Below are 114,269 nucleotides of genomic sequence, written 5' to 3'. Positions count from 1 at the left end.
TGTGGTGGAACAAAGGCATCGCCTCTACTTCAGGCATAGTCACTGCGCAAAACCAGTCGCTGCAATTCCGTGTGCGTGAGGCATTCAAGGCGACTGTGAGTTGCACACGCACCAACCCCAAAGCCGGTTGCGTGCCGGTGCTGCCAATCACAGTGCAATTTACGGCCCCGGTGGCGCGTGACCTTGCCAGTAAATTACTGCTGAAGACGGCTGATGGCAAACAGATAGCACCGGTGATCGCCAAAAGTGATACCGGTAACACGGTGGAGTCGGTGTCTTTCCGCGGGCCATTTGCCGAAAAAAGTGTGGTCAGCCTGTCATTGCCTTCAGGGTTTGAAGATGACGCGGACCGTTCGCCTGTCAACATGGCGGCTTTCCCGCTGAAACTCAATATCGATGAAGACCCGCCGTTGATCAAATTCCCTTCCCGCTTCGGTATCCTTGAGCAACATGCCCAGCCGGCGCTGCCTGTGAGTGTGCGCAATGTCGAGGCAACACTGACTGGCGTGCAATTGCAATCGGGTACCTCATCGACCAGTCAAGGCGTGGTGGGCAGGCTGGCACTGGACGATGATGCTACGCTGGCCGAATGGTTTTTCCGGGTGACCAGGCACCCCGGCAACACGCTGGATAGCGCGTTTGAGAAACAGCACAAACGCTACCCACGTGAAGGTGAGATCCCGTTGCTGATGGATCAAGCCGGGAATGCTGGCTTCAAAACCAGCCCGTTACAACTACCGCGCGCCCACGGCGACAAAACGTTCGAGCTGATAGGCGTGCCGCTGAAAAAGCCCGGTTTTTACGTGGTTGAATTCGCCAGTGACCGTCTCGGCGCAACCTTGCATGGTGAGCACAAACCCTATTATGTGTCTTCCAGCGCGTTGGTCACCAATATGGCGGTGCACCTGAAACAGGGCCGCGAATCGTCACTGGTGTGGGTGACGCGGCTGGATAACGCGCAACCTGTAAGCAATGCCAGCGTGCGTGTCTCCACTTGCGAAGGCCGCACGCTATGGGAAGGCAAAACCGATAGTAAAGGCATGGCCCATATCGAAAAAGAATTGTCTGACGGCTATTACAACCATTGCTATGGATTACTGGCAACGGCGCGTAAGGATGACGACATGTCGTTTGTGTTTTCATCCTGGGATGACGGTATCAGCCCGTGGCAATTCAACCTGGGTGGCGGCTCGACCGGCACGCCGCTGATTGCGCACACGGTATTTGACCGCCCGCTTTTCCGCGCGGGCGAAAAAGTGGCTATGAAGCATTTTATCCGCGTGCGCACCGGCAAGGGGTTCAACCTGGCCGAGCAGCAGCCGGATACCATCAGCATCGTGCATGAAGGTAGCGGTGAGAAATACGATATCGACGTGGCCTGGTCTAACGCTGCCGGTGTCTCCACCTGGGAGATTCCTAAAGAAGCCAAGCTGGGGACTTACTCGGTGTCCATGATGGCCGGGCAGCATATGTTGTCGTCAGGCTCATTCCGCGTTGAGCAATACCGGGTGCCGCTGATGAAAGCGGTGTTGAAAGCACCCGCGCAGCCATTGGTGAATGGCAACCAGTTATCGATTGATGCACAACTGAATTACCTGGCTGGTGGCGCTGCCGCCGGCGCACCAGTGAAATTCCGTAGCCGCCTGGTGCGCTACCCGCTGCAATACAGCCAGTTTGAAGATTTCAGTTTTGGCGGGCGCATCCCCAAAGAAGGCATAGAGGCCGTACAACCTTATTCTTATGACCCGGAAATGGAAGAGGGCGCAGAAAATGAGGCCACTGACACTGCTGCCACTGCCAAAAACTACCCGGCAAAAACGGTCAATCTGTCGCTGGATGGCAACGGCGGCGCCAGGGTGACTTTCGACAAATTGCCCAAGGTGCAGGAATCACATGCGCTTGAAGTGGAAATGGAATACACCGACCCCAACGGGCAGATTTTAAATGCTGCCACGCAGGCGATGATCCTGCCTTCAGCGTTGTCACTGGGCATGAAGATAGAAGGTTTTTTTGCCACCAAAGAGCGGCTGGCGTTCAAGGTATTAGCCGTGGATGCTGCGGGCAAGCCTTGGGCAGACCGCAAAATATATGTTGAAGCGTATACCCGTAAAACCTACGCCTACCGCAAGCGCATGTTGGGCGGATTTTATGCCTATGAGCAGACCGCGGAAGTGAAGCATGCAGGCACGGTTTGCAATGGCAGCACAGATAAACGCGGCATGCTGATATGCGATGGGGCAGCGCCGGAGTCCGGTGAGATCATCCTGGTGGCTACTGCCAAAGACACTTTGGGCAACGTCGCTGTCGCCAGTAACGAAGTGTATGTCGCCGATGACAATGCCTGGTTCGACACCTCACAAAGTGACCGCATCGATTTACTGGCAGATAAACGGGCTTATGAGCCAGGGGAAACCGCGCGCTTTGAAGTACGCATGCCTTTCCGCAAAGCCACCGCCCTGGTGACTGTTGAACGTGAAGGCATCCTGGATTCATTCGTGGTACCTGTCAGCACCAGTTCGCCATTTATCAAAGTGCCGATTGCCAGCCACTATGGCCCCAACGCCTACGTCTCGGTGATGGTGGTGCGTGGCCGCATAGACCCGGAAGTGACGGGTCAGTTTTCCTGGCTCAAACGCATGGTATACCGCGTCGGCATCTTCTTCGGCCTGGTCAAGAAAATGCCGGTGGAAATCGATACGCGGCCTACTGCACTAGTGGACCTGACCAAACCGGCTTTCAAGCTCGGTATGACGCAGATACGTGTCGGTTGGCAGGCCTACAGCCTCAAAGTGAAGGTAGAGCCTGACCGCCAGGCCTATCATGTGCGCGACAAGGCACGCGTAAAACTCACGGTGACCGATCCGGCAGGCAAACCTGCAGCCAACGCTGAAGTCGCCTTGGCAGCCGTGGATGAAGGCCTGCTGCAACTGGCGAAACCGCAATCATGGAGTTTGCTGGAAGCGATGATGGAGCGCCGCCCGATTGAGGTGCGCACCTCGACCGCACAATCACAAGTCATAGGCAAACGCCATTTTGGCAAAAAAGCCGTTGCCCCTGGCGGCGGCGGCGGCCAGGGCGCCAATGCACGTGAGCTGTTTGATACTTTGCTGCTATGGAAACCCAGCCTGAAACTGGATGCGCGGGGCCAGGCAGTGGTCGATGTGCCATTGAATGACTCTTTGACTTCTTTCCGCATCGCGGCGATTGCCCATGCCGGTGCCATGCGTTTTGGTACGGCATCGACCCTGATCCGCAGTGGGCAGGAAGTCATGCTGTTCTCCGGCTTGCCGCCGTTTGTGCGTGAAGGTGATCATTTCAATGCCATGGTCACGGTACGCAATGGGGCTGAGCGGCCTTTGACGCTGGACGTTTCAGTGACGGATGATGCCAGCCAGACCCCGCATACCCAACGCGTGACTTTGAAGCCGGGGCTGGGTGCTACCTTGTCTTTCCCCGCTGTTGTGCCACTCAATGTTAGTCAACTGAACTGGGCGATTAGCGCTAAGGAAGTCGTTACTGGCAAGCAGCCAAAACCAGCACAAGATCAGCTGAAAATAGCACAGCAAGTCGGTGCGGCTTATCCGGTGCGTGTCTACCAGCAAACCTTGCAGCAACTAAATGTCGAAGCACAGAATGATGCACCGTGGACATTTTCCGTGCAGCAACCAGCAGGTGCGATTGCCGGACGCGGGGGCGTGGATATTCAGCTGACACGCTCACTGGCGGGCAACCAGGATGCACTGCGCGAATGGATGCGCCGCTATCCCTATGTGTGTCTGGAGCAGCGTGCTTCAGTCGCTATCACCCTGGGGAATGAAGACAGCTGGAACCGGGTGATGAACAGCCTGGCTGCGCATCTGGACCAGGATGGTCTGGCCAGGTACTTCGCCATCGACTGGTTGCAGGGTGATGATACCTTGACCAGTTACCTGCTGCGTATTGCCGATGAAGCCCAGTACACGATTCCGGAAGGGCCGCGCGAACGCTTGTTGAAAGGGCTGGAAGACTTTGTCGCCGGACGTATCCACCGCTATGGCAGTCTGCAATCGGCCGATCTGACCCTGCGCAAACTGGCTGCGATTGATGCCCTGGCCAGGTATGAACGGGCGCGCCCGGCCATGCTGGATTCACTGGAGATCAGCCCTAATCTGTGGCCCAGCTCAGGCGTGATCGACTGGATATCGATTTTGCAACGTTTGCCGGAAATCGCCGAACACGATGAGAAGCTGAAACAGGCACGCCAGATACTGCAATCGCGGCTGATGTTCTCTGGCACCAGCATGAGTTTCTCCACCGAGAAGCAGGATTACCTATGGTGGCTGATGGTGTCCCCTGACCTCAATGCGGTACGGGCATTGCGCCTGCTGGCCGAAGACCCGGAGATGGAGGCAGCGGATATCGGCCGCCTTGCGCGTGGCGCCCTTGCACGTCAGGTGAATGGCCATTGGAGCACCACTGTCGCCAATGCCTGGGGCGCGACTGCGCTGCGGTATTTCCAGGACCATTTTGAGAAAACACCAGTGGCGGGCACTACCCAGGTCAAGTTGGGTGAGCAAGCGCAATCCCTCCATTGGTCAGAAGCCAAAACAGCCGCACAACAGGACCCGCGCCATACTGACCCGACCAGGGGCACGCCTATGGGTGCCGGGATGGCCACGCATTTTGCATGGCCTAAAACCGCCACTCCACTCGCCATCCAGCATCTGGGTGCTGGCAAGCCGTGGGCATTTGTCACCTCTAAAGCCGCTTTGCCGCTGGATAAACCTTTGTTTGCCGGCTACAAACTCAAACGCACGGTCACCGCCATAGAGCAAAAAAACAGCGGTCAATGGCAACGTGGTGATACTTACCGGGTGCAACTGGAAATCGACGCGCAAAGTGATATGACCTGGGTGGTGGTGAATGACCCGGTGCCCGCAGGCGCGACGATCTTAGGCAGTGGCCTGGGGGGCGACTCCAGCCAGTTGTCGGCCGGGGAGAAGAAAGCTGGCTGGCAGCGCCCGGCGTTTGAAGAACGTGCGTTCGATGGTTTCCGTGCTTATTATGCCTATGTGCCCAAAGGCAAATTCAGTATCGAATACACCGTGCGCCTGAATAATGCAGGCCGCTTCGCCATGCCATCCAGCCGTGTGGAAGCGATGTATGCGCCGGAAATATTTGCTGAAATCCCGGTGCCTGCGCTGGAAGTCAAACCGGAGACACAGGCCAGGTGACGCGCAAACAAACGCTGCTGGCAGCACTGACGCTTGCCGTCATTGTTGCCAGTGGCTGGGTGTTCTTCACACCCACGCCCACTTTTGAGCAAGCCAAAGCGGCTACCCACAGTTCAGAAGCTGTGTTGCTGGACCGCGACGGCCAGGTGCTACAACGCCTGCGCCTGGACAAGCACCGCCGCATGCTGGAATGGACGCCGTTACAGGAAATCTCGCCAACGCTACAGCAAGCGGTGCTGGTGGCAGAAGATAAACGTTTTTATCGCCATACAGGCATTGATTTACTGGCGGCGGGTTCTGCATTGATAGATAACCTGCATCGTACCCGCGCCAGGGGCGCCAGTACCATCAGCATGCAACTGGCAAAGCTGCTAAACGAAGCTGACTATCGAACCGGGCAACATAATTGGTCAGCAAAACTCAGGCAGATCCGCCTGGCACTGTCGCTAGAGCTGCACTGGACTAAACCGCAAATACTCGAAGCCTACCTTAACCGCGTGACTTTTCGCGGCGAACTGGTCGGGATCGATGCGGCCGCCAGAGGCTTGCTGGCAAAAGGCCCGAATGGGCTGGATAACATTGATGCGGCCATTCTGGCATCGTTGATCAAATCACCGGGCGCTGCGCGTAGCCGATTGGCTAAACGTGCCTGCGCGACCTTACAGGCCATGCCAGCCAGCGCAAATATCTCCGCAAAAAAACAGTCTTGCCTCGATGTGGAAATGCGCACCGCGCTACTGCCCTCGCGCCCGTTCCCCATCCCCGGTATTGATGACGCACCGCATCTCGCACGCCACTTGCTGACCAGAAATGGCCAACGCCTACAAAGTAGCGTCGATGCCAGCTTGCAGCGCTTTGCGCGCAACACCTTGCGCACCCACCTGGCGCAATTGACAGACCAGAATGTAGAAGACGGCGCGGTTATCGTGCTTGATAACCAGCGTGGTGAAGTGCTTGCTTATGTCGGCTCCAGCGGCGATCTGTCTGGCGCAGCAGAAGTCGATGGCGTGTCTGCCTTACGCCAGCCTGGCTCTACCCTGAAACCTTTTTTGTATGCGCTGGCCATCGATCAGGGCTGGCTGAATGCGAGTTCTGTGCTGGATGACTCACCGCTGGCGCTGACTACGCCTTCCGGACTCTATATCCCACAAGATTACGACAGGCACTTTCAGGGCGCAGTCAGCGTACGCACCGCTTTGGGTGCATCGCTCAATGTGCCAGCCATCCGCACCCTCACGCTGCTAGGGGTAGACCCGTTTCTGGCAACGCTGAGAGAAGCAGGGCTCATTAGCCTGACCCGCGATGCAGACCATTATGGTTTTGGCCTGGCACTCGGTGGTGCAGAAACCACCCTGCTGCAACTGACCAACGCCTACCGCGTACTGGCGAATGGCGGCCAATGGCATGCGGTCAGCTTTGTCCCCACTGCAAACCCCAACACTGCGGCAGCAGATAAAAAACCCGTATTCAGCCCGCAAGCCAGCTTTATCATAGGCGACATCCTCTCTGACCCCGGCGCACGCACCATCACCTTTGGTCTTTCCAGCCCGCTCTCCACCCGCACCTGGGCAGCGGTAAAAACCGGCACCAGCAAGGCCATGCGTGATAACTGGGCCATAGGTTACACAGATCGCTACACGGTTGGCGTATGGGTAGGTAACTTTTCCGGGGCGCCGATGTGGGATGTGTCAGGTATCACCGGCGCAGCGCCGGTCTGGCGCGATATTGTGGAATACCTGCACCAGTCAAGGCACAGCCAGCAACCCGCCGCGCCAGTAGGCCTGCTGCATCAGAAGGTGCGCTACCAGCCAGCCATAGAGGCACCCAGGCAGGACTGGCTGATGCAACGCGACAATGCCACGCAGGCACACAGCAATCAAACTATCCTCATCAATGTCACCCCGGCATCCGCCATGCTGATTGCGCCACCGGACTCTGCCATCATTGCGCCAGATCCGGATATTCCCCAGCAACGGCAAGCATTGCTATTGCAGTCTGGTGGTCATGGTAAGTCTTGCCTGTTCCTGGATGATAGGCCTGTGGCGGTGTGCGGGAAAACTAAAGTGTTAGTGCCTCTCCCGCTACCGGGTAAACATAGGCTGACGCTGACGGATACACAGGGGAAGCTGCTGGACACCCATGTATTTGAGGTGCGAGGGCTGAACTTGCCGATGAAAGCAAATTAAAACCTCTGAGCACACAGTCCACAATTGCAGACTTTAAAACTGATACCCGTCATGGAGTGATTCACTTAGGCAGAGGGATGCTACAGTTTGCTACTTCGTCATTCTGGCGGAGGCCAGAATCCAGGCAAGGTTCATGCATCACTTGGTTACAGTAGAGAGCGAGTGTTTCATTTGCAGGTGGTTTTAGAAAGTAATTCTTTGGCTGGTTAAGCATTATCTTTTCACTCTCTATTGCAACATTCCTTTTCGCCCCTAGGCGAGTGACTTTTCTTTGCTTGCCCAAAGAACAAGTCACCAAAAGAAAGGGCACCCTAGCTTCCGCTTGTATCCTGCGTTGCTCATCAACGTGGGCGTCCAACGAAACTCGCCCTGACAAGCCACACAGAGCGTGGCTTGTTGCGGAACTCGAACAGCCGCTGGCCGAAGGCTCCCACGCTGACTGCGCTACTCGGCGCGTCAGATAGGGGCCCGTGAAAAGCACTACGCGGTTACTTCATTGAAAAGCCTCTCACATTGAATCCCGCTCAACCTGTGAAGTAAAACAAAGCATGAAAACAAAACAAGAAAACCCGACAAAACAATTGAATTGGTTTGTTGGGCTTACATGATTTAGAAATTAAGGTAGTTCCTTAGCGCCCTGAATGCCATGCTGTTAACCAACATTCCATCGTGGTGGTTTAAATCGGGCCCCTATCTGACGCGCCGAGTAGCGCAGTCAAAATAAGGAGGAAGGGAGCGACTGTCTGAGTTCCGCGGTGGCTTGCGTTGTGTGTAAGCCGCTAGGGCGAGTTTCGCGACCGCTTATTTTGATGAGCAACGCAGGACATAAGCGGAAGCTAGGGTGTCTTGTTCTTTGCCTTCTTTCTTATGGACAAGCATAAGAAAGAGGGTCGCCTAAAGGCGAAAAGCAGTGGTGCAATGGAGCAGCGAAATCGTACGCTTAACCACCCAAAGAAATACCGATTAAAACTTCTAGCAAGTGGAACGCTTGCTCCTTATTGCAACCATGCTAAGCATCGGCCTCGTCTGGATACTGGCCTACGCCAGAATGACAATCAGTAAAAAAGAGTATCTGTTTCTCACATAATCCCCCGTATCTCAAACGCACGAAACCGCTGTGACATCCTCCACTAATACGAGCGATTAAGCATCCACATAAAATCCCAGGATTAAAGGTAATATCTATACTTTGCCGTTGTACCAACAGCTGTTCAATATTGAAAAATCTTTATGACCAATGAATTCTATTTCAACCTGATTCTGTTGTTTCTGGTCGCCATTATCGGCCTGGAACTCGTCGCCAAAAAACTCCGCCTGCCTCCCGCCGTAGCGCAGCTGGTCGGTGGGGCGATCATTGCTTTTTTACCGGGATTACCCGCATTTGAGATCGACCCTGCGCTGGTGTTGGTGGTGTTTTTACCGCCTTTGCTGATGGATGGCGCTTATTTCACTGTCTGGCATGAATTCCGCCGCCATCTGACGGGCATCCTGTTGTTAGCCATAGGCGCGGTGATGTTCACGACGCTGGTGGTAGGCCTTGCCTTGCATGCCTGGAACCCAAGCTTGCCATGGGCGGTATGTTTCGCGCTGGGGGCGATTGTGTCACCGCCGGATGCGATTGCGGCCAAGGCCGTGTTGCAGCGGGTCGCGTTGCCGCGCAAATTGATGGTGTTGCTTGAAGGTGAGAGCCTGCTCAATGACGCTACCGGCCTGGTGTTGTACAAGTTTTCGATCGCCGTGGTGTTGACCGGGGTGTTTTCCATGCAAAGTGCTTTGGGAGACTTTGTATTGCTCAGCGTTGGCGGCGTGTTGCTGGGTGCGGCTTTCGGTTATCTGGTCTATAAAATCATCGGCTACCTGGAAGATACGGCATTGATGATCCTGGCCTCGGCGTTGCCGGGCTGGATCTGTTATGTCGTTGGCGAACACTTGGGCGTTTCTGGCGTGATTGCCACTGTGACTTACGGCATGATGCTGGGCTGGTACCAGCACGAAATCATGACCGCCACCGCCCGCAGGCGCGGCAGTGCCTTTTGGGAGATCATGATATTCATACTGGAGTCACTGGTGTTTATCCTGATCGGGTTATCCTTGCGCGGTGTATGGGAGCGGATAGAGCACGCCGAAAAATCATGGGCGGCTTACAGTGTTGAAGTGCTGCTGGTGCTGGGCGTCGTGATTATCTCGCGGTTCGTGTGGATTTTTGCGGTAGACGCCATCGCCAGGCTGTTCAAGCAGCATCCGCAAAAAACGCATTTACAGACTAACTGGCGCGAATCATTTATTAAAAGCTGGGCAGGCATGCGTGGCGTGGTCACGCTGGCAGCGGCGTTGGCTGTGCCCGCGCAAGTGCCGGGGCGTGACCTGATGTTGTTATGTGCGTTTGCCGTGATTCTGGTGACCGTGCTGGTGCAGGGGACCAGCATAGGCTGGTTGATCCGCGTGCTCAAGATCAAACACGTGGCGCATGAGCAAATGTATCTCAACGAGCCGCAAACCTGGGCCAAGCTCGAAGCCGTGCAGTTTGAGGTTGTCAAACAACTGGCGCATGACGAGACTGGCGAAGTGATACATCCGCGCTTGCTGGAGCAATATGGCTACCGTGCCAATTTATCCCACACCTTGAAAGACGCACATGCATTGCCTGCCGATGTACGCAAAGCCCATTTTGATGTGGTATTGGCGGCGGTGGCGGCCGGGCGCGAAGAGCTGCTCAGGTTGCACCGCTCTGGGCAGATTCATGATGAATTACTGCATATGATGGAGCGCGACCTGGATATCCAGGAAATCGCGGCTTTGCACACCCGCGGTTGAAGATGGCGTGAATCCACATTTTTTGTGGATAACTTTTGGGATGTGCTGTGGGTGGATGCTGTAACATATTGATTATATAAGATAATTAAGGGGTGATTAAAATAAGGGCGTTACCTGAAGTGCTTGAATATGCGTGACAAACACAATTTTTTGTGTGTTGTCGGCAAGCAAAACCCGGCGTAGGATAGAGACACCATAAGCCATGTTGGGGGAAAGTGATGAAAAAGCTTTTTTATATCGACTATCCGCAAGAGCATTTCGAGGGCCAGGCGCATCGCTATCGCTGCGCGTTCTGCAAGCAGGAAACCACCAAGATCAACGGTCGGCTGGAAGGGCATTTAGCCAGTTGCGAATTCCGCATTGCCATGGAAAAGGTGGGTTTTGAGTGTAACCAGAACCTGCCACGGCAAAGCCTGGAGACCACAGACGAAGAAGATTAATGTTGCGTACCGCTGGCATATCAACCCACATTAACCAAGAGCTTTCGCTATGAGCAACTTTACACCCTGGCAATCCCTGATCGGTGGCTTACTGATCGGTTTCTCCACCCTGTTGTTAATCCGCTGGCTGGGCAAAGTGGCAGGCATCAGCGGCATTGTCGGGCAGCTCTGGTCGGGGAATGCCAGTGATAAAGCATGGCGGCTGGCGTTTGTCATTGGCCTGCTGGTCTCGCCATTGGTTTATCAAGTATTCACACCACTGCCGGCCGTGCAGATTGAAGCCGGGTTGCCGGTTTTGGTGCTGGCAGGTCTGCTGGTCGGTTTTGGCACGCGCCTGGGCTCAGGTTGTACCAGCGGCCATGGCGTCTGCGGCTTATCGCGCTTGTCACTGCGTTCGCTGGTGGCTACGCTGACCTTTATGCTGGTTGCCATCCTGGTGGTGGGGGTCAGCCGTCATTTGTTACAAGCTTGAGAGAAAAACACATATGAGGACGCACAATATGGTGAACTTGATTGCATTGCTGGCCGGGCTGATTTTCGGGTTAGGCCTGATCATAGGGGGTATGACTAACCCGGCCAAAGTGCTGGCATTTCTGGATCTCACCGGTGACTGGGATCCTTCACTGGCTTTTGTCATGCTGGGCGCCATCGCCATCGGCTATTTTGCCTTTCGCGAGGCCAAACAGCGCACCTGGAGTGTGTTGGGTTTGTCTATCGATTTGCCAAAAACGACAGGCATAGACCGGCCACTTGTGATCGGTGCGGTGCTCTTTGGCATAGGCTGGGGCCTGGCTGGTTTTTGTCCCGGCCCGGCGGTGGCTTCGGTGTTGGTTGGAAGCAGTGCCGTGTGGATATTCGCTGCCAGTATGCTGGCCGGGATGGGGCTGTACACACTGGCAGAACGGCAGGGCTGGCTTTAATCGCGGTTAAACGTAGCTTTCAGTACCAATACCGACGCCTTACCAAAGCCATAACTGGTGGTTAACAGGCTGGCAAACAGAAAGTATTGAAATAGCATGGGTGGCGGTACTTCCGGGGTATCCAGCCCGGGAAAGATCGCCATCAGCAAAAACAGGCTGGAATTGGTGAAAGCGCCTATCACCATTGCCCAGCGCACATGCCAGGGCAGCGGCGTGCGCGTGGCGGCAATGCCGAAAATCAGCGCTGTCATGAGCAAGAAATCAATATGCGCCTGCAACAGGCGCGTGAATTTTCCGGCAAACACGGCTTTAAAAGGCGCTACCCCAAAATTAAGGCCCACCATGCACCAGGCCAGTATCAGTGCCATGATCAACCAGCACGCCGCGCCACGCAGTAGCATGCGGTGAGCTTGTTCAGATGATTTAAGTGTTGTCATATTTCCCCCTTTGAATGTGAGTGACTAGCATAGCCCGCCACACGCGACAGGCTAGCCTGAGGCAGTATTGAAAGTTGACTGAAACGGAACTGGCTTGCTTGCGCTACGGCGAGGGTTGTGACTAAATCTGCATCAAATAAGATAGCATGGGGTGAAGGGAGCACGCTATGACAATGCAAGTCGTCGCTGACATCGGCCGCAGGTTCTCAACTGAAGATATCCAGCCCTGGCATCGTAAAGCCTGGCTGCGCGAAGTCATAGGCCGCGAATATGCCGATGTGGAGATCATCCCGCCCGCGACTGCGCCCCTGTTTAATGAAATGACGCTCTACCCGTGGCAGGATCTACAGTTATCGGTCATTCATTCCAACAGCATCACCATAGAGCGCGGTGCGCGTGAAATCAGCCATCCCGAGCTGGATAATTATTTCGCAGTATTGTTGCTCAAAGGGCGTTATGTCTTGCAGCAACAGGGCAGGGAAGTCTTTCTCAAACCTGGCGATATGACGCTCTACGATGCCACGCGACCACACCGTATTCATTGCCCGGAAGCGTTTTCCAAGCTGATCGTGGCGATTCCGCGTGCCTTGTTACACCGGCAGTTACCCGTCGCCGGGCATTACACTGCCATGCGTTTGCACGGTGAACAAGGCATGGGTGCCATGCTGTCACCGCTTATTCAAAACCTGAGCCAGCAGTTACACCAGCTTTCAACGCAGAGTTTCAATGCCAGCGCGCATAGTGTGGTTGAGCTGCTCGGGCTGACCTTGCGTGAACTGGTCGAGCCCGACTTGCATCTGTCACACAGCCGCGCGCTCTCCTTGCTCAAGGTCAAGCAATGGGTTGCCAGTCATTTGCAGGATGGTGAGTTAAATAGTGAAATGGTGGCGGCTGCCAATGGCTTATCGAGCCGCTATATCAACCAGTTATTTGCCGAAGAACACACGGCGTTGATGCGTTATGTCTGGCAACAGAGGCTGGCACATAGTGCTCAATTGCTGACCCGCAGCAACTGGCAGCACCGCAGCGTTTCAGAGATTGCATTGGCGAGCGGGTTTAATGATTTTTCGCATTTCAGTCGCGTCTTTAAGCAGCGCTTCGGGCAGTCGCCTCGCGCTTACCGGCAACAATCTGCGCGTCAGGATTCAGTAGTCATTACGACATGACTGATTTCCGGCATGGGAAAACCTCTTCTCATCTCACTTGATAAAAGTCTGGATGGAATGAATTTTTCTGAATTATCCGGCTAAATCTGTTCATACATACAACCATGTATGTTAGGATGGTTTCATAAAGATGAGACTCCACAGCAGGGTTTCGCACACTGACCTGAACGTCTGTCACTAACGTCCGTCACCAAGGAACCCTTACCCCATGAAACTCAATATCAATGGCAAAGAAACAGAATTAAACGTCAGCGATGATATGCCCATTTTATGGGCGATTCGCGATATCGCCGGTTTGACCGGTACCAAGTTTGGCTGTGGCATGGCCATGTGCGGCGCGTGTACGGTGCACCTGGATGGTCAGGCTATCCGCTCCTGCGTAACGCCAGTGAGCGCCGCCGCCGGTAAAAAAATCACCACCATTGAAGCCATGCAGGATGACAAAGTCGGCCAGGCCGTGCAAGCCGCCTGGCAACAGATCGATGTCGTGCAATGCGGTTATTGCCAGTCTGGCCAGATCATGTCGGCCGCCTCTTTGCTCAGGCAAAACCCCAAACCTAGCGACGCCGATATCGATGCCGCCATGAGTGGCAATATCTGCCGTTGCGGGACGTATCAACGCATACGCGTAGCGATACACCAAGCTGCCGAAAAACTGGCTTAAGGAGAGCGATGATGAGTGAAGTGATGAATCTTTCCCGGCGCAGTTTTATTAAAACCACTGCGCTGGTGGCCGGTGGTCTGGTGGTGGCATTTACGATTCCGCAGGCAAAACGGTTTATGGCTGTGGCTAATGCCGCCGAATCGCTCAAGCTACCGCCGCCGAATGCGTTTCTTAAAATAGGTGCGGATGACAGTATTACCGTCTTGCTTGCGCACAGTGAAATGGGGCAGGGTATCTGGACCACGTTGTCCATGCTGATCGCCGACGAACTGGATGCCGACTGGAGCAAAATCAGGGTTGAGCACGCACCTGCAGCACCGGCATACGTCCACACCGCGTATGGTATTCAGATCACCGGCGGGTCATCGACCACCTGGTCTGAATTTGAGCGCTATCGCCAGGCGGGTGCATTGACCCGTGCCTTGCTATTGCAAGCTGCCGCCAAGCAATGGCAGGTGCCGGTGGAAAGCCTGCGTACCGAAAATGGATATGTGATCAATGGCACAAAAAAACTGAGTTACGGGCAACTGGTGGAAACCGCCAGTACGCTGGAAACCCCGAAAAATGTCACGCTGAAAAAACCGGAACAATGGAAGTTTATCGGCAAACCAACCAAGCGCCTGGATAGTGCCGACAAGATTAACGGTGTTGCCAAGTTTGGCCAGGATGTGCAATTTGATGGTCTGAAGATCGCCATGGTGGCGCGCGCGCCGGTGTTTGGCACCAAACTTAAATCGTATGATGATACGGCTACACGCAAGATTCCGGGCGTGATCAAGGTCGTCAAAGTGCCGACAGGTGCTGCCGTGATTGCCGAACACTACTGGGCTGCCAAGCAGGGTCGTGAAGCGCTGAAGCTGGAGTGGGATTTAGCCAACCATGACAAACCGGATACTGCGCAATTACTCAAAGAATATCAGGCGCTGGCGCAGAAGCCTGGCGTACAGGCCGCGAAGGCGGGTGATATTGCCAGTGCCGGTAAACAGGCCGCGCAAACCTTAACTGCCGAATACGTATTGCCTTTCCTCTCGCACGCGCCTATGGAGCCTTTGAATTGCGCAGTGAAGATCACTGACAAAGGTTGCGAGATCTGGACCGGTACCCAGATGCAAACTACCGATCAGGCGGCTGCGGCCAAAATACTGGGGTTGAAACCTGAGCAGGTGAATATCCATACCCAGTTCCTTGGTGGCGGTTTTGGCCGTCGTGCGAATCCGCGGGCAGACTTTGTTTCAGAAGCAGTGGAAGTTGCCAAAGCGGCGGGCTTGCCGGTGAAAACCGTGTGGAGCCGTGAAGATGATGTCAAAGGCGGCTTTTACCGCCCGATGTTTGTGCATCGCGCGAGTATCGCGCTCGATAAGCAGGGCAAACCACTGGCATGGCAGCACACACTGGTCGGCCAATCCATTATCAAAGGCACGCCGTTTGAAGGGGTCATGATCAAGGATGGCATTGATGCGACCTCGGTAGAAGGCGTGGCAGATTCGCCTTATGTCAAAGGCACGGCTAATCATCAGGTACATCTGCATTCGGTGCAAAGTGATATCCCTGTGTTGTGGTGGCGCTCGGTCGGGCATAGCCACTCCGGGTTTGTAATGGAAAGTCTGATCGACGAACTGGCACATGCAGCGAAGCAGGATCCACTGGCCTACAGACGCCAGTTACTGAAGGATCATCCACGTCATCTGGCGGCACTCAACCTGGCGGCAGATAAAGCCAGCTGGGGCAAGCCATTGCCAGCCGGGGTGTTCCGCGGCATTGCTGTACATGAATCTTTTGGCAGTTATGTGGCACAGGTGGCAGAAGTGTCGGTGACAGAAGGTGAAGTCAAAGTGCATCGCGTGGTGGTCGCCATTGATTGCGGCCTGGCGGTGAATCCTGATGGTGTACAGGCACAAATGGAATCTTCCGTGGCCTATGCGCTAGGCGCGGCGCTGACCAGCGAGATCAGTTTTAAAGACGGCCAGGTGGTGCAATCCAATTTCCACGATTATCAGGTGCTGCGCATGAAAGATATGCCCAAAGTAGAAGTGCATATTGTGCAAAGTAACGAGAAAATGGGTGGTGTCGGTGAGCCGGGCGTACCACCGCTGGCGCCAGCGGTGGCTAACGCCGTATTTGCGGCCACCGGCAAACGCATACGCCGCCTGCCGATCGGTGACCAGCTGGCTTAACCGCGCATGCAATCTTCTGATCACGAAGTCTTGCAGCGCGCCAGCGACTGGCTGCAACAAGGCTATCGCGCGCATTTGTTTACCGTTATCCAGACCTGGGGCTCCGCGCCCCGCCTGCCGGGCGCTATTCTGGTGGTGCGCGAGGACGGGCATCTGGTAGGGTCAGTATCTGGTGGCTGTATTGAAGATGACCTGGCCGATAAAGCCAAGCATCATGAGCTACCCGAGCAGCCAGCGATCCTGGAATATGGCGTCAATCAGGCAGAGGCCCAGCGCTTTGGTATCCCCTGCGGCGGGCAACTCAGGATTTTTTGCGAGCCGCTCAGCCAAGCATCGCAATTGGCACCCATGCTGGAAAGCCTGTCACAACGCCGCTTGCTGAAGCGCTCGGTACATTTAAACAGCGGTGAAGTGCGCCATCACTATGTATTGCCAGAAGGCCAGCCTTACCTGGAAGCCGACTGGTTCCACAGCTATTTCGGGCCGCAATGGCGACTGCTGATCATAGGTGCCAACCAGTTAGGTTCAGTGCTGGCCGCCATGGCGCAGGCGCTGGATTTTCATGTCATGATCTGTGATCCGCGTGAAGAAATGCACGCCGAATGGCATGTAGAAGGCGCCGACTGGTTGCCCGGCATGCCGGATGATGTGGTACTGGAGATCGCACCTGACCCGCATACTGCCATAGTCGCCGTCACGCATGACCCGAAACTGGATGATATGGCCTTGCTGGAAGCATTGAAATCACAGGCGTTTTATATTGGTGCGCTGGGTGCCGTGAAAAACCAGGAAAAGCGCAAGCAGCGACTGCGCAGTTTTGATTTAAGCGAGCAGGAAGTCAACCGTTTGCATGGACCGGTCGGGCTCAGGATAGGCAGCCGCACCCCTGCCGAGATTGCGGTAGCGATACTGGCCGAACTGATACAGGAACGCTCGCAAGTGCAACAGGCAGGTCTCTCTCAAGCAGGCCAAACCAGGGCTGTTGCCTGAATCAAGGCAAATCTGCCGGGGTATCAATATCCTGCAAAATGCCCTCATCATCGCAGGCTAGCAAACACACTTCATGTTGATGGGCGCGTAACACTTCGCGTGCGCCCTGGTCACCACTCACCGCAAGCAGTGCCTGCGCAAACCGGCTGGCAAAGCCAACCGGATGCCCGCGCTGGCCGTTACATGTGGGTTGCACGATGGCAGAAAACTTCAATTGATCCGCGACTTTTCGGATGGTGACTGGCTGGATAAAAGGCATATCCGCCAGTGCGATGACAAAGCCGGTGGCGTCAGGAAAAGCAGCCTGGGCAGCACGCACACCCAGTTTCAGGCTATCTGCCATCTCCGTCGCCTTTGCCTCGCAGGGTGTGACTCGATAACCCTGAGTCACCAGCGCCTGTTGCAACACCGTATTCTCTTGCCGCACTACGGACACTGCGTTGGGCAAGGCGTCTATGAATGCGCGAGCAGCAGTTTCGGCGACAGATAAGCCATGGGCTAGTGGATGCAGCAGCTTATCCTGCTGGCCAAAACGGCGTGAAAACCCGCCTGCCAGTAAAATCCCGACAATAAGCGATTGCTGCGCAGTCTCTGTCACAAATATCCTTGCAAATTAGCGAAGGCCATATTATTAATCATGTCGCGTCACTTTAAACGATTTGATTTTGAATAGACTCGCGCTAGCTTTAAATAGTCTTATCCTTTTTATCAGGCACAAATTTCAAAACTGCACTGTTAATGCAATAGCGCTTACCAGTCGGCGGCGGGCCATCATCAAACACATGGCCCAGATGGATACCTGAACTGGCGCTTAATACTTCTGTGCGGCGTGCGCCATGGCTTATGTCTTCTTTTAATACCAGTGCGCCGGGCAATGGGTCAAAGAAACTCGGCCAGCCGGTGCCGCTATTAAATTTTTTGTCACTGCGGAATAAGCGCTCACCTGATACCGGGTCAACATAATAACCGGCGGCGTGATTATCCAGATTAGAGCCGGTGAACGGCATCTCTGTGCCTTTCTCGAAGGCGATTTTTCTTTGCTCGGGACTGAGTTTGCGCGCCCAACCAGCGCCAGAAACGCAGTTTATTGCCATCATAGCCGGTGTAACGTGCTGCTTCCTTGCCGTTTTCAAACAGGACGATAGTAGGTGTTGCCCATAGATCCTCCTTCAGTGCCCAGCTAGCAGGGGCCTGGGTCGCGTAAGTTTTAGTGATGCCAACATCGGATTTCCACTGGCTCATGATGTCTTTTTCAAATGCTTTGCAAAAATTGCATACTTCAGACTCGAACACCACCAGTTGCTGGGTTGCCAGTTTCTTGCCATCCAGCGGCGCAATGGCAATTGGCGCAGCCACGCTATTGCCAGGAAAAGCCACGCCAGTGCCGCCCAGGCCGCAATAGCCATTCGGGTTTTTCTTCAGGTACTGCTGGTGATAGCTTTCCGCCGGGTAAAACGCTTTCAGCGGCGTGATCTCAGTGGTGATCTTGCCTAAACCGGCTTTACTTAAAGCCTGCTGGTAAATATCACGGGTTTGCAGGGCCGCCTTTTGCTGACTGCCCGAGCTGTAAAAAATCGCACTGCGATAGTTGGAGCCCACATCATTACCCTGGCGGTTGCCCTGGGTAGGGTCATGATTCTGCCAAAACGCCGCAAGTACTTTGTCCAGCGAAGTCACACGGCTGTCGTAAGTGACTTTTAGCGCCTCGGCATGTGTGGCAGGTTTGTTAGAATGACCTCCTTTAGAGACTGACTCATAAGTGGGGGAGGGGTTGCTGCCACCGGCATAACCGACTTCGGTTTTGATCACGCCGGGGATTTCACTCATGCGTTTTTCGGCGCCCCAGAAGCAGCCCATGCCTAAGACCACCGTGTCGGGAGGCGGCGTACTTTCCGCACTTGCTGGCACAGAAAAACAAACAAACAGGCACAGCAATAATGCGCTTTTCAAACCTTGTATGCGTTTCATGGTGATGACTCCTTCACGCTGTAGCGTCCGCTACCTTGCGTCAAAATGGTGAACAACATCAGCGCCAGCATCAGTGGTACTTTAAATCCCAGTCCGGCTTCGGTGTCGATCTGGTTCCAGCCAGCCCAGCCTAGATCAAAATGCACTGTGTAGATGGCGACAAAGGTGATAAATAGCAAACCTAGCGCTGCCAATCGGCTATAAAAGCCTATTAATAAGGCAAATCCAAACACGATTTCGCCGGTGCCCGCCACCACCCAGTTGAGGTCAGCACCCAGTAACGAAAGCGGAAAAGGAAATGACAGGCCACTGAACCACTCCGGCGCATGAATGCCGCCACTGAGTTTGGTATAGCCCGCCAGCAAAAATTCCTGCCCCGCCCATAGCCGGAGGGCTAACAGGCCCAGATCACGCAGGTTGACTATCAGTTTCGCGTGCCAAAAATGCAAGGAACTCATCTTTAAGGTCTCCATAATAATGTGATGTCCAGGCAGACTGGCGTACGAATGCCTGTATTAATGTTTTCCATGCGTCTTCACCCAATTGCGCACGGATAGCCGGAAAATGCGCTTCCACCATCTGGCTGGCGCCCAGGAATACCAGATGCCGATAGGCGCGCATGCCGGCTTCGGTATAGCCGGGTGGCACGACGTCAGTGGCGCCTCTTATATAGAGATAGAAGTCTTCAGGCATGATAGTTGTTGGTTAATAGTGGCAAGTGAGGGGATGTCGTTGTCCCACTCGAGCAAAATGGGGATGTCATATTGCTGATGCAGTGCTAGGGCCGCCTCTCGCGTGTCAGCTTCCACAGGCTGGCTATGCGTATCAATATACAGCCCGAAGCGCTCATCAAATTCGTGGCCTGCCACGTGCATATAAGTCACGCGGTGCATGTCTACCTCGGCTAAAAATTGCCGTAATCCGGCAAGCTGATGGTTCTTATGATTGACCGCGATATTGTTGATATCTAGCAGAATATGGCAGTCAGCCCGCTCCACTACGCGCATGAGGAATTCCGCCTCGCTCATATCGCCGATATTTGTATAGTAGGTGGTATTTTCTACCGCCATCCTGGTGCCCAATATATCCTGCACCTGCTTGATGCGATCACTGATACGGATCACTTCACTATCAGTAAACGGAATCGGGAACAGGTCATACAACTGATGCGCGTCGCCACTGGCGGCCAGGTGGTCTGAGTAATATTCGGCCTGCAGGTCATGCATCAGTTCGCGCACGCTCTTGATAAACGCATGCTGGATGGGCGCGGTGCCTCCCAGATTTAAAGAAACACCATGCAGCCGGACCGGACGACCTGCATCTATGAGTTGGTAGAGGGGCGTCCTGTCACGGCGTATCCAGTTTTCAGGCGCGACTTCAAAGAAATCGGCATCAATCGCTGATACTTCCCACTCATTCATCTCTGTGCGGTAACCCAATCCTGCCATGGTTATTTTCCTTCTTCCTAAAAGCGTGATTATTTTTTAGAACAGGACGCTTCTTTTTTGCTGCAAGAAGATTCTTTTTTGGAACAAGAGGCCTCTTTTTGCTCACCAGCCGCTTCTTTTTTAGAGCAGGAAGCCTCTTTTTTCTCAGAAGAGACTTCTTTTTTACTGCAGGTGCCGGCGCTACATTTTTTCTCCGGTGGGCTACCGGCAAAAGCGCTGGTGGCGATAATGGTGGTGGCAAGTGCAGCTAACTGTTTGATATTCATTTTGAAAACTCCTGTTTAGGTTGAGATGCATTGTGCATGTTGCGGTGCAATATTCACAATGTTCTCTTGCTAATACGTGGCTGTGCAGATTATGGTTACACTCACTGATAAAAATATTTTTTTAAAGTTTCTGTAACCTTTATATCTTCATAAGCGAATAGATCAATGATGAGTGAGGAAGAACTGCGTGCGTTGATGCTGCATGCCCTGGATGGCGATGCCCAGGCGTATCAGGGTTTATTGCAAGGTGCCAGTTCGTTGATCAGGGCCTATTTAAGGCGACGCCTGACCAATGCGCCCGATGAGATAGAGGATCTATTGCAGGAGACACTCCTGGCGATCCATACCAAACGCCATACTTATCTGAGGGATGAGCCATTCACGCCATGGCTATATGCAATTGCGCGCTACAAAATGATCGACTGTATGCGCAGGCGTTCGCACCATGAAGCGCTGAATGACCCTTTTGATGACGAAGCGGAATGGTCGGCGGTGAGTGATGAGGAGGCAAGTGCCTCCAAGAAAGACCTGGACGTGATGCTCGCATCATTGCCAGACAATCAGCGTTTGCCCATACAGCATACCAAGCTGGAAGGGCTATCTGTGGCAGAGGCGGCCGCCATGACAGGCATGTCCATCTCTGCCATTAAAGTGGGTGTGCACCGCGGCATGAAAGCGCTGGCCAGCATGTGGAAGGAGCAGGCATGAAAACCGATGAATTAATCAAGATGCTGTCGACCGGGGTAGAACCTGTCGCGCAGCATGCCAATGAAAAAAGCATAGGCCAGGCATTGCTGGCAGGGGCAGTTATCTCTTTGATATTGCTGGTCGCCATCTATGGCATCCGGCCCGATTTGCGCGTAGTGAGTACCAGCTTTGCTTTCTGGATGAAATTTGGCGTGCCCCTTACCAGTGCACTGCTGGCGCTGATGTTTGTCATCAGCTTGTCTCGCCCGGGCAAGTTTCCCAAAGTGGGTTATTGGGTGTTGTCGCTGCCGGTGCTGGCATTGTGGCTATGGGCTATTGCGACCTGGGCAGGCGCAGATGCAAGCCAGCAGGCGGCCATGCTATGGGGTAAGACCTGGCGCGTCTGCATCATGAATATCACATTCCTGGCACTGCCCGTTGCCGCTTTGACATGGCTGGCGTTACAAAACCTGGCGCCTACACGACCAATCTTGACTGGAGCGATTGCGGGCTGGCTGGCAGGCAGTACAGGCGCTAGCATCTACGCCTTGCATTGCCCGGAAATGGCAGCACCGTTTCTCGCGGTCTGGTATGTGCTGGGGATGCTGGTGCCGACTGCCATTATGGCTTATATCGGGCACCGTAGCTTGCGGTGGTGAGACAGGCCAGTTGGTCCTTAACTCGGTTGAACCCGCCTACCTAGCCATGATCAATACCGACATACCGGCCTGCGCCGGTAACAAGCGCAGGCGTTGACTAAAAGCCTTTTCAACGTTCAGCGGCTTGCGTTAATTACTCTGCTTGAGTTTGGTAATCTGCTGTGCAATCAAATCCCCCTGGGTTTTATCCAGTGCCGAGACGGCAGGTTGTAAGGATTCCAGCGCACTCAGATTATTCTGTACGAGCGCGATGCGCGATAAGGCCAGCATCGCGTCCAGGTCACGCGGGTTAATGGTATAAGCGCGTTTAAAGTCTTTTTCTGCCTGAGGCAGTTGCAGCAAACCTTCTTCCGCCAGGCCTAAAAAATACCAGGCATCTGCCGATTCGGGTTCTTTGCTGCTCCACTCGCTGGCAATGGTTTTCAGCGTTGCCCATTCCTCATTCTGGTAAGGGATCACCACCTGCATAAAATAGGGCCTTTCCGCGATGGGCAGTGCCCAGAAAGGTACTTCCTGGGTTTTCAATGAAACCACATCAGGGCTATCCATCAGCTCCTTGATCCATTCGACAGGTAAGCTGTAGAAGAACGCATGGTGGCCAGGGCTTTTAAATGTCGTCAGGCCAATCAGGTTGAAGTTCTGGTCAAACAGGGCGCCGCCGCTGGAGCCCATGGCGAAAGTCGCGCTGGAACGCACAATCCGGCTACCATCGTAAGCGTAAATGCCTTTGATCGTGCCATAAGATGTTTGCGGCACTGGCGAGCCAGCCGGGAAGCTCAGCGTAAATACTTCTTCTTCGTATTGCAGGGTTTTGCTTTCGCGCATGGCCACAGGTTTAAACGGCAGCGGTGTGAATTTAAGCAGGCACAGATCGCGCCGCCAGTTGGCTTTGAGCCCGGTTGGCTGGTAGCCATCGCGGAATTTGGCGATATTGGCGCCGTTACTATTGGCAATCACATGGCAATTGGTGGCGACATATTCAGGGCTGACCACCACACCAGAACCCCGCCCGTTGGAGCCTCCCGGCAGATCGGTGGTGACCATCACAATCGAGTGTCCCAGTTCCAGTGTATCTACCATGTCCGGCTGAGCGTGCGCCGTCAATACAGTCATTGTTAAATTCAAAAACGCCACGATTGATTTCATGTAAACCCCCGCTTGTCGTCCATTGCTGCCCGTTAAAGTGTAAGTGCTGCCCGTTAAAGTGCAAGTGCTGCCCGTTAAAGTGCAAGTGCTGCCGGTAAAGTGAAGGTATGACCAGGAAAGTAACAAAATGTTTTCAGCATGACACAGATACTGATGTCCGGGTGAGCGATACAAGGCGCTAAGCATTTTCCCCTCTGCGTAAGGAAATTCTGACAGGCAAATAGGCGATATCCTTCTTATTCCTACACGCTGGCACCTCTACCATTTCAAATTAAATAATCAAGTTGAGTGGTTCACGATGCACAATGCAAAATCCTATATGGTTCCGAAAATGATTTTTGCCAACGTATTGGCAGTGATTATGATGACATTCGAGCAGCATGCCCCTGCAGAGTTGCAGGAAAAACCGCAAAAGGTGGTTGATAAACAAAGCCGTCAACCCGGCCCGGTGATGCAAGTGTCTGCCAGTAAAGAAGCCAGTCAGGAACCCGTAGTTGAGCACGCTGTAGCCAAGAAACGCATGCACAACACGCAACATAAGTCGAGGACACCGCATACCCAGTTTATTCACAGCAAGTCTGCGCCTGTCGACTGCTGCTTCCGCGGTTATAAAAGCTAGTCGGTCATTAACGATACAAATTACTAGCCAAACTGAACATCATTGATCCTCCAAAGCCTCCTTGTGAGGCTTTTTTCTTGCAGGTCTTTGATGGAGGCAATACACTGGCAAAAAACATTCTAAAGAAAAATCTATGTTCAAGTCCTTTTTTCCTGACTCCCGCTGGTTCTGGCCTTCTGTCATTTTATGGTCTGTGATCAGTTGCGGTGTGTGGTTCGAGTTTTCTACAGTCATAGGCACTGCATTTGGCTTAGATATGAGTGAAAAAGAGCCCGTGATCGGGCTTGGTCACTTCGTCACTGATTCCTTCAAATTATTTTATGTGTATTACGCGCTCAGCGTCGCTATCTTCGCTGCGCTCTGGTTTACGCTGAAACCCAGCCGCTGGCAATGGTGGTCGATAGTCGGCTCGGCGTTTATCCTGTTTTCGACTTACTACTCGGTGCAGGTGTCGGTTGCAATCAATAACTGGCGACGGCCTTTCTTCGATGGCGTGCAGGCAGCGCTGTCTCCTAATTCCAAAGTGACCACGGCTGAGTTGTATACGCTCATGCTGCAGTTTGCCGAAATTGCCTTCGTCGCCATTTTTATCTATGTCATCACGCGTTTCTTTGTCAGCCATTATATTTTCCGCTGGCCTACCGCGATGAACGATTTTTACACCAGCCAATGGCCGCAAGTACGTCGCATTGAAGGTGCCTCGCAACGGGTGCAGGAAGACACCATGCGCTTTGCCACCATTATGGAAGGCCTGGGCGTGTCTATGGTGGAAGCCATCATGACGCTGGTAGCTTTCTTGCCAGTGTTGTGGAGCCTGTCTGCTTATGTCAGCGAACTGCCGGTGTTTGGCGCCGTGCCAGCACCGCTGTTTACAGCGGCCATCGCCTGGTCAGTGTTCGGCACCCTGTTGCTGGCGGCAGTGGGGATTAAATTACCGAATCTGGAATTCAGGAACCAACGCGTAGAGGCTGCTTACCGGAAGGAACTAGTCTATGGCGAGGATAATGCGGAACGGGCACAGCCAGAGACATTGAAATCGCTATTCCTGGATGTACGCAAGAATTACTTCCGCTTGTATTTCCATTATTTATATTTCAACGTGGCGCGCAGTTTATATTTGCAGGCAGATAATATTTTTGCATACCTGATTCTGGTGCCTACCATCGCGGCAGGAAAAATCACGTTCGGTATTTTGCAGCAGATCCTGACGGCGTTTTCGCAAGTCAGCAACTCGTTCCAGTACCTGGTGAATTCATGGACGACGATTGTTGAGTTGTTGTCGGTGTATAAACGCTTGACGGCGTTTGAAGCGGCTATCAAGCATGAAGCATTGCCGGAAATCGAGCATACGAGTTCGTAATGTGGCAGGGCAGCATGCTCTGAAAACCTTTCGCCGGCATAACCGATTACGGCAGAGAACATCTGCTTCGCACGTAAGCGCATCGTCATGCTGTCGCTAAGCAAGCTGTGCATACATCATGCTACAGCAGCAACCACGCAATAATGGCCAGTCTCACCTGGCCACTCTCTGCATATGATCAAACTTCGGCTGTTGCTCCCGCATAAACTCCGCCAATGCTTCTTCCGACAACGGTCGGCTGTAATAATAGCCTTGCCCGACGTCACATCCGCTATGTAGCAGGAACCGGTGCTGGTATTCCGTTTCTATGCCTTCTGCGGTCACCGATTTATGCAGGCTTTTGCCCAGGTTGATCAGTGCCAGCAAAATATTGCCATTGGTCACGCTTTGTTCCAGGTCTTGCACAAACGCTTTGTCGATTTTCAGTTCATCAATTGGGTAGTTTTTAAGGTAGGCCATATTGGAGTAGCCGATACCGAAATCATCAATGGCGATGCACACGCCCAGCCGTTTGAGCTGTTCCAGCGTGCGCGTGAACATGGCTTCGTCTTTGAATCTGGCATTCTCGGTGACTTCCAGTGTCAGCAAATGTGGTGGCACTCTTTCCTGGCGCAATACTCTTTGTACGGTTTCTACCAGGTTGCCGCGTAAAAACTGGATGGGCGATACATTGACTGCGATAGGGACGAGGTAACCCCATTCAGTCTGCATGGATTTTATTTTCTGGCAGGCGGTTTGCAGCACCCATTCGCCGATGGCAAAAATATGCCCGGTCTCTTCTGCCACCGGGATAAATTCGTCCGGCGGGATTAATCCTTTTTCCGGGTGCTGCCAGCGGATCAGCGCTTCCAGTGCGTTGATGTTGCCATGTTGCATATTGATTTGTGGCTGGTAATACAACATCAGCTCTTGCCGCTGCAAGGCATGGCCGAGGCCGTATTCGATTTCATTGCGCTCGCCCAGTTGTTGCGCCAGCGTGCCGCTAAACATTTGTACTTTGTTTTTGCCGGCATTTTTGGCGCTGTAAAGCGCCGAGTCTGCGCAACTGAGCAGGGCGTCTATCTCTATGGCATGGTCGGGGTAAATACTCACACCCACGCTACAGGTCATGTTAAAGACATAGTCGCCAATTTCTATCGGTAGGGAGATGGCTTCCATCACGCGTGCCAGTAGTGGTTCTGCGTCTTCGCCCGCGCGCAAGCCGGGGTAAAGCATGACGAATTCATCGCCGCCAAACCTTACAATCGCATCGGTAGGGCGGGTGCTCTGGATCAGGCGTTGTGCGACATTTTCCAGCATTTTGTCGCCTGCTCTATGGCCCAGCGTGTCGTTGATGAGCTTGAAATGGTCGAGGTCAATGAATGCGATCGCAATTTTGCGCTGCATTTTGTCGGCTTCGGCAATCAGGCTGGCCAGCTTGCCACTAAAGGCATGGCGGTTGAGCAAGCCGGTCAGTTTGTCGGTGACGGCCAACTGGTGGATCTGCTGCTCATGATTGCGGCGGTCAGTGATGTCTTCTACCGTGCCTTCGTAATAGAGGATATGGCCTTGCGTGTCATATACCGCATGCGCATTTTCGGATATCCAGATGGTTTTGCCATTATGTTGGTAGACCTCTGATTCAAAGTTCTGCACCCGGCCATAAGTGCTGATGGCCTGAGTGAATTCGCCGCGACGGCTTTCGGCGACATACAGCTGGGTGCTGATGTTGTTGAGGTCGCTGATGAGGTCGGCGGCAGAGGCATAACCGTATAGATCGGCCAAGGCCGGGTTGGCATTCAGGTAGGTGCCGGATTCCGTGGTCTGGAACATGCCCAGAGTGGAATTATCAAACATGGAGCGATATTTTTGCTCGGTGCTGAACAGCGCTTGTTCAATTTTTTTATGGTCGCTGACGTCCTGGATAATGCCTTCCAGCGCGACTGGTTGACCATCATCGTCGAACACGCCGCTGCCACGTTCTGCCACCCAGAAGATATCGCCATTGGCCCGCACGATGCGATATTCCAGCTGAAAGCGCTCACGCTTCTCCAGTGCTTCGGCAATGGTGGCGCGCACCCTGTCGCGGTCATCGGCGTGGGTGATGTTTTCGTAGGATATTTCTTTATTCAGCAGCAGCGCCTGCGGGGTATAGCCGGTCAGCATCTCGCAGCCTTTGCTGACATAGATCATGGTCCAGCTGTCGTCATACAGACAGCGATAGATCATGCCATCCAGGTTGTCCAGCAGGGTATCCATCAGGCGTTGCTGTTGCGCGGTGAGTAAGGAGTCCATGATGTCGTTTTGCATGATGCCGAGTATGGTTTGGCTGTTCATCAGACAAGTACCTGTTCTTCCTGCCTGAGTGTTCGCACGGTCAGTGCCTTGTTCCACATGCTTTGTGCCGTGACCAGTGTCAGCATGCTGTGCTGCGCAATGTTGGCAATGGCGATGCCTGGGTTATGGCTGACGCCTCTGAACAGGGAAGTCATCGGCTGGATCTGGCCGGGCGTCAGGTAAGGGATCTCACCCAGTGCCGAAACGAATACGCCAAATTTAAGCGAGGTGTTTTTATCCTCAATCACTATGATCTGCCGATAATCAGTGGAGTAATGCGCGTGGCCCAGCATGCGCGCCAGGTCAATGATCGGGATCACCTCATTCTGGTAGGCATGCATGCCTGCGATAAACGGCGCCGGCTCTGGCAGCGTGCGTAACTGTATTTCATCGATCGCTTCCCGCACATATTGCGTCTCTATGCCCATCCAGGTATCCGCGACGTAGAAAGTCGCGTATTCCTGGGTATCCTTGCCATATTGCAAAAACAGGTTGGGGTTGAATTTATTGTGGATGACCTGCGCCTCGGCGCGGATGCGCTGGTTGATCTCATCCACTTTGCCCAGCGGGGTAAATATCAACGCCACCACTTTATTGCGGTAGCTGTCTTGTGCGCCTTTATATTCGCGATAACCGTAAGAGGCATGCGCGCCCACGGCGTAATAGGTATTGTGGTAAACGGCGATATCAAACAGTTGCTCGCTTTCTTTCAACTTGCTGATGGCCGGGATCAGTTCAAAACTTTCACCAATGGCGATTTCCTGGTGGGTACTGGAAATCACGCTGAGCTGGTCATTCACAAACACGGTAAAGCTGCCGGCCACCGGGTCGTCATCGCCATCGCGCGGCACCACATCCTGCAACATGGCCTGAAACTGCGGCGTGCTATCAAACACAATGGCAATGCCGCCAACGATACCGGTGCTCTCCAGATTACGGATCGGTGCGGCGTAAATATAAGTGCACTGGTCGCCGTACAACGGCGTTTTTTCAAACGGCGACACCACATAATCCTGGGTCGACAGGCAACTGCGCGTGCGACCCACCCAGTCATCCTGTAACTGGGTGCCGACCAGGTGATCGTAGCGGTGGTTAGATACCGCCATCACTTCGCCCTGGCGGTCAAACACGATCAGGTTGTCATACACGGTATACAGGCCGTTGATGTAGCGTAACACTTCGCTGATCTTGCGCTTATCCTCTTTGCTCACCTGGCTTTGGCCCAGCAATTCCCTGAAACTGTGAGTAAGCGCCCACCAGCGGACGTCATTGGCACGTTCGTACAGATTGCGGTCCAGGATATCCACTGCCATTTGTGCGCAAAAACTGGAGTTTTCCAGCATCACTGATACCACGGTCTGGTAAAGCTCAGACACCATCTGCTCAATGATCTGCTGTGTTTTGTGGCCGGTATTGCTGATCTCGCACAGCAGCGTTTTGGAGAAGTTTTTTTGCTGGGTATCCACATAATTGCTTTGCCAGATATTGCCGTTCCACACCGACTGGTTCAACTTGCTCTGGATGCTGGCCGCCTGCTTGGGAATGCTCAATAGGGTATCCGAGAAGATCATCGGGCTACGCATCACTTTGCGCAGGGTCTCGCCATTAATCTGGGCCACCATGGCATGCATGGTGTGATGAAACGCGTATTGCAGCGGGATCATGGCCTGGCCCAACCAGCCCGGCCCGAGGTAGCCCTGATATCCTTCAGAATGTTTGGTCACACATAAATATTCCCGCCCGGCAAAACGGCAGATAAACCAATCCTGGTCTGGCGCGGTACACAGTCTGGCGCCCAGCGGGATCTGGTAGGCATCGCTGGAGGCGATCACATTGCGCTGTTCATCCAGCAACACGCCCACGGTCCAGTCATTTTCCGCAATCAGGTTGTGAAAGATGGTATCCAGTTCATTCACAAACTTAAAGCACAGGCACAAAACGCCTAAGGGCTTGCGGCCATCCTCGCTACGCACTTCATGCGCATAGACCAGCGATTTATAGGTGCGGCCATTGAGTTCGGTTTCATAAAACCGCTCTATATAAGGCGCTGAAGATTGCTGTGCCAGCGCCACAATAGGGTGGAAATGGTCCAGCATGGTCTGGCTGGGGTCCAGCTGATGCAGTAGCTGACCCTGGCTATCAAATAACACGATGTTCTCGTATACCGTGTATTTTTTCTGGTACTCCTCAAAACGCGCACAGAGGTCCTCGTGCTGTTCGTCCGTCATGGTGCCTTGCATATATTGCGCAAGGTAATCGCGCACATCGTCATCGGTGGCGAAAAAGCCGATATCGGCGGTGCGTTCAAACAGGTTGCGCACCAACAGGTTAATGGTTGCCAATGCCTTGGAAGATAATTGCGCCGCAGTTTTGCGCAAAGTCTCCTGCGAAAGGTGCTGTAACACATCATTGGAAATGGTATTGAACGCACCGCGCGTATGCTCCATTTCGGAACCGGTGCCCGATAGTTGGGCCATGAGCGCCAGACTATCCCAGGAATTTTGCAGTTGATAGATGCGGGAACGAAAGTCATTCACTTGTCTGAAATGATTGCTAAGTTCATCGGTAAGGGGTTGCTTGAGCATGAAACACTTTCAAAAAACATCGGATATCCAACCCTTGTACAGCAAGAACGAGTCCTGAACCCGTGCTGCAATTCGTTGATTAAAGGGTAAAAAAGGCGGTTTCCTTGTGTTTTGAGGCCTGCAAACGTGCGTTTTTCCCGCAAATCGAAGTGAGTGACGGCTGGATTGCACTCTAAATGATGATTTATCCAGCGGTGTTGCACATAGATGGGGCGATGATTCCCTGTATTGGTGCAAAAACGATTGAAGTAAAAATGAATAAATCGGGCGAGATTGAATGCTTTTACTTGGGCACAAGAACTGCTTGCAGCAGAAGTAAGCAGTCACCAATGAGAGAGGATGCAGGGTATTTATGATAGGCAGTGCATTTGAGATTCACAACGTTTCAGGCGCCATCCGCGATGCGGTTGCGCCGGTGTTTTTGCTCACCGGGATAGGTTCCATTCTCGGCGTGCTGATTGGCCGCCTGGGCCGTTCGATAGACCGGGCGCGGTTTTTGACCGATGCGCCGGACGAAAAACGGGAACGTTTTATGGATGAATTGAAGATTATTGTGCGTCGCACAAACTGGTTGCGCCGGGCCATTGGGCTGGCGACTTTTGCTGCGCTGTGTATTTGTGTCTCGATCGCCAGCATGTTTCTTTCTGTCGAAACCGGCTTGCGCTTGCCGCACCTGGTGATGATCTCTTTTATTATCTCTATGGCATCCCTGATACTGGCTTTGTTATGCTTTTTACGCGAGATCGTACTGGCCTCTCGCGAGGTGATCGTGCCTTACCAACAACTGGAAAGGCTGAATAAACACTGATGCAAAAGGTCAGCGATATAACGCGCGGATGATATCGGTCTGGGTCAGGATACCGACCAGCTTATTGTGCTGGTCCACCACAGGCACCAGTTGCAGATGATGGCTGGTCATCAGCGGGATGGTATGCATCAAATGCATATCCTGCAGGATGGTGATCACTGGTGTCGCCATGATCTGGCCTACCACTTCCGGTTTGTTACTGTGGGTGGTGGTTGACCAGCGGATCAGTTTTTTAAGCGCCGGGGCCACCTGGTTGAATTTTTCCGGTTTGGCGTGGCGCATAAAATCAGCCACGCTCAGTAAACCTATCACCAGGCTGGCTTTGTTCACCACCGGGATGGCCGGTTCCGATTGCTGCAGCAGGGTTTGCCAGGCATCTTCCAGCGTATCGCCAAATTGCAAGGTGTCAGTCACCGGCCGCATGACATGTCTGCATTCGATCTCTTCCAGTTTGCGGTGATAGGCGATCAGCTCGGTTTGTTGCAGCAACGCCTGCAAGCTGTCCGGGCTGATATCCAGCACTTCATGGAACTGGCCTAGCGCCGCCTGCAAGTCTTCCTGCCGGAAGCCGAATTGGTAATTCATGTGCTCGGGGGAGGTGGGCTTGCTGTCGATCTGCACTGCCGGGTAACGGTAACCGGTCAGGGTATGGTAGAGCCAGGCGGATAACACCAGCAACACGCTGTTTGCCAGCACCGGCCACCAGATAAATGTATAACCCAGATGGTAAATGGTTTCACCACCCAGCACTGCCGTCAGCGCCACTGCACCACTGGGCGGATGCAGGCAGCGCAAGGCGAACATCAGGGTGATGGCGGACAGCATGGCCAGGGCCGCGGCATAAGCCAGCTGGCCTGGCAGCAAGTGAGCAAAGAACACGCCACAAAGGGCTGCGACCGTGTTGCCAGCCAAAATTGCCCATGGCTGCGCCAGCGGGCTGGAAGGCAGGCAGAACAGGATGACGGCCGAAGCGCCCATGGGCGCAATGAGGAAGATTGTGCTGAGCCAGTCACCAGGGATAGCCGCATGAGCCACCAGGCCGGTAGCTAAAATGCCGAGACCAGCACCAAATGCAGCGCGGGAATGGTCACGCAGGGAGCCAGTCACCGGGCGTGGCCAGTAGGGTTTCAAAAACGCGGGAATAGCAGGCATAAGCAAATACAAACTGCGAGTGCACAATGAAAGTTCGCAGTGTATCACGCACGCAGCCTTAGCCGCGAGGCAGCGCTTGCGCGCGCCATTGTTTATATTGCGTTGATACATCAAGATACAAACTCAGGGAAACTTCGCAGCGACTTTTTTGCTCATAAGGCCAGAAGTGTTTTTTATGGGTTCCCATACAAGCACTCACTAAGCACTAAATACCTTAGAAAGGAAGAAGTTATGCAGGCATTCATGCAATCGAAACTTGCCCACTGGGTTAGTGTGCCGCTGGCGGTAGCCGCCTTGTTTGGCGCTGGCTACTGGGTAAAAGGCAACACCTTGGTCAATGACGCACAGGCGACCACGCCGGTAGCTGCGCAAACCATCGCAGGCCCCAGTGCCTATATCACCCTGCCTAATTTTGCCAGTATTGCTGCCAGCCAGGGTGCGGCAGTGGTCAATATCAGTGTCACTGGCACCGTAAAAACCAGCGGTATCCCGGGCATGGACCCGAATGACCCCATGTATGAGTTTTTCCGCCGTTTCCAGCCTAACCAGCCACAGACTGAAACCCCGATGAGCGGCATGGGTTCAGGCTTTATTGTGAAGCCGGATGGCGTGATCCTGACCAATGCGCATGTGGTCGACAAGGCCGATGAAGTGATCGTCCGGCTGACAGATAAGCGTGAGTTCAAAGCCAAGGTGATCGGTGTCGATAAACTGACCGACGTCGCCGTGCTTAAGATTGATGGCAAAGACTTGCCGACTGTGAAAATCGGCAGCACTAAAAACAGCAATGTCGGTGACTGGGTCGTGGCTATCGGCTCTCCGTTCGGCTTTGATAACACAGTGACGGCTGGCATTATCTCGGCCAAATCCCGCGCCTTGCCGGATGAAGGCTATGTGCCGTTCTTGCAGACCGATGTTGCGATCAATCCAGGCAACTCCGGCGGCCCGTTGTTTAATTTGAATGGTGAGGTGGTCGGTATCAACTCACAGATTTATAGCCGCAGTGGTGGCTATCAGGGCTTGTCATTTGCGATCCCTATTGATGTCGCCATGGGCATAGAGCAACAGTTATTGGATAAAGGCAAAGTCAGCCGTGGTCGCCTGGGCGTTGGCGTGCAATCCATTAACCAGGATCTGGCGAGCTCCTTTGGCCTCAAAACCAATAGCGGTGCGCTGGTCAGCAATGTCGAGAAAAATGGCCCGGCCGATAAAGCCGGCCTGGAGCCAGGGGACGTGATCCTGAAATTCAACAACCAGGTCATAGATCGCTCCAGTGACTTGCCGCCCATGGTTGCCAATCTGGCGCCAGGCAGCAGCGTCAAGATGGAAGTATGGCGTAAAAAGTCATTGAAGACCCTGAGTGTGCGTGTCGATGAGATGCAAAGCGCGAAGATCGCACCCGTGATCGCGCCTGACAACAAGCAGGCCAAGCTGGGTGTGAGTGTGCGCCCGCTCACCTCACGTGAACTGGCACAGACCCAGATCAAACAGGGCCTGCTGGTGGAAGAGGTCGGCAAGGGCCCGGCTGCGAATGCCGGTATCCAGCCCGGGGATGTGATTCTGGCGGTGAACGGTGACCAGGTCACCAGCGTCACGCAGTTGCATGACAAGTTATCTCCCAACACCAAAAACGTGGCGCTGCTGGTGATGCGCGGTGACAACAAGATTTATGTGCCGGTTAAAATCAGCTGATTGAATAAGCTTTAAATCCCCCTCCCTTGGCCCCGCGAATGCGGGGCTTTTTTACAGCGTTTTTACACGGTTTACCAGTTTGCCTTTCTGACACGCTGATATTTACTCGGGTAGAATACCGCTATGCAAACATTCCAGATCGAATCCACTAAAAACGACGCCTTGCAAAGTGCGCTTATGCAGCGCATCAACCAGAAAACCAAACCGCTGGGCGCTTTGGGCAGGCTGGAAGCACTGGCGTTGCAACTGGGCCTGATCCAGAACACCGAGCAGCCAGCCCTGCAGCAGCAGACCATGCTGGTATTTGCCGGTGACCATGGCATCGTTGCTGAAGGCGTCAGCCCTTATCCGCAGGCGGTCACGGCGCAAATGGTGCTGAATTTTCTGAATGGCGGCGCGGCGATTAATGTGTTTGCGCGGCAGCATGGTTTCCACCTGCATGTCGTTGATAGTGGCGTCAATGCCATCTTCGAACCGCACCCTATGCTGATGGATGCCAAACTGGGTATGGGTACGCTGAGTTTCCTGCACCAGCCGGCGATGACGGCCGAAAAGTGTACACAAGCTATCGCGCGCGGCGCCGAAATTGCACGCGATGCGATCGCACAGGGCTGTAATGTGCTGGCACTGGGTGAGATGGGCATAGGCAATACCTCAAGCGCCAGTTGCCTGATGAGCGTGTTATGTGGCTTGCCTTTGCATCAATGTGTAGGCCGTGGCACAGGGCTCAGCGATAAAGGGCTGGACCATAAATTAGCCGTGCTCACCACCGCCCTGCAAACGCATCATGTCGATCGCAAAAATCCGCTGCAAGTACTGGCCGTATTTGGCGGATTCGAAGTTGCCATGATGGTGGGCGCCTTGCTGGCAGGCGCTGAATCAAGAGCGACTTTACTGATCGATGGCTTTATTGCTACCTCGGCACTATTGGTTGCGGCAAAGTTATATCCACAAGTGCTGGATTATTGCGTGTTCGCACATTGCTCCGATGAAAACGGGCACAGCAAGATGCTGGAGCATTTAAAAGTGCAGCCACTGCTGCATTTGTCATTGCGCCTGGGCGAAGGCACAGGTGCGGTGCTGGCATATCCATTGCTGCAATCGGCGGTGGCTTTCCTCAACGAAATGGCTAGCTTTGAAAGTGCTGGCGTCAGCGAGAAAAGCCAGTGAGCCTGAATCAGCAATGGCGCTATTTCCTGCTTGCAGTGGGCTTTTTTACCCGCCTGCCGGTGCCTACGCTGCCAGATTTCCAGGAATCTGAACTCAATCATGCTGCGCGCTATTTCCCGCTGGTAGGCTTGTTGATCGGGCTGATTGCGGCCGTGGTGTGGTGGCTGGCGTCATTGCTGTTTCCGCCTGCCATCTCGGTGTTATTTAGCATGTTGGCCACCATATACCTGACCGGCGCTTTCCACGAAGACGGCCTGGCTGACAGCGCCGATGGGCTGGGTGGCGGGTTAAATAAAGCACGCAAACTGGAGATCATGCAGGATTCTCGCCTGGGCAGTTATGGTGCTATCGCGCTGATCGGTATCTTGCTATTCAAGTTCCAGACACTGACGGCATTACCGGCGGCAGTGTTGCCATTTGGCCTGATCGCCGCGCATGCCCTGAGCCGCCTAGCGGCGGTATACATCATGGCAACCATGCCCTATGTCAGGTCTGCCGGTAAATCCAAACCACTCGCCACCACGCTGACGCGTAACGACCTCTGGTGCGCCAGTGCCTTTGGTTTATGGAGCTGGATAGGTTTTGCCGGATTATTGTGGCTGAATCATTCCGGCTTTGCTGCCTTACAGTTTTTACTGATCACTGAATTGCCTGTGCTACTAGTCTGGTGGTGGTGGCGCAACTTGCTGTTACGCAATCTGCAAGGCTATACCGGCGACACGCTGGGCGCCATGCAACAGTTCACAGAACTGGCTTTTTACCTGGGCTTGCTGGCGTGGAGCCGGATTGTATGAAACTCACATTGATCCGCCATACCAGCCTGCAAGTGGCTGAAGGCGTGTGTTACGGGCAAACCGATATTGACGTGGCAGCCAGTTTCCATCATGAACTGGCTGGATTACAGGCCAAAATAGCCGGCGAACAGTTTGACGCGCTATATGCCAGCCCGCTGCAACGTTGTAGCAAGCTGGCGCACGCACTCGGCCTTGATCACCAGGTCGCACATGACGAGCGTTTGAAAGAGCTGCATTTTGGCGACTGGGAAATGCAGGCCTGGAATGATATTCCACGTGAACTATTTGATGTCTGGGCGCAAAATTATGCCGATCTGGCGCCGCCAAATGGCGAAACATTCGCTGCCTTGCAACAACGCGGCATCGCATTTATCGATGAGTGTTTAGCGCACCACGCTAACCAGCACGTGTTGGTGGTGACCCACGGCGGCATGATACGGGCGATGATCGCGCATGTGCTCAATATGCAACTGAAAGGCCTGTTCCGCTTTCATGTGGATTATGCCAGCCTGACCCGCCTGGATTTTTCAGGTGTGGTACCCAGGATTGAATTTGTTAACCGTTAAGGTCGGCGGTTGCTTTAATCAGCGCCTGTTCCAGGCGCGCCCATTCCGTGAGTGGCGGCAAGCCAAAGCGCAAAGCCAGAGGTGATTCAAAATAACGTGTCCACACGCCTTGTTTGGCCAGGGCATTCTGTAGCTGACGACTGGCCGGATGTTCCACATATTGAAATAAATCAGTGCCGCCAGTGGGGTTTAATCCGTATCGACTAAGCAACTGCAACAACTGCCTGGATTGCGCGGATAAGTGTTCACGCATCGGTTGTTGCCAACCTGTATCTTCCAGCGCCAGTTGGGCGATATGGCGGCTGGGCCCGGTGATTGTCCATGGCCCCAGTAATGATTCTACAGCTGCCAGGGCTGTTTGCTCGCCCAGCAAAAAGCCTACCCTGAGCCCGGCCAACCCGAAAAACTTACCCAGCGACCGCAGCACCCACAATCCTGGCTGCCCGGTATGGCTGGCAAGGCTGCGCTGTGGCGTCGTATCCATAAAGGCTTCATCCACCACCAGCCAGCCTCCGCGCGCCGCGAGTTGTGCATGCCAGCTTAACAAGGTCGCCACTGGATATAACTGCCCGGTCGGGTTGTTAGGGTTACATAGCAGCAGGACGTCTGTGTTGTGCAGGGTGTCCGCATCGGGCTGCTGATCAAAAAAATGCATTGTATGGCCGGCGCGTTGCCAGGCATGGGCGTGTTCCTGATACATGGTGCGCGGCATGGCTACCCGGCAAGCTTTACGCAAAGCCGGCAGCACTTGCAAAGCCGCTTGCGAGCCGGCACATGCCAGAAGATGTGGCGCGCCGTAATAGTTTTGCGCAGCTGCATGCAAACCATCATTGATAGTCGGCAAGCGTTGGAACAGCGCAGGCGGCAATGGCGGAATCGGGTAGTTTTGAGGATTAATACCGGTCGATAAGTCCAGCCAGTCTGCCAGCGGGATACCGTATTGCGTCGCTGCCTGTTGCAGGTTGCCGCCGTGCTCAAGCATAGAGGTAGACCCCAATCACCACTGCGATCGCCAGCCAGGCGTACAACCCGATGCTGACCAATCGCAATGCACGCGGGATATCTTGCATGGTTGGCGTTATATTTGTGCCCAGCGGCGGGCGCTCATGCCAGATAGCATGATAACGCGCGCGTCCGCCCAGGGCGACATCCAGAGCGCCTGCGCCTGCCGACATCACTGGCCCGGCATTCGGGCTATCCCAGTGTTTCGCTTGTGTGCGCCAGGCATGCAATGCTTTTTTTGTACTGCCCAGCAGTGCATAGGTCAATGCAGTTAAACGCGCAGGCATGTAGTTCAACAGATCATCCAGCCGCGCGGCGGCCCAGCCAAAATAATAATACTGACTGGTTTTATAGCCCCACATGGCGTCCAGCGTATTTGCCAGGCGGTATAACAGTGCGCCGGGCCCGCCTGCAATCAAAAACCAGAACAATGCTGCAAATACGCCATCGTTGCCGTTTTCAAGTACCGATTCCAGCGTGGCAGGCACGGGATCTATCGCTTCCTTGTCACGGCTGACCATGTAGGAAGCGGCGAGTTGTGCCTGCGGAACATCGTTATTTTTCAGAGCTGCGTACACAGCCAGCGCGTGTTGTCGCAAACTTTTGTGGCCCAGAGCAAAATACAGAAGATAGCCGTGAACCAGCCAGCCAGTCTGTATTTGCGATAGCATCCATGCAAGATAGGACAGTGGCAATACAGCCAGGGTCCACGCCAACAGACCAGTCAGGCGTTGTGAAGGTTTGGGTTGGGAGGTTGCGGGATTTAACTGCTGGTTGAGAAAGTTGGCGATACCCCCGAATCCCACCAGCGGGTGCCAACGCCTGGGTTCGCCCAGCCAGCGATCAAGCGCAACCGCGCCGCAGGCAACCAGGGCGAGTATGAGATAATCGGCAGATGGATAAACAGGCAGTAAAAACATTAATGGTTCAGGGCACCACATCGGATGCCGGTAAAAGTACGCTGGTGGCCGGATTGTGCCGTGTATTGTACCGCAGCGGGGTCGCTGTCGTCCCTTTCAAGCCGCAAAACATGGCACTGAATGCCGCCGTCACGGCCGATGGCGGCGAGATCGGCCGTGCACAGGCAGTGCAGGCCATGGCGTGTGGTTTGCAGCCGCATACCGATATGAACCCGGTGCTGTTAAAACCTAATTCTGATACGGGTTGCCAGGTGATTATCCACGGCCAGGTGCAGGGTAATCAGGAAGCGAGCACTTACCACGAGTATAAAAAAATCGCCATGCAAGCGGTGCTGCAATCCTACCAGCGCTTGCAGCAGCAATATGATTGCGTGGTGGTCGAAGGTGCTGGCAGCCCGGCTGAAATCAACCTGCGTGCCAACGATATCGCCAATATGGGTTTTGCCGAAGCGGTCGATTGCCCGGTCATCCTGGTGGCCGATATCGATAAAGGCGGCGTGTTTGCGCACCTGGTGGGCACCCTGGCATTGCTTTCCGAGAGCGAGCAGGCGAGGGTGGTTGGCTTCGTGATCAACAAGTTTCGCGGGGATATCGCCTTGCTACAGCCGGGACTGGATTGGCTGGAGCAACGCACCGGTAAGCCAGTAGTCGGCGTATTGCCCTATATGCATGATCTGCATCTCGAAGCCGAAGATGCCGTTGCCAAAACCAGTGTGAAAAAAGCCGGGGCACAGCTGACCGTTGTAGTGCCCGTGTTACCGCATATCGCCAACCATACCGACTTCGATGCGCTGCGCTTGCACCCGCAGGTAGAGGTGAAATTCGTGCGCCTGAATGAACCGGTGCCAGCTGCCGATTTAATTATTCTTCCAGGCAGCAAAAATGTACGCGACGATCTGGCGGCTTTGCGGGCCAACGGCTGGGAGCCTGAAATTGCGCGGCATTTACGGTATGGCGGCAAGTTGCTGGGTATTTGCGGTGGCTTCCAGATGTTGGGCCAGCAACTGCATGATCCGCTGGCGATTGAAGGTGAAGCAGGCAGTAGTGCAGGCCTGGGCTGGCTGGCGATGGAAACCACGCTGGAACCGCACAAGCAGCTGAAACAGGTATCTGGCAGGCTGGCGTTTGCTGATTCCGAGTTACAAGGCTATGAGATCCATATGGGGGTGAGCGCCGGACCTGCATTGGAAACCCCGGCGCACCTGATTAACGATCTACCAGAAGGCGCATTGTCCGCCGATGGTCAGGTTGCTGGCAGCTATATTCATGGCCTGTTTGATCATCCGCAAGCCTGTGCTGCCTGGTTGCAATGGGCAGGGTTGTCGGATCAGGTCGCGTATGACTATACGCAACTGCGTGAACAAAGCCTGGAGCAATTAGCGGATAGTTTGCGCAAGCACCTCAACTGGTCCGCGCTTAAACCTTATTTGCCTGCAGGCTTTACATCCGGTTAACCGGCGACGACATTAATGGTCTGTTCAAACGCCTGTACCACTTGTCCGGCACGGATCTTGGCGGTTTTCCTGCGTTCGATCTGACCATCTACCGAGATCAGCCCTTCAGCCACCATAGACTTTCCCTGGCCGCCGCTATCGGCCACGCCTTCCAGTTTTAGCAGGTCACAAAGTGCGATGAATTCACCTTTGAGTTGAAATGTCGTTGTCGGCATGATGTTGTGTTTTCCTGTGAAATGAGAGTAAAAATCGCGAAAATCAGGGTTTTTTCTGAATCTCTGCTGGCAGATTCACTTCGAGTGTCAGTGACGCGTTCTGACTTTCCCACAGGTTTTCATTCAGCTGGTGATGCACAGTTACAAACAAAAAATTCAGCCCGGCTTTTTTCGGGTTAAAAGTAAACTCACCTTGCTGGTTGGCATGAATATTAGACTCTCTCACATTGTCGAGATCGTAAAGGTCTTCCACCCGGTGCTTGATAAAATGCTCGTTATCGGTGACGACGATGATGCGCGCATTCGGCACCGGCTTGCCATTCTCCAGCACGCGGAATGCACCCTCACCACCCAGTACCAGGTCATTTGGTGAAGTCACCGGAACGATTTCCAGGCCTTTGTTAAATGGCTTGGCCACATATTTTTGCTGGCCTTTGAAAATATAAGTATCAGCATAGCTGTAGTAGTTCATGGTGGTCGGCTTGCCGGTCACGCGCTTCATATCGGCTGCGAAATAGAGTTTTTTATCAGCCGTTTCAACTGCTTTATAGATAGGCCCCACGCGTTGGCCGGTGCTGATACGGTAAGTGCCTTCTTCAGTGAGCGTAGGCTCCAGGTATACCGCAGCCTTGGTCTTTGCGATGGGTTTGATCGCAGTCGTGACCCCATTAGGCGTCGTGATGGTGAAGTTGGGCGAATCCATGGCAAAGTCTGCCTGGAAGGGGAACTCGGTAAACGCAGATTCAATGGTCAGGCGGTGATGCGTGACATTGAACTGGTTAGGTTTTAAAAAGGGCACGTGCGCCTGCGCAGTCAACGAGGCTGCGAGTGTGACCAGCACGCTGGCGATGAGTGGAAACTGCTTCATTGTGAGTCCTAAGATTGAATGAAAGATTTATTTAAGGGTTAATGGCAGGCCAGCAGCAATAAAGCTGACTTTGTCGGCAACCGCTGCCACGTGCTGATTCAAGCGGCCTTGTTCATCCTGAAACTGGCGGTTGATCTCGCCTAGCGGCACGATGCCCATGCCGACTTCATTGCTGACTAAAAATACGTGTGCCTGTAACTTGGGCAAAGCGGCCAGCAAAGCCAGTTTTTCCGCCTGCCAGTCCAGCCGTTCCGGTTTGTCGCAATCGGGGCAAATGCATTGTGCCAGCCATAAGGTCAGACAATCTACAATCAGGCAGGTGTCAGACGCATCGTTGTCCAGCAACGTCTGGCCGAGGTTAAAAGGCGCTTCAACCAATTGCCAGTAGGGCGGGCGGCGCGATTTGTGCTGCGCCACACGGTTGGCAAATTCGTCGTCATACACTTGCGCGGTGGCAATATAAGTCACGGGTAGCTCGAGTGACGAGGCCAGTCGTTCTGCAAAGGCACTTTTGCCGCTACGTGCACCACCCAAAATCAAATGTGTCGTCATAAAGCACTCCCGGTTTGCTGTTGCCAGTGTTGGATAATGGTTTGCAATTGCGGTAATCCCTCAGTAAACAGGGCCGGCCCCGGCTGCAAAATATCCACGGATTTAATTTCATACAGATGGCCGTGCTGAACGGCTGGCATCGCTTGCCAGCCTGGCCTAGCCTTCACTTTTTCCGGCTGGAATTTCTTGCCACACCAGGAGCCGATCACAATATCAGGTTGTGCTGCCAGCACTTGCGCAGCTGTCACTTGCCGGTCTTTGGCACTTTGAAACTGGCTCAATTCCGGAAAGCAATCCTGCCCGCCAGCCGCTGCGATCAGCTCCGCTGCCCAGCGTATGCTGCACAGCATGGGTTCATCCCATTCTTCGAAATAGACCACGGGTTTGCGCGGCCAGGCAGAAGCTTGCTGTCGCGCAGCCTCCAGCCGTGCCTGATACTGCGTGACCAGGGTTTGTGCTTTATCGCTGGCACCGACCAGGTCGCCCACGGTCAGTATCATTTGCAAAGTGTCGTCCAGGCTGCGCTGGTTAAATACATGTACCTGGCAACCGGCCTTGATCAACGCCGCGGCAATATCTGCCTGCAAGTTGGAAAAACACAACACCAGGTCTGGCTGTAATGCCAGTATCTTCTCTATATTGGCGCTGGTAAAGCCACTGATCTTGGGCTTTTCTTTCCTGGCAACGGCCGGGCGCGTGGTAAAGCCGGAGATGCCGACGATGCGGTCCTGTTCGCCTAGCAGATACAGCACTTCTACCGTTTCTGTGGTCAGGCAGACGATACGTTGCGGCCAATGTTTCATGGCCTCGTTTCCACGTTAGCTTGCCAGCTATTTTCCATCAGCATGTCGGATAGCGGTTTTTCTGTCGCCCAGCCTTCTTCCACCAGCATGGGTGATTTATAAAAGGTATTCACATAACCCAGGCATAAAATAGCCACTGGTTTGGCGTCCCCTGGCATACCCAGCAAGCTAGCCAGCGCTTGCGGATCAAACAGGCTGACCCAGCCCAGGCCTATGCCTTCGGCTCGTGCGGCCAGCCACAGGTTCTGGATGGCACAGCTGACCGAAGCCAGGTCCATTTCCGGCAGCGTGCGACGGCCAAAAATATATTTCTCTCGCTGGTCGCACAAAGTCGCTACCAGTAATTCGCCACAATCCAGTATGCCTTCTACTTTCAGGCGCATGAATTCGGCCATGCGCGCGGTATTTTCAAATTCACCAATCGCTTGCGCGGTCTTTTTACGCTCTTCATCGACCAGCGCATGTATGCGTTTACGCACATCGGCATCGGAGATGCGGATAAAGCGCCACGGCTGCATCAGGCCCACACTGGGCGCATGGTGCGCGGCCTGCAAGAGCTTTTGTAATAACTCGGGTGCGATAGGCGCAGGCAAAAAATGCCGCATATCGCGCCGTTCGGCAATGACTTTATAAATCGCCGCTTTATCGGTGTCAGAATAAGCAAAACTCATGGCAAAAAGAACTGCGCAGCCAGTGCCGGGTTGGAGGGGAAATAAAAATGCAGGAAGCTGGCAGTGATGTTCTGCTGGCGATAGACCGCTTCACCAGCGCCATATCTGCCTTTGCTGTGCGCGATCACAGGCAGGCTGGTTTCAAAGCGGCCATAGTGAAAGGTATGCGCGCCTATGGTGGCTGCGGCCTCGCCTGAGGTGGAAGGGAAGGTGGCGTGTTGTGTGCCCAGACCCTGTCGTTTAGCTTCTATCGTGCCATGGCCAGCCAATAAGCCGAATACGGCTTTCTCGTTCAGGCTTGCGCCCGCTGCCAGCATGCCACCACATTCGGCCAGGATAGGCATGCCGGAATCTGCGGCTGTCTGCAAACTTTCACGCATGCTGGTATTGTGTGTCAGTGTTTCTAAATGCAGTTCAGGGTAACCGCCCGGCAGCCAGCAAGCGTCTGCTTGGGGTAATTGCACATCGTGTAAAGGCGAAAAAAAAGTAATGTTTGCGCCCAGTGATCGCAACAGATCCAGATTGGCCTGATAGATAAAACAGAAAGCGGCATCTTTGGCGACGGCGATGGTTTTACCTTGCAATAATGGCGCACAAGCATGCTTTTCTGGGGCATCAAATTGCACTGCTGGCGGTAAGGGGATTTCTTCTCCCAGTAACTGGGCCGCTGCTTCAATGCGCTGGTCTATATCGGTGATTTCCTGTGCCAAGTGCAAGCCCAGGTGACGCTCCGGCAAGCTCAGTTGTGTATCGAATTTCATCGCGCCTAGCCAGGGGATATCCGCAGGCAAGGCCTCTTTGATCATATTGGCGTGGCCTTCGCTGCCAACCTGGTTGGCTATCACGCCTGCGCGCAGCAAGGTCGGGCGGTAGGCATATAAACCATACGCGATTGCCGCGCAGGTTTGTGCCATGGCTTTGGCATTAAGTACCAGCGCTACCGGGATACCAAAACGCTCGGCGATATCCGCGCAGGAAGGCTTGCCATCATAAAGCCCCATCACGCCTTCCAGCAGGGTCACATCATTTTCCTGCGCTGCCTGATAGAGCAAACGGCGAGCATCGGCTTCGCCACACATGCCCAGGTCCAGGTTGTATACCGGCTTGCCGGTGGCGACCTCGAGGATCATGCCATCGATAAAATCCGGCCCGCATTTGAAAGCCTGCACGCGCAAGCCGCGCTTGCGGTAAGCGCGTGCCAGTGCCGCTGTGGTCATGGTTTTACCCTGGCCGGAAGCAGGCGCTGCTAGCAGTATCGCATGGCAGGTTGCCGTCTGTTGGGTCACAGATCTATTCCAGCCTGGGCTTTGATGCCTGCGCGCCAGGCATGTTTGACATCCATCAGTTCAGACACCGTATCGGCTGCATTGCGTAATGCTTCAGAAGCGCCGCGGCCGGTGATGACCACGTGCTGCATGGGCGGGCGCCTGGCAATGGCATCCAGCACCATTTGCTCATCCAGAAAGCCATATTTGAAGGTGTAGGTGAGTTCATCCAGCACGACCAGATGAATGGCGGGGTCTTGCAACATGCCGGCGACAATCTGCCAGCCGCGCATGGCGGTTTCAGTATCGCGCTGGCGATCCTGGGTGTTCCAGGTAAAGCCTTCGCCGAGGACATGCCAGCTGACGGCGGGATGCTGGCGAAAAAAGGCTTCTTCGCCGGTATCGGACCTGCCTTTGATAAACTGGGCAACGCCAACGCGCATGCCGTGGCCGAGTGAGCGGGCTACCATGCCAAAAGCAGAAGAGCTTTTGCCTTTGCCATTGCCGGTGAGTATGAGTAACAGGCCTTTTTCCTGCTTGGCCTGTTCGATTTTTTCATCAATGACCGCTTTCTTTCTTATCATGCGCGCCTTGTGGCGGCTGTCGCGGTCATTGGTTTCCATATTGATGCCTAAGAATTAAGCTTTAGAATTAAGCTTTTTCGTGAACCGAGCGCTTGGCCAGGCCAAATGCCACATGTGCGATCAGCGCCACCACTACCCAGAACGCAATCGCTTCCAGCTGTTTTGGATAGTATTTCACCACGCGCGCACCGAACTCGATCAGGGTCGGATTTTCGTAACGGCCACCAAAGAAATAAAAGCCGCCGCTGGAGAATAATTCGGCGATTGCTGAAGCGACCACCACTACACCAGTCAGTTTAAACAGGCTGCTGAATTCCCAATTGGTATTGCTGGCAGTCCATTTGCCAGCCAGCCACATGGTGCCGTATGCGGGTAATAAAAAGCCATAAGCCGGTGTGACGCAGAAATTGCTCACGCCGCCCCAGGTCACTGCTGCTAGATCCAGCCCTGCACACAAAGCCAGCAAGGCAACGAACATGATGGTGGAGCGCAGGTAGTAGCCCGCGATAAAGAAAGCCGCGTATGAAGCGCTAGGCAGGAAATCGATTGAAGCGAAATGATGGCCGCGCGTGATGATGACCATCAGTGCAATGGCCAACGCGATTGCCAGAGATTGAGTTGAAATTTTACGTGGCATGCCAGCGACTCCCAAGATTTATTAAATTAGCCAGGGGTGAATTTTAGCCCAATTCCATTAGGCTTGGTCAAAATCCACCGGTTATTCAGTGCCTAATGCATGTCATAGTTAAGACTGAAAAACACATTCGCCCCCATCGTGTTGTAATCGACGGTAGAGCTCACTTTAGCCAGTACATAATCCTTATCCAGGATATTGTTTGCACGTGCCTGCAGTTTCCAGTCTCGACTCAACTTGTAACCTAAAGTTGAGTTAAGTAATGCATAGCCTGAAAGGGTAGTCGTGTTGGCTGCATTGTCGTAGCGCGGCGAGAAAGCAGAGACTTCTGTGCTCCAGTCCCAGTCGCCCGATTTATATTGCAGGACGAGATTGCCATAACGTTGGCTTCGTCTGGCTAATAAATTATTCGTCTCATCCACTCGTGGAGATTGGATGGTCGCGTTGCCAGACAGTTGCCAGTCTGCATTCAGCGCATACAGCGCTTCAGCCGTTATGCCCTGGATTTCTACTTTGCCTGCATTAATTGGACAGAATCCGGCAAACGTAGCGCCACAAGTGGCTGTGACCGGACCTGCATTCTGGATGAGGTTGCGGATATGGTTGTCAAACAAGGTGAGTTTGGCCTGCATGCGATTTCCTTGATAGCGAAGGCTTGCTTCCAGGTTGTCTGACTTTTCCGGGCTGAGCATGGGGTCGCCAAAATTGGGGAAATACAGCTGATTGAAGGTTGGTGCCTTAAATGCTGAGCCATATTGTGTCGTCACTTGCCATTGCGGTGATAGCGTGTAGCCGTAGCCGATGCCACCAGTCACAAAGCTGCCATACTGAGTATTGTGATCCTCTCGCAAAGACAGCTGAGTACTGTGCGCTTCATACTGGCCGACATACCCTAGGGTAAAGCTGTCGTTATTTCTGCTTTTGTCGATATTACGGATACTATTCGTAGAGGTCAGAACGTCCTGCTCAAGCCTGTCATAAGCAAATGTGAGTACACCAATGGGTAACGTGAAGTCGTGTTGCCAGGTGATCTGTGTTTGATCCGTTTGAAATCTGGTCTGGCGGGTTGGTCTTTCAAAGTTAAAAGAGCGGTCCTGCCCAATGCCGTATTTAAATGTGCTTTTCCAGAAATCGGTGATTTGATCTTTTAACGTGGCGCTGTAGGCCTGCTGATGCATGGTTGAATAGTTGTTAAAGCCATTGTTGTTGTCATAATGGTTTTGGCCATCGGATCCGAAGAAATTCAGATTCAAGCTATGCCCCTCAGCGAGATTGAGAGTGGCGAATGCAGAGCCGCCCAGATTACGATAGCCATCACGATCTCTGTCACGTGCCAAGGGCGGGTTTTTTCTGGCAGAAATGCCGCGCGTGTCATAGCTGCTCACTTGAGCACCAAACTGCAACGCTTTGTATTGACTGCTGAGTCCAACATTTCCTGTATAGGTATCATAGCTGCCAGCGCCGACACTGCCGTAAAAGCTTGTTTTGTCGGTTAGTCCGCGACGTGTAAAAATTTGGATCACGCCACCAATAGCGTCCGAACCATATAAGCTAGAAGCGGGCCCTCTTAAAATCTCGATACGATCGATAGTGGATAGCGGTAAATTTTCAAAGGCAGTCGTACCCGTCGTGGCTGAGTTGATTCTTATGCCGTCAACCAGGACAACCAGTTGATCAGCATTGGTGCCACGCATGTAGACGCTGCTAGTATTACCCATGCCACCATTGGTGAGAATCTGTATTCCCGGTTGCAACTTGAGCAGATCGACCAGTCCGCTACCGGAAAGACGCTCGATTTCATCGCGCTCAATGATGGTGATGTCGCCGGTAGCTGTTTTTGTCGATATAGGCGTTCTGGCTGCAGTTACGGTGACTTCATCCAGAGAAAGGGATGCTTGGTGTGTAGCGCTATCGCGAAAGATATCTTCTGAGAATGCTAAAGCCGGATAAATGGCAATAAGTGTTTTTAGGATGCTTTTATACATGATGTTCCTGTAGGCATGCGACCCCGCATGCGGTAATGATCACGTTGAGTCACTACGGGAAAGGAACGTAATAAAGCTGGAAATATCAATAAGACTATTTCCTGACTTAAACGCCGTCACCCCGCGGTGTTTCAACACTATTTGAGTTGTGAGGCCGGTCTCCGGGCTTGCAAGTTTTGATCTATCGCCTTCCCGAGTGTGTACTCAGTGGCATATGGATAGACCCGCACTTGCTTACCGTTGCGGGGGCAGCACAGGCATTGCGAATGTGGATTCACGCACCTGTTTCCCAGTTTCACTCCGTCTGCATGAACACAGCGCGAAGCACCTGACAACTGGCGCTCATTTTAGTTGAAAGCGCCTGCTTTTGCGAGTAAACATTCATCGAGTGGGCAAGATGAAATTGTTAATTTACTTTGAAAAACTGCGCTTAGCTATTGACCACAATCATTTTTTTCATTGATAATGGCTCGATGGATGCTGATCTGAAAAGTTTGGAAGAGCGTGTGGCGAAGTTAATTGCGCTGTGTCATCACTTGCGTGAAGACAATGGCCAGTTGCGTCAGGAGGTGACGAAACTGCATCAGGAGTCGCAATCGCTCAAGCTGAATATGACGCAAGCCAGCGTGCAGTTGGAAAAATTATTGTCTGCGCTGCCGCAGGAAGGCCAATAAACAATGGCTAAACAACCAATCGATATTGAGATCATGGGTCGCGCGTTCAGCGTGACGTGTACCGACGAAGAGCGCGATGTGATTGTGCAGGCGGTCGGCTACCTTGATGGTAAAATGCGTGAAATCCGCGATGCGGGCAAGATGGTCAGTGTAGAACGCATTGCCATTATGGCAGCACTGAATATCACGCATGAATTATTGAATACCCGCAGTGATGGCGTGGATGTGGGCGATGTGAAAAAACGCATCACGACCATGCAACAGCAAATGGATGAAGTATTATCCAGTCAACATAAATTGTTGTAATCCGCTTAACTTCATAAAATATTCACCGTCAATATAAGTAATTGGCGTATCATTTTTTATACGGTGTGCTTTCAAGAAGGTGTATTAAGGCGTTGCCTGAGTCTAAATTCCTTGAACTAGTCTTTGTTATAGGTTTCGGCTCATCAGGTGCTGTGCGATCGCACTAAGTTGGGATGTCTTTTAAGGCACCCTTGGCGTGTGAACCTAATGTACCTTAGGCTGTTACCACCTGAACTTTTTGGTTCAGGATTATGGCTCAGGTAACCCCTTAATACACCTTCTCAAAAGCACATTTTCTCTCTGCCAGGCTATCTCAAGGCGTGGTACATCAAGTCAGCCAGGCTGACGACTTCCAGACAACTTTCATCGCAAGATTCCAGCACCACTGGCGGCGCATAGCCCGCTTCACTGGCTTCCAGCCAGCGCCGTGCACACACGCACCAGCGGTCGCCGGCATGCAGGCCGGGGAAACCATAGTCCGGCATAGGCGTGGACAAGTCATTGCCCTGCGCGGTGGAAAACGCCAGAAACTCATCGGTCATTTCTGCACAAATCGTATGCCTGCCGCTATCCTCCGGGTGAAATCCGCAACAGCCATCGCGCATAAAGCCGGTGACAGGGTGTGTGCTACAAGGGATAAGCAGGGTGCCGAGGACGTTTTTAGCCATGATGTAATGTGGTGTGACTTTAGTTTATGATACTGGGGTTTATGATACTGGATTTACTGTATTTGGGTTTTAACATGTCAGGAAGCGATGACACTGGCATTGATGATACTGGACATTTGCATGAGGGAAGAAGGTTTTAATACATGGCACGTTATTGGCTGATGAAGTCCGAACCATCGGATGTTTCGATTGATGATCTGGCTGGCCTGCCTAATCAAAGTATAGACTGGTATGGCGTGCGCAATTACCAGGCGCGCAATTTTATGCGCGACCAAATGAAAGTGGGCGATGGCGTGCTGTTTTACCATTCCAACTGTGAGGTGCCGGGCATTGTAGGGCTGTGTGAAGTGAGTACGCTGGCTTATCCGGATAAGTTCCAGTTTGTGCCTGGTCACAAGTATTTTGATCCTAAATCGACCTCGGAAAACCCACGCTGGGTCAATGTGGATGTCAAGCTGGTGCGTAAAACACGCGTGCTTAGCCTGAAAGAGTTACGCGAGATCCCCGAGCTTGCCAATATGCGCACCTTGCAAAAAGGGAACCGATTATCGATCACGCCAGTCGATCCCAAAGAGTGGGCATTTATCACGAAGTTGCTAGATGCATAAGCCTTGCCAGGAGACATGCCACATGTTGCTAGGGCGATGGAATAAAGCATGAAAAGACAGCGCAAAAAAGCGGTGCTATATATCCTTGTTGCCGGATTTTTGATTGCCTTTATTGGCGCGCTGTTATTCCTGTGGATTTATTTTTCCAGCATGCGCGAAATGCACCAGACCACGCGCAATCTATACGAGCAGCCATTTGCGGTTTCCAATGCCGCGCTGGAATTAAAAGCCGATCTATACCAGATACGCAGCAGCCTGCTTTATGCCACGCTGATCCAGGCCGATGCGAGCGCCATGGGTGAAACCATCACGTTTATTGAAACCCGCGAGCGGCTGGCAGAAGAAAAGATGGCGATCATGCAGCACAGCTATTCCGGTGATCCGCAGCAAGTCGTCAATCTGCAGCAAAAGTGGCAAACGCTGAACCAGGTGCGCGACCTCATTCTGCAAAAGCTGGAAGATGCCAGGTTTAAAGAAGCCAACCGCCTGATAGAAACCGACTGGACCACCCGCTTTTCAGAAGTAGCACGACTGAACGAATCTATCTACGCCTACGCTAATCAGCGCGCCAATCAATATGTGGAAGAAAGCCAGCAGCGGCTGCAACGCCATACCAAAGCCGGGTTGATTTACGCCGCTTTATTGCTGACGCTGTTTTTAGGGGTGAGCGTGTTCGTGGTCTGGCGCATCTACCAGTTGCATATCGAGGCGGATAAATTTGCGTTCACTGATTTTTTGACCGGCATTGCCAACCGCCGTCATTTCATGCACGAGCTCGAATCCGAAATCCGGCGCAGCCAGCGCTATGAGGCGCCATTTTCATTTGCCATGGTCGATATCGATCATTTCAAGAAGATCAATGACAAACATGGCCATCATGCAGGTGATCTGGTGTTGCAGAACTTCTGTCTCAGGTGCGTTAATGCCTTGCGTACCAACGATATGGTCGGCAGGCTGGGCGGAGAAGAGTTCGGTATCCTCATGCCAATGACGGATCTGCACGAAGCCGCGCGTGTCATAGAACGCCTGCGCTCCGAGATCGACCATAGCGTGCTGATTGAAAATGGCGAGAAGATCCACTACACCGCTTCGTTCGGGCTGGTTTCTACTTCACAACTGAGTGATCAGCAAGGTCTGGCGCATATGATGCGTATGGCCGATAGCGCGCTTTACAGCGCCAAACAGCAAGGCCGCAACCGGGTATTTATTGCCAATCATTAGCGCGGCTTCTCCGGCGTATTTCAAACGTTGGTCTTATCCTCACAGCCGCATTTTAAATGCGGCTTTTTTCATGTGACTGGATGCATTCACCGTATCCAGATTTCAAGCAAGCAGATACCGAATGTTTGAAGAAAAAGGCGATGTACACACATTGTGCATGGCCTTATTTTCACGCACATAAATGGTGCGTATCTGGCTATTTCCATCTTTAAATCGCGATGATTTAAATCTTGATTCTTCTGTTTTATAAAGTCATTCTTATCAATCTGGCTGGTGTATAAATCATTCAAGTAATTGATTATTAATAATTAATTATTTTCCCCAAAAAACTCTAACGCAAAGATTGTGCTGCTTTATTTGTGTGCATGACAGGTTGGAATGCATCTTGCTGAAATGCAAGTACAGGCTTTCCAACGACACACCAAATTTGCTGTAACGGATTGGAGCACAACATGACAAAGTTTTTGATTGGTTTACTGGTAGGGTGCTTGACTGCACCATTGATGGCCGAACCGTCCGGCGAGTTATTGCAATCGTTAAACAGTCGTGTGTTGCGTATCCAGGTCGGCCTCACCAACGGTCAATTCGGTTTGGGTTCCGGAGTCGTCGTGGCGGATAACCAGGTCGTGACTAACTGCCATGTGGTGGCCAATGCCAGCAGCATCAGCGTGTTGAGCGGTGGCGCTGTTTACCATGCGGTAGGCGTAAAGCCGGACTGGAAACACGATGTCTGCATGCTGCAAATGGAAGACTTGCCGCTGGCACCTGTCAAAATGAAATCCAGCAGCGAATTGAAATACGAACAACCGGTATTCACGATTGGTTATCCGAGCTTTGTGCCAGCACCAGTGACTACGCAAGGCGTGGTAAAAGGCTTATTCACCATGGATGATTCAGTCATCGTGCGTGCTACGCCCACTTTCAGGCAAGGTGCCAGCGGTGGTGGCTTGTTTGATGAGTCCGGTACGCTGGTGGGTCTGATCACGCTGAAAAGCCCGGGCAAGGATGCGTATTACTACTATATGTCTATAGACTGGGTGCAAGCCTTACTCAATAAGCCTGCTGGCCCGGTAGTAGTTAAAAGCGAGTTGCCATTCTGGGGTAAACCGGCTGCGCAATGGCCTAGCTTTATGAAAGTGGTTTTCCCTTATCTGCATAAAGACTGGAATGGTTTGAAAACAGTGGCGGCACAATGGGTGAAACAAGAGCCTGCCAGTACTGAAGCCTGGTTCTACCTGGCTGCCGCAGAGTATGAAACGCACGACCTGACACTGGCTGAGCAACATTTGCACCGCGTAGTGAGTATGAACGAGCAACATAGCCAGGCTTTTTACTACCTGGGTTTGATTGCAGAAGCCAATGGCAAACATAGCGAAGCACTGGCAAGTGTGGATGTGCTGAATCAACTGGACGCAGAAAAAGCGGCAGAACTGACAGTGGCGATGAGAACGCAACCTTAAGCAAGACTTCGCCGCGAGTCAAAAGGGTGACAGAAAACTTTGCCCTAAACCAAATAAAAAAAGCGCCTGATGGGCGCTTTTTTTGTTGCTTGCTATTAGTAGCTATTCATTCAAACCACTTCCAGTTATTTAAACCACTTCCAGATCCAGCTCTTCCACATGGTAGTAATGCTCATCATCCCAGACAGTGAAATCCTGTGCGGTGACGACGGCTTCGTGAAAGTGATGAAAGGTCGCGATGCAATGATTCTCTTCGTCCATGACCTGATACATTGACATAATTTCCCGCCTTTCCTGAGTGGTGAATAAAGTGATCAATCAATTTGAATACTGCAGTTGACACATCATGCCACGGTGTCAGCTAAATGATTTTATGGAGAAAAGAGGTCTATTGGTCTCAGTTTGCAATCATGCTCAATTGAGGCTTTCAATCATTCTGAAACCCTGTTGTACGCAGTGTGAAAGCAGGCGGGTATGCTTTGCTAAATGCATTATTTAGCCGTGGTTTACGGGTTTGTTTTAGCGATGATTCGAGGTGGTATTTTGTAAAATATGGCGGTTGGCGGTATAATTTCTGCCTTCTGAGGAACGCTGCGAGAGTTTTCAAACTCCCAGGCTCAGAGTGATAGCTGCAAAGCTTCTCAACTGCGTTCACTTTTCACTGTGCGAGCACGGAAAAAAGGTGAGCAAACGTTTCCACCGGTTCTTCATGAACTTTCCCTGCTCAGTTTTCATTTTTTTAGGACTTCAAACATGAATACTGTAGCTGATTTCAAAGATTACATTGTGGCGGATATGAACCTGGCTGGCTGGGGCCGCAAGGAAATCGCCATTGCTGAAACCGAGATGCCTGGCCTGATGGCGATCCGTGAAGAATACGCCGCGGTGCAACCACTGCGTGGCGCGCGCATCACCGGTTCCCTGCATATGACCATCCAAACTGCGGTGTTGATCGAAACACTGAAAGACCTGGGTGCTGATGTGCGTTGGGCTTCCTGCAATATTTTCTCTACCCAGGACCATGCGGCGGCTGCGATTGCTGCGACTGGCACGCCGGTGTTTGCCGTCAAAGGTGAAACACTGGAAGAGTACTGGGATTACACGCACCGCATTTTTGAATGGGCGGATGGCAGCTATTCCAACATGATCCTGGATGATGGCGGCGATGCGACGTTGCTGTTGCACCTGGGCGCGCGTGCAGAAAAAGATTTATCCGTGATTGGCAACCCGACTTCTGAAGAAGAAGTGTGTTTGTTTAACGCGATTAAAGCCAAACTGAAAACCGACCCGACCTGGTACTCCGTCCGCCTGAAAGAAATCAAGGGCGTGACTGAAGAAACCACCACTGGCGTACATCGTTTGTACCAGATGCACAAAGACGGTAAGCTGGCTTTCCCGGCGATTAACGTCAATGACTCTGTGACTAAATCCAAATTCGACAATCTGTACGGCTGTCGCGAATCACTCGTCGATGGTATCAAGCGCGCGACTGATGTGATGATTGCCGGCAAGATCGCTGTCGTGGCTGGTTACGGTGACGTGGGTAAAGGGTCTGCCCAGGCGCTGCGTGCGTTGTCTGCGCAAGTATGGGTGACTGAAATCGACCCTATTTGCGCCTTGCAGGCCGCCATGGAAGGCTACCGCGTAGTGACCATGGATTATGCGGCTGAGCATGCTGATATTTTCGTGACGGCGACCGGTAACTACCATGTGATCACACACGATCATATGGCGAAAATGAAAGACCAGGCGATTGTATGCAACATCGGCCATTTCGATAACGAGATCGATGTTGCCGGGATTGAAAAATACCAATGGGACGAAATCAAGCCACAAGTAGACCATGTGATTTTCCCGGATGGTAAACGCATCATCCTGCTGGCAAAAGGCCGCCTGGTGAACCTGGGTTGCGGTACTGGCCACCCAAGCTATGTGATGAGCTCCAGCTTTGCCAACCAGACCATTGCGCAGATCGAGCTGTTTACGCAAACCGGCAATTACCCGGTTGGCGTTTACACCTTGCCTAAACACCTGGACGAAAAAGTGGCTGTGCTGCAACTGAAAAAGCTCAATGCACAATTGACTGTTCTGTCGGATGCGCAAGCGGCCTATATCGGTGTGAGCAAGAACGGCCCTTACAAGCCCGATCATTACAGATATTAAATAGAGATATTAAACGTTGCGAGATACCAAGCTTTGCGTTTAGCCCGCGACTTTCGTCAGATGTCCTGGCGGAAGTTTCGGTGTACACTCTTCCTCAATCTAATGACAACGGGAGGGTGAAATGTTTAAGTTACTGATTGTTTGGGTATTGAACGCATTGGCTTTAATGGCAGTGGCTTACCTGGTGCCTGGCATTCATGTGGCCAACTTTACAGCTGCATTGATCGCCGCGCTGGTGATCGGGCTGGTCAATATACTGATAAAACCGCTGCTGGTATTGCTCACCCTGCCGATCACCCTGTTAACGCTGGGTTTGTTTATCCTGGTGATCAACGGGCTGTTGTTTTGGGCAGTCGGCAATTATCTGGATGGTTTTTCAGTCAGCTCCATCCTCATCGGTGTGATCGGGGCATTGGTCTACAGCGTGATCTCCGGGGTGCTGAGTGCGATCGTCCCGGATGGCAAAGACTAACAGGCTGGAAAGCGCAGCCTGCAATAGATAAAGATTAAACAAGTGAATAATAAAACTTCTTTCAGTTTTGAGTTTTTTCCGCCCAAGACAGCGGAAGGCATCGCCAATTTGCGGCAAGCACGCACGCAACTGGCGGAATTCTCGCCGGAATTCTTTTCGGTGACCTTTGGCGCGGGTGGTTCTACCCGCGACCGCACCATGGATACGGTCGTAGAAATCCAGGGTGAAGGCTCAGAGGCGGCACCGCATATCTCGTGTATCTCTTCGAGCAAGCAAGAGATTCGCGAGCTGTTGCAGGCGTATCAGGCCAAAGGCATCAAGCGTCTGGTGACCTTGCGCGGCGATATCCCTTCCGGTGAAGTCAGCGTGGGTGATTTTAAATACGCCAATGAGCTGGTGAGTTTTATCCGCGCCGAAACCGGCGACTGGTTCCACCTTGAAGTGGCGGCTTATCCGGAGTTTCACCCGGAAGCAGGCTCTGCACAAAAGGATCTGGAAAACTTCAAACGTAAAATCGATGCCGGCGCAGATTCCGCGATTACGCAGTATTTTTACAATGTGGATGCCTATTTCCGCTTTGTAGAGGCGGCGCAAACACTGGGGATCACCGCACCAATCATTCCGGGCATCATGCCGATCTACAATTACACGCAACTGGCGCGTTTTTCTAATGTGTGTGGGGCCGAAATCCCGCGCTGGTTAAGGATGCGCCTGGAAGCTTATGGGGATGACCTGGCGTCATTGCGGGCATTCGGGGTCGATGTGGTTGCTGATATTTGCAGAAAACTTTCCGAAGCAGGCATTGATAAAATGCATTTTTACACCTTGAACCAGGCGGGTATTATTGGCCAGATCATCCGGCAGCTTTAAGGTTTTCACAGGCAAAGGCAATAAAAAAGCGCGATTGATATCGCGCTTTTTTCTTTCTGTAACCTCATTACTGCAATGACAGCCCTTTCGGGTTGAACAAGGCGTCTTCCACAAACAGGTAATCCTGTTTACGGTTTTCATCCCACAGCACCATCATGGTGATCCAGCGGATATCTTCCATGCTCAGGGTTTCCTGCGGTAACACCATGCCACGGTCTATGATCAGGTCACGCTCGTAAGCCGTGATGATGTCACTTTGCTGCAATAGACAGAGAAAATTCAGGCTCTCGTCATTGATCTTGTCTCTCTCCATCTCGCAGAAAATACGCAGCGCAGACGGATCCTGCAAATATTGCGGTTGCTCCACAGAACGGCGCAGATCTTTGACCCAGTCAACTGCGTGTAAAATATCCTGATGGTTAAATCCTGCCTGGGACAGCTCATAGGCCATGATCGCTTCGTCGGTCTCTTTCAACTCGAACGCTTCATGTTTATCCCAATAGTTTTGATAAATAAATATCAATACTTCCAACATGCACATCTCCTCAAACATGCTATTCAATCACTAGCGCCACAGTGTGAGGTTAAGCCAGTCTCTGGAATTGTCCATTCGCGAGATGGCTGACTACACCTTCTAATTCAAGTAGTGTAAGCATGGTGGAAACTTCTCCAGGCGTCAAGCCTGAGCGGGCGGCGATCTGTTCGGCAAAGATAGGGTCAAATCCCATGCAGGCCAAGACTGGGCTTGCTTCGGAGGGTAAATTAGTCCAATTGGGCATTAGCCCGTTCGGGCTAACCGCCAGGCTGGTATCGGCCAGGCGGATATGGCGTAACTCGCTGAGGATATCCTCGGTAGATTCCACTAGTTTGGCGCCCTGTTTTATCAGGGCATGACAGCCCCTGGCAACTGGCGAATGGATAGAGCCTGGTACTGCAAATACTTCACGTCCTTGTTCGATCGCCAGTTTCGCGGTGATCAGCGAGCCGCTGTCGACATTGGCTTCTACTACCAGGCAGCCTTCGGACAAGCCGCTGATGATGCGGTTGCGCCTGGGGAAGTTATAGGAGATTGAAGGCGTGCCCAATGCGTATTCCGACAGCAGCAGCCCATGCTGGGCGATCTGGTGTGCCAGCGCTTTGTGCTTGGCCGGGTAAACGATATCCAGCCCGGTGCCGACCACGGCGATGGTGGCACCATCGGCTTTGAGCGCGCCTCTATGGGCCGCGCCATCAATGCCTAGTGCCAGGCCGCTGGCCACGGCAAACCCAGCACGGCATAAGCTTTCGGCAAAGTTTTCGGCAGTGGTTTCGCCCTGCGCAGTGGCATGCCGGCTACCGACTATCGCCACGCATGGCCGTTTCAGTATCTGCAGGTTGCCTTTGGCATACAGCACTGGCGGTGGCTGGTCGGTTTCCAGCAGGCGCTTTGGGTAATGCAGGTCTGCCAGGGTGATCAGGTGATTGTCGGGTTGCGTCAGCCAGTCCAGGGCTTTGGCGATATCTTTATGTTCCAGGGCGCGCTGAATGCCTTCAGCTACCTCTTTGCTGACCAGATCGCGCAGCGCCGTGTATGAAGCTGCCAGAATGGCTTCCGGCGTTTTAAATGCCAGTAGCAACTGGCATAAGGTGGTGCTGCCCAGCCCATCTACCAGGGTGAGCGATATCCATGGCGCATATTGTTCTGCAGCGGCGTTTGCCAAACCCGCAGCCGTCACTTCAACATTGTCTACATTACCATTGTCCATAAGCGGATATTACGGCGTACGCACAATATCTTCTACATGAACAGGTTGTGTCGCCTGCATGACCAATGCGTAAGACAATCTGGGGAAGGTTTTAAACACCATGACCAGACCCACTGGTTCATCTGGCAGTTGCAAGGTCACCGGATGCTTGGGGTCTGATGCAGGGTCTATCATACTGGCGCCTTTGCGCAGGATAGACAGCACATGCCCGCGCTCCAGTCCATCATTCGCGCCGCGATTCAATACCACCACGCGGCCTGAACCGGTTTCATTGATACCATCGCTGATGCGGGCGATCTGGCCGCGTAGCTGATTTTCAGGGGCGTGCGGTAGATAAGTCTGTGTCAGTTCATCTTCAACCGCAATCAGTTTGTCTTTTACTGCGATTTCTTCTTTGACCTGGCTGATATTCAGTGTCGCCGGTTGGCCGTCGCGCAGCAGCTTCGCTTCACCCAGGTAATGCGCTTCAATGCCGAGGATTTCTCCATTTTCAGGGTTCTTGACCGGTTCACCTTCACGGTAGATGGCCCAGATAGGCTGTGGCGTTTGCGGTAAGCCTTGCACGTAAATATGTGTGCCCGGGCTCAGGATCTCACGCTCCTCTTCGGCGGCGATAATCCGCGGCGCATTTTTCAGTTCATCGGCAGAGACCAGCATGGGTCTGGTTAAAAACGGCAATATGGCGTTCGGCTGTATGGTTGGTATCGCATCTGCCTTGATCGGCGTTACAATCACGCCAGGCTCCAGCGTGACAGATTCGCGTATCAATCTGAGCACTGGTTTGCCGCTGCTGGTATCCAGTACAATGACGTCACCAGGATAAATCCAGTGCGGATTTTTGATATGGTCACGGTTGATTTGCCAGATTTGTGGCCATTGCCAGGGATTTTTGAGAAACTTGGCCGAGATATCCCACAAAGTGTCGCCTTTGACGACCACATGGCGTTCAGGATGTTGCGGACGTAAAGTAATTTCATCTGCAAAAGCACACAAGCTGCTACAAGCCACGGCAAGCAAGGTTATAATTTGAACAATTTTGGTCATGTGACGTCTCTGTTATAGGCAGCACTTTGCATTTTTAGCCCCTAAAAATGAAGTACTTAGGTCAAGGCAACACGCATGTCTCAGTGTTATGCGCAATGCCGACCAATCTAGCATGGGTTTAAAGTTATTATCAAGATGAAAAAACAGGCGTTTTGCCCTGTTTTCGTTAAACACTTAGCATTGAAAGATTTGTAGAGCATGGCACTCCTTCCGATTTTGCAGTATCCGGACCCTCGCTTGCACACGGTTGCCAAACCCGTGAAGGTGTTTGATCACGCGTTGCAGCAATTGGTCGCCGATATGGCCGAAACCATGTATGACGCGCCTGGCATAGGCCTGGCGGCGACGCAGGTGGATCAGCATATCCAGTTGATTGTGATTGACCTGAGCAAGGAAAAAAACGACTTACTGGTGCTGATCAACCCGAAAATCATTGCCGAAGCCGGTCATCAGGATTATGAAGAAGGCTGCCTGTCAGTGCCTGGCATTTATGAGAACGTGACCCGCGCAGAATTCATCACTGTGGAAGCACAGGATGTTACCGGCAAAACCTACAGGCTGGATGCCGAGGGTTTGCTCAGTGTGTGTATCCAGCATGAGATGGATCATTTAAAAGGTAAAGTGTTTGTGGAATATCTTTCGCCGCTGAAACGCAATCGGATTCGCAGCAAGATGGTCAAGCACGCGCGCGAAATCGAGCGCAATAGTTATTAACAAGGCAGGGCGATAGATGCGGATTATTTATGCCGGGACACCGGAATTTGCGGTGCCTGCTTTACAGGGGCTGATAGCGGCCGGACACGAGATCGTTTTGGTGCTGACTCAGCCAGACCGGCCCTCGGGTCGTGGTATGCAACTGAAGGCCAGCCCGGTGAAGCAGCTAGCCTTGCAACATGGCTTGCAGGTGTTTCAGCCGGAAAGCTTAAAACCTGCCGAAGTGCAGGCCGAGATCGCAGCGACCAGCGCCGATGTGCTGATTGTCGCAGCTTATGGCCTCATCATCCCGACCGCCGTCCTCAATATTCCCCCGCGTGGCTGTTATAACATCCATGGTTCATTACTACCGCGCTGGCGCGGTGCGGCGCCTATCCATCGTGCGATCCTGGCGGGCGATAGTGAAACCGGCGTCACCATTATGGAAGTGGTGCCCAAGCTGGACGCTGGCAATATGATCAGCAAGTGGGCGGCACCGATTACCGAAGCAGACACTACGCAAACTTTGCATGATGCGATCAGCCGCGAGGGCGCGCGTCTGATGGTGGAAGCCATGCACACGCTAGAAACGAGTGGCCAGTTACCTTCTGAAGTGCAGGATGAGTCGCTGGTGACTTATGCCCACAAACTGGAGAAATCCGAATCCGCCATCGACTGGACGCAATCTGCAGTTCAGTTATCCCGGCAGGTGCGGGCGTTTAATCCTTTCCCGGTGGCGACTGCCAAATTTAAAGACCAGGTGTGCAAACTGTGGTTTGCCCAGGTGGCTCAAGAGGCTGGTGCGCATGCAGCAGGCACCATTGTGCAAATCCAACCCTTGCTGATTGCTTGTGGCGATGGTGTCTTAGAAATACATGAGCTGCAAATGCCAGGCGGCAAGCGGCAGACGGCGCAGCAGTTTGTCCATGGCCAGCATGTGCAGGTGGGTGACCGATTCTTGTAAAGCTGGCGCGGCGTTTTATCAGTGCCTGTCATGCTGTATTCATCTTCCGCAGTCACCATTGAAAAACGCACTTGCCTCCCCCATGTAGATGTGGCGTAAAAATGAAATGAAGGAATGTGAATGTTAGGTAACTGGACCAAAACTTTTGTGCTGATGGCGGCCATCACTGCCTTGTTTGTGGCTGTCGGTGGGGCGTTCGGCGGGCAGAGCGGCATGTTGATGGCGTTGTTGCTGGCTGGCGGCATGAACTTCTACGCCTACTGGTTTAGCGACCAGGCGGTGCTGAAAATGTATGGCGCCGTAGAAATCAACGCTGAAAACAATTACGGTAATAACCAGTTCAGAAACTATTTCAATATGGTCAAAGAGCTGGCGGAGCATGCGCAATTGCCCATGCCACGCGTATTCGTGATCAATGAAAGCCAGCCGAATGCATTTGCTACCGGCCGTAATCCTGAACATGCAGCCGTTGCAGCAACTACCGGCATCATGCAAATCCTGAGTGAGCGTGAACTGCGTGGCGTGATGGCGCATGAGCTGGCGCACGTGAAGAACCGCGACACGCTGATTTCTACCATGTCGGCCACCGTTGCCGGGGCGATTTCTGCCATTGCGCAATTTGGCATGCTGTTTGGCGGCGGCGGTAGGGACGGCGAAAACAGGCCTAACCCTATGCTGGGGATTTTGATGATCATAATGGCGCCGTTGGCGGCCAGCCTGATACAGATGGCGATTTCCCGCTCACGTGAATATGAAGCCGACCGTATGGGTGCGGATATCAGCCGTGACCCGAAAGCGTTGGCGAGTGCATTAGAAAAAATCCATAATTACGCCCATCAGATCCCTAACCTGACAGCGGAGCAGCATCCTGAGACTGGCCAGATGATGATCATCAATCCATTATCCGGTGCAGATTTTTCCGGCTTGTTCAGCACCCATCCTAAAACTGAAGAACGTGTCCGCCGTTTGCTGTCGCTGGCAAATCAATACTGATCATCAATATTGGGTATTTTAAAAGGCTTTCCACAGGAAAGCCTTTTTTATTGCGCCTGTCTTTATTGTTTAATATTGGCTAATTACAGTGTTTCTGCTGTGAAACAGGTGGCATCAAGTAAAATAGCATTTTTTAGCTAGAGTCTACCCGTGCAAGTTGCCCAGTTAATTGCCGCACACGCCGTTGCCGAAGCCTTGGCCGGCCACAACCTGACTGTTTCAATGCCCAGGGCATTGCGCAAAGTCAAAGCCGCCACGCCACAACAGCAGGCAGCGGCGCAGGATTATAGCTACCTCACTTTGCGCTTTTACGCGGAATCCGCAGCTTACCTGGCTGCGCTGACCCCCAAGCAGGTGTCGGACACTCGGGTAGAGGCGTTGTTGCTGATAGCCCTCTCGCAGTTGCTGCATGGTCAGGATGATGATTTCACAGTGGTCAACCAGGCCGTAGAGGCCGCAGGAAAAACTGGGCAGCGCTGGGCCAAAGGCCTGGTCAATGCCGTATTGCGTAACTTCCTGCGCCAGCGCGAAGCGTTGCAGGCGGAGGCCACACAAAGTGAAGAGGTGCAGTGGAACTACCCACAATGGTGGATAGACTTGCTCAAGCAGCAGTACCCTGAACACTGGCAATCGGTGCTGGCGATTGGTAATGCGCACCCGCCGATGACATTGCGCGTCAACGTGCGCAAAACCACCGTAGCCGCCTATTTACAGGCCCTGCAGGAGGCGGGCATTGCCGCCACCCATCTGGGGAGCGCAGCCATTCAGTTGCACCAACCACTGCCAGTGCACAAACTGCCCGGGTTTGAACAGGGCTGGGTCAGCGTGCAGGATGCAGGTGCGCAATGGGCAGCACCTCTGCTGGATGTTGCGCCAGGCATGCGTGTGCTGGATGCCTGCAGCGCGCCAGGCGGCAAGACTTGCCATGTGCTGGAATCCTGCGATGTGGAGTTGATCTCGCTGGATGTGGAGGCCGAGCGTTTGAAGCGTGTGAATGAAAATCTGCAACGGCTGGATTTAAACGCCAAGGTGATCACCGGCAACGCCGCGGCGGCTGACTGGTTTGATGGCCAGTTGTTTGACCGTATTCTGGCCGATGTGCCGTGCAGTGCTTCCGGCATCGTGCGGCGGCATGTGGATATGAAATGGTTGCGCAGACCTCAGGATTTAGCGACTTTTGCACACACTCAGCAGCAAATTTTATCTAATTTGTGGCAAATGCTGGCAAAAGGCGGTAAATTGCTTTATGTGACATGTTCGGTATTCCAACAAGAAAACGAAATGCAGATCCAGCAATTTTTAACTTCCCATGACGATGCGACCCGACTGCCCGTACAGTTCGATTCAGCCCTGTTGCCGTGCGAGCATGCGGCACCTGGGCAATTGCTGCCGGTGGCTGCCCATGACGGATTATTTTATGCGTTGTTGCAAAAGCATTAAATCCTGGGTCTTATTAGGTTTGATGCTTTTCGCTGCCTGGTCAGTGCTGGCCGGCGGTAACCATGCCCATATCAAAGTGGCCGAGCTGGTGTTACGCGATGACCTGTGGACGCTGGATGCGGAAATCGATATCCAGCTGGGGCATGCGCTGGAAGAAGCGCTGAACAAGGGCGTGACATTGAGCTTTTTATACGAGTTCCAGATCGTAAAACCGCTCAAATACTGGTTTGATGATGAAGTGGTGACTGAACGTCGCCAGGTCACCCTGAATTACCATGCGCTGACCAAACAATACATCCTGCATTATCCACAGCAACAAAAAGTATTCGATACCCTGAGTGACGCCAAGCAGGAACTGGCCATCATCCACGACTGGCGGTTGGCGCCACACGCGGTGCTGGAAAAAAACCAGTCCTATCATGCCGCCCTGAAAATGCATCTTGATACCAGCAAGCTGCCAAAAGCCTTGCAGGTGGATGCCATAGGCGAGAGCGATTGGGAGCTAGTCACGCCTACCTTTAGCTGGTGGGTGAAGGAAACCGTGCGCTAAGCTATGCGTTATGTCCTGATCCTGTCGATTACGCTGGCCGCAGGGCTTTTGTACCTGCTGTCACTTGCCAGTGCCAATACCGCCATCAGTGGTGATTATTACATCATCCTGCTCTACATCAATGCTGGCCTGGCCGTGCTGCTGCTGGGTGTCATTGGTTACCAGCTACGCCACCTGTACCGCACCACCAAATCCAAGCAGGTCGGCAGTAAACTCAATTTCAGGTTGCTGGTCACCTTTGCACTGATGGCGCTGATTCCCGGCATGATTGTCTACCTGGTCTCAGTCAACTTCCTCAGCCGCTCGATTGAATCCTGGTTCAACGTCAAGGTCGAATCGGCGCTGGATGGCGGCCTGAACCTTGGGCAGCGCGCACTGGATATCATGCTGTCCGAGCTAAAAGACAAAGCGCAGGGCATGACGGTGTCTTTGTCTCTGCAAACAGCCAAGTCCAATTATGCACAGCTGAACGATTTGCGTGAAAAAGCAGGTATCCAGGATGCTGCGCTACTCACGCCACAAGGCGCAATTCTGGCCGTCAGTAGTGCCGATCCTAGCAGTTTTCTGCCTGAATTACCTTCAGTGCCGCAACTGCGCCAGGCCAGGAGTGGTGTCTACGGCAAGATCGAACCTATTGTCGGCAAAGGCTTGTATATGCGGGTGCTGGTGCCGGTAGAGCCGCTGGGCATCATAGGCGAGGTGCGGGTTTTGCAACTGATGCAGCCGGTGCCCCGGGCACTGTCGGACACTGCAGAGTCGGTACAAGATGTTTACCGCGAATACCAGACACTGTCATACAGCCGTCAGTCGCTAAAAGATATTTTCATGCTGACGCTGACCATGATCCTGCTGCTCTCTATGCTGGGGGCGTTGATTATTGCGTTTGCGTTAAGCCGACGCATGGCGCAGCCGCTCACGGTGCTTGCCGAAGGCACAAGGTTGATCGCCAGTGGCGATTACTCACAACAATTACCTTCATTCGGCAAGGATGAACTCAGTGTGCTGGTGAAGTCGTTCAACAGTATGACGCGTCAGTTGCAGGAGGCCAAAAATGCTTCCGAACAAAGCCGCCAGCATGTGGAATCTGCGCGCGCTTACTTGGAAGCCATCCTGTCTCACCTGAGCTCAGGCGTGATGACGATTAACGAGCGCGCCGAATTGCGTGTCTATAACCTGGCGGCTACCAATATCCTGGGCATCTCGCTGGTCGGGTTTAAAAACAAGGTATTTACCGAGGTTGCCGCTGAGAATATCTATTTACGCCCATTTGTAGAAATTGTCATGCGCCATTATGATGAGACTTTGCAACTGGATCACCACGAACGGCACCTGACCAGCCAGATCGACATCGAGAGTGAACATGGCAAGCAGATCCTGATGTTGCGCGTAACTCGCCTGCCGGAGGGCGCCGGGCATGGGCTGGTGGTGGTGTTTGATGATGTGACCGTGATGGCACAGGCGCAACGGGATGCGGCCTGGGCAGAAGTGGCCAGAAGGCTGGCGCATGAGATCAAGAACCCGCTGACACCTATCCAGCTGTCTGCCGAGCGCTTGCAATTCAAGTTGCACGACAAGCTGGATAGCAAAGACGCCGAGATGCTGCTGAAATCGACCGACACCATTGTCAACCAGGTGCAGGCCATGAAGAACATGGTCAATGAGTTCAGCGAATATGCGAGGACACCGGCCGCACTGTTGGTTAAACTGGATTTAAATGCTTTAATCCGGGATGTCAGCCGGTTGTACAACGGGTCGACGGTCAAGTTGGAGCTGGTATTGCAGCAGCAATTACCAGAGGTACAAGCGGATGCGACCATGATGCGGCAGATCCTGCATAATTTATTGCAAAATGCACAGGATGCCATGAGCCAGGTCGAGCAACCACTGGTTGCCATCATGACCGATTTCGATGGCGAACGTGTAAAATTGTCTGTGACAGACAATGGCGGTGGTTTCCCTACCGAGGTGATGGCAAGGGTGTTTGAGCCCTATATCACGACCAAGTCACACGGAACCGGTTTAGGGTTGGCTATCGTAAAGAAAATGATAGAGGAGCAGCGTGGACAGATTCGCATAGACAATCTGCCACAAGGGGGCGCCAGCGTCACCATACACCTGCCTGTAGATAAACAACAACAGCGTCGGCGCGTAGAGCGCATCGTGTAAGGAAATACGATACATGGCATCCCGTAATATATTGGTGGTTGATGACGAAGTCGGCATACGCGAGTTGTTGAGCGACATCTTGCGCGATGAAGGGCATCAGGTCCGCCTGGCAGAAAATGCCCAATTGGCGCGCGAAGAGCGACTCAAGCAACGCCCTGATCTGGTGCTGCTCGATATCTGGATGCCGGACTGTGATGGCATCAGCCTGCTGAAAGAATGGGCGAATGCCGGCTTGCTGACCATGCCGGTCATCATGATGTCCGGCCACGGCACCATTGATACCGCCATTGAAGCGACCCGTCTGGGAGCTTTCGATTTCCTCGAGAAACCAATCGCACTGCAAAAACTGCTCAAAACAGTGGGCGCCGCCATCAAGCATACCGAGCACCTGGCCCACACCGAAATCAACCTTTCCAGTTTTGGTAAAAGCGCAGTCATTCAAGAGCTCAAGCAACGCCTGGAGCAACTTGCCCGCCATAAAAATACCTTATTCCTGATCGGTAAAAAGGGCGGCAGTGTCGCGCTGTGTGCCAAATTCCTGCGTCCGCAAAATACGCCATGGGTGTCGCTCACTGAATATGACAAACTGGTCTCGGCACCGATGGAAATACTCGAGCAGGCACGTGAAGGCGTGGTGTTTGTCGATGAAGTCACCCGCTTAGGCAAAACCGAGCAAAAAGGCCTGGGTTTACTAATCGCCAAATCAGAAAAATACGGTGTGCGTGTCATCTGTGGCAGTGAGTTCGGCTTGCCGCAACTCATCGAAAAAGCCATGCTGGAGCAATCCCTGTTGCAGACCCTGGCGGGGGCCGCAGTCAAAGTGCCTTGCCTGGACGAGCATAAAGAAGATATCCCCGACCTGGCCAACGCCATGGCCACCTTGATGGTGGAAGCCAGCAAGATTGACTACAAAGCTTTTGATGTGGCGGCGCTCAATGCACTGCGCAACGCAGACTGGCCTGGTGACCTCGATGAACTGGAATCGGTGGTGCAGAATCTGCTCATGACCAGCCTGGGGGGCAGTATTACGCAAGAAGATGTGCAGCGCGTGCTAAAGGATTTTCAGGGTCAGGTCACAGAATCAGCAGAACAGCATATGCCCTTGAACCTAGACCAGCCTTTGCGTGAAGCTAGGGATGAGTTTGAGCGTTTTTACTTTCAATACCATATGCGGCTGGTCAAAAACAATATGAGCCGCCTGTCTGATATTTCAGGGCTTGAGCGCACGCACTTATACCGTAAGCTCAAACAATTGGGCATCCGCATTAAAGGCTGATGCTTTAAAGCAAATAAAAAAGCCGGGGCAACCCGGCTTTTTCATTCCCAGAACAAACTATTTCTGACGGTTATCCAGGCTGTAGCCAGTTTGCGGGTAAAGACTAAGCAACCACATGCCACCGGCAATCCCCATATACGCAAAAAACGCATCCAGCGAAGCCTGGCTCAACACAATCGCCATAAACGCGGCCAGCACCCCCAGTACACGTGCACTGAGTTTAGTTTTAAAACCGACCAGCAAAGCTAAACCAAACACCAGTTGAATCAAGATCAGCAATGGCGCAAACACGGCAGGCAAGCCTAGCTGACCGAGCATAGCTTGATATTGCACATAACCCTCAGGCACAGAGGTAATGGCAATCAACTTCAAAATCACAATGCCAAAGAATACAAGCGCCAGAAGAACCCTGGCTGCAGCAGTTTGTAAAGGACACATCACTTTTCCTCAAATCCTGTTTTTATAAAGCGCTTATGATGCCCGTGCAGGCATGTAAATGCAATATTTCTGCCATATGAATATAGAAACAGGCTTGAGCTACCCGCGATGACCGCTATTGCCAGACGACGTCAATAACATATTAATCCGGTGCAAAATGCCAGTTCAAGCTAAACCAAACCCCACGTGGTGCACCTGGGGCCAAGAAGTTAGTCATCAGCCAATCATTTGAGTTGTGGTTGTAACCAGAAGGTCCAATTGCACCATTAATGCTTGGGGAAAATGGATTACGGCCCAGGCGGCCAGCACTGAAATACTCTTTATCAAAAACATTATTCACAATCATACTTGCCGTCCACTCTTTGCTTAATTTGTAACTCGTCTGAAAATTGAACAACATATAGCCTGCAACTTTGCCTGGATTATTGGTGACAGGACGGGCAAGTGGGTTGTTGTTAATATCCAAATCATAGACGGTGGCTCCCTTTCGATGCTCGTTATTTTCATTCCCTCTCAAAAATGCTGAGGAGTGTGCAACCGCAGACAAGCCCATTTGCCAATCAGGCGTAATATCGTAACTAAGGCTAGCATTGAAGTTATGCATTGCCACACCGGGCATACGATCCCCTCGTTTAACCTTGATACGTCTTGCTGTCTCACCTACATCATAAACACACTGGCCGGAAGAGTTACAATAGGGTTCAATTGTTGAGCTGCTATTGTCATCAGCGGCCATGGTGAAGTTGCTCTCAAAAGTGGCATCAGTCAATGCATAATTAAGACGCATCCTGAATTTGTCATAGGTAGCAGTTAGCCCGGCCTCCAATCCTTTTCTTCGTGTTTTATCAATGGTATCGAAGAAGGTCCGGTTTCCTGGGTAGCTCACCATGTAAATATCATTTTTCAGGTCAGTTTGATAAACACCCAGATTCCATTCGATATTATCAGTCCATTTGCCGCGCATACCCAAGTCAATCGTGGTGGCTTTAATTTGGGGCAAGTAAGGGTCACCAGATAAAGTAGTTGGTAAAGAACATGAGCGATTTTCTATAATACTTTTCTCAATGTATTTTGGAGTCCCATCTGTATTCACACCATTGGGAATCATGGTTTTATCAAAAGCACAACCAAGTTCAATGACTGATGGCGTACGCGCGCCCTGTGCCCAATTACCATAGACATTAAGATTAGGGGTTGTTTGCCATGTTGCACCAAATGATGGGTTTAAAGAGTAATAGCGAAACTTCTCTTTTTCTGCCGGATGAAGCAAATTGGAAACGTTAGGAGTAATGTATCCAGTCGTTGGGCATGCGCCATTCACACAGAGATCATAATAGTTAGGAAAGGATTCATATTGCGCCAGATTCCAGACAAAAGTACCGTAAGTTCTGGATGCAATTGTATTTTGACCGTGCGTATCGTTATACCTTGCAGCACCAGTAATATGGAGAGTATCTATTGGGCTCCAAGTCTCACTAAAGTAAATGCTTTTAGTGATCTGCTTACCGTCAAAATTGTTATTACTGATTTCTTGGCTTGCAGCCGTATATTGGTCACGTATCTCATCTGGAGCTAAATAGGCATTTCGATCTGCATCCAGCATGCCGAGCATCTGGCCGCTGTAATAAGATGCAGAGGGTGCGTCTAAAGACATGCCAAACATAAATTTATGTTTTGGGAAATTCCAATTAAATTGAATGGATGCACCGTCTGTAATCTGATCAATTTGTGTGTTGGAAATAACTGCAGTAGGTGTTCCCTCTACCACTCCTTCTGAGCCTGGGCCTGTACCATAAACTGCACCATCGACATATTTAGGTGTGATAGTGCCCGGTACTTGCACCGCTAAAGGATCCAAGCCCATATCTTCAGGTTTGGTAATATCACCGTGGCATTTGTCACTATTAGTCGGCGACCTAAAGACTACAACATGCTTAACACCCATTCCATCCCCGGGTGTGGCGTCACCGGCTACGAGTGTATCTGGAGTATAAAAATAGAATGAGAATGCTCCAGTAAGGAAAGTAGTAGCTGGATCATTAGCCTGTAAGCTTGATAAGCTGGTCATTGATTCAAAATAGTAAGAATAATCACTCCCTGAGTAACTAACTGGCACACCGTTAGGAACTTCTGGAGAGCCTTCACCGCCAGGAGTGAAGATATTAGTCTGTTGAAAGTTTTTCTGGCGCTGAAAATTGTCGAGTGCTCGCGCTAGAAATGACGGATCATCAATATCTGCATTAATCATATTGCTAGGTAAACTTGAAAATGCATCGTCAACAGTCGGCGCTGATAAAAATGCAGCAATAACTGGATCGTCAAATAGTGTTCCCAAATCCCCGTTTTGCCAGGGGATGATTGCATAGTCTGGCAACCCATATTTATTAGTACTTTCAAATAGACATGTAAACTGTTCACCTTGAGCTAGGTTTCTTTTCAATTGCTGTTTTCCGAACTCGGTATACACATCTGCCCCCAGCGATTTACGTTTACTGTTCCGTCTATAGGCCTGCGCTGTGATCGTAAAATTATCATTAACAAAATAACTGCCTGACAATTGAAATTGTGCCAGCCGATTTCTTGTTGTGTCTGGAGAGGTATAAACGCCATTGCGGTCTTGCCTGTACATTTCGCTAGGCAATAATCCGTTTCCAACAAGATCGTTACCTACAAGTAATGTACTCAGGTTTAAATCCAGTTTGTCACCGCGATAGCTCGCTTTACCAAAAAATTGATTCACCTTACTCGGTGAGTTCTCACGCCAACCATCTTCAAGGAAAAAATTGCCTGCACCAAACAAACCAATCGTGCCATTATTCCAGCCGCCTTCCAATTGCAATTGTTTACGGCCAAATGAACCAGTCAATATGTCTGCATCTGCACCAGCATGATTAAATCCATCTTTGGTTTTAAGAGCAAAAGCACCACCCAATGTACCCAATCCGAAAACTGGATTTGAACCTGGGAATACGTCTACACCTGCTAATGCATTCATTGGAATCATGTCCCAGTTCACCACATCGCCGAATGGTTCGTTCACACGGATGCCATCAATAAATACACTTAAACCTTGCGGAGTACCAATTTGAGGTCCAGCTGTAAATCCACGGTATTGCACATCCATCTGGAAAGGATTGCCCTGGTAGTCATTGACCGTGACAGACTGTAATTTGCGGTTCATTAAATCAGTCAGACTGAGAGCATGCGCCTCTTTAATCTCTTTGGCAGAAATGCTCTGGACATTACCGGGGATCTCTTCTTTAGTTAAGCCAAGACCTGGCAATGGCCCCACTTCATAAAACCGTTTGGCACGCACATTCACTGAATCCAGCTGCAAGACTGTGTTGTCCTTTTCTGGTGTTTTGGTGATGGTCGCAGCGTTGCCATCGTATGAGACTGACAAGCCACTGCCGGATAGCAGTTTTTGCAGCACCTCCCGGCGGCTCATGCTGCCTTTCACTTCTGGCGCCTGAATCTTGCGGGTGAGCGCGGTGTCGTAAGCGATATCGATTTCGGCTTGTTTGGAAAACTGCCTGAGAGAAGTGTCTAGCGTTTGTGTGGGTAAATTGACGGTCACCTGCGTATTTAAATGGCTGGCGCTGGCTGATGGCAATTTAGTATTGAGTTCTGCGGCGGGCAGCGGAGCTTGGGTGGCTGCTAGCAATAGAGCTATCGCCAGTTTTGTAGGCAACAGTGGGGTGGTCAATATTTCACAGGGTAGCTTAGGCATTTGGTATTCCAAAATCAGGCGTATACCTAGCTAACTTGGCAGCTTATAAAATCCCTACCTCCTGTGAATATTTAGTTTTTCTTCTGGCCGGTGATGATGGTTTTGCCTGATTCGTGTTTGACGTTCACCGGCATCAGTTTGGGGAGCCTGCTCAAGAAGCCTTCTACGTTGCCAGCAGAGACTCTGGCTGAGATGTGCGGTGCATCGCCATCTACTGCGTCGACAACAATCGGTTTCACGCGATAACGTGCGATGGTTTCTGTGATTTCTGCCAGGTCTGCATTGTCAAAAGAGATAATCCCTTGCTCAAAACTGAAGCCGTCTTCAGCGGAGCGTTCAACTTTTCTGGGTTGTGAGTGTTGAACGACTTCCGCAACTTGATGATCATTGAGTATCACCGGTTGGGCGAGAGCATTCCCTGCTGCATCTTGCGCCTCAACGCGCACGCGACCATGGTCGACACTGACGCGGACCAGGTTTTTCAGGTGGTTAACGGCAAATCGCGTGCCCAGCACGGTGATTTTGGCGGTGCCAGAATCGACAATAAAAGGACGGTTTTCATCGCGCGCGACTTCAAAAATCACTTCACCGTGTTTGAGTTTGGCCAGGCGTTTGTCACGGTAATAAGTGATTTCAAGATCACTCTTGCTGTTGATGATGATCTTGCTGCCGTCTTCAAGCTGCTGGGTTTTCATTTCGCCCACCGTTGAAACTGCGGCCATGTGCAGTACTGGTTGCGCTTGCCAATGCTGGTAACCGATCAAGCCTACCGAAGCAAACAGGAGCACACTGAGTGCGGTAATTGTGGTTTTAAGGCGGTTGCTGCGTTTGGTTTTATGCTGATTTTTAAGGGCTGCGCTCAGCTGGTCTACGGCATGCATAGAATTCAGTTTTTGCGATACTTGCTCAACTTCCTGGTAGGCTGCCTGATGGGCAGGGTTTTCCATTAACCAGGCTTCAAAGCGGGAGCGGTCCGGGTCGTCCATGGCCATGTCCTGCAATCGGTAAAACCAGATGGCAGCGGTTTCGCGCAGTGCTTTTTTTCTGGACTGGCTATGCATATGCTTAACGTGAGTGGCGCGGTTACTGGATCAAATCATTGGCTTCGATCAGTGCCACATAACCCCGGGCAACATGTTTCTCAACCATCTTGATGCTGATATTCAGTTTTTCAGCGATCTCGGCTTGTTTCATGCCTTCAACGCGATAAAGCCAGAATACTTCACGGCAGCGGGCGGGCAGGCCATCAATCAGCGCTTGCATGCCTGCTAAACGTTGATTGATATCCGCCAGATGCTCAGCCGAGGGCGAGTAAAAAGAGGCGTCTGCGCCATGCGCTGGCGTATCACGCTCGTCTTCGGTCAAATCCAGCGATATCAGGCGGCGTTGATAGCGGTATTCGTCCACCAGTTGATTGCGTACAATGACCTGCAGGAAAGCATGCGGTTCCTGGAAACGATCTGGGTTCTTGGCGAGTGCAAAGCGGACAAGCGCATTATGCAGGACATCTAAAGCACTTTGCTGGCAGATGGTTTTACGATAGATCTGGCGTAATAAATCCGAGTATGCCCAGTGCAGGTCTATTCCATACCAGTAATTCATAAGTGCGCCTATCCAATGTCCGCGCTATATGTGGCAAGATTTATACCATGTTTTAAATGGCTGAAAATACATTGTAAATGCCGGCTAAGAGGATATAAGTATCTGGTAACACAAAAAAATATGGCTGAATATGGCCAATTTGGTTTTATAAAGTGGTTATTTATAGCCAATTGGTATGCGTAAATTAAGTACAGTAATCTTTGCAATCATATTTAAGAATGGCAGTTTTGAGTCTTTAAAATAGGTAAGCATGAATCTGCATATTGAACAATTAAGCCATCAGCATGCTTTGTGGGCTGAATGCCGCATGATCCGGCAGCGGGTGTTTATCGAAGAGCAGCAAGTGCCCATTGCGCTAGAGTGGGATGTCTCGGATCAAACCGCGCTCCATCTCCTGGCACTCACAGATAGCCAGCCAGCCGGATGTGCCCGCGTATTAACAGATGGGCATATCGGGCGTATGGCGGTGCTGGCGCCGTGGCGCGGTAAAGGCGTTGGTGAAGCCTTGTTGCACGAGGCGGTGCAAGTCTGCCGCCAGCTAGAAGTCACGCATGCGCGTTTATCCGCACAAACCCATGCCATTGATTTTTATGCGCGGGCGGGCTTTGTCGTGTGTAGTGCACCTTACCTGGATGCGAATATCATGCATGTCGATATGCAGCTTGAACTGGTATAATTGCGGTTTTAAGTTTTTCTCTCACTTCCAGAAATAAAAGGAATTCTCATGTCAAAGATCGTATTAAAAGCCGGTGAAGCCACCGTATTTTCCGAAGGTAAAGATGTGACTGCAGCGATGCCGGAAATCGTCATCGGTGCTGTAGACGGCCCGGTTGGTACTGCATTTGCCAACATGATGGCGCAAACCAAAGGCCACACAGCCATGTTTGCTGTGCGTGATATTAACCAGTTGGTGCGCCCTGCGACCATGATGGTGCCTAAAGTCACTTTGAAAGACTCATTGAACATTGAATTGTTTGGTGGTGTGGTGCAAGCCGGTGTGGCCGATGGCATTACTGATGCAGTGATTGAAGGCATTATCCCTAAAGAGTTGGTGAATGATTTGTGTATCGTGGCATTGCTGTGGATCGATCCGGGCTGCGCCAAAGAAGCGAATCTGGACAAGGCTGACTTGTACAAAAATAACTACGAAGCGATCAAGCTGGCATTGAAGCGCGCGTTGAACGACGAACCTAGCATTGATGAGATCATTGCTAACCGTCATAAAATCAAACACTGTATGTGGGAAGAAAGCTGGGATCAGAAGTAATCCAGCTTTATCCTGTTAAGCCCCGCAGTTGCGGGGTTTTTGTTATCTGGGAGGATAACGATGAAATCGCTCATTAAACGCTATCTGGCAGTCGTGTACGAATCGTTGTTGATGCTGGCGCTGGCTTTGACATTGACAGCCATCTATTACATGTTGTTTGGCGATGCCAGCCACGGCTGGAGCAGATCAGGATTACAGTTGCTGGTATGGGGCAGTATGGGCGGGTATTTTGTCCGCTGCTGGACAGTGACCGGGCAGACCCTGGCCAGCCAGACATGGAAATTGAAAGTCGTCGATCAGCAAGGGCAGTTGTTGGGATGGCAGCAGGCTACGCTGCGCTATGTGGTGGCCAGCGTATTATTTATGCCCGCCGGGCTGACGCTGTGGTGGGCGATTGTGGACCGTGACCAGCAGTTTTTGCATGACCGCCTGCTGGGTACGCGTATTGTCTGGGTATAGTGATCTAAGCAGCTAACGCCGTTCAACATAATGCAGCATGCCCAGGCCAGCAAACAAAAATAATATCGTCGGGCCGATGGCGCTAAACAAGGGTGACCAGTCGTTTAGCACACCCAGGTGGACAAAGACGCGGTTCATGATCTGGTAGACCACGCCAAGCAATATGCCGGAAAATATTTTAGCACTGATGCCGCCGGCGCGTTGTTGCAAGAAGCCGAAAGGCAAGGCAAGGACCACCATGACCAGGCAGGCCAGTGGATAGATCAGCTTGGACCATAATGCCACCTGGTAGCGGGTACTTTTCTGGCCGTTGCGATGTAAATGCTGAATAAAACTGTACAGGTTCCAGGCCGACATTTTCTCCGGTAATACCAGTAATACATTAAGCAGCTCTGGCCGGATCAATGATTCCCACTGTGCCTGTTTCACAAACTTTGAAGTCACAGAGCTATTTTGCACAGCACGCTCATGATTAAAATTGGTTTGCGTGACGTTCAGCAGCTTCCAGTGGTCATCCGCAAAATGTCCTTTTTCGGCATGGCTGATGCTACGCAGGCGGAACTGCGGGTCAAAATCATAGATATCGATATTCACCAGGCTGCTGTCTGGCAGCACGGTATTTACATTCACAAAGCTGCTGCCATCTTTGATCCATAAGCCGGACTTGAAGTCTTGCGCCACCACAGAGTCTGTGGCCTGGATGCGGATACGCTGCGCCATTTTTTCACTTAATGGGGCGATGATCTCGCCTATCATAAATGTGACAATGGCAAACACCAGGCCTATGCTCAGCAGGATTTTGGCGATGACTTTCAGCGAAATGCCACTGGTGCGCATGACGATCAGCTCGGAGTTGCCTGCCATTGCCCCCAGTGTGTAAACAATGCCCAGCAGCACAGCTACTGGCGCCACTTCATAGATATGCCCGGGGATACTCAGTGCGACAAACGTCAGCATGCTGTTGACGCCGTAATGCCCGCGCCCCAGGCTATCCAGCTCTTGCAGCAGATCAAAGAATGAAAACATGGCGAGCAGGCCAAACAGTACCAGCATGATGTTAAAGCTGATTTCTCGCCAGAAATAACGATTAAGGATGTTCAGCGTCATGGGTTTACAGCCTTGGACTTACGCTTGAACAGATCTGGAATCAACGGTTTGAGGTGTTTTCGGCGGTGATACAGATACCAGCCCAGCAACATAAAGCAGAGATGCACCGGCCATAAGCCTACCCAGGACGAAATTTTTCCTTGCGTGATCCAGGCCTGGAAAATACTCAGGATATTGTTATAAACGATAAAGATCAGGATGGCGAACATGATGTTGAGCGAGCGCCCGGCTCTGGGGTCGACAAAGCTCAATGGGATCGCCAGCAAGACCATGACAATGGTGGAAATCGGAATCGCAAAGCGCCAGTGCAGTTCGGCCTGGTCAGACAGCGAGGCATCTTTCATCAGCCCCAGCGTGGTCTTGCCTTGCGCGGTGCCGGTTTCGGGGGCTGATTCCTTAGTCTCGATCCGGATATCGTAGCGTTCAAACTCAGTGATGGAGACATCCAGGGTATTGGGGATGACCTCGTAGCGTCGGCCATTTTGCAGCACGAGAAAGTTGTCGCCGTTTTTGGCTTTATAACGGCTACCGCGATTGGCGGTGATAATGCCGGTTTTGCCATGCTGGTGCGATTGCACAAAGATGTTTTTGACTTCGTAACCGAGTTTGTCAAAACTCTCGATAAAGTAAATGCGTTCGCCGCTATTCGATTCCTTGAACGCGCCGGGGCTGATCGAGGAAAGTTCGTCTCGTTTTTTCAGTTGTTCGCGGTAACCTTCGGCTTTCTCGGTCGCCCACGGCATCACAAACAGGCTAAGCAAGCTGATGATCAGCACGATAGGGAAGATAAATCGCAGGATAGGCACTACCCATTGCCGCAGGCTGAGTCCGGCATTCATCCAGATCACCATTTCCGAATCGCGGTGCCAGCGCGTCAGCGTCAATAGCACAGCGAGGAAAACAGCCAGTGACAGCATCATAGGCATCAGTTTGACCAGGCTGAAGGTGAGGATGGTGCCTATGGCATCGTTAGGCAGAATGCCTTTAGAAACCTGGCGCACGATGTTGCCGGCGCGTTGTGCGACCACGATACCCAGAATAATCAGGAAAATGGCAGAAGATGAGGACATCAACTCTGCGGACAATGCACGTTTGAATATTTTCAATTTAAATGCACCGCTTTGAAATCAGCATAAAACACTAGATAATACAATCATCGCTCAAGAAACTGGCAACAGGACACCAAAGGATAAAGATGGAATTTAGCATAAAAAGCACTGGCCCGGAAAAATTGCGTACCGATTGTTTGCTGGTAGGCATTTATGAAGGCCGTAAGCTGACCGATCTGGCCAAATCTGTGGACGAAATCAGTGATAAAGCGATCACGCTGGCACTGAAGTCCGGGGATATGGAAGGCAAGTCCGGCAGTACCTTATTATTGCGCCAGTTATCCGGCATTTCTGCGAGCAGGGTGCTGCTGGTCGGCCTGGGTAAAGCTGAAGACAGCAGTCTGAGAACGCTGCGCAATGCTTTTCGTGCTGCGCTGAAAGCCTTGCCTGCCGGGGTAGAGTCACTGGCCACAGATTTTGCCGGCCTGACCATCAAGAAAACAGATAGCCATTCAAAAGCCGCTGCACTGGCTGAAGTGGCGCTGGATACCAGCTACCAGGTCAATGCCGTCAAGGAGAAAAAGGCGGAGCCAAAACCACTGCAACAGATTACCTTGCTGGTGAATAAAGACGCAGCAGATGCTGTGAGCGCAGGGTTGAAACAAGGCCAAAGTGTTGGCCATGGTGTCACGCTGGCCAAAGACCTGGGTAACTTGCCACCTAATATCTGCACGCCTAGCTACCTGGGCAAACAGGCTGAAAAACTGGGCAAAGACTATGGTTTTAAAGTAGAAGTGCTGGAAGAAGCCGAGATCGAAAAGCTGAAAATGGGCTCTTTCCTGGGCGTGACACGCGGCAGCGACGAACCGCCACGTTTTATCGTACTGCAGCATCTCAAAGGCAAAAAATCACAAAAGCCGGTAGTGTTGGTGGGCAAAGGTATCACCTTTGATACCGGCGGCATCTCGCTTAAATCGGGTGCCGATATGGATGAAATGAAGTATGACATGTGCGGTGCGGCCAGTGTGCTGGGTGTGTTTAAAGCCATAGGCGAGCTGGATCTGCCATTGAATGTGGTGGGGCTGATCCCGACTTGCGAAAACATGCCTAGTGGCCGTGCTACCAAACCGGGCGATGTGCTGACCAGCATGTCTGGCCTGACGATTGAGGTGTTGAACACAGATGCCGAAGGCCGCCTGATTTTGTGTGATGCGCTGACTTATGCCGAGCGTTTCGAGCCTGCGGCCGTGATCGATATCGCGACTTTGACCGGGGCGTGTGTGATTGCCTTGGGTCATCATCCTAGCGGCTTGTTTGCCAATAATGATAGCCTGGCCAGAAAGCTGCTAGACGCTGGTGAAAAAGCCCACGATCGCGCCTGGCAGTTGCCGTTATGGGATGAATACCAGGGTCAGCTGGACAGCAATTTTGCTGATATGGGCAATATCGGTGGACGCGCAGGTGGCAGTATCACTGCTGCTTGTTTCCTTTCGCGCTTTGCCAAAAAGTATGACTGGGCACACCTGGACATCGCAGGCACCGCATGGAAATCCGGCAAGGAGAAAGGCGCTACCGGCCGCCCGGTGCCTTTGCTGGTGACTTACCTTGTGCAGCAGGCGGTTGAAAAAGCCTGATAAGGTCATTCTGGAAACGCCATGACGCGGGTGCGCTTTTATACTGATATCCCTGACCGTGCCGGCTTGATTGTGCACCTGGTCGGGCAGGCGGTCGCACGGCAACGGCAGGTGACTATTTACCTGTCGTCTCCGGAAGCGGCAGAAGAATTAAGTCAACGTTTGTGGCAGCAGCCGGCATTTATCCCCAATGTGCTGGCAGATACGCCGCAGGCAAGCTTGACGCCGGTGTTGCTGGCCTGGTTGCCAGAACATATCCGGCAGGATGACATGCTGTTTAACTGCCAGGCAGAATTGCCAAAGTTTTTCAGCCGCTTCCGGCACCTGTTTGAGTTGATCGGGTCTGCCGAAGAGGAAAAAACCGCGGGTCGCCAGCGTTATACGTTTTACCGTGACCGTGGCTACGAAATCCAGCATATGAACATGCAGGCGCAGTAAAGGCTATCAAGGGAGGTTGTGTGGATATTTCAGAAATTCCGGTATTAACCAAAGTCGTACAAAAAAATAACGCGGCCGCCCTGGATGTGGATGAGCTGGTTGCCCAGGTCAAACAGGCGCTATTGCCCGAGATCGCGGAGATTGTCACCAGCCAGTTAGGCCAGCGCGCGTTTGAACGCTCTGTGGTTGAGCAACAGGCGTTGTCCGAGTATGCAGAATCCATCCAGCAGGATCTATCGCGGCATGCGCAAACCCAGGTCGGCGAGAGTTTGCAATCGATAGAGCAGGCGTTTCGCGAAGCCATGGGCAATGTCGGTAAGCAACAATTGCAATCGGTAGAGGAAGATGTCGCCCGGTTAACAGAAACGCAGCAGCAACTGCTGGCAACCACGGAGCAAACCATACGCGAAGTGGCAGAAAACGCGGGCAGGCAAAAGCTGGAAGAGAAACTGGCACAACTGATAGACGACCAGCAAGCGCAAATTGCGACTAAAGTGCTGGAGATGCAGGCGCAGCTGGAGAAGACCACGGCGGACCATATCCATCAGTTGCAAGAGAGTAGCAAGGAAACGCTGACTACCGGGCAGGAGGCGATGGAAGCCAGGCTGGTGGAAGAGTATAAATTGACCCTGCAAACTGCTTTTGCAGAATTTACCGATCAGCAAACCACCGAGTTCAAACAGAAATTCAATACCGAATTGCTCTCGGTCGAAGCCGAGTTACAGACCAAAGTGCAGGGCATGGTCACCTCACAAATGCAAGTGATAGAGGGTGAACTGAACAAACGCCTGAAAGCCAGCATCCTGGAAGTGTTGCAGGGCATCAAGTTTGTGATGCCCAGTCTTTAGGGAGTTGTTTTAATCAGCCAGATATTTGCCTTCAGGCATCGGCTAGCGTCAGCACAACTGGTGTGTGATCGCTGGGGCGTTCAAGTTTGCGTGGCAGTTTGTCGATCAGGCAGCTTTGGCATAGCGGTTTTAACGCTTCACTGACCAGGATATGGTCTATGCGCAAACCCATATTACGGCGGAAAGCCGCCATCCGGTAATCCCACCAGCTATATTGCCCGGCTTCGTCACTGAATAAACGGAAGCTATCGGATAAGCCTAGTGCCAGCAAGTTCTGGAAAGCTTCACGCTCTTGCGGGCTGACCAGTACCTGGCCTTCCCACGCCACCGGGTCATGGCAGTCACGGTCATCCGGCGCAATATTGTAATCCCCCAGCAGTGCCAGTTTTTCATTCTGCTTTAATTCATCTGCCACCCAGTGGTGCAGTGCGTTCAGCCAGTTGAGTTTGTACTGGAATTTATCTGAATCCAGGGCCTGGCCATTCACCACATATGCGCAAATCACCCTGACACCCTGTATGGTCGCCGCGATGATCCGTTTTTGTTCATCGGCAAAATTAGGCAGGTCTACATGCACCTCGTTGATCGCATGCGGGCTGATAATGGCCACGCCATTGTAGGTTCTCTGCCCATTATGGATCGCATTAAAACCAGCTTCCTTTAAAGCGGCATAAGGGAATTTACTGTCTTCCTGCTTGGTTTCCTGCAGGCACAGCGCATCGGGCTGGTTAGCGACCAGCCAGTCCAGCACATGCGGCAGGCGTACCGTCAGCGAGTTAACATTCCAGGTGGCCAGTTTCAACAGTATTCTCCAATCATGGGGGGTGGATGGCAGTCAGCGATGGCCATCACACTCGCGCATTTTACACCACTCTTTTGCCATTTTCCGGACATGTCTGTTGTGGGAGTAACAAGAGTCCGTTAGCCGCGTATCAGACAAATGGCGTATTTTTTAATCATTGAACAGCCGCTACAGTGAGGCCTGAATACATTTACTTTCAGGAGAGCATACATGAAGCACGACCTTAACCATGCACAGGGCAAACCCGCCGGATTTTCCCGTGGCGAATGGGGCCTGGTGCTGGCGATTGTGCTGGTGGCGATAGCGTTAAGGCCAGGGATAGTCTCTATGGGCCCGGCGTTGCCCGCCATCATTGATGCTTTTCAGCTGAGCCATGCCATGGCCTCGTTAATGACTGCTATCCCTGACCTGCTCATGGGCGCACTGGCTTTGCCTACCCCCTGGCTGGTGCGCCGGTTTGGCGTGAATAAAGTGCTGATGCTGGCGTTAGGCTTGCTGAGTCTCTCGATAGGGGTGCGCGCGTTTGCCGACAGTGACAGGTTGTTGATCAGTGCGACGATAGGTGTAGGGGCGGGCATTGCCGTTGCGGGCGCCATGTTTGCCGGGATCGTGAAAGCCAGTTTTGCCAATCGCGCCGCGTTAATGATAGGGATTTATGCGACCGCCTTGTCGCTGGGCAGTACCCTGTCGGCCGGGCTTACCGGCTGGATATTGCAATCTACCGGTTGGCGGGTAGCGATCGGTGCCTGGGCGGCGCTGGGCGTGATCGCCATGATTGCCTGGTGGCGAGTGATGCCCAAGCCAGTAACCGCAGAGCCAATAGCGCCCATGCAGGCTACGCCAGCAACACGTTTGCTATTGCGTACGCCAGTCGCGTGGCTGATTGCCTTATTCTTTGCCTGTGTGAATTTCCTGTTTTATGCCATCCTCACATGGACCGCAGCCATGTATCAGGAGGCAGGCATGCCCGCTGCTGAAGCCGGTGCGGTGCTCGCCAGTTTTAGCTTTTGTTTTATGCTGGCAAACCCGGTGGTGGGCATGCTGAGCAAAAGTCTGGACCGGCGTGGCTGGTTGGCGGGTTGCAGCATCTTGTCCACCATAGGCCTGGCAGGCATGGCAACGCCAGGGGCGTGGCCATGGTTGTGGGTGCCGGTGACGGCGTTTGGCCTGGGCGGTGCATTTACACTGGCGATGACTTTGCCACTGGATCATACGCATACGCCCGATGCAGCAAATCGCTGGAATGCATTTGTGTTGACGATAGGTTATTTGATCGCTGCCAGCGGGCCTTTTATCATGGGGGTGATGCATGACCACAGTGGGCAGTTTGCCGGCGGTTTCCAGTTGCTGGTGGGTGTTTCTGCGCTGATGCTGGTATTAGCAACCATGCTCAAACCACCCAGGTAAAACACCTCTACAGCTTTCATATAAAACGACGGCAGGCCGGCCTTGCAGTCATTGCATTTGGTGGTTTCCGATCAAATGCATCTATACAAATATAAATCCCTGTCTATTTGGTCGATATGATGGCCATGACTTACGGTATAAATAAGGCTGGACTAAATCATCGGCAAAAACGCCCAACCTGCTTGTAGTGATATCGTTTTTCTAAATTAACATGAAACGCAATTCAACCCACTCTTTGTTCAGATGGCTGGTGGCTATTGTCACGTTTGCCAGTGCTGGGTTTGCGGTTGCTACAGAAAATATCACCTTGCAGCTCAAATGGCGGCATCAGTTTCAGTTTGCGGGTTATTACGCTGCCCAGCAGCAGGGCTATTACAAAGACGAAGGCTTAAACGTCAACATCATTGAAGGCAGTAAAGACCGCTCGCCATTGCAGCAGGTATTGTCTGGCCAGGCTGAATACAGCATAGGCGATGCAGAGATCCTGGTATCACGCATCTCCGGCAAGCCGGTCGTAGCGCTAGCCGCCATTTTGCAACACTCTCCCGGGGTATTGCTCAGCCTGCAGGAAAGCAATATCCGTGAACCTCAGGACCTGATTGGCAAACGCATCATGATGTCGGCTGACGGCCAGGGGGTATTCCAGTTCAAGGCCATGTTGCTCAAGCATCATCTGGATATCAAACAGATGACGATAGTCCCGCATACATGGCGGCTCCAAGACTTGATAGAAGGCAAGGTCGATGTGATCTCAGCCTATGCCATGGATGAGCCAGGCCAGTTGCAGCAAATGGGTTACTCACCTTCTATTATCAGTAACCAGTCTTTCGGGGTGGATTTTTACGGCGATGTCCTGTTTACCAACGAGCGTGAATTGGCCATGCACCCTGAGCGCGTAGAGGCGTTTTTACGTGCGACAAAAAAAGGCTGGCTGTATGCACTCAACCATCAGGAAGAAATGGCCAACAGCATTGCTGGCATGCCCGGCGTCGCCAAGAGAGGTGTTACCGCACAAACCTTATTGCGGGAAGCCAGTTTGATGGAGCCCTATGTGCTGACAGGAGTGGTGCCCTGGGGGCATATGAATGAAGAGCGCTGGCTGGCGATTGCACAAACGCTGGCTGATTTAGGATTGGTGCGCCCTGATTATAATCTGCAAGGATTTCTGCATCAGGGCGATATGCGTATCAAACGGCCTTACATGGTATGGCTATCGCGCGGCGTCGCCATTTTGTTGATGATCCTTGGCGTTACCTTTCTGTGGAACTTGCAGATCAGGCGGCAAGTGGTGCACCGCACCCAGGCATTGCAGAGTGAAATAGACCGGCGCAGGCAGGCCGAATACTTGCTTAAAGTGGCCGGCAGCGTCGCCAAGATCGGCGGCTGGATGATAGATGTCAAAACTGACACCTTGCAATGGTCAGACGAAGTCGCGGCCCTGCATGAAATGCCTCCCGGCTACACGCCCACGGTGGAAGAAGGCGTTCGCATGTTTGTGCCTGAATATCGGCCACTGATGCAACATGCGCTTAAAAAATGCTTGGAAGAAGGCATTGCCTACGACCTTGAACTGGAAAAGATCACCGCGACTGGACGTCGTTTCTGGGTACGTGCCATGGGCCAGCCTGTGCGTGACCCGGACGGCCACATTGTTAAGTTACAAGGGTCGTTGCAGGATATTACCGCCCAGAAACAACTGGAAGCCATCCGGCAGGGCCAAGCCAGGATCCAGGCCATGATGCTGGCAGATGTGTCGCTGCACGAAATCCTCAACACCGTGGCACAACTGATAGAGCTGCAATTCCCTGACACCAGCTGTGCCATTTTGCTGCTCGACCAGGAAGGGTCGCATTTGCGGCATGCCGCCTTATCGAAACTGCCGCAGCCATATATGCAGACCATGGATAATATTGCCTGGCAAGCCAGCCAGGTCGCAGCGCTGACCCAGGGTCGCGTGATTGCCAGCGATATCCGTACCTACCCGTTTGGTGACGAGCAGCTAACCCTGGCGCTCAATTGCGGCTTGCATGCCTGCTGGAGTGCGCCCATCCTGTCACGTAGCTGGCGTGCGTTGGGTGTGTTGGCCATTTACAGACAGCATCAGCACATGCCGGTCGCGGCTGAGATCGATTTTGTCGAGAGCTATGCGCAAATGCTAGGCCTGGCCATTGAGCGCGAGCAATCCGACGAACAGCTGAATCTGCTACGCAGCGGTATTTCGCGGCTCAACGACATCGTCATGATCACCGAGGCACCTTTGCAGGTGCCCATGCAGCAAAAAATCGTGTTTCTGAACGAAGCATTCACAAAAATCACTGGCTCGTCGCTGGAGCATTTAAGCGGCAGTTCGCCGTTTGATATTTTTAATGTCGCCACACCAGGACGCGAACTTGAGCGCATCAAACACGCTTTCCAGCAGATGTTGCCGATTACAGCAGAAGTGATCGCCGTTAACCGCGATGGTGCAGGCGTGTCACTGGAAATGGATGCCTTGCCCTTGCATGACAAGGGCGGGCGTTATACGCACTGGGTGCTGGTGCTGCGTGATATCACCGAACGAAAGCAGGCCGATGCGCAGATCCGCCAACTGGCTTATTACGACACCATGACTGGCCTGCCTAACCGCTTATTGCTGCAGGAAAAACTGGCCGCTCACCTGCGAAAGGCCGTACGCAAAAAAACCAGCGGTGCACTGCTGTTTATTGATATCGATAACTTTAAAACACTCAATGATACGCACGGGCACGATATCGGCGATGCGCTGCTGATCGAGGTGGCAAAACGTATCAAACAGTCCGTCCGTCGTTTGGATACTGTCAGCCGCCTGGGTGGCGATGAGTTTGTCGTCGTGCTTGATGGCTTGAACCGTGATCAGGCACAGGCCGAAAAACAGGCGCGTATCGTGTGTGAAAAAATCGTTGCCGCCTTTGAAAACCCCTTTAACCTGAATCATTACCAGCACTACACCTCGCCCAGTATCGGCGTCGCCCTGTTTGATAATGACGCCCCCAGCCAGGCCGAAGAGTTGTTACGGCGCGCCGATATGGCCATGTACAAAGCCAAAGAAGCGGGTAGAAACGGTTACCAGTTCTTTGACACTTTAATGGAAACCGAATTATTACAACGCGTGGCGCTGGAAGCCGATTTGGATATCGCGATCGAAATGCAGCAGTTCCAGCTGCATTTCCAGCCGCAATATAACCAGCAACACGTTATCGTTGGCGCCGAGGCCCTGGTCCGTTGGCAGCATCCTGAACGCGGCCTGATCATGCCGGGTCAATTCATCACCATGGCCGAGAGCTCAGGCCAGATTGTCGAGATCGGGCACTGGGTATTGCAAAAGGCCTGCCAGGTACTACTCGAATGGTCCGGCCATCCGCAATTGCAATCGCTGGTGTTATCAGTCAACGTCAGCCCAAAACAATATCTGCAGCCGGATTTTGTGCAGGAAGTGCAGCGCATGGTGGCCGAGACCGGCATACATCCGAACCGGCTGAAGCTGGAACTGACGGAAAGCATGCTGGTGGACAATGTAGAAGACATCATTGCTAAAATGACGGCCTTGCGCGAAGTCGGTGTGTGCTTCTCACTGGATGATTTCGGCACCGGCTACTCTTCCTTGTCTTACCTGAAACGTTTGCCCTTTGATCAGCTGAAAATCGACCAGTCATTTGTGCGCGACATGCTCAATGGGCATGATCACCAGAGTATCGTCAATGCCATTATTTCGCTGGGGCAGAGCTTGCAGCTGGAAGTCTTGGCTGAAGGCGTGGAAACAGATGCACAATTGCGTGTATTGACCGAACTTGGTTGCCAGGCGTTCCAGGGCTATTATTTCACCAGGCCATTAGTGCTAGACCTGTTTGAGCAATGGGTGAAGCGCAATGCAGAAAACGCTACGCAGGAAAGTACTGTGGTACAAATGCTTTAACCCATCCGTGCATGCATCATAAAAAAAACGGCCGTCCTGTAACAGGTGGCCGTTTTTCTTTAGCAAAACTTAAGCTGGTTTACGGGTCGTGCTGAAACCAATCAGGTTAAGGCTCTGCTACAAAATCACTTTTTGTAAAAACTGGATTTTTTCCAGGTATAGGTGCCGCAAGTGATCAAATACAGGATGGCCGAGAAGATGTTGAGCACCGGCACCATACTCCTGAAAGCAAGAAAGAATGCTTTGCCTAAAGCGTGCTTGAGCGTATCGAATTCGCAATTACGGAATTCAATCAGCGAGCCGATAGCCGAGATAAACAAAGGCACTAAATAAAAAGCAGAAAATACATGAAAGTCCATAAGCAGTTATCCATGCGCTGAATCTACTTCAGTCGCTGTTTTAGGTAACTGGCATTTTAAAGTCCAAGCAGGTTTTTGTCTCATTTTTACTCGGCTTGCCCCAACGTTTTAATAACGTTAGGGCGTGCGATTCAACTGAAATCGGTTGAAACAGCCAACTGGTGCCAGTCTTTCAGCTCCTGTTCGACAAAGCGATTTTTTTCTATGAGTTTATCCACGGTGTCAGAGCCTAATGGCAATCGCAGCGGCGGCTGTTCACTATCTGCCAATGTGAGGATGGCTTGTGATAATTTTGCCGGGTCGCCCGGTTGTGCATGATTTGCCGAAGCGGCAAAGTCACGCATGGCACCGACAGTGTCTGCATATTCGGGCAAGCTCAGCCTGGTAGAGACCAGCGATGTGCTATCCAGAAAATCGGTCCTGAAGAAACCGGGTTCCACTGTCGTGGCCTTCACTCCCAGCGGCTTCAGCTCATAGGCGAGTGATTCGGTCAACGCTTCTACGGCAAATTTGGTGGCGCAATACACTCCCCAGCCAGGGTAGGAGGCATAGCCGCCTATAGAGGAAATGTTGATAATGTGGCCGCTGCGTTGCTGACGCATATAGGGCACGACAGCGCGGATGACATTCAGCAAACCAAACACATTGGTATTGAAAAGATCTTTGACTTCCTGGTCGCCCGACTCCTCCACTGCGCCTAGCAGGCCGTAACCGGCGTTATTGACCAGGATATCCACGCGCGAGAATCGTTGTATCGACTGTTGGGCCGCCTCAAGCGCGGCCTGTGCATTTGTGACATCCAGCGGGAGCGCCAGCAGGTTAGGGTGGTCACCTAAGGCCGCGATGACGGTCTGCGGATTGCGCGCGGTGGCAATGACTTTATCCCCCCGTGCCAATGCATCTTTGGCGATCAATGCCCCAAAACCCCGGGATGCGCCAGTAATAAACCATACTTTTGAATGTGTATTCATGATGATCTCCTAATGTGTCATGTGCTGCGAAATGCAGTACGTGTAATCATCATAGTTAATCTGGATAGTTTAAAAAATACACAATATAATTGTTTTATTATCAACTAAAAGTTGTTTATATGCAGATAATCAGATCTTTAACCATGTTTATTGCGGTAGCTAATGCGATGAGTTTTAGAAAAGCAGCCATCGAGCAGGGCGTGTCTCCGCAAGCTGTCAGCAAGGCAGTCAAGCAACTTGAAACGCATCTGGGTCTGAAGCTGATTCACCGGTCTACCCGCCATTTAAGTCTTACGGAGGAAGGCGCGCAGCTGTTTAAAGATGCGAGCTTGGGCATGCAAATGCTGAGCGAGGCGCTGGTCGGACTGGAACAAAGCAAGCAGGGCATGGATGGAAAAATCAGGCTGGCTGCACCACTTGCGTTTGGTAACCGTGTGCTCACCCCGCTGATCGAGGCGTTTCAGGCGATACACCCCGGTATCCATTTTGACGTGTTACTCAGCGATGACTTCGTCGACATCGTCAGCCTGAGGATAGATATCGGTTTCAGGACAGGCTTATCCCCTGAGCGAAATGTCATCTCGCGCAAGTTGGGGGAGATCGTTTCTGTGATTTGTGCCGCCCCCAAATACATAGACAAGTTCGGCATGCCTGCAGATATCCATGCGCTTCAAACGCATCGTTGTACTGCGTTCCTCCATCCGCAAACAGGTAAGGAATTGCCGTGGGAGATACTGGCGAACGAAGAAATCAATTATATCCATGTGCCTTCGGTTGCCAGGTTTAACAATGTCGAAGCAGAAATCGAGGCGGTCAAACAAGGCGTTGGTATCGGCCAGCTCAGTGAATACCTGATCACACAGGAGCTTGAAAGCGGTGCACTGGTGCCCATGTTGCCTGAAGGCAGGGTGCCGAGGCTGGGTATCTATATGTATTACGCAGAGCGCGTGAATATCCCGTCAAGGGTCAGGCGTTTTATTGACTTTTGTATGGATAGAATGCTGGCTTAGGCACTTTGTTCGAGCGATTGGTTAGGCTTTTTCATCCTCATGTGAGATTAAGGCCACCATCAGAAAGAATAATTTCACCGGTTAAATAGCTGCTAGAAATAAGCATTGAAGCAATGTGCGCAATTTCGCTGGGTTTTGCGCCACGCTTCATGGGTGATTTTTCTTTCCAAAGCTTATGTGCCTCAACCCAGTTCTCAGTCATTGGTGTATCTACAAGACCTGGCGCAATGGCATTCACTCGAATATCCGGTGAAAGTGTCAGAGCTAAAAGTTGCGTGATGTGATTCAGTGCGGCTTTGCTCGCAGCATAGGGAATTGAAGCCCCCTTAGGACGTACACCTGCATGCGAGCTGATATTGATAATGCAACTTGGGCACTCTTTTGTTGATGCGTTTCTAAGAGCTTGCTCAGATTCCGCGATTAAAGTCCAAGGCGCAATAACATTCACCTCATAGAGATTTCGCCAAATTTCTGGAGTGGCGTCTTTCAGTAAAGCGTGAGGGATCATGGCGTTGATTCCTGCATTGTTGACCAGAACATCTAAACGGCCATAGCGAGATAAAACATCTGATATCAGGCGTTTTGTTTGAACTTGATCAGATAGGTCAGCTTGTATATATGTCGCATTCGAAATAGTGCTGGCCAGTTTCTCGCCTTCGATGACAGATGACCGCGAATGAAACACAACAGTGAAGCCATCTTTTGCAAGCTGCTGCGCAATCGCTTTACCTATCCCGGATGTCGAACCAGTCACGAGAGCAACTCTGCCTGAGTTTTTTTCTTGATCAGAAATCATTATTTCCCCGATTTAATTTTTTGCCTCAATTTTGAGATAAGGGGCACGGTGTGGCACGTCCCGTGTTAAAGAGTGATTAGGCGCCATGTTATCAAACTCATTCAGCCATCTCTTCATGCTCATATTCCAGTGGGGCAGCACATGATGAGATCAATTAAAAAGCCGTGTCATCATGACTTTGCCCGCGATGTGTCAACGCTCTACACGGTAAACTGCACGCCAACACAATACAGCAAAGTCAACCTTTGCGAGTATGCCCGGGTATCGGGCTCTCTTTCACTTCGGGATATCAAAAAATGTGCGTTTATATTCGCTATAGAGTAATACCCGCCAAATGCTTACAGGCCATGTTTTATATGAAAAAGGCCTCTAAAAGTGAATTTAGAGGCCTTTTAAAATGACGTATTAATTAAATCGCTGTTTGATTAAACGTAAGTCTTGATAATCAAAGTGACGCATTAATGAACGCACAATATGCCGGGTTAGTGTTTGACAATGAAACCGTAACCTTCACCTATGGTTTTAATGGGTTCAATTCTGTAATTAGATTAGTAGCAGCTTTTAGAACCGTAACTTCGATGGTGCATTGATCGTTTTTGGCGATGAGTATGACAATAAAACCGTAACTTTGACTCTATTAAATAATAAATTGAGCACTACGGCATACTATCTTTTTTTTACTCTCTTACTCCACTCTAAAACCCCGCTCAACTCAGTTAATCCCTCGTCATCTTTCACTTGTGTTCCGAATCTATCATATTCTTTTTCGGGTAAATCTTCGTGGTCGAACCACAGTAAAGAAATAGTAGTATCAGAAGGAGCATAGTGTCTGGAAAGCTCCCACATATCGAGTCCATCCTCCCAATTTTCAAACCAAATATCTTGAGCAACTTCTCCTACTTCTGTGGAGTTCAAGTTAATTGCCCGGATGCTTTGCGCAATTGACCCTTTAGGAATAACAGAGCCTGATGATATCCATGCTCGGGCTTGTCGTAAGCTGGCTGATCTAGCAGCATAACGAACTGCACCTCTTTCCATGGTTACAAAAGCGCAAGGTGTGGGACTTAATGTGGCGAATCTTGATGCAGTTGCTGGAAAAGAGGTATTAAACAATTTAGCCATATATTGAATGAGCTCCAAAGATGGTTCTTTACTTGGGAGATTGGCCAGCCATTGCTTGTAGGGCATTAAAAGCTCTGCTGCAAAGGTATCACAGCATATTTCGTTAGGATGTCTCTTGGCTATGGAATACGATGGAATTTCTTCATGGCTTGATTTTAAATCTAAAACTACATGTGCGATTTCATGACAAACAGTAAATCTTTGGCGTTCTTCGCTTTCTAAAGAGTTAACTACAATAATGTGTTTTCCATTAGGCTTAGTCAAGGTGTAACCTGATGCGCCCTCTTCCATAGCTTCAAATTTAACTTTGGCATTTATTGCGGATATGTAAGGGTCTAAATCTTCTCGAATATTTGAAACATCTACCTTAGAAACAAACTCACGAGCTATCGAAATTACATCCGCTTCATCCATTAATTGTCCTCTTCCCCAAAAAGAATAGTTACTTTATTTATTAATGTCTCTGGATCTGGTCTAGTGGTCCCTCTATGCCTAATTCCGGCTGCACCTACAAAAATATCGAATGAGACTGAGGGATTGTTTAAAACATATTCAACTAACTCTGGATCTGTATCTGGGTTATTAGCAAGCCATTTTATGATGAAAGCATCTCGAGTGGGTGGTTTAAGGTATTTCAGTAATTTCTCTATTACGTCTTCAGAGGGATTCGTCTTTTCTCCAGTTTCTAATCTATAAATATAAGCATGATCAATTCCGGACAGAGTGCCAAATTCTCTTACAGAGAAGGTCCTGGTTTCCCTAAACCTCTTTAATGCTAAACCCAAGCCAGTTGTAGGCATGTCTTCCTTTCAAATTAGAGCCTTTTGATACAAAAACTCAACAATAAAAAATGCTCAAAAAAACTTGAAAAGTATAAACTCTTCTGATAGTGTGTTGTCTAGCTGGACAACACACTAAATTAATACATGGTTTTTAATTATATATTTATGTATTTTTTTGTTGTTCAACTGAACAACGTCATTGTGCAGCATTCATTAGCGCATGACAACATAAAGCGTGAATTTGTTCAATTGAAAGGAGTACGAAATGGCAGGAAAAAATCAGCATGTAGTGCCTCATTCCAACGGTTGGGCGGTAAAAGGTGCCGGCAATCAACGTGCTACCTCGACGCATGGCACTCAGCAAGAAGCAATTAATGCCGCACGAGAGATTGCGAAAAACCAACACTCGGAATTGGTAATACATAGGCCTGATGGCCGCATCCGCGACAAAGATAGTTTTGGCAACGACGACTTTCCACCTAGAGGATAAATAATGGACAGCATCCCCACCTATCACGTGTTAGCGCTCTCTGGCGGTGGTTACAGAGGGCTGTATACGGCGACGATTCTAACCGAGCTTGAAAAAGCGTTTGGACAGCCTATTGCCAAACATTTTGATTTGATATGCGGCACTTCGGTAGGGGGGATTTTGGCGCTGGGATTGGCAAACGAAATTCCAGCTTCAAACCTCAAACTTATGTTTGAAGATGAAGGAAAAACCATTTTTCAAAGCAGAAATTTGATCCGCAGAGTTTTCGGCTACTGGGGTTGTGCTAAACACGATAATAGTGGATTAAAAACTGTATTAAAAAAATATTTTAATGACACAACTCTTGGTGAATTAAAGCATAGGGTGTTTGTACCATCTGTTAACTACACTACTGGTCGAGGGCAGTTTTTTAAGACTCCCCATCATAAATCATTCGAGATGGATCATCGGATGTCTTTAGTAGACGTTGCTTTAGCGACAGCAGCTGCACCAGTTTACTTTCCACTATTTAAACATTCTCGAGGTGTATTCGCAGATGGTGGGCTAGTTGGAAATTCACCTGGTTTTTTTGGATTACATGAAATCAGGCAATTTCTGGCTCCAGATCAGAAAGTACGAGTGCGAGTTCTCTCGATTGGCACTATGACAATTGGGGCGACTGTTGGTGGTGACGTTTCGCTTGACCGTGGATTTGGGAAATGGCGAGGCGACCTTTTTGATTTGGTGATATCGGCTCAAGAGTCGTCAGTTGACTATATGTTGAGACATGAATTGAAAGACGACTATTTTAGGATAGATGACCAAGCTACACCAGATCAAAGTGAGGATGTTAAGGATTTAGATCGTGTATCAAATGCTGCAACAAATACATTAAAGACAAGAGGGATGCATGCTGCGCAAAAGGCTCTGGGAGATGCGAAGTTTGCACCCTTCAGAACGCACTTCGCTTCCCCTGCGACTTTCTTTCATGGCCCACGAAAAAATTTTAAGGAGTGATTATGCTGAATTTGAGCCCATTATTTTTCACAACACTGGAACATGAGTCCTGTTTAGTCACTAACCTTGATTTAAAGGCTACTCAAGTTGATCTAATTTCGAGAGTCAGAACAGACGTTAGAAATTGTTTAAGAAATGGTATTCCTAGAGTACTCAGAAAAATGGGATATACGGATGATATCCCGACTCCGCGTTTTTTTACTCAAGGTTCTTGGGCTTATAAAACATTAAACTCGCCCGCTAAACATCCACAGCAGGCAGATATTGATGATGGATGCTATCTTCCCCTTAGCTTCGTGTCTCAAACCAAAAAGCCTAGTAAAGCGGCTTTAGTGTTTTTTCGTGCCGCAGAAGAGGCGTTAGCTGACTTAGTCAATGAACGAAACTGGAAGCTCATCACGGACAAACCAACCTGTATTCGAATTGAGTTTTCGAATTTTGCGCACATAGACATTCCGCTATATGCAATCCCTGACAGCGAATTTCAAACGCTCGCCAAATTGGCAATGGAGAGATTTGGCTACGCCTCATTTGCTGAAGCACTAGCTACTGTCGATCAGGACATTTGGACCGCGCTACCTAAAGACCAAGTTTTACTGGCCCATCGTGAATGCGATTGGAAAGCTTCTGATCCAAGGCCTGTTAAGGATTGGTTCCTAAATGAAGTAGATGTCAGAGGCGAACAATTACGCAGAATCGTAAGATATTTGAAAGCACTGCGCGACTGGAAATGGGGCAGTGGTGGACCATCATCGATTTTATTAATGGCAGCAGCAGCCCCACTTTTTGTTAAACATGACCGCCGAGATGATATTGCACTTCTTGAGGTCCTAGCAAAATTACCTCAGAGATTGAGAGCTGGAGTTAATAATCCTGTCGATGTTTCAGAGTCTTTAACAGGCCGCCTAGGCCGTGAAGGCGTTGAAGAAGCGGCACTAGCATTCGAAGAATTTGAAAAAGCTCTCCGAGGCAGTGTACATTCCAGCAGTCCTTCACAAGCATGTAGCTGGATGTGCAAGGTTTTTGGTACTCGATTTCCTAATGAGCCAGATCGGATCGTCGTTGTAACTGTTGTGAGTACGATATTAGCCACCCCTGCAACTCCTGGCCCAAGTGAACTTGTTGGTAGAATGAAGTCGGGATGAGCAAGGCAGTTAATATTGCTGATTTGATTGATGCTTTCATTCTTAAGGGGTTCCAATATGAAGGCAAAACAGATGATGGATGGCACAGGCTAAATGGATGCCTGTGCCCTCCTAGTGATACTGACACATATGATTGCAGCATTGAGATAGATCCAAACTTTATCGATTTACCTCGAATCCAATTAACAACAATCCCGAAACAGCTTCCTCAAATCAACCCTCACATTGGTGACGATGGTAATCTTTGTTATTTAGCAAAGGGAGCTGTTGTCCTAGATATATTTGATCCAATTGGACAAGCTTTAGCTTGCTTAGCGCGTGCTGAAAATGTTTTAGGGCAGATTCTTAAGCAGGAAGTCGTTGATGATTTAGTTGAAGAATTCAACGCGTATTGGAATGGCACTTTTTGTTTTCTAGATTTGGAGAATGACTGGTTAGGTTTTCAGAATTGTATTTATGCGGAAAACAAAACATCCGAATTCTTAATCGTCACAGACAACCCTGAGAGATCCTACAAAAAGTTATCCAGCTTGAATATCAAGAAAAATGAAAGTTACGTCTTAACGTATAAGTTAAAAACTAACGCATTGCCAAGACCATTAAGTAAAAATTGGCCACCCAAAACTGTTAGTGAAGTTCTTGCCTGGCAAAGTTTGCTTGATTCTCGTTCTAGAAAAAAAATACTTCAGCGAATTAATGAAGCAATCAAGTTATCAGCAAATTGTGTCTTGATTATTATTGAGTCGCCTTCTATAACTTACGGCTTTGGTGTCTTTTTCAAGAAAGATAAAGGTAAAACGAAAGGACATTACTCTTCACTAAAAGGTCGGATTTTTGATATGAATATTCAGCCAATTACAATTATGCGAATCGATGATAAATATCTTTCTCAACGCAATATTCCAAAATTGAGAACTCTTTCAGGTAAGAGGATTGCAATGATTGGTTGTGGAACAATTGGAGGGTATTTAGCTGAAATGCTTGTGAAAGCTGGTGCAGGCACTTCTGATGGAAAGCTAATTTTAATTGATGGTGACATTATTCTTCCAGAAAATATTGGTCGACATCGATTGGGCTTCCCTCATTTACTTATTAATAAAGCGACTGCGTTAACTGAAGAGCTCAAAAGACTCAGTCCAGGTTCAGACATTCAAGCTCTTCCTATAGATGCTAAACAAGCCTCTTTGGAAAATATTGATCTATTAATAGATGCTACTGGTGAGGAGGCTTTTGGTCACTGGCTGTCTAATAAGTATTCGAATTTGACTACCATGTTATCAGTATGGGTAGAAGGTCCTGGCACGGCAGTTAGAGCATTATTGAAATCAAATAATGCTGGAGCCTGTTACAGGTGTCTTTGGCATAGCAATAAGAAGGGAAAGCTGCGTTCAGTGACAACTCAATTGCCTATGGACATGGCCGGTAACGGTTGCGAAGGATTGTATGTTCCATTTCCTGCGCATGTATCAGTTAATGCGGCCTCTTTAGCTACTGAAATGACATTAGATTGGGTAAATGGAATTTCCACACCATCACTTAGAACAAGATTAACAGATACATCATTTGAATTGGCAACGCCAGATTGCAACCCCCTAGTTGATTCAGACTGCCCAATATGCAACTAATGAAGTCTTGGGCATCCGAAGACAAGAAAATACTTTTGTACTTTGAAGATAGCGTAATTATTGCATTTACAGATCATATTCAATTTTCTGATACTCAATCCGAAGCGGGAGGGATTTTGTTAGGATCACTCCATGCATCTAATTTATTAATTAGTACCGCTACAAAGCCGAGCAATAGAGATAAACGGTCTAGATTTCTTTTTGATCGTTTACCTGATGTACATCGATTAGTGGCTCTAAGTTTATGGATCAAAAGCAAGGGGACTCTGCGTTACTTAGGTGAATGGCATACCCACCCTGAAGATTATCCAACGCCATCAAATCTTGATAAAGTTGAATGGAAAAGAATTAGCGCTTCTCGTAAAGATAAAAGGCCATTACTCGCTGTTATCGTAGGTAGAAAGGCATTGCATGTAGAATTAATTCATGCAGATGGAGCTAATATTATTATGCATCCAATCGAATAATGCGTCCGCCACTGCAATACAGTAGCAGTTCATTATCAGAACATAAGTTGGATCAACTTACCTAGAATAGCAAGTTGGCTTAAAAAGCTGCGTTTAATTGTTTGTTGGGTACAACGATGCCTAGCCGGAAATATCAAAATGTGTTCCCATCGCTACTCAAGATACAAGAAATGGTTCAATAACTAAAAAACGGACTTCCAAGTCCGATGTGTTATTTCTGCTTAAGGGAAGGGATTGATATGCAATTCTTTGTTCATTTCATAAAAAAAGACAAACCAAAGCCGAAGCAATATCCGCATGCGGTGTTAACCCAAGATAATTGGGATGATTTCGGTTATAAAACTACATTTCATGTTGTCTTGCATCTTTCAGATACCCATGTAGAAGATCTTGGTAGCATAAAAATTATTGAATCGGATAGAACTTCGGGCTATACGAACTTACCAAATGAACCATTTGAGCAGCTCTCAGAAAAGCATGCTTCAATAGGCTCAAGTCTTGACTACTACGAAACTCTTTATAACCTAGGCCCACAAGTTTTTCGTCCTTTTCTGAGGGGGCTACGAGATATTGCATTTAGTGATGATGCAAAAGCGGCAGTAGAAGATACAGAGGCTTATCGTGTCTCGATTCTGCGATTTGGCGGTGCCGAGCGCAGAATAGTTGATGCTGAGAAACTCCTTAAAGCTTCATCAATGCCACTAAAACGTCGCAGTGCAGGCTTCAAAGTCAAATTTAAAACACGCGTAGCTAGCGACGCCAAACCTTTCACAGTGGAGTTCGATTTCCGCAAGCGGAATAGATTACCGAATAGGATCAATGCAATAATCGGCTACAACGGCACTGGCAAGACTAGGTTGCTATCAAATTTGGCTATTGTTGCAAGCGGATATGGTTACAGCAATAAAGAAGCTGTACTAAGCAATGATGCTGGAAGATTTGTTGGGAATCCATCTCCTTTCAAAACAGTAATTGTTGTGTCTTACAGCGCTTTCGATACCTTCGCTATTCCTGGAAAAACAAAGATTGAAAAGAAAAAGCTTGAAGAGGATGGTGAGCTGTTTGGCTACGTTTATTGTGGCTTACGTGAGCGGTCAGAAGATGATTCAGATGGAGAGCCTACTTATCGCTTGCGAACACCGGCTGAAATACAAGATGAATTTCTAATAGCCCTTAAACGTGTTCAAAAGTCTAATAGAATGGACATTCTTCTTGAAATGTTGAGGCCCCTCTTTAATGATCCCTCATTTCAAAGAATTGGTCTAAATCCTCTCTATGCTATTAAGAATAAGACCGATTTCGCAAAAGTTTTTGGATCGTTGAGTAGCGGTCACAAAGTCGCTCTAAAAATTGTGACAGAGTTAACTGCCCACATTGCCGGTTTTACTCCAACACTTGTCCTTATAGATGAACCTGAGACACATCTTCATCCTCCTTTGCTCGCAGCATTCTTGAGGAGCGTTAGAAATTGTCTTGATGCTTTTGATGCATACGCGATTATTGCAACTCACTCTCCGGTTGTATTACAAGAAACACCTGCGAAATGCGTTCGTGTATTACGACGGACAGGAAATGAAAACTTTGTTTCTACACCTTTAAATGAAACTTTCGCTGAAAGTATTGGAGTTATCACTAAAGAGACCTTTAATCTAGGCGAGCAAGCGACCGATTGGCATGAAACTTTGAAGCCCCTTGCGAAAAAATATTCTCTGGAAGAAATTGAAGAGTTTTTTGAAAGAAAATTAGGGTTTGCAGCCCGCTCTTACATTATAAGTGTGCAAGATGAAATGCAGGAGTAGCACATGAGGACAGTTACCCCAATTGGAATAAATGCGATCACTGTGTTTGATGAAATTACTCAGGCAAAAAAGGCCCCTAATCAAGGTCACATGACATCCGCAAGACCGCGGATATTGCAAGCATATGCAAATTATGTTGCTACTGTACCGAATGTTGGAGGACTTGCAGTTGCAGCGCTGACTTTGAATCAAAAAAATTCTTTGCATCATGCTTATGAATCTGAAACGAAGCCAATGGCAAGCCTTCGTGCTGAAATTCTTAAAGTTGTTAGATGCCCATTTTGCAGTATTAGTGAGTCTTCAACGCTTGATCATTATTTGCCAAAAGAGCGGTATCCTGAATTCTCGGTTTTGCCGATTAATTTGATTCCTAGCTGCTCACCTTGTAATACCAAGAAACGAGATAAGATTTTAGATAGAGGTACAAATATTAGGAAGTTTTTACATCCGTATTTTGATGCTATTCCTGATTTACCATTTCTAAGTGTGGGCACTAGAATGGCACAGGGTTCACTTGTTTTGACATACCAAATTATTCAACCAGTTGGCATGTCAGCTCAGACCTTTCAACATATTTCCTTTCATTTTTCCGAAATGGATCTGGCTGATCGCTATCGAAGAATGGGGTTGGATCACCTGGGAGAGCTATACGGTGCCTTAAAGAAAGTTTATGGTCCAAATCAGGATCCGAATAGGGTAGCCAATAAACTTAATGAGAGGGCAACTGAGATTGAAGTATCTAGAGGAGCCAACTATTGGCTTGTGAAGTTGCTTCAAGCCCTCGCTGTGAATCTACAGTTCTGCGATGGAGGTTTTGAGGTAATCCAACCTTCCATTTAGAGGCGTTTGTTCAATTCTGGACTATTTAGCTGCTATCTGGCTCACTTGGATCGTTCTACTGCATCTATAAATTCAGCCTTGAATTGAAATATCTCAATATTTTTTAATGCAACTTGAAGGCCTTGATGCGCATTGAAGGTGAATTGGGCTACGAGCTCTTGCTCTCGGGAAGTAAGTTGGTTAGCCTTTGGTTGATCTATAAGCCAATAAATTTGGCGCACATTATTTGCTATCTCAGCACGTTCTGATTGATCACCAGATAGCATCAAACTTAATCGATTAGCAATTCTGGGTTCAACGTGCTCCAATTCATGCTTTAAAAGGATTTCTTCGATTGCAAGGAGGGCATGGGAGAGCCGATCCATTATTGTGGGAAAAGTTGTCCCCTTGCTGTATTGAATAATACTTGTACGAACCGAAGTGGCAAAGTCATTTAATCCAATAGGGTTTACAAGCTTCCCAGCATAACCTAGTCCCATTTCTTCGAGATGCTCCAAGCCTGTCGTCGAGAGCCTCCACTCGCCAATTCCTTTGGAAAGAATACTCTCTCTCATTGAAAAGGACGATTTGGTAGTTAGAAATAACTTGGATTTGGGAATGATTTCTTGGCCATAAAGATCGATCGGACACAGTACCCAAGATGCAGAAGCTCCAGGCGAAAAGAACCTCAATAAACTTACAACATCTTGCGCTGTAATTAATCCTTTCTCATATGCTAATTCAGGTTCAACCTCCGAGCTGATTACAACCGCTGCAAGATCTTGCAAGTCTCCTCGCATTTTTAGAAAAAACTTTTCTACCTCAATTTTCTGACTTTGGATGGTAGCGGATATCTTTTCAATATCATCAATTCTGTCAGATGTAATTGGCGAGATTGTTACAGAACCAAACTCGAAGGATGATTCTACTTCTAAATGGGATATTGGGGCCCACAATTCGTAATGTGTGACCTTGGCCCTGCTCTTTGCAATAATGGCCTCGGTAAATGAGTTTTTCTTGTCGCTTAAATAATTTTTTTGAGCCCATTCAAAGAACTCATTCCGAATAAAGCCGCGACTTAATTTATTTTTTGTCCAAGGTGTTTGGTGGACTGTGTCACAGATGTCTTCTAGCTCTTCCAATTCAGATATCTTCAAGCCAAATAGTTTTTTATTATTGAAGATAAAAGCACAAATATCTTCACCATTAATATCTGCCCCCGTATATTTAGGCGAGCCTATTATGTCTTTGTCAGTTATTGTAGTAGCTACTGGCCGTTGAGTTGGAAAGTTGTTAGATACATTAGGCGGAAGTAATATCTCGCTAATTTTTGACAAAAGTACATTGCACATTTCGTTAATCACAATTGCTTCTTGAGCTAAAAATGTGAATGGTTCTGCTGATAGCGCCTCTTCTTGGATTGAATTATCTGAGGGTAGGGCCTGTAAATTTGAATTGTTATTGGCAGTGCTAGTTGTTAAAGCATCTAATTCTTGGAGTCTTGTTAGTTCGGCCAAATCAGAAGCGTGATGTTCACGTAGCAAAGTGTCTAGCCAATCATTAAAGCTATTAACTCGAACTAAGTATTCTTCAACAAATGGAGAGATATTAATAAATTCGCCGTTCTGCGCTATATATCCTTTTGACGGCGCGGTCCACCCAGACCATTCAAGTAGCGATTTCGTATCGAATCGAATTCCACTCGTAATTGTTGCTCCTAATTCTGGTAAAGAGGGATCTTGTTTCATTGAGAGAAACATATGCGAGTTAGGCATGCCTCTGTGCAAAATATAGTTTCTAAGATCATGAACGAATTTTGATACCGCGTTTTTGCTAAAGGTGTTGGTGACTTGGGCATCATATTTTTTGTAAGTTTCGGTTCCTGCATAGTGTTCCCTCATGAACACGCGAGTATGGTCGACAAGAGCCTTTGCAGAAGCTACAAAATTGTGGATATGTCTACTTAGCTCTCTATGCGCCTGTCGCCCTGCATCTCTATGATCTTGCGACATTAGAGAGAGTCCGTGTTCAGGATCGTTAACTTTCAATGTTGCTTCGATTAGCTCCGAAGCATTCATTTGGAATGTATTAAGCGAGAAGCTTCGAGCATGGAGTTGGTTGAGGAACTTCACTCCAGGGGATTCGAGAATTTGGGAAAAATAGCTCTTCTCTTCTGGTTTGGATGTATCGTTCATTTACTCTCCAGTGATACAGATTGCTCAATAGGTAATTTGAGCCTCGTTGAGTGACTTCTCACTAAGGCTTTTAAGCATTAACTGATAGTAACATGTGTATTCCATTCATTTTGAGCAGTCATTCCAGCGTATTGAGCAGTCGTTCCAGTCCTAATGAGCAGCACATATCTTATTGCAGTTCAAGACTCAACTCTTTATTATGCTGTCAGGTTTCTATAGAGCCTGCTTAGTAACTAGCTGTCCATACTTTTTTAAACTTGAAACACTTTAACGATGTTCAAAAAGGGGGTTTTGCTATGAAAGGGATTATTGCTGTAGTTGCTGTATGCATCATTGTTAGTTCAAGCCTTGCCAATGCCCACTCCGGTGGTACAGATAAAAATGGCTGTCATCATGATCGCCAAACTGGTACATATCACTGTCATTAATTTGGAGGGTATATGGCTACTTTTAAAATTAAGACACCCAAACCTCCTAGGCCACCAAAACCACCAGATAGACTACAAAATTTGCAAACGTTACGTCCGCTGGGTAAAACAAAATGGGTTAAAGCACATTGGCGTTGGAATTATGGAACACATCAATGGGAATGGGTTTTAGGCCATTGGAGTAAATAACAAAACGGCTTGCGTATTTGCAAGCCGTTTGTCTTAGTTAAAAGCAATATCCAAAGTCTAAGTCACGACGATATTAATGACCAGAATGGTTAATTGGTTTTCTGACATTGACCTCCAACTCACCTTCAGTATGAGGCTTTTGACGCTCAACCTTGGATAAATCAACTTCAACTGCATGGGCTACAGTGCCGTTTGGATGTTTATAATCACCTGGATTTTTATAGTCATTTTTAGCGAGTCCATCTCGGACTTTCACTGTAGTGAACATCCCGCCCATCTCAAGCGATCCAAACTGTCCGTTGCCCATCATCATCGGTAAAGTGTTTTTCGGGAGTGGCATTTGCATTTCGCTCATTTCAGCCATTTCAGACATTCCTGTCCCACCCATAGACATGTAATCAGGAACAAGATTAGTGATCTTTTTCATCAAATCATTCTGCTTAACACCAATCATGGTCGGAAAGTCATGCCCCATAGCATTCATGGTGTGATGGCTTTTGTGACAATGGAAAGCCCAGTCCCCTGGCTCGTTAGCAATAAACTCAATAGCACGCATTTGGCCTACCGCTATGTCAGTCGTCACTTCAGGCCAGCGTGCAGTTTTTGGCACCCATCCACCATCAGTGCCGGTGACTTCAAACTCATGGCCGTGAATGTGAATTGGGTGGTTTGTCATTGTAAGATTTCCAATCCGTATGCGCACACGGTCATCCTTACGGACCACAATGGGATCGATTCCTGGGAAAGCACGGCTATTCCACGTCCATAAATTGAAATCAAGCATGGTATTCACTTTAGGTGTGAAGCTGCCCGGCTCAATGTCATAGGCATTAAGCAAAAACACAAAATCACGATCCACCGGCATAAATTTCGGGTTCTTGGGGTGTGTAATCCAACTACCCATCATACCCATGGCCATTTGTAGCATTTCATCTGCATGAGGGTGATACATAAATGTGCCGGGGCGTTTGGCTTCGAATTCATACACAAATGTTTTACCCGGCTCAATGGCTGGTTGTGTCAGCCCGCTGACACCATCCATACCGTTGGGCAAACGCTGACCATGCCAGTGCACACTTGTCCTTTCGGGTAACCGGTTTGTCACAAAGATACGGACGCGATCACCTTCAACGACTTCAATGGTCGGCCCAGGGCTTTGACCATTGTAGCCCCAGAGATTTGCTTTCATACCCGGTGCAATCTCTCTGACGACAGGCTCCGCAACAAGGTGAAACTCTTTGACACCATTGTTCATCTTCCAGGGAAGGCTCCAGCCATTCAAAGTAACCACCGGCTGATACGGGCGCCCTGTACCAGGATAAAGTGGCTCTTGTGTGTTTGCCACCTCAGAGGTGATGATTTCTGGAATGGCAGCTAATACCACTTTGCTTACCGCACTGGCTGCAACGCCAGCCATGCCAAGTCCAGCATATTTAAAAAAGTTTCTTCTATCCATAGTTGTCATTTTATTGACCTTCCATCAAACGAGGACTGGCGACTAAAGTAGCTTGCAATTCAGCATCAGCTAACCAAAAGTCGCGTAATGATTCGATATAGCCTTTTACGCTTTGTACTTGCGCCCTGGCATCGCCAAATAATTCAAATGGGCTTGTGAGCATGCCGTTGTAACGTAGTTGGTCCTCATACAATATGCGTTTGCGTAAGGGCACAATCTCATCGCGGATGTGACGAGTGACATCATGTTTGGTGCGATAGGTGTTATACCGCTCACGAATTTCTGATTGCGCATTAATAACCAACTGTGCAGTTTCCTGGGCGGACTGCATGTACATAGACTCTGCACGCGGCACTTTGGCCTGACTCCAATCAAACAACGGTATTTCAAATGAAATATCGATACCCTTTTTATAAGGCTCACTCCTTCTGCCTTCCAATACGCGTGCAGGGCCTAGTTCGATAACATTAATGAACCGCGTAGTTTTGGTCAGTCCAAGTTGCTTAGCCAAGGCATCCATTTCAGAGCGCTTAACCAGCAGGTCCAAACGTTGTTCATAGGCATTTTGTTCAAAGGCCTGTAACTCCGAAAGAGATTTAGGCAGATCAGGCAAACGGGATTGGATTTTGATCTCTGAGACTTTCACACCCAACTGTCTGGCCAGAGCCTCATATGCCTTTACTTCAGCGTTTCTTGCATTGGCATATTCAAGGGCTGCATCAGCATAGAAGCTTTGCTCACGTATCTGCTCTAATCGATTCCAGTTGCCGGTTTCATGCAGTCGTTTAGCCAACTCTGCACTGGCCTCTGCAGACTCTTTCACTTGTGCACTATACTTGGCCAATTCAGTCGCGGCCACAGCATTGAAATACGCAGCACGTGTCTGATAGGCGAGTTTCAGCACCTCTATGGCGGTAGATGCTTGTGCCTGGGCAAAACGTCTTTTTTCAACCTCTACAGCTTTAGGCATAGTGATCAATGAGAAGACGTTGAACGTGAATGCCTGCTCAATCTTGTACTCACCACCATTACGTGCATAAAGCATAGAGAAGCGCGGATTAGGCAATCGGCCTGCCTGTACAAGGTCTGCTTCCGAGATGCCCAGTTCATAGAATGAAGCCTGTAGGCCCTTGTTATTATAAAGCGCCACCTGTACTGCGCCCTCTACATCCAAAGGTTGTGCGAGCAATGTCTGAGTCTTGTCCTGCAGGGACTTCTTGGACTCTTCAGTCTTAGCCCATTCATACTCTTGTTTCAGGTGCGGTTGAGTTTGTTTTTGTACCTCATTCATGCCGCCATCTTTTGTGAAAGTCGCGCACCCACTTAATAACAAGCTTACGGCAACAAGAATGGCACTGCGTGCTCTGAGATTTTCAAAATTAGTGCGCATGTGAACCTCCTTCAGAGGGTGCATGTTGATGACCTGAATGACTGTCCTGAGCCGGGTTTGCTGATTCACTTGCTTCACCATGGTGGTGTCCAGCATGGTGATGGCTACCAGATGCAGGTAAAGATAGAACACCAATCCCATGGCGATAGACCACTTCACCACCCAGCCATGCCGTTGTCGCTACAGACAGGGATAAACCAGCTAGGCAAACTAATACGGGAATGGACATCGGGCTGTCCTGACGCGACTTCAACGAGTGCCAGATTGCAACAAGCACCAATCCAACAGCAGTAGGGATTGCCCAGGCTCGATGCAACAACATGGCAGCATGACCAGCATCATCGTGATTCATGATTGAGTTGAATGCTAGCCAACCAAAACCAACGGCAGCCACAGCACTCACAGCGGCTAGTATCAATACGTAAGATCCTGCGGCGGCCAATGAAGTGGACGATGCAGACTGGCGGAACAAGCGAGCAGTCAGGCCTAAAATGAATGCCACTATCGTCAACGCAATTGGGAAATGCACGACTGCGGGATGCAAATTTGGAATGATTTGGAAACTGGTGTGTTCTGAGGGCGCTTCTGGTTTAACGGCTTCTGAAGACTCATGGATATGGCTTGAGTGATCTTCTACCACAGGTTCACCCTCTGAATTTCCTTGCTCATCAGTCATTGATACAGCCTCTTCACTATCACTTCCTGAATGACTCATATTTTGCATGGAGTGATGATCCATGCCAGCATGGTTCATCATGGCATGGTCGTGAGTGTGTGCCGACATTTCAGGTGGAGATGATTTATGATCCATGCTTGCCATGCTGTGGCCCATATCCTCAGCCTGACTATTCATGTCACGCATTTTGCTATGGTCCATCCCCGGCATGCTGCTATGGTCCATGCCTTTCATATGGCCATGATCCATGGGTGGCATCTGTGACTTTGAGTCATGTGAAGCATGCGTATCGCCATGAGACATACTATGTCCCATTGCTTCATGATTCATTGGTTGATCCGAGGAGTGCTGCATCCCTGACATTTGATGTCCTTGGTCTGCAATTGAAGAATCTAGCGATTTCCAATCTGTTTGATTGTCACTACTTGTCGCCTTGTAATCTTCAAACGTGGACTGGTACGGTGCTGTGCTTTCTTCTGCAAGAGACGCACCGATACCAAACACCAATGTCATTGCAAGACATAGTAAGTATTGATTGAGAGACGCTATCCAAGCTCTCTTTAAGGTAGGAAATTTCATATAAACCTCTCATTTAGAGTTCCCAACATCCATTGGAAACGCATTCTTTTGGCTGCTCAAAGCAGGCAAAAGCATAGATTGCTGGCTAAAGACCTGATAGGACTGTAGCCAATAACATACTAAATGAGGGTGAGGCGTGGAGGTCGCTCAGGGCCGGAGGAGATGTGACTAGTGAAATCTGGAATAATGAAACCGATGACTTTACCGGCAACAGTCAAATGATGCTTGAGGTCATCACCCGACCCTGCAAAGGCGAAGCCTGAACAGCAGATTGAACATTTGGAACAATGATTACAAGCGTGCTTAGTATCATCTTGATGTTTGTGAGCATGGCTACCCACAGCACCCTCGTGGTGTTCATGGCTATGACCACTTACACTTTCATGGTTGTGCTGGCTTTGTGGCTTCTCACAATTCATCATGCTGACCGCTGCAAATCCCTGCACCGGTAAAATGATTGCAATAAGCCAAATAGCGAAGATGTGAATTAGCTTTCTCACGATAAGGTTATGATATACCTAAATTAAAAATGATTCAGTGGCAAACTGAAACTTTCCTATGAAATTACCTCATGTTTGATTAAGCGCAAGCTGCTCCAGGATTGGGCACTCTGGGCGATCATCCCCATTACAGCAATGTACTAGCTTTTGTAGCTCCGACTTAATCGACATCAGGCTTTGAATCTTTTGGTTTAAGGCTTCAACATGCGCATTTGCTAATTCTTTCACTTTACTGCTTGGCCGATTCGGGTCTTGCCATAAGCTTAATAATTCCTCAATTTGCTTGATAGAAAAGCCTAAGTCACGGGAATGTCGAATAAACCTCAACGTATGGATATCTTTTTCAGAATATTGACGATATCCCGCAAAAGTTCTTGAAGCGGCAGGCAACAGGGCGACGCTTTCATAATGCCGGATCATTTTGGTCGATATACCCGACGCCTTTGCAGCTTGCCCAATATTAAATAAACTCATCGTTCATGCCCAAGTGATAGGTAAAAAAAGCCTGCGGATATTACTCAGCAGGCAGGTAGGAATTACTTGGTTGCAGGTGGAAAGCCAGCATCTATAAGCGCTGAAACGATCTCGTCTTTTGCAACGCTGGTTTCAACGTTGACCGTCCTTGTAGGAGGGTCCGTTGTAATGCTTGCTTCTGGATCTATGGCTTTAATGGTACTTGTCACACCTCTTGCACATCCACCGCAGGTCATATTTTCAATATGAAATTCCATGATCAACTCCTTAAAGAATAATTGGTAGTGATACAAGCTTAAAGGTTCCAATAATGGCAAGGTCAAGCATTATTACTCAAAGATTTTGCGGATTGTTGAATTCGACTAAAGGTGGTTTGAATGTCCGTAAGCGCAAGGCATTCCCTAAAACGAATACGCTCGATAAAGCCATTGCTCCGGCAGCGAACACTGGTGAGAGTAATAAGCCCCAGGCAGGATAAAGTACCCCAGCCGCTACTGGAATCAAAGCCGTGTTATAGGCAAATGCCCAGAACAGGTTTTGATGAATATTCCCTATCGTTGCCTTGGATAAAGCAATCGCATTCGGCACTCCTTGCAGATTGCCAGACATCAAGACGACATCTGCTGATTCTACTGCGATATCGGTACCGGTCCCGATTGCCAGGCCTACATCTGCTTCTGCCAGCGCGGGGGCATCATTAATACCATCCCCCACAAAAGCAATCTGCCCATAAGTAGATTTCAAGCGGCGTACCGTGTCAACCTTGCCCTCAGGCATGACCTCAGCAATGACTTCATCAATGCCAAGCTGGCGGGCGATTGCATGTGCGGTCTTGGCATTATCCCCAGTAATCATAGCCACTTTGAGACCTAACTGATGCAGTGCGGCAATTGCACCAGGTGTCGAATTTTTTATAGGATCAGCGACTGCAATAATGCCAGCCAGTTGACCATTAATAGAGGCGTATAAAGGTGACTTACCTTCTTTACCCAACCGCTCAGCAGTTTGCGCAAAGACGTTCAAATCTAACCCCAGTTGGCGCATGAAGCGATCAGCGCCCACTTCCACGAGAGCACCCTCAACACTTGCTCTTACGCCCATACCAGTCACAGACTCAAAGTCTGTTAAAGACGGTAGTGATTGGCCATTTTCAGTAGCAGCGGCCACAATAGCGCGGGCAATTGGATGCTCAGATTTAGATTCAACCGCTCCGACTTTTGCAAGCAGACTGTTACGCTCGAAACCATCCGCAACTTCGAGGTCCGTGAGCACTGGCCGTCCTTCCGTTAGCGTACCGGTTTTGTCCACTGCGACGACTTTGGCATCCTTGAGTAACTGTAATGCTTCGCCTTTTCTGAACAATACGCCCAGTTCGGCACCTCGCCCCGTTCCAACCATGATTGAAGTCGGCGTGGCCAGTCCCATGGCGCATGGACAAGCAATGATCAACACGGAGACTGCATTCACTAATGCGAAGGTCAACGCAGGGGATGGACCAAAAATCATCCAGCTGATAAATGTTAGCAAAGCAGCACCCATGACGGCAGGTACAAACCACATAGTCACTTTATCTACGAGCGCCTGTATTGGTAGCTTAGATCCTTGTGCCTGTTCGACCATACGTATGATCTGAGCCAGCATGGTTTGATTACCAACGGCTGTCGCACGCATCTCCAACATCCCTTTCTGATTGATGGTGCCTCCGACTACAGAACTACCCAGGGTTTTCTCAACAGGGATGGGTTCACCAGTGATCATGGATTCATCAACGAAACTTTTACCATTGGTGACTTCACCGTCCACCGGCACTCTCTCACCAGGTCGCACTTCGAGCACATCATTGAGCACCACTTCATTGATAGGCACATCCAAAAAGCGATGATTGCGCATCACATGCGCTTCTTTTACCTGCATTTTTGCCAGGCGCTTGATTGCTTCGGAAGTGCGCCCCTTGGCACGAGCCTCCAGAAATCGGCCAAGTAATATCAAAACGACAATGACTGCAGCCGCCTCATAGTAGACATTGACCGTTCCTTCCGGTAACAGTCCAGAAGCAAAGGTCGCGACTATTGAATATACGAAAGCCGCAGCAGTACCTACTGCTACGAGCGAGTTCATGTCTGGAGCAAGCCTAAGCAGGGCAGGAAAGCCTTTCTGGTAAAAGCGCCTACCAGGGAAAGCCAGTACCAGAGCCGTCAACACAAACTGCATGTACCAACTAGTGTTCATACCAATGGTATCCATGATTAATTCATGAACACCTGGTATCAAATGCGCACCCATTTCCATTAAAAACACTGGTAACGATAGTGCTGTTGCGAGAATGAGATCCCGCTTCAATTTGAGTAATTCAATCTCTTTTTGATTTTCTGCTACAGCCTGTAAGGAGGATAGAGAGTCAACGACCTTAGCTTCGTAACCGATACGCTCGATCGCGGAAATCAATTCTGCTGGGTCAGCAGAACCATATATGGAGGCACGTTCAGTGGCTAAGTTAACTGTTGCTTCAACGACCCCTGGTACAGATCTGAGGGCTTTCTCAACACGCCCAACACATGACGCACAGGTCATGCCAATAACATTGAGTTCTATCTTGGATGTTGGAACTTCATAACCAACTTTATGAACAGCTTCGATCAAGGCTGTGCGATTTACCTCTTCGGTAACGTGAATAGTCGCTCGCTCAGTTGTCAGGTTGACTGAGACACTTTCTACGCCAGGGACCTTTGCTAAGGCGGCTTCAACACGCCCAACGCAGCTGGCGCATGTCATCCCTTCGATAGGAAGTGAGATATTTTGGATGGCATCGCTTAAAGTCTTTTTAGACATGCTCATAATCCGGAAACTTGTATTAACTATATGTTCAGTCTAAAGCTTCCCTCCATGGGAAGGTCAACTGATTTATTGTAAATTAAAGAATCCTATTAGGTAGCACTTTAAGCTAGATCAAACAACGCCTCCATAATTGATTGCGTTAAGAATTCTTTCAACCTTTACAAGACCAGCAGTTGATTCGCACATTGTCATGGGAGTCATGCATAAAGTAAGGTGATATTGATGAAGCCACTCATGAGCCTTAGATTCCGAACCAAAAGTACTGACCGCTAATTCATAAATGCAAGCCTTGTTATAAGATATGGATTCACGCTTCATTGTCTCAGCCTTAGCTATTCTAGTTGAAGATTAAACGTTAGTGGAATTGTGCATTTTATAGGCGAAAACGGACAAACCGATGGCGACAATCGTACCGATTACACTCAGGAAAATTGCTACATTCAGCATATTTATTCCTTTGTATTCCAAGCGTCTTTCGCCCATCTATCCTGAATAGCATTTTCAATCTCTTCAATGGTAGCTTTATAGCTGGTTTTATCGCTGAGCATACCAATATATCCACTTCTATCAGCATTATTTATCATTGATTGAAAAGCAATACTGCTACCAATAGAAATTTCTCTCTGGCTCATACGTAAAAGCTCTATCTCCTGATCGTTGAGCATGCCTGGGCCTTTACCTTCACGCAACTGCATTAGTTTGCGCGTGGATGGTGTTAGATAAGGGCCTTCTGATTTTTCATCGATTTTTTTACTCATGCACCACGGCCTTGTAATGTTATTCAATCTCACAATTTTCAGATGAATAAACTTTATTGATCTGTATGAGGCTTTCTTTCTTTGAAAGGCTAAACAATCGCCCATCATTGAGTTCGATAGTGACCTTCTCCACATCTTCAGTATTATTCTGGTAAACCGATTTGATTACTTCTTTTTGCCATGTCCTGGAGCCGTTTGTTTGCGTAGCGTTCATCAGATAAATATGGTTGATTTTTATATCGGTATTTTTGATTAAGCTTAGTAAATCATCATCAGCCCCAATAATTATCTCAATTGATCTTGCATCATCTTTTGTGGAAGAGCAATTCGCATGGAACCAGTAATCGCAATTAACTAAATAGGCATAACGCCAAAATTTGGGACGTAAGCCGTCCTCTTTGGACTTCCTGAACGGAACATTATCCTCATGAAGAGTTACTAGCATTATTTCGGAAAATTTAATCAATGTGTCCTTTAGATTATAGTCCTTTAGAACACATTTTGGCTATATAAGCTCCTTTATAGGGGCTTCATATGGAAATCCAAAAAGCACTAGGTTTGGCAATTAAAGAAATTCGATTGAGTAAAGAATTGACGCAAGAGTACTTTAGCGACATATCAAGCAGAACATATATGTCAGTTTTAGAGAATGGCAGAAAGAAACCCAGTGTTGATAAGATTGATAGCCTAGCAAATGCAGTCGGAGTGCATCCGCTGACAATACTTACTTTATCTTATCTGATTGCAAATGAAGGCTTGAGTTTAGCTGACCTGCAAAAGAAAGTATCTGATGAATTGAGTAGTATCAATCGCTAAACGCTAGCTGCAATAGCAGCTAGAAGTTCGCTGACAGTGTATGGAGGGTTTCTGTGGTGGGCCACATGGTGACATGAGGCGCACAGTGGAATGAGGTCTTTAATGGGGTCAACTTGATATGCCTCACCGATATCGGCTAATGGGGTCACATGATGAACATGAATGAGACCTTTACCAATAACACCATATTTGTTTTCATATACCAAACCGCATGCTTGGCACTTAGCTCCATAGTACTCAATACAAAGTCGACGAGCTTCTTCGTTTCGCTCATAACTCGTAAGCAGAACCTCTCTTGGTGTTCCCTCTGTTAGGTTCGGTGTTGGCAGTTGCTCAGTGCGAATAAACCCCGGGGGGAATATACCTACGGCGAAATCCCCCGCAATCCCAGTGACATCAGCATTCCAGGCTCCCCATTCTCCAATGTGCAAACTTGATTTAGGCGGGTTTTTAAGGAGTTCACTTACCATTTCTCCAGTTACTGGATCTCGCGAGATCTTAAGCATGTCAGTATTTCGTTCATGTAAATACTGAGCAGGCCACTCACCTAGTTGACCAAGCCAAGATTCTCCTTGTGCGTAACATTCTCTAGCGATTTCAAGGCATAGGTCATCTGGTGGTACGGCGATTGAAATGTAAAATGGGGGTGTTAACTCTCCAGCAGGCGGTGTTAGGTAGGCGTAATTTTTTGATTTTTTGACCAGTGTCCAACCTCTTCGTGGAAGGATTACACTAAGTGTCATAGAAGCACCAAAACGGTAGGTGAATGGCCCATATTTTTTTGGAGCCTTTCCACTTGGCTTGAGCTCAATGGATTTAGTTATCCATCCTGGGGGATAGTGTGTTTGAGCTGCAGCTTCAGTCAATGATGTTATGTTTTTTTGATCCATGATCCATTTAACCACTAAAGCATTAAAAAGTTGGAAGCAAAGTTAATATAAATGTAAGGCAACAGCAAGCTGACGAAAATGACCTCGTCGCTGTGAGGTTATTTGACGGACTTGAAGACATAAAATAGTCATTTGGGAGAATTGTTTAATGAACTGGATATTGGATCTCTTAACTTGGGAAAACATATTAAACTCAGCATTCACAACATCGTTGGTCGGCGCGTTAGCAGGTGCTTATGCTGGCGCCAAAGCTGCTCAAAATATTGCGGAGCGAAGTAAAGAGAAAGAGGAGTTCCAGACGCAGATACGAAATACAAATGCTGCAATTACTTTTTCATTTATGATTTGCAATGCTGCTATTTCTCTTAAAAAACAAAATACAAAACATCTAATAGACAGTTATTTCCAAGCAAAATCTGTTTATGAAGAATATCTTTTAACCAAAAAAAACGGGACTACCGCCAAAGAAGTCGTTTTTGAGTACCAAGCTAATTTATCTAGCTTACCAGTTCAAGAAGTGCCGTTAATAGCACTTCAAAAGCAGGTCTATGAAAACTTATCGATCACAGGTAGGCCTTTAGCGCTTGTATCTACTATTACCGCTATGCAATCGGCCCTGAACACAGCAATAGTAAAGAGAAATGAAATGATTCCAGAATTTCAGAAGCTCTCTTTGGAAGACCGTAAGGGCGCTTTTCTAGCCTTATATTTTGCAACGCCCTATGGGGAAGGGCACACCAATGCCCAATATCACGATTTGATGCAAGCAATACACCGCCTGAATGATGATGTCATCTTTTTCAGTCGGTTGCTGAGCAAGGATTTGGAGACTTATGGCAACGCAATAATGGAAAAATATAAAAGCAAGTTTGGAGATGTAATAGAGCGCATTCATCCAGCTAGACATGAAGATATGCCTGGCATTATTCCGCTGGATGAGAATTATCAAGATTGGTTTACCGCGTTCCCTCAGCAGTAACCTAGTTGCTCCACCGTTAAGAACAGACTAATTCTGATTATGAGTGTTGTAGCTCATATCAACAATGAATGAGCGCATTAGTAAACTATCCAAAATACTGCTGTTCGGGATGTCTTTAAGAATCCCAGATCGCTCCAGAATTCGCCAAGGAGCCACCATAAACTTCTTGGTGTAGTAAATACACAGTCCCCACACACTGAATATCATTCCAAGAGCTATAAAAACTGTCCATGGTGATGTTTGCGCAATGCTGATTGAGAATATATTCAGTCCACAAATAAAGCTGACAATTACAAAAAAAACGAACCCAAGCACGGGGGATACCCTATCTGGTGTTGCAAATACCTCGTGTTGTTTAACACTGATTTGGCCGGAGCCAACCAATGCTCTGACTTCCGGGTCGGTTAAGTTATATCGACGTTTGATGGCAATTATTTTGGATCGTACCGTCGCATTAGCAGTCAATCCAAATCGATACTTGAACATCCGTTGATTCGTAGCTGCTATCCTATCCAGGTCATCATCTGAACGAGTTGACATGTACACTCTCATGGAAGATGCTAAGTTAAACTCATAGTAATCTCGGTTAGCATTTCTTTGCTGATCAGCGATATTGATGTTTGTAGTGTTAGCTTGATTGGTCATAATAAATATCACTCTTAATGTGACTGAATAACTACCCTTCGTAGTAGTCTCTTCCAGCATTACGTTGATTAGAGCTTATGTTGAGGCTAAGGGATATCGGTTGTGTTTGTGTTAATAAGTTTATTGGATCTTTAGGAGTTCTGGATTCAAAATAGGCTACAGCAGATGCCATGATATTACGCTGACGTAATGTTTCATCGGTCAACAAATGGCCATTGTAAAGCTCAATCGCCAAGCCAAAATCCTCAGTTTCATGCTCTATATTATCCAGAAATTTTTTAATCTCGGAATCGGCTGCAGCCTCATTGAGCTTGTTATTTTGAATAAGCAACATGATGGACTTTGCGGCGACATCCTTCTCTAAGATAGCCTTTCTAGCAATTGATATTTGAAGTTGGATCATCTGCAGTAATGGAATATCAATTTGTGTTTCACCTTTTAAAGTGCCTTCACCAGTAAGTAGCCAGTCTATTGAAATGCCAAATTCGATTTTTATGGCGTAGAGGAATGCTGCTCCTGGCTTTTTAATACCTCTTATAACGTCGCTTACAAAACCTTGCGAAACCTTAAGCCGCCGGGCGAATTCGGCCTGACTCAGTCCAATCATTGCTAGCAATGAAGACAGTCTGGTCCCTAAGCTATCCAGATTAGAGGTGGGGGTTAAATCGATGTCTTGATTATTCATATCGGTATAAGATATATTATGCTATCTCTTAAGTTATAGAAAATACTCAATAGAGATAGATTACTCTTTAATTTACGCTGTGTCATTACTAATCATGGACGGAATTGAAATCAACTATCGCCTTCGCAAGCTTGGAATGAGCCAAGCGAAAATTGCACGAACCCTCGGCGTCGCCAGTGGTGTAGTGAGCAATGTGATCCATGATCGAACAACGGCTTATGCTGTAGCAAGCCATATCGCACAGTTATTACAGTGTGAAATTGAGGAACTGTGGCCCACACGCTATGTTTTTAAACCAAGAAAAACGACAACTCAGAATGATGGGAAAAACACGTGCGTGTTATTGGAAGGAGAAGTGAAATGCCCTAATCATCACGATTGATTCAATATGGGCCCATAAACGCAAAACCCGAGGATTCCGGCCTCGGGTTGCGAACTGCTATCAAGTAATCCACTTGAACCCGTAGTATCTGCGCCGCGCATGAAGATGTCAAGTCATGCGCGATGGGCTTTTTCATCCCTACTATTCAAAAGACCAAGTAAATGTTAAATGCACTTGGTCTGTTTAAAGGAGAAAATCCCTTATGCGGATTCCCATGCGTTTGCAGCGCGAAATTGCACGTTTGCATTTCCATACCCCTGAACAATCGTCACGCGCAATCGGTCGCGTTATTGGGGTATCTCCCAATACAGTTACGCGGATCATTAATGCCATCAAGAGTAGCAACATAAGCTCTGAAGAATTAACTCACTTAGACGATGATGCCTGGCATATAGCTCTCACAGACCCGGAAAAAGAAAAGCCTCAAAAAGAAAGACCAGATTGGGGAGAGATTCATCGGGAAATGCTTAGGCCAGAAGCTACTCGCGAGCAATTATGGCGAGAGTGGCGAGAAAACCATCCAGACGGTATAGGGTACTCACAATTTACTGCTGAGTATCGTAAGTGGAGAAGTGCACAAAGACTCGTGATGCGTCAAATACACCGTCCTGGTGACAAAATGTTTACTGATTTTGCAGGCCAAACCATAGAAATACGTAGCTTATCGGGAGAGCCATCACGGTATGCCCAACTTTTTGTGGCTGTGATGGGTTGCTCTAACTATGCATATCTGGAAGCAGTATGGCAACAAACATCAGAATGCTGGGTTAGCGCTCAAACCAATGCATTGGAG

110 protein-coding genes and 2 riboswitches (2 of these 112 cut by a window edge) are annotated in these 114,269 nt (G+C 50.1%); of the genes, 57 read left to right on the top strand and 53 right to left on the bottom strand.

The genetic code is table 11. From position 1 onward, the window contains the following. From ACTS9Y_RS05115 to ACTS9Y_RS05090, 6 genes are all read left to right on the top strand, one after another. Positions 1 to 5,213, top strand: partial view of an alpha-2-macroglobulin family protein gene (locus tag ACTS9Y_RS05115; protein WP_442584899.1) — the 3' portion only. The gene continues 712 nt to the left of window position 1, outside the view; 5,213 of the gene's 5,925 nt are visible here — the last part of the coding sequence; the start codon falls outside the window, past its left edge; its stop codon occupies positions 5,211 to 5,213. Then, complete coding sequence (gene pbpC / locus ACTS9Y_RS05110; protein ID WP_442584898.1) at positions 5,210 to 7,399, top strand: penicillin-binding protein 1C; 2,190 nt, start codon at positions 5,210 to 5,212, stop codon at positions 7,397 to 7,399. The genes ACTS9Y_RS05115 and pbpC overlap by 4 nt, the downstream gene beginning before the upstream one ends. A 1,230-nt stretch (positions 7,400 to 8,629) precedes the next feature. Next, the gene (locus ACTS9Y_RS05105; RefSeq protein ID WP_442584897.1) at positions 8,630 to 10,213 is read left to right on the top strand and encodes a Na+/H+ antiporter; all 1,584 of its coding nucleotides are present in this window, start codon (positions 8,630 to 8,632) and stop codon (positions 10,211 to 10,213) included. Positions 10,214 to 10,431: 218 nt separating this feature from the next. Beyond that, entirely contained in the window at positions 10,432 to 10,653 is a 222-nt protein-coding gene (locus ACTS9Y_RS05100) for a hypothetical protein (RefSeq protein WP_442584896.1), read from the top strand. A 49-nt stretch (positions 10,654 to 10,702) separates the two neighbouring features. Further along, on the top strand, positions 10,703 to 11,125 hold the full coding sequence (locus ACTS9Y_RS05095; RefSeq protein WP_442584895.1) for a YeeE/YedE family protein: 423 nt from the start codon (positions 10,703 to 10,705) through the stop codon (positions 11,123 to 11,125). 28 nt (positions 11,126 to 11,153) lie between these two features. Continuing rightward, positions 11,154 to 11,573, top strand: coding sequence for a DUF6691 family protein (locus ACTS9Y_RS05090; protein ID WP_442584894.1), 420 nt, complete (start codon positions 11,154 to 11,156; stop codon positions 11,571 to 11,573). Here the strand turns inward: ACTS9Y_RS05090 and ACTS9Y_RS05085 are convergent. Next, positions 11,570 to 12,010, bottom strand: coding sequence for a hypothetical protein (locus tag ACTS9Y_RS05085; protein WP_442584893.1), 441 nt, complete (start codon positions 12,008 to 12,010; stop codon positions 11,570 to 11,572). The genes ACTS9Y_RS05090 and ACTS9Y_RS05085 overlap by 4 nt on opposite strands. 167 nt (positions 12,011 to 12,177) lie before the next feature. Between ACTS9Y_RS05085 and ACTS9Y_RS05080 the strand changes: the two genes are divergently transcribed. The 4 genes from ACTS9Y_RS05080 to ACTS9Y_RS05065 all read left to right on the top strand — a co-directional run bounded on the left by ACTS9Y_RS05080 (position 12,178) and on the right by ACTS9Y_RS05065 (position 17,004). Further along, positions 12,178 to 13,176: a helix-turn-helix domain-containing protein gene (locus ACTS9Y_RS05080; protein ID WP_442584892.1), complete on the top strand. Its 999-nt coding sequence runs from the start codon at positions 12,178 to 12,180 to the stop codon at positions 13,174 to 13,176. 208 nt (positions 13,177 to 13,384) lie between these two features. Beyond that, complete coding sequence (locus tag ACTS9Y_RS05075; RefSeq protein ID WP_442584891.1) at positions 13,385 to 13,840, top strand: (2Fe-2S)-binding protein; 456 nt, start codon at positions 13,385 to 13,387, stop codon at positions 13,838 to 13,840. Between the two features lie 11 nt (positions 13,841 to 13,851). Further along, positions 13,852 to 16,014 (top strand): molybdopterin cofactor-binding domain-containing protein, encoded by a 2,163-nt coding sequence (locus tag ACTS9Y_RS05070; RefSeq protein WP_442584890.1) that lies wholly within the window; start codon positions 13,852 to 13,854, stop codon positions 16,012 to 16,014. A gap of 6 nt (positions 16,015 to 16,020) precedes the next feature. Then, positions 16,021 to 17,004, top strand: coding sequence for an XdhC family protein (locus ACTS9Y_RS05065; protein WP_442584889.1), 984 nt, complete (start codon positions 16,021 to 16,023; stop codon positions 17,002 to 17,004). A 1-nt stretch (position 17,005) separates the two neighbouring features. Here ACTS9Y_RS05065 and ACTS9Y_RS05060 read toward each other — a convergent pair whose 3' ends face one another. The 7 genes from ACTS9Y_RS05060 to ACTS9Y_RS05030 form a co-directional block, all read right to left on the bottom strand. Next, positions 17,006 to 17,602, bottom strand: a complete 597-nt coding sequence (locus ACTS9Y_RS05060) for a nucleotidyltransferase family protein (protein WP_442584888.1) — start codon at positions 17,600 to 17,602, stop codon at positions 17,006 to 17,008. Between the two features lie 88 nt (positions 17,603 to 17,690). Then, the gene (gene msrB, locus ACTS9Y_RS05055; RefSeq protein ID WP_442584887.1) at positions 17,691 to 18,098 is read right to left on the bottom strand and encodes a peptide-methionine (R)-S-oxide reductase MsrB; all 408 of its coding nucleotides are present in this window, start codon (positions 18,096 to 18,098) and stop codon (positions 17,691 to 17,693) included. After that, a complete protein-coding gene (gene msrA, locus ACTS9Y_RS05050) occupies positions 17,992 to 18,972 on the bottom strand; it encodes a peptide-methionine (S)-S-oxide reductase MsrA (RefSeq protein ID WP_442584886.1) in 981 nt (326 codons plus the stop codon). Before msrA ends, msrB begins: the two co-directional genes overlap by 107 nt. Then, positions 18,969 to 19,430, bottom strand: a complete 462-nt coding sequence (locus ACTS9Y_RS05045; RefSeq protein WP_442584885.1) for a DoxX family protein — start codon at positions 19,428 to 19,430, stop codon at positions 18,969 to 18,971. Before ACTS9Y_RS05045 ends, msrA begins: the two co-directional genes overlap by 4 nt. Continuing rightward, a complete protein-coding gene (locus tag ACTS9Y_RS05040; RefSeq protein WP_442584884.1) occupies positions 19,381 to 19,665 on the bottom strand; it encodes an HvfC/BufC family peptide modification chaperone in 285 nt (94 codons plus the stop codon). The genes ACTS9Y_RS05045 and ACTS9Y_RS05040 overlap by 50 nt, the downstream gene beginning before the upstream one ends. Next, complete coding sequence (locus ACTS9Y_RS05035) at positions 19,638 to 20,420, bottom strand: DUF692 domain-containing protein (RefSeq protein ID WP_442584883.1); 783 nt, start codon at positions 20,418 to 20,420, stop codon at positions 19,638 to 19,640. The genes ACTS9Y_RS05040 and ACTS9Y_RS05035 overlap by 28 nt, the downstream gene beginning before the upstream one ends. A gap of 29 nt (positions 20,421 to 20,449) precedes the next feature. Continuing rightward, positions 20,450 to 20,686, bottom strand: coding sequence for a hypothetical protein (locus ACTS9Y_RS05030; protein ID WP_442584882.1), 237 nt, complete (start codon positions 20,684 to 20,686; stop codon positions 20,450 to 20,452). 165 nt (positions 20,687 to 20,851) lie between these two features. On the opposite strand from ACTS9Y_RS05030, the gene ACTS9Y_RS05025 reads away from it, so the two are divergent. Further along, positions 20,852 to 21,394, top strand: a complete 543-nt coding sequence (locus ACTS9Y_RS05025) for a sigma-70 family RNA polymerase sigma factor (RefSeq protein WP_442584881.1) — start codon at positions 20,852 to 20,854, stop codon at positions 21,392 to 21,394. Beyond that, complete coding sequence (locus tag ACTS9Y_RS05020; protein ID WP_442584880.1) at positions 21,391 to 22,032, top strand: DUF1109 domain-containing protein; 642 nt, start codon at positions 21,391 to 21,393, stop codon at positions 22,030 to 22,032. The genes ACTS9Y_RS05025 and ACTS9Y_RS05020 overlap by 4 nt, the downstream gene beginning before the upstream one ends. 129 nt (positions 22,033 to 22,161) lie before the next feature. On the opposite strand, the gene ACTS9Y_RS05015 is transcribed toward ACTS9Y_RS05020, so the two are convergent. Then, on the bottom strand, positions 22,162 to 23,178 hold the full coding sequence (locus tag ACTS9Y_RS05015; protein ID WP_442584879.1) for a trypsin-like peptidase domain-containing protein: 1,017 nt from the start codon (positions 23,176 to 23,178) through the stop codon (positions 22,162 to 22,164). 319 nt (positions 23,179 to 23,497) lie between these two features. On the opposite strand from ACTS9Y_RS05015, the gene ACTS9Y_RS05010 reads away from it, so the two are divergent. After that, the gene (locus tag ACTS9Y_RS05010; protein ID WP_442584878.1) at positions 23,498 to 23,797 is read left to right on the top strand and encodes a hypothetical protein; all 300 of its coding nucleotides are present in this window, start codon (positions 23,498 to 23,500) and stop codon (positions 23,795 to 23,797) included. A 133-nt stretch (positions 23,798 to 23,930) separates the two neighbouring features. Continuing rightward, entirely contained in the window at positions 23,931 to 25,157 is a 1,227-nt protein-coding gene (gene sbmA / locus ACTS9Y_RS05005) for a peptide antibiotic transporter SbmA (protein WP_442584877.1), read from the top strand. 153 nt (positions 25,158 to 25,310) lie between these two features. On the opposite strand, the gene ACTS9Y_RS05000 is transcribed toward sbmA, so the two are convergent. Both ACTS9Y_RS05000 and ACTS9Y_RS04995 read right to left on the bottom strand, forming a co-directional pair. Next, positions 25,311 to 27,473, bottom strand: coding sequence for a sensor domain-containing protein (locus tag ACTS9Y_RS05000; RefSeq protein WP_442584876.1), 2,163 nt, complete (start codon positions 27,471 to 27,473; stop codon positions 25,311 to 25,313). Continuing rightward, a complete protein-coding gene (locus ACTS9Y_RS04995) occupies positions 27,473 to 29,950 on the bottom strand; it encodes a chemotaxis protein CheW (RefSeq protein ID WP_442584875.1) in 2,478 nt (825 codons plus the stop codon). The genes ACTS9Y_RS05000 and ACTS9Y_RS04995 overlap by 1 nt, the downstream gene beginning before the upstream one ends. A gap of 460 nt (positions 29,951 to 30,410) precedes the next feature. Here ACTS9Y_RS04995 and ACTS9Y_RS04990 point away from each other — a divergent pair, with 460 nt between their 5' ends. Next, entirely contained in the window at positions 30,411 to 30,866 is a 456-nt protein-coding gene (locus ACTS9Y_RS04990) for a DUF2721 domain-containing protein (RefSeq protein WP_442584874.1), read from the top strand. A 9-nt stretch (positions 30,867 to 30,875) separates the two neighbouring features. On the opposite strand, the gene ACTS9Y_RS04985 is transcribed toward ACTS9Y_RS04990, so the two are convergent. Beyond that, positions 30,876 to 32,018, bottom strand: coding sequence for an HPP family protein (locus ACTS9Y_RS04985; protein WP_442584873.1), 1,143 nt, complete (start codon positions 32,016 to 32,018; stop codon positions 30,876 to 30,878). A gap of 231 nt (positions 32,019 to 32,249) precedes the next feature. Here ACTS9Y_RS04985 and ACTS9Y_RS04980 point away from each other — a divergent pair, with 231 nt between their 5' ends. The 4 genes from ACTS9Y_RS04980 (at position 32,250) to cobC (ending at position 36,240) form a co-directional block, all read left to right on the top strand. Further along, positions 32,250 to 33,710 carry a DegQ family serine endoprotease gene (locus tag ACTS9Y_RS04980; protein WP_442584872.1) on the top strand — a complete coding sequence of 487 codons (1,461 nt, stop codon included), beginning with the start codon at positions 32,250 to 32,252 and terminating at the stop codon, positions 33,708 to 33,710. A 123-nt stretch (positions 33,711 to 33,833) separates the two neighbouring features. After that, entirely contained in the window at positions 33,834 to 34,880 is a 1,047-nt protein-coding gene (cobT, locus tag ACTS9Y_RS04975) for a nicotinate-nucleotide--dimethylbenzimidazole phosphoribosyltransferase (RefSeq protein ID WP_442584871.1), read from the top strand. A 2-nt stretch (positions 34,881 to 34,882) separates the two neighbouring features. Further along, positions 34,883 to 35,674 carry an adenosylcobinamide-GDP ribazoletransferase gene (locus ACTS9Y_RS04970; protein ID WP_442586901.1) on the top strand — a complete coding sequence of 264 codons (792 nt, stop codon included), beginning with the start codon at positions 34,883 to 34,885 and terminating at the stop codon, positions 35,672 to 35,674. After that, positions 35,671 to 36,240, top strand: a complete 570-nt coding sequence (cobC, locus tag ACTS9Y_RS04965; RefSeq protein ID WP_442584870.1) for an alpha-ribazole phosphatase — start codon at positions 35,671 to 35,673, stop codon at positions 36,238 to 36,240. Before ACTS9Y_RS04970 ends, cobC begins: the two co-directional genes overlap by 4 nt. Here the strand turns inward: cobC and cobD are convergent. Together cobD and cbiB are read right to left on the bottom strand one after the other, a co-directional pair. Further along, positions 36,230 to 37,222, bottom strand: coding sequence for a threonine-phosphate decarboxylase CobD (cobD, locus tag ACTS9Y_RS04960; RefSeq protein WP_442584869.1), 993 nt, complete (start codon positions 37,220 to 37,222; stop codon positions 36,230 to 36,232). The genes cobC and cobD overlap by 11 nt on opposite strands. Further along, entirely contained in the window at positions 37,215 to 38,162 is a 948-nt protein-coding gene (gene cbiB / locus ACTS9Y_RS04955; RefSeq protein WP_442584868.1) for an adenosylcobinamide-phosphate synthase CbiB, read from the bottom strand. Before cbiB ends, cobD begins: the two co-directional genes overlap by 8 nt. 2 nt (positions 38,163 to 38,164) lie before the next feature. Here cbiB and ACTS9Y_RS04950 point away from each other — a divergent pair, with 2 nt between their 5' ends. Next, on the top strand, positions 38,165 to 39,616 hold the full coding sequence (locus ACTS9Y_RS04950; RefSeq protein WP_442586900.1) for a cobyric acid synthase: 1,452 nt from the start codon (positions 38,165 to 38,167) through the stop codon (positions 39,614 to 39,616). Here ACTS9Y_RS04950 and ACTS9Y_RS04945 read toward each other — a convergent pair. The 9 genes from ACTS9Y_RS04945 to ACTS9Y_RS04905 all read right to left on the bottom strand — a co-directional run bounded on the left by ACTS9Y_RS04945 (position 39,613) and on the right by ACTS9Y_RS04905 (position 47,193). Further along, positions 39,613 to 39,831 carry an RNA-binding S4 domain-containing protein gene (locus ACTS9Y_RS04945; RefSeq protein ID WP_442584867.1) on the bottom strand — a complete coding sequence of 73 codons (219 nt, stop codon included), beginning with the start codon at positions 39,829 to 39,831 and terminating at the stop codon, positions 39,613 to 39,615. The two genes, ACTS9Y_RS04950 and ACTS9Y_RS04945, sit on opposite strands and share 4 nt — an antisense overlap. A 43-nt stretch (positions 39,832 to 39,874) precedes the next feature. Beyond that, positions 39,875 to 40,699 carry a DUF4198 domain-containing protein gene (locus ACTS9Y_RS04940; protein WP_442584866.1) on the bottom strand — a complete coding sequence of 275 codons (825 nt, stop codon included), beginning with the start codon at positions 40,697 to 40,699 and terminating at the stop codon, positions 39,875 to 39,877. 27 nt (positions 40,700 to 40,726) lie between these two features. Next, a complete protein-coding gene (cobU, locus tag ACTS9Y_RS04935) occupies positions 40,727 to 41,251 on the bottom strand; it encodes a bifunctional adenosylcobinamide kinase/adenosylcobinamide-phosphate guanylyltransferase (protein WP_442584865.1) in 525 nt (174 codons plus the stop codon). Beyond that, a complete protein-coding gene (locus ACTS9Y_RS04930; RefSeq protein ID WP_442584864.1) occupies positions 41,248 to 42,054 on the bottom strand; it encodes a cobalamin-binding protein in 807 nt (268 codons plus the stop codon). The genes cobU and ACTS9Y_RS04930 overlap by 4 nt, the downstream gene beginning before the upstream one ends. Next, complete coding sequence (bluB, locus tag ACTS9Y_RS04925; RefSeq protein ID WP_442584863.1) at positions 42,051 to 42,725, bottom strand: 5,6-dimethylbenzimidazole synthase; 675 nt, start codon at positions 42,723 to 42,725, stop codon at positions 42,051 to 42,053. Before bluB ends, ACTS9Y_RS04930 begins: the two co-directional genes overlap by 4 nt. After that, entirely contained in the window at positions 42,722 to 44,011 is a 1,290-nt protein-coding gene (locus ACTS9Y_RS04920) for a cobyrinate a,c-diamide synthase (protein WP_442584862.1), read from the bottom strand. Before ACTS9Y_RS04920 ends, bluB begins: the two co-directional genes overlap by 4 nt. Continuing rightward, on the bottom strand, positions 44,008 to 44,613 hold the full coding sequence (gene cobO / locus ACTS9Y_RS04915) for a cob(I)yrinic acid a,c-diamide adenosyltransferase (RefSeq protein ID WP_442584861.1): 606 nt from the start codon (positions 44,611 to 44,613) through the stop codon (positions 44,008 to 44,010). Before cobO ends, ACTS9Y_RS04920 begins: the two co-directional genes overlap by 4 nt. Before the next feature lie 28 nt (positions 44,614 to 44,641). Beyond that, positions 44,642 to 45,211 carry a hypothetical protein gene (locus ACTS9Y_RS04910; RefSeq protein ID WP_442584860.1) on the bottom strand — a complete coding sequence of 190 codons (570 nt, stop codon included), beginning with the start codon at positions 45,209 to 45,211 and terminating at the stop codon, positions 44,642 to 44,644. A gap of 92 nt (positions 45,212 to 45,303) precedes the next feature. After that, complete coding sequence (locus tag ACTS9Y_RS04905; protein WP_442584859.1) at positions 45,304 to 47,193, bottom strand: TonB-dependent receptor domain-containing protein; 1,890 nt, start codon at positions 47,191 to 47,193, stop codon at positions 45,304 to 45,306. A 135-nt stretch (positions 47,194 to 47,328) separates the two neighbouring features. Continuing rightward, positions 47,329 to 47,540: riboswitch (cobalamin riboswitch) on the bottom strand. Positions 47,541 to 47,699: 159 nt separating this feature from the next. Between ACTS9Y_RS04905 and ACTS9Y_RS04900 the strand changes: the two genes are divergently transcribed. Continuing rightward, the gene (locus ACTS9Y_RS04900) at positions 47,700 to 47,867 is read left to right on the top strand and encodes a hypothetical protein (protein ID WP_442584858.1); all 168 of its coding nucleotides are present in this window, start codon (positions 47,700 to 47,702) and stop codon (positions 47,865 to 47,867) included. 3 nt (positions 47,868 to 47,870) lie between these two features. Beyond that, complete coding sequence (locus ACTS9Y_RS04895; protein WP_379032706.1) at positions 47,871 to 48,173, top strand: cell division protein ZapA; 303 nt, start codon at positions 47,871 to 47,873, stop codon at positions 48,171 to 48,173. 308 nt (positions 48,174 to 48,481) lie between these two features. Here ACTS9Y_RS04895 and ACTS9Y_RS04890 read toward each other — a convergent pair whose 3' ends face one another. Beyond that, positions 48,482 to 48,841 (bottom strand): DUF2237 family protein, encoded by a 360-nt coding sequence (locus ACTS9Y_RS04890; protein ID WP_442584857.1) that lies wholly within the window; start codon positions 48,839 to 48,841, stop codon positions 48,482 to 48,484. 143 nt (positions 48,842 to 48,984) lie between these two features. On the opposite strand from ACTS9Y_RS04890, the gene ACTS9Y_RS04885 reads away from it, so the two are divergent. The 3 genes from ACTS9Y_RS04885 to ACTS9Y_RS04875 all read left to right on the top strand — a co-directional run bounded on the left by ACTS9Y_RS04885 (position 48,985) and on the right by ACTS9Y_RS04875 (position 52,130). Continuing rightward, positions 48,985 to 49,449 (top strand): EVE domain-containing protein, encoded by a 465-nt coding sequence (locus tag ACTS9Y_RS04885; protein ID WP_442584856.1) that lies wholly within the window; start codon positions 48,985 to 48,987, stop codon positions 49,447 to 49,449. Positions 49,450 to 49,497: 48 nt separating this feature from the next. Further along, entirely contained in the window at positions 49,498 to 50,670 is a 1,173-nt protein-coding gene (locus ACTS9Y_RS04880) for a diguanylate cyclase (RefSeq protein ID WP_442584855.1), read from the top strand. A gap of 452 nt (positions 50,671 to 51,122) precedes the next feature. Beyond that, a complete protein-coding gene (locus ACTS9Y_RS04875; RefSeq protein WP_442584854.1) occupies positions 51,123 to 52,130 on the top strand; it encodes a trypsin-like peptidase domain-containing protein in 1,008 nt (335 codons plus the stop codon). Between the two features lie 129 nt (positions 52,131 to 52,259). Here the strand turns inward: ACTS9Y_RS04875 and ACTS9Y_RS04870 are convergent, their stop codons facing one another. Next, entirely contained in the window at positions 52,260 to 52,409 is a 150-nt protein-coding gene (locus ACTS9Y_RS04870) for a hypothetical protein (protein WP_442584853.1), read from the bottom strand. Between the two features lie 298 nt (positions 52,410 to 52,707). Continuing rightward, positions 52,708 to 52,790: riboswitch (S-adenosyl-L-homocysteine riboswitch) on the top strand. A gap of 93 nt (positions 52,791 to 52,883) precedes the next feature. On the opposite strand from ACTS9Y_RS04870, the gene ahcY reads away from it, so the two are divergent. The 3 genes from ahcY to metF all read left to right on the top strand — a co-directional run bounded on the left by ahcY (position 52,884) and on the right by metF (position 55,635). Next, the gene (ahcY, locus tag ACTS9Y_RS04865) at positions 52,884 to 54,293 is read left to right on the top strand and encodes an adenosylhomocysteinase (RefSeq protein WP_442584852.1); all 1,410 of its coding nucleotides are present in this window, start codon (positions 52,884 to 52,886) and stop codon (positions 54,291 to 54,293) included. A 121-nt stretch (positions 54,294 to 54,414) separates the two neighbouring features. Continuing rightward, positions 54,415 to 54,765, top strand: coding sequence for a phage holin family protein (locus ACTS9Y_RS04860; RefSeq protein WP_442584851.1), 351 nt, complete (start codon positions 54,415 to 54,417; stop codon positions 54,763 to 54,765). 42 nt (positions 54,766 to 54,807) lie between these two features. Next, complete coding sequence (metF, locus tag ACTS9Y_RS04855; RefSeq protein ID WP_442584850.1) at positions 54,808 to 55,635, top strand: methylenetetrahydrofolate reductase [NAD(P)H]; 828 nt, start codon at positions 54,808 to 54,810, stop codon at positions 55,633 to 55,635. Positions 55,636 to 55,702: 67 nt separating this feature from the next. Here metF and ACTS9Y_RS04850 read toward each other — a convergent pair whose 3' ends face one another. The 3 genes from ACTS9Y_RS04850 to ACTS9Y_RS04840 are packed head-to-tail and all read right to left on the bottom strand — an operon-like array spanning position 55,703 to position 58,424. Beyond that, a complete protein-coding gene (locus tag ACTS9Y_RS04850; RefSeq protein WP_442584849.1) occupies positions 55,703 to 56,170 on the bottom strand; it encodes a DUF494 family protein in 468 nt (155 codons plus the stop codon). A 49-nt stretch (positions 56,171 to 56,219) separates the two neighbouring features. Next, positions 56,220 to 57,380 carry a DNA-processing protein DprA gene (gene dprA, locus ACTS9Y_RS04845; protein WP_442584848.1) on the bottom strand — a complete coding sequence of 387 codons (1,161 nt, stop codon included), beginning with the start codon at positions 57,378 to 57,380 and terminating at the stop codon, positions 56,220 to 56,222. A gap of 9 nt (positions 57,381 to 57,389) precedes the next feature. Further along, entirely contained in the window at positions 57,390 to 58,424 is a 1,035-nt protein-coding gene (locus ACTS9Y_RS04840; protein ID WP_442584847.1) for a LysM peptidoglycan-binding domain-containing protein, read from the bottom strand. Positions 58,425 to 58,622: 198 nt separating this feature from the next. Here ACTS9Y_RS04840 and def point away from each other — a divergent pair, with 198 nt between their 5' ends. The 7 genes from def to ACTS9Y_RS04805 all read left to right on the top strand — a co-directional run bounded on the left by def (position 58,623) and on the right by ACTS9Y_RS04805 (position 66,506). Continuing rightward, on the top strand, positions 58,623 to 59,138 hold the full coding sequence (gene def / locus ACTS9Y_RS04835; protein WP_442584846.1) for a peptide deformylase: 516 nt from the start codon (positions 58,623 to 58,625) through the stop codon (positions 59,136 to 59,138). Between the two features lie 16 nt (positions 59,139 to 59,154). Then, positions 59,155 to 60,081 (top strand): methionyl-tRNA formyltransferase, encoded by a 927-nt coding sequence (gene fmt / locus ACTS9Y_RS04830; RefSeq protein WP_442584845.1) that lies wholly within the window; start codon positions 59,155 to 59,157, stop codon positions 60,079 to 60,081. Between the two features lie 120 nt (positions 60,082 to 60,201). Then, the gene (gene htpX, locus ACTS9Y_RS04825; protein WP_442584844.1) at positions 60,202 to 61,074 is read left to right on the top strand and encodes a zinc metalloprotease HtpX; all 873 of its coding nucleotides are present in this window, start codon (positions 60,202 to 60,204) and stop codon (positions 61,072 to 61,074) included. A gap of 150 nt (positions 61,075 to 61,224) precedes the next feature. Continuing rightward, the gene (rsmB, locus tag ACTS9Y_RS04820; protein ID WP_442584843.1) at positions 61,225 to 62,514 is read left to right on the top strand and encodes a 16S rRNA (cytosine(967)-C(5))-methyltransferase RsmB; all 1,290 of its coding nucleotides are present in this window, start codon (positions 61,225 to 61,227) and stop codon (positions 62,512 to 62,514) included. 22 nt (positions 62,515 to 62,536) lie between these two features. Next, on the top strand, positions 62,537 to 63,064 hold the full coding sequence (locus ACTS9Y_RS04815; protein WP_442586899.1) for a DUF4390 domain-containing protein: 528 nt from the start codon (positions 62,537 to 62,539) through the stop codon (positions 63,062 to 63,064). Positions 63,065 to 63,067: 3 nt separating this feature from the next. Next, entirely contained in the window at positions 63,068 to 65,230 is a 2,163-nt protein-coding gene (locus ACTS9Y_RS04810) for an ATP-binding protein (protein WP_442584842.1), read from the top strand. Between the two features lie 13 nt (positions 65,231 to 65,243). Continuing rightward, entirely contained in the window at positions 65,244 to 66,506 is a 1,263-nt protein-coding gene (locus tag ACTS9Y_RS04805; protein WP_442584841.1) for a sigma-54-dependent transcriptional regulator, read from the top strand. Between the two features lie 57 nt (positions 66,507 to 66,563). Here ACTS9Y_RS04805 and ACTS9Y_RS04800 read toward each other — a convergent pair whose 3' ends face one another. The 4 genes from ACTS9Y_RS04800 to ACTS9Y_RS04785 all read right to left on the bottom strand — a co-directional run bounded on the left by ACTS9Y_RS04800 (position 66,564) and on the right by ACTS9Y_RS04785 (position 72,276). Continuing rightward, positions 66,564 to 66,944, bottom strand: coding sequence for a DoxX family membrane protein (locus ACTS9Y_RS04800; protein ID WP_442584840.1), 381 nt, complete (start codon positions 66,942 to 66,944; stop codon positions 66,564 to 66,566). Positions 66,945 to 67,086: 142 nt separating this feature from the next. Further along, positions 67,087 to 70,674: a TonB-dependent receptor domain-containing protein gene (locus tag ACTS9Y_RS04795; protein ID WP_442584839.1), complete on the bottom strand. Its 3,588-nt coding sequence runs from the start codon at positions 70,672 to 70,674 to the stop codon at positions 67,087 to 67,089. 71 nt (positions 70,675 to 70,745) lie between these two features. Then, positions 70,746 to 71,735, bottom strand: a complete 990-nt coding sequence (locus tag ACTS9Y_RS04790) for a FecR family protein (RefSeq protein WP_442584838.1) — start codon at positions 71,733 to 71,735, stop codon at positions 70,746 to 70,748. Positions 71,736 to 71,757: 22 nt separating this feature from the next. Continuing rightward, positions 71,758 to 72,276 (bottom strand): RNA polymerase sigma factor, encoded by a 519-nt coding sequence (locus tag ACTS9Y_RS04785; protein WP_442584837.1) that lies wholly within the window; start codon positions 72,274 to 72,276, stop codon positions 71,758 to 71,760. A 250-nt stretch (positions 72,277 to 72,526) separates the two neighbouring features. On the opposite strand from ACTS9Y_RS04785, the gene ACTS9Y_RS04780 reads away from it, so the two are divergent. Genes ACTS9Y_RS04780 through ACTS9Y_RS04770 form a run of 3 tightly spaced genes read left to right on the top strand, consistent with a single transcriptional unit; the run spans position 72,527 to position 74,002 of the window. Beyond that, positions 72,527 to 72,952 (top strand): GNAT family N-acetyltransferase, encoded by a 426-nt coding sequence (locus tag ACTS9Y_RS04780; RefSeq protein ID WP_442584836.1) that lies wholly within the window; start codon positions 72,527 to 72,529, stop codon positions 72,950 to 72,952. A gap of 48 nt (positions 72,953 to 73,000) precedes the next feature. Continuing rightward, positions 73,001 to 73,543, top strand: coding sequence for a formaldehyde-activating enzyme (gene fae / locus ACTS9Y_RS04775; protein WP_442584835.1), 543 nt, complete (start codon positions 73,001 to 73,003; stop codon positions 73,541 to 73,543). A gap of 60 nt (positions 73,544 to 73,603) precedes the next feature. Next, a complete protein-coding gene (locus tag ACTS9Y_RS04770) occupies positions 73,604 to 74,002 on the top strand; it encodes an RDD family protein (RefSeq protein ID WP_442584834.1) in 399 nt (132 codons plus the stop codon). Positions 74,003 to 74,014: 12 nt separating this feature from the next. Here the strand turns inward: ACTS9Y_RS04770 and lptG are convergent, their stop codons facing one another. Next, positions 74,015 to 75,109, bottom strand: a complete 1,095-nt coding sequence (gene lptG / locus ACTS9Y_RS04765) for an LPS export ABC transporter permease LptG (RefSeq protein WP_442584833.1) — start codon at positions 75,107 to 75,109, stop codon at positions 74,015 to 74,017. After that, positions 75,106 to 76,215 (bottom strand): LPS export ABC transporter permease LptF, encoded by a 1,110-nt coding sequence (lptF, locus tag ACTS9Y_RS04760; RefSeq protein ID WP_442584832.1) that lies wholly within the window; start codon positions 76,213 to 76,215, stop codon positions 75,106 to 75,108. Before lptF ends, lptG begins: the two co-directional genes overlap by 4 nt. Positions 76,216 to 76,304: 89 nt before the next feature. Here lptF and ACTS9Y_RS04755 point away from each other — a divergent pair, with 89 nt between their 5' ends. The 3 genes from ACTS9Y_RS04755 to ACTS9Y_RS04745 are packed head-to-tail and all read left to right on the top strand — an operon-like array spanning position 76,305 to position 79,078. Further along, the gene (locus tag ACTS9Y_RS04755; protein ID WP_442584831.1) at positions 76,305 to 77,792 is read left to right on the top strand and encodes a leucyl aminopeptidase; all 1,488 of its coding nucleotides are present in this window, start codon (positions 76,305 to 76,307) and stop codon (positions 77,790 to 77,792) included. A gap of 21 nt (positions 77,793 to 77,813) precedes the next feature. Continuing rightward, complete coding sequence (locus ACTS9Y_RS04750; protein ID WP_442584830.1) at positions 77,814 to 78,230, top strand: DNA polymerase III subunit chi; 417 nt, start codon at positions 77,814 to 77,816, stop codon at positions 78,228 to 78,230. 20 nt (positions 78,231 to 78,250) lie between these two features. After that, complete coding sequence (locus ACTS9Y_RS04745) at positions 78,251 to 79,078, top strand: hypothetical protein (RefSeq protein WP_442584829.1); 828 nt, start codon at positions 78,251 to 78,253, stop codon at positions 79,076 to 79,078. A 31-nt stretch (positions 79,079 to 79,109) separates the two neighbouring features. Here the strand turns inward: ACTS9Y_RS04745 and xth are convergent, their stop codons facing one another. After that, positions 79,110 to 79,880, bottom strand: coding sequence for an exodeoxyribonuclease III (gene xth / locus ACTS9Y_RS04740; protein ID WP_442584828.1), 771 nt, complete (start codon positions 79,878 to 79,880; stop codon positions 79,110 to 79,112). Between the two features lie 210 nt (positions 79,881 to 80,090). Here xth and ACTS9Y_RS04735 point away from each other — a divergent pair, with 210 nt between their 5' ends. Together ACTS9Y_RS04735 and ACTS9Y_RS04730 are read left to right on the top strand one after the other, a co-directional pair. After that, a complete protein-coding gene (locus ACTS9Y_RS04735; protein ID WP_442584827.1) occupies positions 80,091 to 81,287 on the top strand; it encodes an MFS transporter in 1,197 nt (398 codons plus the stop codon). A 211-nt stretch (positions 81,288 to 81,498) separates the two neighbouring features. Beyond that, positions 81,499 to 85,218: an EAL domain-containing protein gene (locus ACTS9Y_RS04730; RefSeq protein ID WP_442584826.1), complete on the top strand. Its 3,720-nt coding sequence runs from the start codon at positions 81,499 to 81,501 to the stop codon at positions 85,216 to 85,218. A 125-nt stretch (positions 85,219 to 85,343) separates the two neighbouring features. On the opposite strand, the gene ACTS9Y_RS04725 is transcribed toward ACTS9Y_RS04730, so the two are convergent. Both ACTS9Y_RS04725 and ACTS9Y_RS04720 read right to left on the bottom strand, forming a co-directional pair. Continuing rightward, entirely contained in the window at positions 85,344 to 85,577 is a 234-nt protein-coding gene (locus tag ACTS9Y_RS04725) for a hypothetical protein (RefSeq protein WP_442584825.1), read from the bottom strand. 131 nt (positions 85,578 to 85,708) lie between these two features. Continuing rightward, complete coding sequence (locus ACTS9Y_RS04720; RefSeq protein ID WP_442584824.1) at positions 85,709 to 86,548, bottom strand: oxidoreductase; 840 nt, start codon at positions 86,546 to 86,548, stop codon at positions 85,709 to 85,711. A 119-nt stretch (positions 86,549 to 86,667) separates the two neighbouring features. Between ACTS9Y_RS04720 and ACTS9Y_RS04715 the strand changes: the two genes are divergently transcribed. Further along, positions 86,668 to 87,558, top strand: a complete 891-nt coding sequence (locus ACTS9Y_RS04715) for a LysR family transcriptional regulator (RefSeq protein WP_442584823.1) — start codon at positions 86,668 to 86,670, stop codon at positions 87,556 to 87,558. A gap of 37 nt (positions 87,559 to 87,595) precedes the next feature. Here ACTS9Y_RS04715 and ACTS9Y_RS04710 read toward each other — a convergent pair whose 3' ends face one another. The 3 genes from ACTS9Y_RS04710 to ACTS9Y_RS04700 form a co-directional block, all read right to left on the bottom strand. Then, positions 87,596 to 88,354: an SDR family NAD(P)-dependent oxidoreductase gene (locus ACTS9Y_RS04710; RefSeq protein WP_442584822.1), complete on the bottom strand. Its 759-nt coding sequence runs from the start codon at positions 88,352 to 88,354 to the stop codon at positions 87,596 to 87,598. A gap of 666 nt (positions 88,355 to 89,020) precedes the next feature. Continuing rightward, a complete protein-coding gene (locus tag ACTS9Y_RS04705; protein WP_442584821.1) occupies positions 89,021 to 89,890 on the bottom strand; it encodes an ImmA/IrrE family metallo-endopeptidase in 870 nt (289 codons plus the stop codon). Continuing rightward, the gene (locus ACTS9Y_RS04700) at positions 89,890 to 90,276 is read right to left on the bottom strand and encodes a helix-turn-helix domain-containing protein (RefSeq protein WP_442584820.1); all 387 of its coding nucleotides are present in this window, start codon (positions 90,274 to 90,276) and stop codon (positions 89,890 to 89,892) included. Before ACTS9Y_RS04700 ends, ACTS9Y_RS04705 begins: the two co-directional genes overlap by 1 nt. Positions 90,277 to 90,523: 247 nt before the next feature. On the opposite strand from ACTS9Y_RS04700, the gene ACTS9Y_RS04695 reads away from it, so the two are divergent. The 7 genes from ACTS9Y_RS04695 (at position 90,524) to ACTS9Y_RS04665 (ending at position 97,620) form a co-directional block, all read left to right on the top strand. Next, positions 90,524 to 90,748, top strand: coding sequence for a DUF2188 domain-containing protein (locus tag ACTS9Y_RS04695; protein ID WP_049637691.1), 225 nt, complete (start codon positions 90,524 to 90,526; stop codon positions 90,746 to 90,748). 3 nt (positions 90,749 to 90,751) lie between these two features. Beyond that, entirely contained in the window at positions 90,752 to 91,744 is a 993-nt protein-coding gene (locus ACTS9Y_RS04690; protein WP_442584819.1) for a CBASS cGAMP-activated phospholipase, read from the top strand. A gap of 2 nt (positions 91,745 to 91,746) precedes the next feature. Beyond that, on the top strand, positions 91,747 to 92,889 hold the full coding sequence (locus tag ACTS9Y_RS04685; protein WP_442584818.1) for a CBASS cGAMP synthase: 1,143 nt from the start codon (positions 91,747 to 91,749) through the stop codon (positions 92,887 to 92,889). Continuing rightward, a complete protein-coding gene (locus ACTS9Y_RS04680; protein ID WP_442584817.1) occupies positions 92,886 to 94,514 on the top strand; it encodes a ThiF family adenylyltransferase in 1,629 nt (542 codons plus the stop codon). Before ACTS9Y_RS04685 ends, ACTS9Y_RS04680 begins: the two co-directional genes overlap by 4 nt. Then, positions 94,514 to 94,981, top strand: a complete 468-nt coding sequence (locus ACTS9Y_RS04675) for a Mov34/MPN/PAD-1 family protein (RefSeq protein WP_442584816.1) — start codon at positions 94,514 to 94,516, stop codon at positions 94,979 to 94,981. The genes ACTS9Y_RS04680 and ACTS9Y_RS04675 overlap by 1 nt, the downstream gene beginning before the upstream one ends. Before the next feature lie 239 nt (positions 94,982 to 95,220). Next, entirely contained in the window at positions 95,221 to 96,780 is a 1,560-nt protein-coding gene (locus tag ACTS9Y_RS04670; RefSeq protein ID WP_442584815.1) for an AAA family ATPase, read from the top strand. Positions 96,781 to 96,783: 3 nt separating this feature from the next. Then, positions 96,784 to 97,620 (top strand): HNH endonuclease, encoded by an 837-nt coding sequence (locus ACTS9Y_RS04665; protein WP_442584814.1) that lies wholly within the window; start codon positions 96,784 to 96,786, stop codon positions 97,618 to 97,620. Positions 97,621 to 97,661: 41 nt separating this feature from the next. Here the strand turns inward: ACTS9Y_RS04665 and ACTS9Y_RS04660 are convergent, their stop codons facing one another. Then, on the bottom strand, positions 97,662 to 99,794 hold the full coding sequence (locus ACTS9Y_RS04660; RefSeq protein ID WP_442584813.1) for a hypothetical protein: 2,133 nt from the start codon (positions 99,792 to 99,794) through the stop codon (positions 97,662 to 97,664). Positions 99,795 to 100,090: 296 nt separating this feature from the next. Here ACTS9Y_RS04660 and ACTS9Y_RS04655 point away from each other — a divergent pair, with 296 nt between their 5' ends. Beyond that, positions 100,091 to 100,222, top strand: a complete 132-nt coding sequence (locus ACTS9Y_RS04655; RefSeq protein ID WP_442584812.1) for a YHYH domain-containing protein — start codon at positions 100,091 to 100,093, stop codon at positions 100,220 to 100,222. Between the two features lie 12 nt (positions 100,223 to 100,234). Then, entirely contained in the window at positions 100,235 to 100,411 is a 177-nt protein-coding gene (locus tag ACTS9Y_RS04650) for a hypothetical protein (RefSeq protein WP_442584811.1), read from the top strand. A gap of 73 nt (positions 100,412 to 100,484) precedes the next feature. On the opposite strand, the gene ACTS9Y_RS04645 is transcribed toward ACTS9Y_RS04650, so the two are convergent. The 9 genes from ACTS9Y_RS04645 to ACTS9Y_RS04605 all read right to left on the bottom strand — a co-directional run bounded on the left by ACTS9Y_RS04645 (position 100,485) and on the right by ACTS9Y_RS04605 (position 109,545). Then, a complete protein-coding gene (locus ACTS9Y_RS04645; protein ID WP_442584810.1) occupies positions 100,485 to 101,876 on the bottom strand; it encodes a multicopper oxidase family protein in 1,392 nt (463 codons plus the stop codon). Position 101,877: 1 nt separating this feature from the next. Continuing rightward, positions 101,878 to 103,257, bottom strand: coding sequence for a TolC family protein (locus ACTS9Y_RS04640; protein WP_442584809.1), 1,380 nt, complete (start codon positions 103,255 to 103,257; stop codon positions 101,878 to 101,880). Continuing rightward, on the bottom strand, positions 103,247 to 104,512 hold the full coding sequence (locus ACTS9Y_RS04635; protein ID WP_442584808.1) for a DUF2231 domain-containing protein: 1,266 nt from the start codon (positions 104,510 to 104,512) through the stop codon (positions 103,247 to 103,249). Before ACTS9Y_RS04635 ends, ACTS9Y_RS04640 begins: the two co-directional genes overlap by 11 nt. A gap of 569 nt (positions 104,513 to 105,081) precedes the next feature. Further along, positions 105,082 to 105,486: a Cu(I)-responsive transcriptional regulator gene (cueR, locus tag ACTS9Y_RS04630; RefSeq protein WP_442584807.1), complete on the bottom strand. Its 405-nt coding sequence runs from the start codon at positions 105,484 to 105,486 to the stop codon at positions 105,082 to 105,084. 62 nt (positions 105,487 to 105,548) lie between these two features. After that, the gene (locus ACTS9Y_RS04625) at positions 105,549 to 105,743 is read right to left on the bottom strand and encodes a heavy-metal-associated domain-containing protein (protein ID WP_442584806.1); all 195 of its coding nucleotides are present in this window, start codon (positions 105,741 to 105,743) and stop codon (positions 105,549 to 105,551) included. 76 nt (positions 105,744 to 105,819) lie between these two features. Next, positions 105,820 to 108,315, bottom strand: a complete 2,496-nt coding sequence (locus ACTS9Y_RS04620) for a heavy metal translocating P-type ATPase (RefSeq protein WP_442584805.1) — start codon at positions 108,313 to 108,315, stop codon at positions 105,820 to 105,822. Between the two features lie 117 nt (positions 108,316 to 108,432). Then, entirely contained in the window at positions 108,433 to 108,639 is a 207-nt protein-coding gene (locus ACTS9Y_RS04615) for an antitoxin Xre/MbcA/ParS toxin-binding domain-containing protein (RefSeq protein ID WP_442584804.1), read from the bottom strand. Positions 108,640 to 108,770: 131 nt separating this feature from the next. Then, positions 108,771 to 109,079: a hypothetical protein gene (locus tag ACTS9Y_RS04610; RefSeq protein ID WP_442584803.1), complete on the bottom strand. Its 309-nt coding sequence runs from the start codon at positions 109,077 to 109,079 to the stop codon at positions 108,771 to 108,773. Between the two features lie 19 nt (positions 109,080 to 109,098). Continuing rightward, positions 109,099 to 109,545: a hypothetical protein gene (locus ACTS9Y_RS04605; RefSeq protein WP_442584802.1), complete on the bottom strand. Its 447-nt coding sequence runs from the start codon at positions 109,543 to 109,545 to the stop codon at positions 109,099 to 109,101. A 68-nt stretch (positions 109,546 to 109,613) separates the two neighbouring features. Here ACTS9Y_RS04605 and ACTS9Y_RS04600 point away from each other — a divergent pair, with 68 nt between their 5' ends. Continuing rightward, entirely contained in the window at positions 109,614 to 109,895 is a 282-nt protein-coding gene (locus ACTS9Y_RS04600; protein WP_442584801.1) for a helix-turn-helix domain-containing protein, read from the top strand. Here the strand turns inward: ACTS9Y_RS04600 and ACTS9Y_RS04595 are convergent. Further along, positions 109,892 to 110,785 (bottom strand): HNH endonuclease, encoded by an 894-nt coding sequence (locus ACTS9Y_RS04595; protein WP_442584800.1) that lies wholly within the window; start codon positions 110,783 to 110,785, stop codon positions 109,892 to 109,894. The genes ACTS9Y_RS04600 and ACTS9Y_RS04595 overlap by 4 nt on opposite strands. Positions 110,786 to 110,933: 148 nt before the next feature. On the opposite strand from ACTS9Y_RS04595, the gene ACTS9Y_RS04590 reads away from it, so the two are divergent. Further along, a complete protein-coding gene (locus tag ACTS9Y_RS04590) occupies positions 110,934 to 111,764 on the top strand; it encodes a hypothetical protein (RefSeq protein WP_442584799.1) in 831 nt (276 codons plus the stop codon). A 27-nt stretch (positions 111,765 to 111,791) separates the two neighbouring features. Here the strand turns inward: ACTS9Y_RS04590 and ACTS9Y_RS04585 are convergent, their stop codons facing one another. Together ACTS9Y_RS04585 and ACTS9Y_RS04580 are read right to left on the bottom strand one after the other, a co-directional pair. Further along, positions 111,792 to 112,409, bottom strand: a complete 618-nt coding sequence (locus ACTS9Y_RS04585) for a hypothetical protein (RefSeq protein ID WP_442584798.1) — start codon at positions 112,407 to 112,409, stop codon at positions 111,792 to 111,794. Between the two features lie 31 nt (positions 112,410 to 112,440). Beyond that, positions 112,441 to 113,094 carry a helix-turn-helix domain-containing protein gene (locus tag ACTS9Y_RS04580; protein WP_442584797.1) on the bottom strand — a complete coding sequence of 218 codons (654 nt, stop codon included), beginning with the start codon at positions 113,092 to 113,094 and terminating at the stop codon, positions 112,441 to 112,443. Between the two features lie 94 nt (positions 113,095 to 113,188). Between ACTS9Y_RS04580 and ACTS9Y_RS04575 the strand changes: the two genes are divergently transcribed. Next, entirely contained in the window at positions 113,189 to 113,476 is a 288-nt protein-coding gene (locus ACTS9Y_RS04575; RefSeq protein ID WP_442584796.1) for a helix-turn-helix domain-containing protein, read from the top strand. A gap of 214 nt (positions 113,477 to 113,690) precedes the next feature. Beyond that, positions 113,691 to 114,269, top strand: the 5' end (the start) of a protein-coding gene (gene istA / locus ACTS9Y_RS04570) for an IS21 family transposase (RefSeq protein WP_442584795.1). The gene runs 951 nt beyond the window's last position; only the first 579 of its 1,530 coding nucleotides appear in the window; its start codon is at positions 113,691 to 113,693; its stop codon lies beyond the right edge, outside the window.

It is taken from the genome of Methylophilus sp., assembly GCF_052173275.1.
Taxonomy (GTDB): Bacteria; Pseudomonadota; Gammaproteobacteria; order Burkholderiales; family Methylophilaceae; genus Methylophilus.
Note: the sequence above shows the minus strand (reverse complement) of the source record. Positions and strands in the feature narration are given on the sequence as shown.

Coding starts and splice junctions, on each gene's coding strand:
- ACTS9Y_RS05105 (WP_442584897.1), top strand. CDS start 8,630: ATGACCAATGAATTCTATTTCAACCTGATTCTGTTGTTTCTGGTCGCC.
- ACTS9Y_RS05100 (WP_442584896.1), top strand. CDS start 10,432: ATGAAAAAGCTTTTTTATATCGACTATCCGCAAGAGCATTTCGAGGGC.
- ACTS9Y_RS05095 (WP_442584895.1), top strand. CDS start 10,703: ATGAGCAACTTTACACCCTGGCAATCCCTGATCGGTGGCTTACTGATC.
- ACTS9Y_RS05090 (WP_442584894.1), top strand. CDS start 11,154: ATGGTGAACTTGATTGCATTGCTGGCCGGGCTGATTTTCGGGTTAGGC.
- ACTS9Y_RS05085 (WP_442584893.1), bottom strand. CDS start 12,010: ATGACAACACTTAAATCATCTGAACAAGCTCACCGCATGCTACTGCGT.
- ACTS9Y_RS05080 (WP_442584892.1), top strand. CDS start 12,178: ATGACAATGCAAGTCGTCGCTGACATCGGCCGCAGGTTCTCAACTGAA.
- ACTS9Y_RS05075 (WP_442584891.1), top strand. CDS start 13,385: ATGAAACTCAATATCAATGGCAAAGAAACAGAATTAAACGTCAGCGAT.
- ACTS9Y_RS05070 (WP_442584890.1), top strand. CDS start 13,852: ATGAGTGAAGTGATGAATCTTTCCCGGCGCAGTTTTATTAAAACCACT.
- ACTS9Y_RS05065 (WP_442584889.1), top strand. CDS start 16,021: ATGCAATCTTCTGATCACGAAGTCTTGCAGCGCGCCAGCGACTGGCTG.
- msrB (WP_442584887.1), bottom strand. CDS start 18,098: ATGGCAATAAACTGCGTTTCTGGCGCTGGTTGGGCGCGCAAACTCAGT.
- msrA (WP_442584886.1), bottom strand. CDS start 18,972: ATGAAACGCATACAAGGTTTGAAAAGCGCATTATTGCTGTGCCTGTTT.
- ACTS9Y_RS05045 (WP_442584885.1), bottom strand. CDS start 19,430: ATGAGTTCCTTGCATTTTTGGCACGCGAAACTGATAGTCAACCTGCGT.
- ACTS9Y_RS05040 (WP_442584884.1), bottom strand. CDS start 19,665: ATGCCTGAAGACTTCTATCTCTATATAAGAGGCGCCACTGACGTCGTG.
- ACTS9Y_RS05035 (WP_442584883.1), bottom strand. CDS start 20,420: ATGGCAGGATTGGGTTACCGCACAGAGATGAATGAGTGGGAAGTATCA.
- ACTS9Y_RS05030 (WP_442584882.1), bottom strand. CDS start 20,686: ATGAATATCAAACAGTTAGCTGCACTTGCCACCACCATTATCGCCACC.
- ACTS9Y_RS05025 (WP_442584881.1), top strand. CDS start 20,852: ATGATGAGTGAGGAAGAACTGCGTGCGTTGATGCTGCATGCCCTGGAT.
- ACTS9Y_RS05020 (WP_442584880.1), top strand. CDS start 21,391: ATGAAAACCGATGAATTAATCAAGATGCTGTCGACCGGGGTAGAACCT.
- ACTS9Y_RS05015 (WP_442584879.1), bottom strand. CDS start 23,178: ATGAAATCAATCGTGGCGTTTTTGAATTTAACAATGACTGTATTGACG.
- ACTS9Y_RS05010 (WP_442584878.1), top strand. CDS start 23,498: ATGGTTCCGAAAATGATTTTTGCCAACGTATTGGCAGTGATTATGATG.
- sbmA (WP_442584877.1), top strand. CDS start 23,931: ATGTTCAAGTCCTTTTTTCCTGACTCCCGCTGGTTCTGGCCTTCTGTC.
- ACTS9Y_RS05000 (WP_442584876.1), bottom strand. CDS start 27,473: ATGAACAGCCAAACCATACTCGGCATCATGCAAAACGACATCATGGAC.
- ACTS9Y_RS04995 (WP_442584875.1), bottom strand. CDS start 29,950: ATGGCCCAACTATCGGGCACCGGTTCCGAAATGGAGCATACGCGCGGT.
- ACTS9Y_RS04990 (WP_442584874.1), top strand. CDS start 30,411: ATGATAGGCAGTGCATTTGAGATTCACAACGTTTCAGGCGCCATCCGC.
- ACTS9Y_RS04985 (WP_442584873.1), bottom strand. CDS start 32,018: ATGCCTGCTATTCCCGCGTTTTTGAAACCCTACTGGCCACGCCCGGTG.
- ACTS9Y_RS04980 (WP_442584872.1), top strand. CDS start 32,250: ATGCAGGCATTCATGCAATCGAAACTTGCCCACTGGGTTAGTGTGCCG.
- cobT (WP_442584871.1), top strand. CDS start 33,834: ATGCAAACATTCCAGATCGAATCCACTAAAAACGACGCCTTGCAAAGT.
- cobC (WP_442584870.1), top strand. CDS start 35,671: ATGAAACTCACATTGATCCGCCATACCAGCCTGCAAGTGGCTGAAGGC.
- cobD (WP_442584869.1), bottom strand. CDS start 37,222: ATGCTTGAGCACGGCGGCAACCTGCAACAGGCAGCGACGCAATACGGT.
- cbiB (WP_442584868.1), bottom strand. CDS start 38,162: ATGTTTTTACTGCCTGTTTATCCATCTGCCGATTATCTCATACTCGCC.
- ACTS9Y_RS04950 (WP_442586900.1), top strand. CDS start 38,165: ATGGTTCAGGGCACCACATCGGATGCCGGTAAAAGTACGCTGGTGGCC.
- ACTS9Y_RS04945 (WP_442584867.1), bottom strand. CDS start 39,831: ATGCCGACAACGACATTTCAACTCAAAGGTGAATTCATCGCACTTTGT.
- ACTS9Y_RS04940 (WP_442584866.1), bottom strand. CDS start 40,699: ATGAAGCAGTTTCCACTCATCGCCAGCGTGCTGGTCACACTCGCAGCC.
- cobU (WP_442584865.1), bottom strand. CDS start 41,251: ATGACGACACATTTGATTTTGGGTGGTGCACGTAGCGGCAAAAGTGCC.
- ACTS9Y_RS04930 (WP_442584864.1), bottom strand. CDS start 42,054: ATGAAACATTGGCCGCAACGTATCGTCTGCCTGACCACAGAAACGGTA.
- bluB (WP_442584863.1), bottom strand. CDS start 42,725: ATGAGTTTTGCTTATTCTGACACCGATAAAGCGGCGATTTATAAAGTC.
- cobO (WP_442584861.1), bottom strand. CDS start 44,613: ATGGAAACCAATGACCGCGACAGCCGCCACAAGGCGCGCATGATAAGA.
- ACTS9Y_RS04910 (WP_442584860.1), bottom strand. CDS start 45,211: ATGCCACGTAAAATTTCAACTCAATCTCTGGCAATCGCGTTGGCCATT.
- ACTS9Y_RS04905 (WP_442584859.1), bottom strand. CDS start 47,193: ATGTATAAAAGCATCCTAAAAACACTTATTGCCATTTATCCGGCTTTA.
- ACTS9Y_RS04895 (WP_379032706.1), top strand. CDS start 47,871: ATGGCTAAACAACCAATCGATATTGAGATCATGGGTCGCGCGTTCAGC.
- ACTS9Y_RS04890 (WP_442584857.1), bottom strand. CDS start 48,841: ATGGCTAAAAACGTCCTCGGCACCCTGCTTATCCCTTGTAGCACACAC.
- ACTS9Y_RS04885 (WP_442584856.1), top strand. CDS start 48,985: ATGGCACGTTATTGGCTGATGAAGTCCGAACCATCGGATGTTTCGATT.
- ACTS9Y_RS04880 (WP_442584855.1), top strand. CDS start 49,498: ATGAAAAGACAGCGCAAAAAAGCGGTGCTATATATCCTTGTTGCCGGA.
- ACTS9Y_RS04875 (WP_442584854.1), top strand. CDS start 51,123: ATGACAAAGTTTTTGATTGGTTTACTGGTAGGGTGCTTGACTGCACCA.
- ACTS9Y_RS04870 (WP_442584853.1), bottom strand. CDS start 52,409: ATGTCAATGTATCAGGTCATGGACGAAGAGAATCATTGCATCGCGACC.
- ahcY (WP_442584852.1), top strand. CDS start 52,884: ATGAATACTGTAGCTGATTTCAAAGATTACATTGTGGCGGATATGAAC.
- ACTS9Y_RS04860 (WP_442584851.1), top strand. CDS start 54,415: ATGTTTAAGTTACTGATTGTTTGGGTATTGAACGCATTGGCTTTAATG.
- ACTS9Y_RS04850 (WP_442584849.1), bottom strand. CDS start 56,170: ATGTTGGAAGTATTGATATTTATTTATCAAAACTATTGGGATAAACAT.
- dprA (WP_442584848.1), bottom strand. CDS start 57,380: ATGGACAATGGTAATGTAGACAATGTTGAAGTGACGGCTGCGGGTTTG.
- ACTS9Y_RS04840 (WP_442584847.1), bottom strand. CDS start 58,424: ATGACCAAAATTGTTCAAATTATAACCTTGCTTGCCGTGGCTTGTAGC.
- def (WP_442584846.1), top strand. CDS start 58,623: ATGGCACTCCTTCCGATTTTGCAGTATCCGGACCCTCGCTTGCACACG.
- fmt (WP_442584845.1), top strand. CDS start 59,155: ATGCGGATTATTTATGCCGGGACACCGGAATTTGCGGTGCCTGCTTTA.
- htpX (WP_442584844.1), top strand. CDS start 60,202: ATGTTAGGTAACTGGACCAAAACTTTTGTGCTGATGGCGGCCATCACT.
- ACTS9Y_RS04815 (WP_442586899.1), top strand. CDS start 62,537: ATGCTTTTCGCTGCCTGGTCAGTGCTGGCCGGCGGTAACCATGCCCAT.
- ACTS9Y_RS04810 (WP_442584842.1), top strand. CDS start 63,068: ATGCGTTATGTCCTGATCCTGTCGATTACGCTGGCCGCAGGGCTTTTG.
- ACTS9Y_RS04805 (WP_442584841.1), top strand. CDS start 65,244: ATGGCATCCCGTAATATATTGGTGGTTGATGACGAAGTCGGCATACGC.
- ACTS9Y_RS04800 (WP_442584840.1), bottom strand. CDS start 66,944: ATGTGTCCTTTACAAACTGCTGCAGCCAGGGTTCTTCTGGCGCTTGTA.
- ACTS9Y_RS04795 (WP_442584839.1), bottom strand. CDS start 70,674: ATGCCTAAGCTACCCTGTGAAATATTGACCACCCCACTGTTGCCTACA.
- ACTS9Y_RS04790 (WP_442584838.1), bottom strand. CDS start 71,735: ATGCATAGCCAGTCCAGAAAAAAAGCACTGCGCGAAACCGCTGCCATC.
- ACTS9Y_RS04785 (WP_442584837.1), bottom strand. CDS start 72,276: ATGAATTACTGGTATGGAATAGACCTGCACTGGGCATACTCGGATTTA.
- ACTS9Y_RS04780 (WP_442584836.1), top strand. CDS start 72,527: ATGAATCTGCATATTGAACAATTAAGCCATCAGCATGCTTTGTGGGCT.
- fae (WP_442584835.1), top strand. CDS start 73,001: ATGTCAAAGATCGTATTAAAAGCCGGTGAAGCCACCGTATTTTCCGAA.
- ACTS9Y_RS04770 (WP_442584834.1), top strand. CDS start 73,604: ATGAAATCGCTCATTAAACGCTATCTGGCAGTCGTGTACGAATCGTTG.
- lptG (WP_442584833.1), bottom strand. CDS start 75,109: ATGACGCTGAACATCCTTAATCGTTATTTCTGGCGAGAAATCAGCTTT.
- ACTS9Y_RS04755 (WP_442584831.1), top strand. CDS start 76,305: ATGGAATTTAGCATAAAAAGCACTGGCCCGGAAAAATTGCGTACCGAT.
- ACTS9Y_RS04750 (WP_442584830.1), top strand. CDS start 77,814: ATGACGCGGGTGCGCTTTTATACTGATATCCCTGACCGTGCCGGCTTG.
- ACTS9Y_RS04735 (WP_442584827.1), top strand. CDS start 80,091: ATGAAGCACGACCTTAACCATGCACAGGGCAAACCCGCCGGATTTTCC.
- ACTS9Y_RS04730 (WP_442584826.1), top strand. CDS start 81,499: ATGAAACGCAATTCAACCCACTCTTTGTTCAGATGGCTGGTGGCTATT.
- ACTS9Y_RS04725 (WP_442584825.1), bottom strand. CDS start 85,577: ATGGACTTTCATGTATTTTCTGCTTTTTATTTAGTGCCTTTGTTTATC.
- ACTS9Y_RS04720 (WP_442584824.1), bottom strand. CDS start 86,548: ATGAATACACATTCAAAAGTATGGTTTATTACTGGCGCATCCCGGGGT.
- ACTS9Y_RS04715 (WP_442584823.1), top strand. CDS start 86,668: ATGCAGATAATCAGATCTTTAACCATGTTTATTGCGGTAGCTAATGCG.
- ACTS9Y_RS04710 (WP_442584822.1), bottom strand. CDS start 88,354: ATGATTTCTGATCAAGAAAAAAACTCAGGCAGAGTTGCTCTCGTGACT.
- ACTS9Y_RS04705 (WP_442584821.1), bottom strand. CDS start 89,890: ATGGATGAAGCGGATGTAATTTCGATAGCTCGTGAGTTTGTTTCTAAG.
- ACTS9Y_RS04700 (WP_442584820.1), bottom strand. CDS start 90,276: ATGCCTACAACTGGCTTGGGTTTAGCATTAAAGAGGTTTAGGGAAACC.
- ACTS9Y_RS04695 (WP_049637691.1), top strand. CDS start 90,524: ATGGCAGGAAAAAATCAGCATGTAGTGCCTCATTCCAACGGTTGGGCG.
- ACTS9Y_RS04690 (WP_442584819.1), top strand. CDS start 90,752: ATGGACAGCATCCCCACCTATCACGTGTTAGCGCTCTCTGGCGGTGGT.
- ACTS9Y_RS04685 (WP_442584818.1), top strand. CDS start 91,747: ATGCTGAATTTGAGCCCATTATTTTTCACAACACTGGAACATGAGTCC.
- ACTS9Y_RS04680 (WP_442584817.1), top strand. CDS start 92,886: ATGAGCAAGGCAGTTAATATTGCTGATTTGATTGATGCTTTCATTCTT.
- ACTS9Y_RS04675 (WP_442584816.1), top strand. CDS start 94,514: ATGAAGTCTTGGGCATCCGAAGACAAGAAAATACTTTTGTACTTTGAA.
- ACTS9Y_RS04670 (WP_442584815.1), top strand. CDS start 95,221: ATGCAATTCTTTGTTCATTTCATAAAAAAAGACAAACCAAAGCCGAAG.
- ACTS9Y_RS04665 (WP_442584814.1), top strand. CDS start 96,784: ATGAGGACAGTTACCCCAATTGGAATAAATGCGATCACTGTGTTTGAT.
- ACTS9Y_RS04660 (WP_442584813.1), bottom strand. CDS start 99,794: ATGAACGATACATCCAAACCAGAAGAGAAGAGCTATTTTTCCCAAATT.
- ACTS9Y_RS04655 (WP_442584812.1), top strand. CDS start 100,091: ATGAAAGGGATTATTGCTGTAGTTGCTGTATGCATCATTGTTAGTTCA.
- ACTS9Y_RS04650 (WP_442584811.1), top strand. CDS start 100,235: ATGGCTACTTTTAAAATTAAGACACCCAAACCTCCTAGGCCACCAAAA.
- ACTS9Y_RS04645 (WP_442584810.1), bottom strand. CDS start 101,876: ATGACAACTATGGATAGAAGAAACTTTTTTAAATATGCTGGACTTGGC.
- ACTS9Y_RS04640 (WP_442584809.1), bottom strand. CDS start 103,257: ATGCGCACTAATTTTGAAAATCTCAGAGCACGCAGTGCCATTCTTGTT.
- ACTS9Y_RS04635 (WP_442584808.1), bottom strand. CDS start 104,512: ATGAAATTTCCTACCTTAAAGAGAGCTTGGATAGCGTCTCTCAATCAA.
- cueR (WP_442584807.1), bottom strand. CDS start 105,486: ATGAGTTTATTTAATATTGGGCAAGCTGCAAAGGCGTCGGGTATATCG.
- ACTS9Y_RS04625 (WP_442584806.1), bottom strand. CDS start 105,743: ATGGAATTTCATATTGAAAATATGACCTGCGGTGGATGTGCAAGAGGT.
- ACTS9Y_RS04620 (WP_442584805.1), bottom strand. CDS start 108,315: ATGTCTAAAAAGACTTTAAGCGATGCCATCCAAAATATCTCACTTCCT.
- ACTS9Y_RS04615 (WP_442584804.1), bottom strand. CDS start 108,639: ATGAAGCGTGAATCCATATCTTATAACAAGGCTTGCATTTATGAATTA.
- ACTS9Y_RS04610 (WP_442584803.1), bottom strand. CDS start 109,079: ATGAGTAAAAAAATCGATGAAAAATCAGAAGGCCCTTATCTAACACCA.
- ACTS9Y_RS04600 (WP_442584801.1), top strand. CDS start 109,614: ATGGAAATCCAAAAAGCACTAGGTTTGGCAATTAAAGAAATTCGATTG.
- ACTS9Y_RS04595 (WP_442584800.1), bottom strand. CDS start 110,785: ATGGATCAAAAAAACATAACATCATTGACTGAAGCTGCAGCTCAAACA.
- ACTS9Y_RS04590 (WP_442584799.1), top strand. CDS start 110,934: ATGAACTGGATATTGGATCTCTTAACTTGGGAAAACATATTAAACTCA.
- ACTS9Y_RS04585 (WP_442584798.1), bottom strand. CDS start 112,409: ATGACCAATCAAGCTAACACTACAAACATCAATATCGCTGATCAGCAA.
- ACTS9Y_RS04580 (WP_442584797.1), bottom strand. CDS start 113,094: ATGAATAATCAAGACATCGATTTAACCCCCACCTCTAATCTGGATAGC.
- ACTS9Y_RS04575 (WP_442584796.1), top strand. CDS start 113,189: ATGGACGGAATTGAAATCAACTATCGCCTTCGCAAGCTTGGAATGAGC.